At 64.0% G+C, this 115,343-nt stretch carries 111 protein-coding genes, 1 tRNA gene, 1 other RNA gene, 3 pseudogenes and 2 riboswitches (2 of these 118 cut by a window edge); of the genes and pseudogenes, 43 read left to right on the forward strand and 73 right to left on the reverse strand.

Features of this window, described 5'->3' with window-relative positions; all coding sequences use genetic code 11:
• Together ABH922_RS13160 and recO are read right to left on the reverse strand one after the other, a co-directional pair.
• Window positions 1–70, reverse strand: the start of a protein-coding gene (locus tag ABH922_RS13160; RefSeq protein ID WP_424807333.1) for an isoprenyl transferase. The gene continues 749 nt to the left of window position 1, outside the view; 70 of the gene's 819 nt are visible here — the first part of the coding sequence; its start codon is at window positions 68–70; its stop codon lies off the left edge, out of view.
• Window positions 27–896: a DNA repair protein RecO gene (recO, locus tag ABH922_RS13165; protein ID WP_424807334.1), complete on the reverse strand. Its 870-nt coding sequence runs from the start codon at window positions 894–896 to the stop codon at window positions 27–29. The genes ABH922_RS13160 and recO overlap by 44 nt, the downstream gene beginning before the upstream one ends.
• Before the next feature lie 75 nt (window positions 897–971).
• Here recO and ABH922_RS13170 point away from each other — a divergent pair, with 75 nt between their 5' ends.
• A complete protein-coding gene (locus tag ABH922_RS13170) occupies window positions 972–1,709 on the forward strand; it encodes a TetR/AcrR family transcriptional regulator (protein ID WP_424807335.1) in 738 nt (245 codons plus the stop codon).
• Here ABH922_RS13170 and ABH922_RS13175 read toward each other — a convergent pair.
• A complete protein-coding gene (locus tag ABH922_RS13175) occupies window positions 1,706–2,695 on the reverse strand; it encodes an AurF N-oxygenase family protein (protein WP_424807336.1) in 990 nt (329 codons plus the stop codon). The two genes, ABH922_RS13170 and ABH922_RS13175, sit on opposite strands and share 4 nt — an antisense overlap.
• A gap of 100 nt (window positions 2,696–2,795) precedes the next feature.
• Entirely contained in the window at window positions 2,796–3,212 is a 417-nt protein-coding gene (locus ABH922_RS13180) for a DoxX family protein (RefSeq protein WP_424807337.1), read from the reverse strand.
• A gap of 126 nt (window positions 3,213–3,338) precedes the next feature.
• A riboswitch (TPP riboswitch) is annotated at window positions 3,339–3,432 on the forward strand.
• Between ABH922_RS13180 and ABH922_RS13185 the strand changes: the two genes are divergently transcribed.
• Window positions 3,423–4,214: a 3-oxoacyl-ACP reductase gene (locus tag ABH922_RS13185; protein ID WP_424807338.1), complete on the forward strand. Its 792-nt coding sequence runs from the start codon at window positions 3,423–3,425 to the stop codon at window positions 4,212–4,214. (Overlaps the previous riboswitch by 10 nt.)
• Complete coding sequence (locus ABH922_RS13190) at window positions 4,214–5,551, forward strand: LLM class flavin-dependent oxidoreductase (RefSeq protein WP_424807339.1); 1,338 nt, start codon at window positions 4,214–4,216, stop codon at window positions 5,549–5,551. Before ABH922_RS13185 ends, ABH922_RS13190 begins: the two co-directional genes overlap by 1 nt.
• Here ABH922_RS13190 and dinB read toward each other — a convergent pair.
• The 11 genes from dinB to kdpF form a co-directional block, all read right to left on the reverse strand.
• A complete protein-coding gene (gene dinB / locus ABH922_RS13195) occupies window positions 5,490–6,704 on the reverse strand; it encodes a DNA polymerase IV (protein ID WP_424809666.1) in 1,215 nt (404 codons plus the stop codon). The two genes, ABH922_RS13190 and dinB, sit on opposite strands and share 62 nt — an antisense overlap.
• Window positions 6,704–6,835: a hypothetical protein gene (locus ABH922_RS13200; protein WP_424807340.1), complete on the reverse strand. Its 132-nt coding sequence runs from the start codon at window positions 6,833–6,835 to the stop codon at window positions 6,704–6,706. The genes dinB and ABH922_RS13200 overlap by 1 nt, the downstream gene beginning before the upstream one ends.
• Before the next feature lie 147 nt (window positions 6,836–6,982).
• The gene (locus ABH922_RS13205; RefSeq protein WP_424807341.1) at window positions 6,983–7,195 is read right to left on the reverse strand and encodes a ribbon-helix-helix domain-containing protein; all 213 of its coding nucleotides are present in this window, start codon (window positions 7,193–7,195) and stop codon (window positions 6,983–6,985) included.
• Window positions 7,196–7,273: 78 nt separating this feature from the next.
• A complete protein-coding gene (locus ABH922_RS13210; RefSeq protein WP_424807342.1) occupies window positions 7,274–7,822 on the reverse strand; it encodes a GrpB family protein in 549 nt (182 codons plus the stop codon).
• A 104-nt stretch (window positions 7,823–7,926) separates the two neighbouring features.
• A complete protein-coding gene (locus tag ABH922_RS13215; RefSeq protein WP_424807343.1) occupies window positions 7,927–8,277 on the reverse strand; it encodes a hypothetical protein in 351 nt (116 codons plus the stop codon).
• 64 nt (window positions 8,278–8,341) lie between these two features.
• Window positions 8,342–9,022 (reverse strand): response regulator, encoded by a 681-nt coding sequence (locus tag ABH922_RS13220; protein WP_424807344.1) that lies wholly within the window; start codon window positions 9,020–9,022, stop codon window positions 8,342–8,344.
• Entirely contained in the window at window positions 9,019–11,541 is a 2,523-nt protein-coding gene (locus ABH922_RS13225) for an ATP-binding protein (RefSeq protein ID WP_424807345.1), read from the reverse strand. The genes ABH922_RS13220 and ABH922_RS13225 overlap by 4 nt, the downstream gene beginning before the upstream one ends.
• A 7-nt stretch (window positions 11,542–11,548) precedes the next feature.
• Window positions 11,549–12,199: a potassium-transporting ATPase subunit C gene (locus ABH922_RS13230; protein ID WP_424807346.1), complete on the reverse strand. Its 651-nt coding sequence runs from the start codon at window positions 12,197–12,199 to the stop codon at window positions 11,549–11,551.
• Window positions 12,200–12,205: 6 nt separating this feature from the next.
• Window positions 12,206–14,311: a potassium-transporting ATPase subunit KdpB gene (gene kdpB / locus ABH922_RS13235; protein WP_424807347.1), complete on the reverse strand. Its 2,106-nt coding sequence runs from the start codon at window positions 14,309–14,311 to the stop codon at window positions 12,206–12,208.
• Window positions 14,308–15,993, reverse strand: coding sequence for a potassium-transporting ATPase subunit KdpA (gene kdpA, locus ABH922_RS13240; protein ID WP_424807348.1), 1,686 nt, complete (start codon window positions 15,991–15,993; stop codon window positions 14,308–14,310). Before kdpA ends, kdpB begins: the two co-directional genes overlap by 4 nt.
• Entirely contained in the window at window positions 15,993–16,091 is a 99-nt protein-coding gene (gene kdpF, locus ABH922_RS13245) for a K(+)-transporting ATPase subunit F (RefSeq protein ID WP_424807349.1), read from the reverse strand. The genes kdpA and kdpF overlap by 1 nt, the downstream gene beginning before the upstream one ends.
• Window positions 16,092–16,422: 331 nt before the next feature.
• On the opposite strand from kdpF, the gene ABH922_RS13250 reads away from it, so the two are divergent.
• The 4 genes from ABH922_RS13250 to ABH922_RS13265 all read left to right on the forward strand — a co-directional run bounded on the left by ABH922_RS13250 (window position 16,423) and on the right by ABH922_RS13265 (window position 19,356).
• Window positions 16,423–17,847, forward strand: coding sequence for an amidase (locus ABH922_RS13250; RefSeq protein WP_424807350.1), 1,425 nt, complete (start codon window positions 16,423–16,425; stop codon window positions 17,845–17,847).
• Between the two features lie 4 nt (window positions 17,848–17,851).
• Complete coding sequence (locus ABH922_RS13255) at window positions 17,852–18,403, forward strand: TetR/AcrR family transcriptional regulator (protein ID WP_424807351.1); 552 nt, start codon at window positions 17,852–17,854, stop codon at window positions 18,401–18,403.
• Window positions 18,404–18,514: 111 nt separating this feature from the next.
• On the forward strand, window positions 18,515–19,111 hold the full coding sequence (locus ABH922_RS13260; RefSeq protein WP_424807352.1) for a hypothetical protein: 597 nt from the start codon (window positions 18,515–18,517) through the stop codon (window positions 19,109–19,111).
• A complete protein-coding gene (locus ABH922_RS13265) occupies window positions 19,111–19,356 on the forward strand; it encodes a helix-turn-helix domain-containing protein (protein ID WP_424807353.1) in 246 nt (81 codons plus the stop codon). The genes ABH922_RS13260 and ABH922_RS13265 overlap by 1 nt, the downstream gene beginning before the upstream one ends.
• A 38-nt stretch (window positions 19,357–19,394) precedes the next feature.
• On the opposite strand, the gene era is transcribed toward ABH922_RS13265, so the two are convergent.
• From era to ABH922_RS13290, 5 genes are all read right to left on the reverse strand, one after another.
• Window positions 19,395–20,312, reverse strand: coding sequence for a GTPase Era (gene era / locus ABH922_RS13270; protein WP_424807354.1), 918 nt, complete (start codon window positions 20,310–20,312; stop codon window positions 19,395–19,397).
• Between the two features lie 93 nt (window positions 20,313–20,405).
• The gene (locus ABH922_RS13275; RefSeq protein WP_424807355.1) at window positions 20,406–21,710 is read right to left on the reverse strand and encodes a hemolysin family protein; all 1,305 of its coding nucleotides are present in this window, start codon (window positions 21,708–21,710) and stop codon (window positions 20,406–20,408) included.
• A 42-nt stretch (window positions 21,711–21,752) separates the two neighbouring features.
• Window positions 21,753–22,295 (reverse strand): rRNA maturation RNase YbeY, encoded by a 543-nt coding sequence (gene ybeY, locus ABH922_RS13280; RefSeq protein ID WP_424807356.1) that lies wholly within the window; start codon window positions 22,293–22,295, stop codon window positions 21,753–21,755.
• Between the two features lie 48 nt (window positions 22,296–22,343).
• The gene (locus ABH922_RS13285) at window positions 22,344–23,423 is read right to left on the reverse strand and encodes a PhoH family protein (protein ID WP_424807357.1); all 1,080 of its coding nucleotides are present in this window, start codon (window positions 23,421–23,423) and stop codon (window positions 22,344–22,346) included.
• 98 nt (window positions 23,424–23,521) lie between these two features.
• On the reverse strand, window positions 23,522–24,202 hold the full coding sequence (locus ABH922_RS13290; protein WP_424807358.1) for a TetR/AcrR family transcriptional regulator: 681 nt from the start codon (window positions 24,200–24,202) through the stop codon (window positions 23,522–23,524).
• A 175-nt stretch (window positions 24,203–24,377) separates the two neighbouring features.
• Between ABH922_RS13290 and ABH922_RS13295 the strand changes: the two genes are divergently transcribed.
• Window positions 24,378–25,940, forward strand: coding sequence for an MFS transporter (locus tag ABH922_RS13295; protein WP_424809667.1), 1,563 nt, complete (start codon window positions 24,378–24,380; stop codon window positions 25,938–25,940).
• 175 nt (window positions 25,941–26,115) lie between these two features.
• Here the strand turns inward: ABH922_RS13295 and ABH922_RS13300 are convergent, their stop codons facing one another.
• The 6 genes from ABH922_RS13300 to hrcA form a co-directional block, all read right to left on the reverse strand.
• Window positions 26,116–26,727, reverse strand: coding sequence for an AAA family ATPase (locus tag ABH922_RS13300; RefSeq protein WP_424807359.1), 612 nt, complete (start codon window positions 26,725–26,727; stop codon window positions 26,116–26,118).
• Window positions 26,728–26,751: 24 nt separating this feature from the next.
• Window positions 26,752–27,519, reverse strand: coding sequence for a class I SAM-dependent methyltransferase (locus ABH922_RS13305; protein WP_424807360.1), 768 nt, complete (start codon window positions 27,517–27,519; stop codon window positions 26,752–26,754).
• A gap of 45 nt (window positions 27,520–27,564) precedes the next feature.
• Window positions 27,565–28,803: a L,D-transpeptidase gene (locus ABH922_RS13310; protein WP_424807361.1), complete on the reverse strand. Its 1,239-nt coding sequence runs from the start codon at window positions 28,801–28,803 to the stop codon at window positions 27,565–27,567.
• Window positions 28,804–28,979: 176 nt separating this feature from the next.
• The gene (locus ABH922_RS13315; protein ID WP_424807362.1) at window positions 28,980–29,741 is read right to left on the reverse strand and encodes a 16S rRNA (uracil(1498)-N(3))-methyltransferase; all 762 of its coding nucleotides are present in this window, start codon (window positions 29,739–29,741) and stop codon (window positions 28,980–28,982) included.
• Between the two features lie 2 nt (window positions 29,742–29,743).
• Window positions 29,744–30,895 (reverse strand): molecular chaperone DnaJ, encoded by a 1,152-nt coding sequence (dnaJ, locus tag ABH922_RS13320; protein WP_424807363.1) that lies wholly within the window; start codon window positions 30,893–30,895, stop codon window positions 29,744–29,746.
• Between the two features lie 81 nt (window positions 30,896–30,976).
• Entirely contained in the window at window positions 30,977–32,020 is a 1,044-nt protein-coding gene (gene hrcA, locus ABH922_RS13325) for a heat-inducible transcriptional repressor HrcA (RefSeq protein WP_424807364.1), read from the reverse strand.
• Between the two features lie 169 nt (window positions 32,021–32,189).
• Between hrcA and ABH922_RS13330 the strand changes: the two genes are divergently transcribed.
• Window positions 32,190–32,513 (forward strand): type II toxin-antitoxin system VapB family antitoxin, encoded by a 324-nt coding sequence (locus tag ABH922_RS13330; RefSeq protein ID WP_424807365.1) that lies wholly within the window; start codon window positions 32,190–32,192, stop codon window positions 32,511–32,513.
• A gap of 166 nt (window positions 32,514–32,679) precedes the next feature.
• Here the strand turns inward: ABH922_RS13330 and ABH922_RS13335 are convergent, their stop codons facing one another.
• Both ABH922_RS13335 and hemW read right to left on the reverse strand, forming a co-directional pair.
• Window positions 32,680–33,312, reverse strand: a complete 633-nt coding sequence (locus ABH922_RS13335) for a CG0192-related protein (protein ID WP_424807366.1) — start codon at window positions 33,310–33,312, stop codon at window positions 32,680–32,682.
• Between the two features lie 42 nt (window positions 33,313–33,354).
• Window positions 33,355–34,581, reverse strand: a complete 1,227-nt coding sequence (gene hemW / locus ABH922_RS13340) for a radical SAM family heme chaperone HemW (protein WP_424807367.1) — start codon at window positions 34,579–34,581, stop codon at window positions 33,355–33,357.
• A 491-nt stretch (window positions 34,582–35,072) separates the two neighbouring features.
• Between hemW and ABH922_RS13345 the strand changes: the two genes are divergently transcribed.
• From ABH922_RS13345 to ABH922_RS13370, 6 genes are all read left to right on the forward strand, one after another.
• Window positions 35,073–36,803, forward strand: coding sequence for a nitrite/sulfite reductase (locus ABH922_RS13345; RefSeq protein ID WP_424807368.1), 1,731 nt, complete (start codon window positions 35,073–35,075; stop codon window positions 36,801–36,803).
• Window positions 36,800–37,513, forward strand: a complete 714-nt coding sequence (locus ABH922_RS13350; protein WP_424807369.1) for a phosphoadenylyl-sulfate reductase — start codon at window positions 36,800–36,802, stop codon at window positions 37,511–37,513. Before ABH922_RS13345 ends, ABH922_RS13350 begins: the two co-directional genes overlap by 4 nt.
• A complete protein-coding gene (gene cysD, locus ABH922_RS13355; protein WP_424807370.1) occupies window positions 37,510–38,445 on the forward strand; it encodes a sulfate adenylyltransferase subunit CysD in 936 nt (311 codons plus the stop codon). Before ABH922_RS13350 ends, cysD begins: the two co-directional genes overlap by 4 nt.
• Window positions 38,445–39,746 carry a sulfate adenylyltransferase subunit 1 gene (locus ABH922_RS13360; protein ID WP_424807371.1) on the forward strand — a complete coding sequence of 434 codons (1,302 nt, stop codon included), beginning with the start codon at window positions 38,445–38,447 and terminating at the stop codon, window positions 39,744–39,746. The genes cysD and ABH922_RS13360 overlap by 1 nt, the downstream gene beginning before the upstream one ends.
• 5 nt (window positions 39,747–39,751) lie before the next feature.
• Complete coding sequence (locus tag ABH922_RS13365) at window positions 39,752–40,507, forward strand: sirohydrochlorin chelatase (protein WP_424807372.1); 756 nt, start codon at window positions 39,752–39,754, stop codon at window positions 40,505–40,507.
• A 179-nt stretch (window positions 40,508–40,686) separates the two neighbouring features.
• A complete protein-coding gene (locus ABH922_RS13370) occupies window positions 40,687–41,376 on the forward strand; it encodes a DUF998 domain-containing protein (protein WP_424807373.1) in 690 nt (229 codons plus the stop codon).
• 32 nt (window positions 41,377–41,408) lie between these two features.
• On the opposite strand, the pseudogene ABH922_RS13375 reads toward ABH922_RS13370, so the two are convergent.
• Window positions 41,409–42,159: pseudogene (locus tag ABH922_RS13375) on the reverse strand (acyltransferase).
• Between the two features lie 127 nt (window positions 42,160–42,286).
• Here ABH922_RS13375 and ABH922_RS13380 point away from each other — a divergent pair.
• Window positions 42,287–43,591 (forward strand): PQQ-binding-like beta-propeller repeat protein, encoded by a 1,305-nt coding sequence (locus ABH922_RS13380; protein WP_424807374.1) that lies wholly within the window; start codon window positions 42,287–42,289, stop codon window positions 43,589–43,591.
• 14 nt (window positions 43,592–43,605) lie between these two features.
• Here ABH922_RS13380 and ABH922_RS13385 read toward each other — a convergent pair whose 3' ends face one another.
• The 5 genes from ABH922_RS13385 to ABH922_RS13405 form a co-directional block, all read right to left on the reverse strand.
• Entirely contained in the window at window positions 43,606–44,769 is a 1,164-nt protein-coding gene (locus ABH922_RS13385) for a THUMP-like domain-containing protein (RefSeq protein WP_424809668.1), read from the reverse strand.
• Between the two features lie 2 nt (window positions 44,770–44,771).
• A complete protein-coding gene (locus ABH922_RS13390) occupies window positions 44,772–45,788 on the reverse strand; it encodes a class I SAM-dependent methyltransferase (protein WP_424807375.1) in 1,017 nt (338 codons plus the stop codon).
• Window positions 45,789–45,841: 53 nt separating this feature from the next.
• Window positions 45,842–46,621 (reverse strand): enoyl-CoA hydratase/isomerase family protein, encoded by a 780-nt coding sequence (locus ABH922_RS13395; protein ID WP_424807376.1) that lies wholly within the window; start codon window positions 46,619–46,621, stop codon window positions 45,842–45,844.
• Window positions 46,622–46,631: 10 nt separating this feature from the next.
• Window positions 46,632–47,450: an NUDIX hydrolase gene (locus ABH922_RS13400; RefSeq protein WP_424807377.1), complete on the reverse strand. Its 819-nt coding sequence runs from the start codon at window positions 47,448–47,450 to the stop codon at window positions 46,632–46,634.
• Between the two features lie 64 nt (window positions 47,451–47,514).
• Entirely contained in the window at window positions 47,515–48,330 is an 816-nt protein-coding gene (locus ABH922_RS13405) for an ABC transporter ATP-binding protein (RefSeq protein ID WP_424807378.1), read from the reverse strand.
• A 51-nt stretch (window positions 48,331–48,381) separates the two neighbouring features.
• Between ABH922_RS13405 and glgX the strand changes: the two genes are divergently transcribed.
• A complete protein-coding gene (glgX, locus tag ABH922_RS13410; protein WP_424807379.1) occupies window positions 48,382–50,553 on the forward strand; it encodes a glycogen debranching protein GlgX in 2,172 nt (723 codons plus the stop codon).
• On the opposite strand, the pseudogene ABH922_RS13415 reads toward glgX, so the two are convergent.
• The 4 genes and pseudogenes from ABH922_RS13415 to ctaD form a co-directional block, all read right to left on the reverse strand.
• Window positions 50,439–51,131 (reverse strand): annotated as a pseudogene (locus tag ABH922_RS13415) (YczE/YyaS/YitT family protein); the annotation flags it as partial. The gene glgX and the pseudogene ABH922_RS13415 sit on opposite strands and share 115 nt — an antisense overlap.
• Window positions 51,132–51,166: 35 nt before the next feature.
• Entirely contained in the window at window positions 51,167–51,937 is a 771-nt protein-coding gene (locus tag ABH922_RS13420) for a peptidyl-tRNA hydrolase (RefSeq protein ID WP_424807380.1), read from the reverse strand.
• Window positions 51,934–53,154, reverse strand: coding sequence for a phosphoserine phosphatase SerB (gene serB / locus ABH922_RS13425; protein ID WP_424807381.1), 1,221 nt, complete (start codon window positions 53,152–53,154; stop codon window positions 51,934–51,936). Before serB ends, ABH922_RS13420 begins: the two co-directional genes overlap by 4 nt.
• Before the next feature lie 134 nt (window positions 53,155–53,288).
• The gene (gene ctaD / locus ABH922_RS13430; RefSeq protein WP_424807382.1) at window positions 53,289–55,079 is read right to left on the reverse strand and encodes a cytochrome c oxidase subunit I; all 1,791 of its coding nucleotides are present in this window, start codon (window positions 55,077–55,079) and stop codon (window positions 53,289–53,291) included.
• 395 nt (window positions 55,080–55,474) lie between these two features.
• Between ctaD and ABH922_RS13435 the strand changes: the two genes are divergently transcribed.
• The 3 genes from ABH922_RS13435 (at window position 55,475) to ABH922_RS13445 (ending at window position 58,023) form a co-directional block, all read left to right on the forward strand.
• Window positions 55,475–56,443, forward strand: coding sequence for an ABC transporter substrate-binding protein (locus tag ABH922_RS13435; RefSeq protein ID WP_424809669.1), 969 nt, complete (start codon window positions 55,475–55,477; stop codon window positions 56,441–56,443).
• Window positions 56,444–56,539: 96 nt separating this feature from the next.
• Complete coding sequence (locus ABH922_RS13440; protein ID WP_424809670.1) at window positions 56,540–57,544, forward strand: iron-siderophore ABC transporter substrate-binding protein; 1,005 nt, start codon at window positions 56,540–56,542, stop codon at window positions 57,542–57,544.
• Window positions 57,545–57,549: 5 nt separating this feature from the next.
• Window positions 57,550–58,023, forward strand: a complete 474-nt coding sequence (locus tag ABH922_RS13445; RefSeq protein ID WP_424807383.1) for an NUDIX hydrolase — start codon at window positions 57,550–57,552, stop codon at window positions 58,021–58,023.
• A gap of 229 nt (window positions 58,024–58,252) precedes the next feature.
• On the opposite strand, the gene nrdF is transcribed toward ABH922_RS13445, so the two are convergent.
• The 4 genes from nrdF to nrdH all read right to left on the reverse strand — a co-directional run bounded on the left by nrdF (window position 58,253) and on the right by nrdH (window position 62,255).
• The gene (gene nrdF, locus ABH922_RS13450) at window positions 58,253–59,218 is read right to left on the reverse strand and encodes a class 1b ribonucleoside-diphosphate reductase subunit beta (protein ID WP_424807384.1); all 966 of its coding nucleotides are present in this window, start codon (window positions 59,216–59,218) and stop codon (window positions 58,253–58,255) included.
• A gap of 79 nt (window positions 59,219–59,297) precedes the next feature.
• A complete protein-coding gene (gene nrdE, locus ABH922_RS13455; protein ID WP_424807385.1) occupies window positions 59,298–61,481 on the reverse strand; it encodes a class 1b ribonucleoside-diphosphate reductase subunit alpha in 2,184 nt (727 codons plus the stop codon).
• Window positions 61,439–61,918: a class Ib ribonucleoside-diphosphate reductase assembly flavoprotein NrdI gene (nrdI, locus tag ABH922_RS13460; protein WP_424807386.1), complete on the reverse strand. Its 480-nt coding sequence runs from the start codon at window positions 61,916–61,918 to the stop codon at window positions 61,439–61,441. Before nrdI ends, nrdE begins: the two co-directional genes overlap by 43 nt.
• A 106-nt stretch (window positions 61,919–62,024) precedes the next feature.
• Window positions 62,025–62,255 (reverse strand): glutaredoxin-like protein NrdH, encoded by a 231-nt coding sequence (gene nrdH / locus ABH922_RS13465; RefSeq protein WP_424807387.1) that lies wholly within the window; start codon window positions 62,253–62,255, stop codon window positions 62,025–62,027.
• Between the two features lie 301 nt (window positions 62,256–62,556).
• Between nrdH and ABH922_RS13470 the strand changes: the two genes are divergently transcribed.
• On the forward strand, window positions 62,557–63,375 hold the full coding sequence (locus ABH922_RS13470; RefSeq protein WP_424807388.1) for a siderophore-interacting protein: 819 nt from the start codon (window positions 62,557–62,559) through the stop codon (window positions 63,373–63,375).
• A 378-nt stretch (window positions 63,376–63,753) separates the two neighbouring features.
• Here ABH922_RS13470 and ABH922_RS13475 read toward each other — a convergent pair whose 3' ends face one another.
• Window positions 63,754–64,320 carry an NAD(P)H-dependent oxidoreductase gene (locus ABH922_RS13475; RefSeq protein WP_424807389.1) on the reverse strand — a complete coding sequence of 189 codons (567 nt, stop codon included), beginning with the start codon at window positions 64,318–64,320 and terminating at the stop codon, window positions 63,754–63,756.
• Window positions 64,321–64,424: 104 nt separating this feature from the next.
• On the opposite strand from ABH922_RS13475, the gene ABH922_RS13480 reads away from it, so the two are divergent.
• Together ABH922_RS13480 and ABH922_RS13485 are read left to right on the forward strand one after the other, a co-directional pair.
• Entirely contained in the window at window positions 64,425–65,024 is a 600-nt protein-coding gene (locus ABH922_RS13480) for a helix-turn-helix domain-containing protein (RefSeq protein ID WP_424807390.1), read from the forward strand.
• Between the two features lie 35 nt (window positions 65,025–65,059).
• A complete protein-coding gene (locus tag ABH922_RS13485) occupies window positions 65,060–65,845 on the forward strand; it encodes an META domain-containing protein (RefSeq protein ID WP_424807391.1) in 786 nt (261 codons plus the stop codon).
• 13 nt (window positions 65,846–65,858) lie between these two features.
• Here the strand turns inward: ABH922_RS13485 and ABH922_RS13490 are convergent, their stop codons facing one another.
• On the reverse strand, window positions 65,859–66,413 hold the full coding sequence (locus ABH922_RS13490; RefSeq protein WP_424807392.1) for a nucleosidase: 555 nt from the start codon (window positions 66,411–66,413) through the stop codon (window positions 65,859–65,861).
• A 68-nt stretch (window positions 66,414–66,481) separates the two neighbouring features.
• Here ABH922_RS13490 and nadE point away from each other — a divergent pair, with 68 nt between their 5' ends.
• Window positions 66,482–67,306 (forward strand): ammonia-dependent NAD(+) synthetase, encoded by an 825-nt coding sequence (gene nadE, locus ABH922_RS13495; RefSeq protein ID WP_424807393.1) that lies wholly within the window; start codon window positions 66,482–66,484, stop codon window positions 67,304–67,306.
• A gap of 13 nt (window positions 67,307–67,319) precedes the next feature.
• Here the strand turns inward: nadE and ABH922_RS13500 are convergent, their stop codons facing one another.
• Together ABH922_RS13500 and moaA are read right to left on the reverse strand one after the other, a co-directional pair.
• Entirely contained in the window at window positions 67,320–67,577 is a 258-nt protein-coding gene (locus ABH922_RS13500) for a MoaD/ThiS family protein (RefSeq protein WP_424807394.1), read from the reverse strand.
• Window positions 67,570–68,628: a GTP 3',8-cyclase MoaA gene (gene moaA, locus ABH922_RS13505; protein WP_424807395.1), complete on the reverse strand. Its 1,059-nt coding sequence runs from the start codon at window positions 68,626–68,628 to the stop codon at window positions 67,570–67,572. The genes ABH922_RS13500 and moaA overlap by 8 nt, the downstream gene beginning before the upstream one ends.
• Before the next feature lie 119 nt (window positions 68,629–68,747).
• Between moaA and glp the strand changes: the two genes are divergently transcribed.
• The 4 genes from glp (at window position 68,748) to ABH922_RS13525 (ending at window position 73,104) form a co-directional block, all read left to right on the forward strand.
• A complete protein-coding gene (gene glp, locus ABH922_RS13510) occupies window positions 68,748–69,947 on the forward strand; it encodes a gephyrin-like molybdotransferase Glp (protein ID WP_424807396.1) in 1,200 nt (399 codons plus the stop codon).
• Window positions 69,948–69,988: 41 nt separating this feature from the next.
• Entirely contained in the window at window positions 69,989–70,975 is a 987-nt protein-coding gene (gene moaCB, locus ABH922_RS13515) for a bifunctional molybdenum cofactor biosynthesis protein MoaC/MoaB (RefSeq protein ID WP_424807397.1), read from the forward strand.
• The gene (locus tag ABH922_RS13520; protein ID WP_424807398.1) at window positions 70,968–71,381 is read left to right on the forward strand and encodes a molybdenum cofactor biosynthesis protein MoaE; all 414 of its coding nucleotides are present in this window, start codon (window positions 70,968–70,970) and stop codon (window positions 71,379–71,381) included. Before moaCB ends, ABH922_RS13520 begins: the two co-directional genes overlap by 8 nt.
• Before the next feature lie 283 nt (window positions 71,382–71,664).
• Window positions 71,665–73,104, forward strand: a complete 1,440-nt coding sequence (locus ABH922_RS13525; protein WP_424807399.1) for a DEAD/DEAH box helicase — start codon at window positions 71,665–71,667, stop codon at window positions 73,102–73,104.
• Between the two features lie 15 nt (window positions 73,105–73,119).
• On the opposite strand, the gene bluB is transcribed toward ABH922_RS13525, so the two are convergent.
• The 3 genes from bluB to ABH922_RS13540 all read right to left on the reverse strand — a co-directional run bounded on the left by bluB (window position 73,120) and on the right by ABH922_RS13540 (window position 75,601).
• On the reverse strand, window positions 73,120–73,728 hold the full coding sequence (gene bluB, locus ABH922_RS13530; RefSeq protein WP_424809671.1) for a 5,6-dimethylbenzimidazole synthase: 609 nt from the start codon (window positions 73,726–73,728) through the stop codon (window positions 73,120–73,122).
• A gap of 50 nt (window positions 73,729–73,778) precedes the next feature.
• Complete coding sequence (locus tag ABH922_RS13535) at window positions 73,779–74,816, reverse strand: CobW family GTP-binding protein (RefSeq protein WP_424807400.1); 1,038 nt, start codon at window positions 74,814–74,816, stop codon at window positions 73,779–73,781.
• 170 nt (window positions 74,817–74,986) lie between these two features.
• Window positions 74,987–75,601, reverse strand: a complete 615-nt coding sequence (locus ABH922_RS13540; RefSeq protein WP_424807401.1) for a lipocalin family protein — start codon at window positions 75,599–75,601, stop codon at window positions 74,987–74,989.
• Between the two features lie 221 nt (window positions 75,602–75,822).
• On the opposite strand from ABH922_RS13540, the gene ABH922_RS13545 reads away from it, so the two are divergent.
• A complete protein-coding gene (locus ABH922_RS13545; RefSeq protein ID WP_424807402.1) occupies window positions 75,823–78,378 on the forward strand; it encodes an AMP-binding protein in 2,556 nt (851 codons plus the stop codon).
• Window positions 78,379–79,173: 795 nt separating this feature from the next.
• Complete coding sequence (locus tag ABH922_RS13550) at window positions 79,174–79,470, forward strand: hypothetical protein (protein ID WP_424807403.1); 297 nt, start codon at window positions 79,174–79,176, stop codon at window positions 79,468–79,470.
• Between the two features lie 727 nt (window positions 79,471–80,197).
• Here ABH922_RS13550 and ABH922_RS13555 read toward each other — a convergent pair.
• From ABH922_RS13555 to pgm, 7 genes are all read right to left on the reverse strand, one after another.
• On the reverse strand, window positions 80,198–81,046 hold the full coding sequence (locus ABH922_RS13555; RefSeq protein ID WP_424807404.1) for a hypothetical protein: 849 nt from the start codon (window positions 81,044–81,046) through the stop codon (window positions 80,198–80,200).
• A gap of 435 nt (window positions 81,047–81,481) precedes the next feature.
• Window positions 81,482–81,554, reverse strand: a tRNA-Ala gene (locus ABH922_RS13560).
• Window positions 81,555–81,689: 135 nt separating this feature from the next.
• Entirely contained in the window at window positions 81,690–82,052 is a 363-nt protein-coding gene (locus ABH922_RS13565; protein ID WP_424807405.1) for a hypothetical protein, read from the reverse strand.
• 106 nt (window positions 82,053–82,158) lie between these two features.
• Window positions 82,159–82,893, reverse strand: a complete 735-nt coding sequence (locus ABH922_RS13570; RefSeq protein WP_424807406.1) for a DsbA family protein — start codon at window positions 82,891–82,893, stop codon at window positions 82,159–82,161.
• 57 nt (window positions 82,894–82,950) lie between these two features.
• Window positions 82,951–83,427 carry a MauE/DoxX family redox-associated membrane protein gene (locus ABH922_RS13575; RefSeq protein WP_424807407.1) on the reverse strand — a complete coding sequence of 159 codons (477 nt, stop codon included), beginning with the start codon at window positions 83,425–83,427 and terminating at the stop codon, window positions 82,951–82,953.
• 26 nt (window positions 83,428–83,453) lie between these two features.
• Window positions 83,454–84,689, reverse strand: a complete 1,236-nt coding sequence (locus tag ABH922_RS13580; protein WP_424807408.1) for an MFS transporter — start codon at window positions 84,687–84,689, stop codon at window positions 83,454–83,456.
• Between the two features lie 50 nt (window positions 84,690–84,739).
• Window positions 84,740–86,374 carry a phosphoglucomutase (alpha-D-glucose-1,6-bisphosphate-dependent) gene (gene pgm / locus ABH922_RS13585; RefSeq protein WP_424807409.1) on the reverse strand — a complete coding sequence of 545 codons (1,635 nt, stop codon included), beginning with the start codon at window positions 86,372–86,374 and terminating at the stop codon, window positions 84,740–84,742.
• Between the two features lie 150 nt (window positions 86,375–86,524).
• Window positions 86,525–86,616, forward strand: a riboswitch (Fluoride riboswitch).
• A 10-nt stretch (window positions 86,617–86,626) separates the two neighbouring features.
• Between pgm and ABH922_RS13590 the strand changes: the two genes are divergently transcribed.
• Together ABH922_RS13590 and crcB are read left to right on the forward strand one after the other, a co-directional pair.
• Window positions 86,627–87,100 carry a fluoride efflux transporter FluC gene (locus ABH922_RS13590; RefSeq protein WP_424807410.1) on the forward strand — a complete coding sequence of 158 codons (474 nt, stop codon included), beginning with the start codon at window positions 86,627–86,629 and terminating at the stop codon, window positions 87,098–87,100.
• Window positions 87,097–87,462: a fluoride efflux transporter CrcB gene (gene crcB, locus ABH922_RS13595; RefSeq protein WP_424807411.1), complete on the forward strand. Its 366-nt coding sequence runs from the start codon at window positions 87,097–87,099 to the stop codon at window positions 87,460–87,462. Before ABH922_RS13590 ends, crcB begins: the two co-directional genes overlap by 4 nt.
• Before the next feature lie 457 nt (window positions 87,463–87,919).
• On the opposite strand, the gene ABH922_RS13600 is transcribed toward crcB, so the two are convergent.
• Window positions 87,920–89,866, reverse strand: coding sequence for a primary-amine oxidase (locus tag ABH922_RS13600; RefSeq protein WP_424807412.1), 1,947 nt, complete (start codon window positions 89,864–89,866; stop codon window positions 87,920–87,922).
• Window positions 89,863–91,317: an APC family permease gene (locus tag ABH922_RS13605; RefSeq protein WP_424807413.1), complete on the reverse strand. Its 1,455-nt coding sequence runs from the start codon at window positions 91,315–91,317 to the stop codon at window positions 89,863–89,865. The genes ABH922_RS13600 and ABH922_RS13605 overlap by 4 nt, the downstream gene beginning before the upstream one ends.
• 344 nt (window positions 91,318–91,661) lie before the next feature.
• Between ABH922_RS13605 and ABH922_RS13610 the strand changes: the two genes are divergently transcribed.
• Window positions 91,662–93,200 (forward strand): APC family permease, encoded by a 1,539-nt coding sequence (locus ABH922_RS13610; RefSeq protein ID WP_424807414.1) that lies wholly within the window; start codon window positions 91,662–91,664, stop codon window positions 93,198–93,200.
• Complete coding sequence (locus ABH922_RS13615; protein WP_424807415.1) at window positions 93,197–93,955, forward strand: IclR family transcriptional regulator; 759 nt, start codon at window positions 93,197–93,199, stop codon at window positions 93,953–93,955. The genes ABH922_RS13610 and ABH922_RS13615 overlap by 4 nt, the downstream gene beginning before the upstream one ends.
• A gap of 16 nt (window positions 93,956–93,971) precedes the next feature.
• Here the strand turns inward: ABH922_RS13615 and ABH922_RS13620 are convergent, their stop codons facing one another.
• Genes ABH922_RS13620 through ABH922_RS13645 form a run of 6 tightly spaced genes read right to left on the reverse strand, consistent with a single transcriptional unit; the run spans window position 93,972 to window position 100,008 of the window.
• Window positions 93,972–94,787 (reverse strand): DUF1295 domain-containing protein, encoded by an 816-nt coding sequence (locus ABH922_RS13620; protein ID WP_424807416.1) that lies wholly within the window; start codon window positions 94,785–94,787, stop codon window positions 93,972–93,974.
• A complete protein-coding gene (locus ABH922_RS13625) occupies window positions 94,784–96,100 on the reverse strand; it encodes a class I SAM-dependent methyltransferase (protein ID WP_424807417.1) in 1,317 nt (438 codons plus the stop codon). Before ABH922_RS13625 ends, ABH922_RS13620 begins: the two co-directional genes overlap by 4 nt.
• Window positions 96,101–96,102: 2 nt before the next feature.
• Complete coding sequence (locus tag ABH922_RS13630) at window positions 96,103–97,383, reverse strand: class I SAM-dependent methyltransferase (RefSeq protein ID WP_424807418.1); 1,281 nt, start codon at window positions 97,381–97,383, stop codon at window positions 96,103–96,105.
• Window positions 97,380–98,123, reverse strand: coding sequence for a DUF1365 domain-containing protein (locus tag ABH922_RS13635; protein ID WP_424807419.1), 744 nt, complete (start codon window positions 98,121–98,123; stop codon window positions 97,380–97,382). The genes ABH922_RS13630 and ABH922_RS13635 overlap by 4 nt, the downstream gene beginning before the upstream one ends.
• Window positions 98,114–99,394 (reverse strand): NAD(P)/FAD-dependent oxidoreductase, encoded by a 1,281-nt coding sequence (locus ABH922_RS13640; protein WP_424807420.1) that lies wholly within the window; start codon window positions 99,392–99,394, stop codon window positions 98,114–98,116. The genes ABH922_RS13635 and ABH922_RS13640 overlap by 10 nt, the downstream gene beginning before the upstream one ends.
• Window positions 99,391–100,008, reverse strand: coding sequence for an alpha/beta hydrolase (locus tag ABH922_RS13645; RefSeq protein WP_424807421.1), 618 nt, complete (start codon window positions 100,006–100,008; stop codon window positions 99,391–99,393). The genes ABH922_RS13640 and ABH922_RS13645 overlap by 4 nt, the downstream gene beginning before the upstream one ends.
• Window positions 100,009–100,061: 53 nt before the next feature.
• Here ABH922_RS13645 and ABH922_RS13650 point away from each other — a divergent pair, with 53 nt between their 5' ends.
• Window positions 100,062–100,892 (forward strand): GNAT family N-acetyltransferase, encoded by an 831-nt coding sequence (locus ABH922_RS13650; protein ID WP_424807422.1) that lies wholly within the window; start codon window positions 100,062–100,064, stop codon window positions 100,890–100,892.
• A 39-nt stretch (window positions 100,893–100,931) separates the two neighbouring features.
• Window positions 100,932–101,399, forward strand: coding sequence for a DIP1984 family protein (locus ABH922_RS13655; protein ID WP_424807423.1), 468 nt, complete (start codon window positions 100,932–100,934; stop codon window positions 101,397–101,399).
• A gap of 265 nt (window positions 101,400–101,664) precedes the next feature.
• Here the strand turns inward: ABH922_RS13655 and ssrA are convergent.
• The 3 genes from ssrA to ABH922_RS13670 all read right to left on the reverse strand — a co-directional run bounded on the left by ssrA (window position 101,665) and on the right by ABH922_RS13670 (window position 104,592).
• Window positions 101,665–102,035, reverse strand: a transfer-messenger RNA (tmRNA) gene (gene ssrA / locus ABH922_RS13660).
• A 93-nt stretch (window positions 102,036–102,128) separates the two neighbouring features.
• Window positions 102,129–103,601 carry an SDR family oxidoreductase gene (locus tag ABH922_RS13665; RefSeq protein WP_424807424.1) on the reverse strand — a complete coding sequence of 491 codons (1,473 nt, stop codon included), beginning with the start codon at window positions 103,599–103,601 and terminating at the stop codon, window positions 102,129–102,131.
• A 43-nt stretch (window positions 103,602–103,644) separates the two neighbouring features.
• On the reverse strand, window positions 103,645–104,592 hold the full coding sequence (locus ABH922_RS13670) for an NAD(P)/FAD-dependent oxidoreductase (protein ID WP_424807425.1): 948 nt from the start codon (window positions 104,590–104,592) through the stop codon (window positions 103,645–103,647).
• A 66-nt stretch (window positions 104,593–104,658) separates the two neighbouring features.
• Here ABH922_RS13670 and ABH922_RS13675 point away from each other — a divergent pair, with 66 nt between their 5' ends.
• Window positions 104,659–105,243, forward strand: coding sequence for a helix-turn-helix domain-containing protein (locus tag ABH922_RS13675; RefSeq protein WP_424807426.1), 585 nt, complete (start codon window positions 104,659–104,661; stop codon window positions 105,241–105,243).
• A gap of 5 nt (window positions 105,244–105,248) precedes the next feature.
• Here the strand turns inward: ABH922_RS13675 and ABH922_RS13680 are convergent, their stop codons facing one another.
• The 4 genes from ABH922_RS13680 to ftsE form a co-directional block, all read right to left on the reverse strand.
• Entirely contained in the window at window positions 105,249–106,088 is an 840-nt protein-coding gene (locus tag ABH922_RS13680; protein ID WP_424809672.1) for an EamA family transporter, read from the reverse strand.
• An 8-nt stretch (window positions 106,089–106,096) separates the two neighbouring features.
• A complete protein-coding gene (smpB, locus tag ABH922_RS13685; protein ID WP_424807427.1) occupies window positions 106,097–106,570 on the reverse strand; it encodes an SsrA-binding protein SmpB in 474 nt (157 codons plus the stop codon).
• A 101-nt stretch (window positions 106,571–106,671) separates the two neighbouring features.
• The gene (gene ftsX / locus ABH922_RS13690; RefSeq protein ID WP_424807428.1) at window positions 106,672–107,577 is read right to left on the reverse strand and encodes a permease-like cell division protein FtsX; all 906 of its coding nucleotides are present in this window, start codon (window positions 107,575–107,577) and stop codon (window positions 106,672–106,674) included.
• A 79-nt stretch (window positions 107,578–107,656) separates the two neighbouring features.
• Complete coding sequence (ftsE, locus tag ABH922_RS13695) at window positions 107,657–108,346, reverse strand: cell division ATP-binding protein FtsE (RefSeq protein ID WP_424807429.1); 690 nt, start codon at window positions 108,344–108,346, stop codon at window positions 107,657–107,659.
• A gap of 146 nt (window positions 108,347–108,492) precedes the next feature.
• Here ftsE and ABH922_RS13700 point away from each other — a divergent pair, with 146 nt between their 5' ends.
• The gene (locus ABH922_RS13700; RefSeq protein WP_424807430.1) at window positions 108,493–108,738 is read left to right on the forward strand and encodes a hypothetical protein; all 246 of its coding nucleotides are present in this window, start codon (window positions 108,493–108,495) and stop codon (window positions 108,736–108,738) included.
• A gap of 136 nt (window positions 108,739–108,874) precedes the next feature.
• Here ABH922_RS13700 and ABH922_RS13705 read toward each other — a convergent pair whose 3' ends face one another.
• Both ABH922_RS13705 and prfB read right to left on the reverse strand, forming a co-directional pair.
• Window positions 108,875–109,759 carry a mechanosensitive ion channel family protein gene (locus tag ABH922_RS13705; RefSeq protein ID WP_424807431.1) on the reverse strand — a complete coding sequence of 295 codons (885 nt, stop codon included), beginning with the start codon at window positions 109,757–109,759 and terminating at the stop codon, window positions 108,875–108,877.
• A gap of 21 nt (window positions 109,760–109,780) precedes the next feature.
• The gene (prfB, locus tag ABH922_RS13710; protein ID WP_424807432.1) at window positions 109,781–110,887 is read right to left on the reverse strand and encodes a peptide chain release factor 2; all 1,107 of its coding nucleotides are present in this window, start codon (window positions 110,885–110,887) and stop codon (window positions 109,781–109,783) included.
• 140 nt (window positions 110,888–111,027) lie between these two features.
• Here prfB and ABH922_RS13715 point away from each other — a divergent pair, with 140 nt between their 5' ends.
• The 5 genes and pseudogenes from ABH922_RS13715 to ABH922_RS13735 form a co-directional block, all read left to right on the forward strand.
• The gene (locus tag ABH922_RS13715) at window positions 111,028–111,522 is read left to right on the forward strand and encodes a beta-class carbonic anhydrase (protein ID WP_424807433.1); all 495 of its coding nucleotides are present in this window, start codon (window positions 111,028–111,030) and stop codon (window positions 111,520–111,522) included.
• 49 nt (window positions 111,523–111,571) lie between these two features.
• Entirely contained in the window at window positions 111,572–112,354 is a 783-nt protein-coding gene (gene hisN, locus ABH922_RS13720; RefSeq protein ID WP_424807434.1) for a histidinol-phosphatase, read from the forward strand.
• Window positions 112,355–112,475: 121 nt separating this feature from the next.
• Window positions 112,476–112,889, forward strand: a complete 414-nt coding sequence (locus ABH922_RS13725; protein WP_424807435.1) for a hypothetical protein — start codon at window positions 112,476–112,478, stop codon at window positions 112,887–112,889.
• 178 nt (window positions 112,890–113,067) lie between these two features.
• A pseudogene (locus ABH922_RS13730) lies at window positions 113,068–114,497 on the forward strand (acyl-CoA dehydrogenase family protein).
• Between the two features lie 26 nt (window positions 114,498–114,523).
• On the forward strand, window positions 114,524–115,343 hold the 5' portion of the coding sequence (locus tag ABH922_RS13735) for an acyl-CoA dehydrogenase family protein (RefSeq protein ID WP_424807436.1). Its footprint extends 386 nt past the window's final position; 820 of the gene's 1,206 nt are visible here — the first part of the coding sequence; it begins with the start codon at window positions 114,524–114,526; its stop codon lies beyond the right edge, outside the window.

A 115,343-nucleotide genomic window follows, 5' to 3' on the forward strand; every position in this document is an offset into this window, starting at 1 on the left:
GCCGGATCACCCGGTCGGTAGCCGAGTCAGGCGGAGTTCGCGGTTCGCGTCGTCGAATCACGAGGTCCATCCTGCCTCACGGCGACGGCGGCCTTCACCACGGTGGCGGCGGCGCCGGACTTCGTCGGATCGACGGCATCACCGACGACCACGGTCGCGTGCGGTCGGGACCGTTCGATGAGCGGTAGCGTCCGCAACTGACGCTCGAGGTGCCACTGCAGATGCGCGGCCACCAGCCCACTCGCTTGTGTTCGTAGGGCGACGGGCACTTCGTCGGTGCCGTCCCATTCTCCGCGAAGCAGCGCTCCCATCAGATCGAGCACTCCGGGCGACGGCGTCGCCGATCCTGCAGGCCGACAGTACGTACATACAGCTCCACCTGCCGATACATGGAAAGCGCGGTGCGGCCCCGGTGCCGAGCACCCAGCGCACTCGCCGAGAGCCGGCGCCCAGCCCGCGTAGCCCATCGCACGCAGGAGAAAAGCGTCGAGAACGTATTCGACCGGCCGCACCTGCTCCGCCACGGCGCGCAGCGCACCGACGGTGAGTCGCTGCAACGCCGGCGCGGGTGCCCGCTCCTCCCCCGCCAGACGTTCTGCGGTTTCGAGGATCGCGCACGCCGTCGTGTACCGGCTGTAATCGTCGACGATGTCGGTCGCGAAGGCGTCCACCGTCTGCACCTGGATGATGACGTCGAGGTTCTTGCCCGGCAGAAGCTGGATGTCCACGTGGGCGAACGGTTCGAGTCTGGCACCGAACTTGGACGTGGTGCGGCGAACGCCCTTGGCCACTGCACGCACCAACCCGAACTGACGGGTGAGCAGCGTGACGATGTGGTCTGCTTCACCTAGCTTGTGCAGGCGCAGCACCACCGCTGTGTCTCGATACAACCTCACCCGACCAGTGTTCCACGCACTGCCGACCAACCACGGTCACCGGGCATCCGGGTTGCCGACGGATAGACTGCCCGCATGCCGAGCGAGACCACCGAGCACCCAGATACCGCACCGGTGAATGGTTACGAAGCTCGGTGGGAACGCCACAATTCCGAACGGCAGACCCGCATCCTCACCGCTGCGACCGAGCTCGTGGAGGAACGCCCGGCGGGCGCCGACATCTCCATCCAGGACATCGCCGATCACGCCGGGTTGGCGAAATCCGTGGTGTACCGCCAGTTCGGCGGCCGCGAGGATCTGGACCGTCGGGTTCGCTCGCACGCACTCGCCGAGCTCGCCGATGTTCTCGATTCCGCGATGAACATTTCCACCGGAACGCCGTCGGAAATTCTGAGCCGAACCATCACGGCAGTGGCCGTGTGGATCACGGACCGTCCTCGGATCCACGAGTTCATGGCCACCGGGCCCACCGACTACGACGACGGCTCCCTCGACGCGATCAGCAGCCTCAAATCCAGGATCGCGCGATCCGCACAGACCATCATCGCCGGGGCCTGCGCTTCGGTCGGAGTGCCGTTCGCCCCCTTCGCCTCGCTCCCCTTCGCGGTGGTCACCATGGTCGAGGGAACTCTGACCCGGTGGTCGCGCAGCCCCGAGCCCAAGCCCACGCGCGAGGAGATCGTCACCGATCTCACCAACTTTTCGTGGTACATGCTCGCCGGCGTCGCCCGATCGAGTGGAATCACCATCGATCCCGACAGCGAGCTGTCGTCGCTACTCGCTCGATTCTCGACCCCGGGCGAAGAGCATTAGCTCCTGGTCTTGTCGGAGCGGATCGGCTCGCCCCGGTACCTCGCTCGGTCCCCGTCGATGTGCAGACCGCGCCACACGCGCCGCGACACCCCGTTCATGAGTCCGAGTTCGGTTGCCAGGGTTCGCATGTCACCGAAGTAGCCCTGCAGAATCCGACGCGAGTGCGGACTCTTCCAGAAGGCGCTCTTCATCACCTCGTCCGGAACCCCGAACTCGACGGCAAATGCCTTGTGCGGAGCCATGATCTGGCCCGCCAGCCAGCGCATCGCAAGCGGAAACAGAACCGATGTGACCGCCCGGCTTGCTCGCGAAAGTTCGGGGACGTGGTTGCGGAGGAACTCGTGTGCGAACGAGATGTGCCGGGCCTCTTCGGCGATGTGAATCTCCATCGTCCGCAGCATTGCCGGTGGGGCATCCCTCCCCTCGCGGATGAGTTGTTTCTGGAAGTGGTCGATGGGTTCTTCACCAGCGAGAATTCCGATGAAGAAGATCACCGGGAACTTGGCGCCCAACACGCCGATCACCGGCGAGAGCCGCCTGAACGTCGGTCGCATACCTGGTACGTCGACCCCCGTTCGATTGACCAGTTCCTGGAACATCTGGATGTGGTTGCACTCCTCAGTCATCTCGTGCAAGCAGTAGCGGAACTCCGGCGATTGATTCGGTAGTGCCATGATGTACTGCATCATTCCGCGAATCAGGATGCTCTCGAAAGCCGAACCTACCTTCACGACGTTGGCCTGACGCCACATCCCCATCGCGATCCGGCGGTCCAACGGTTGCCGCCGGTACCACTCGGTTGCACCGAGCGGATCGGATTCCGGCGACAGGACCCAGCGAGGGTCGTTCGCATCGACAGCCAGTTCCCTTGATTCCCAGTCGATGTCGCGATACGGGTCGAAGCTTCGATGAACCGATCCGCCGGACAGTTGTCCGAGAACTTCACGGTAGTCCGACCCCCACCGGACGAACCTCGTCTGCGCCATCGGTGTCTCCTCTCGGCACGGACCCCCGGATCGCAACTGCAGAGCCCTCTGCCGTAAACATAATGGGACACCGAGTCCCACGCAACCCTTCGGTGGTGATTCAGCGACGAACCACCGGGACGACAGCGCGCACCTTCTCGTCCCGCAGATACAAGCCGATCCACATCAGGACTCCGACGTAGACCGCCGACAACGTGGTACTCAGTACCGACTGCTCGGCTCGGAGGTTCGCCAGCACCGCTCCCCCCAGATATCCGGTCAGTAGGATCGCCCCCAGAACAGCCGTTCTCGGAACGACGTAGAGCACGAGGCAGATCAACTGCACGATTCCGGCCGTCACCGCCAACGACTCGGGCAATCCCAACTCGGCGGACGCATCCTTGACTGCCTGCACGTTCAGCACGTGAGATATGCCGTCCGCGAGCATGAACAGTACGAACAATCCACTCAAAGCGAGCCCGATCCGACGTGCCACTCTCGACTGCGTCACCTGCGTCTCGATGCCGTGTGTGTCCATCGACCCATCTCCGATCGTCTTCGCACGGGCGGTCCCGTGCCCTTGCCTGTGAAGACCTCCCGGCGACCGGAAACTGATCGGGTCGGCCACCCACTCGCCAGGCGGCCGACCGCTCATGGTCTGATGGAGCATGACACGGGGTGCCGAAAAGGTCGGCTGAGATCAGACCCGATGAACCTGACCAGCTAGCACTGGCGGAGGGATGTCGTCATGACCGAACACAGTTTTCAGCCTGCACTCGCACTCGACGAGCAAGTAGTTCTCGTCACCGGGGGTGCCCGCGGGCTCGGCGCCGCACTCAGTCACGCGTTCGCCGGACAGGGCGCGCGGATAGTGGTCAATTACCATCGAAGCAAGAATGCCGCCGACGCCGTGGTCGCGGAACTGGGCGAGAGCCGCGCAGTAGCGGTAGGCGCCGACGTCACCGATCGAGGGTCGGTGGATCGTCTGTTCGCCACGGCCCGAGAGCATTTCGGAACCCCGATATCCACCGTCGTCAACAATGCCCTGGTCGACTTCAGTTTCAACGGCGACGCCAGGCCAAAGGCCGACACGATCACCTGGGCCGATTTCGACTCGCAGTTGCGCGGCAGTGTCGCCGGGACACTCAACACCACTCAAGCCGCACTCAGCGGTATGCGCGAGCTTGGATTCGGCCGAATCATCACCGTCGGAACGAATCTCGTACAGAATCCGGTGGTCCCCTACCACGACTACACCGCAGCCAAGGCCGCTCTTCTCGCACTGACACGGACGTTGTCGGCCGACCTCGGACCTGACTGCATCACCGTCAACATGATTTCCGGCGGACTGCTGCGGACCACCGATGCCAGTGCCGCCACCCCCGAGGCCGTGTTCGACATGATCGCCGCGAGTACACCGCTGCGGAGAGTGACCACTCCCGCCGAATTCGCCGACGCCGCATTGTTCTTCGCCTCCCCCTGGTCGCGAGCTGTCACGGGGCAGAACCTCGTGGTCGACGGCGGACTCGTCAAAGACTGATGAGAAGGCAATTGCGCCTCGGCGCATTTCTGCTCGGCTGCGGCCACCACAGCGCCGCCTGGCGCCACCCCGAGTCGCCCGTCGAAAGGCTGGGCGAGATAACCTATTACGAGGAGCTGGCCGGAACCGCCGAGCGCGGAAAACTCGACGCGGTGTTCTTCGCCGACGGCCACAGTGTTCGCGAGCCGGAGGCCGGAGCGTCGTGGTTCCTCGAACCGATCACCGCGCTGACGGCGATGGCGCGCGCCACCGAGCACATCGGGCTGGTCACCACGGTGTCGACGACGTTCTACACACCGTTCCATGCGGCCAGACTGCTGGCCTCGCTCGATCACATCAGCGGCGGGCGCGCCGGATGGAACGTCGTCACCTCGATGTTCGACCAGGAAGCCCGCAACCACGGGCTCGACACCATGCCGGACCACGCCACCCGGTACGCGCGGGCCGACGAATTCGTCGACGTGGCTCTGGCTCTGTGGAATTCGTGGTCGGTTGACGCGCTGATACTCGATCGGGACGGCGCATTCGCGGATGCAGGCAAGATTCACGCCATCGATCACCACGGCGCCAACTTCCGCGTAGACGGCCCGTTGACCGTCCCCCATTCGCCGCAGGGTGCGCCGGTCCTCTTCCAAGCCGGGGCCTCGGAGCAGGGCCGTGAACTTGCCGCTCGCCGGGCCGAGGCCATCTATTCGGTGGCGTACGATCTGCCCAGCGCACAGGCGTACTACCGAGATGTGAAGGCCCGCATCGGTCGCGCCGGCCGGGAACCCGATTCGGTGCCGATCATGCCCGGCCTCGTGACGTACGTCGGCAGCAGTGCGGCCGAGGCCCGCGCGAAGAAGGCCGAACTGGATCTTCTACTGCCGACGGCTCAGTCAATCGCGCAGTTGTCACTGTTCACCGGCCAGAACTGCCAGGACTGGGATCTGGACTCCCCCGTTCCGGAGTTGCCGCCACTCGAGGAGTTCACCGGCCCACAAGGTCGGTACTCGACCATTCTGCGGATCGTCGAGAAGGACTCGCCCACGGTGCGGGAGCTGCTGGGCACACTCGCTGCGGGCGGCGGTCACGCCACGATGATCGGCACCCCCGAATCCATTGCCGACGAGATGGAGACCTGGCTGGTGGGCGCCGGCGCTGACGGTTTCAACTTGATGCCGCCCACCTACCCACAGGGGCTGGAAGACTTCGTCGATCAGGTGATCCCGATTCTGCAGCAGCGCGGACTCTTCCGGCGCGAATACGAAGGGACCACCCTTCGCGACAACCTTGTCAGTCCGGCAACAACGGCACCGAGATCCCGGGGTCACGCCCCAACAGCACACCCCGGGTGAGTGCACCCGTTCCGAACTTCTTCCGGACACTGTCCACTGCCGAATCCAGTGCGGCAGTGTCCGGCCCGTCGAACGGCAGTTCCAGTTGTTTCGCCCCGTCGCGGTCCAGGTTGGCAACCGCGATACCGATCAGCGTGATCCCTTTCTCCGCGATCAACGGTGCCGCGTCGTCGAGGAGAATCATTGCCGCGGTTAAGATCTCGCTCGTTTCGGCCGACGACCGGCGCAGAGTTCGGTCACGGGTCACACGGGTGAAGTCGGCAAATCGCAGACGCAGCGTCACGGTGCGCCCGGTTCGCCGAGCGGTGCGCATACGACCGGTCACGCGGTCCACCAAAGCGATCAACGCGGCCTCGAGTTCACTGCGGGAATGCACCCCACGCCCCAGAGCCCGCTGGGCGCCCATCGAACCGCGACCCTGGCGTGCCTGCACCGGCCGGGGGTCACGATTGTGGGAGAGAGCGTAAAGATGGCGTCCGGCACCGCGGCCCAGGATCGACACGATCGACGCCTCGTCGTGCCTGGCCACGTCTCCTACCGTCACGATGTCGAAATCGCGCAGCTTCCGGGCGGTGATCCGGCCGACGCCCCACAGCTTCTCGACGGGCAACGGGTGCAGAAAGTTGATCTCGCCGTCCGGCGGGACCAACAGCAGACCGTCGGGTTTCGCGAACGCGCTGGCGACCTTCGCCAGGAATTTCGTCCGAGCGATGCCGACGGTGATGGGTAGTCCGACCTGCTCGGCGACGTCGCGTCGGAGCTTGGCGCCGATTTCGAGTGGGGTCCCCACAATGCGAGCCAGTCCGCCGACTTCGAGGAACGCCTCGTCGATGGAAATGCCCTCCACCAGCGGTGACGTGTCACGAAAGACGTCGAACACGTCTTTGCTGGCCTGCGAGTACGCAGACATTCTCGGGGAAACCACGATCGCCTGCGGACACAGCGCTCTGGCCTGAGCACCACTCATCGCGGTGCGGACACCGAACGCCTTGGCCTCGTAGCTGGCCGCGAGTACAACGCCGCCGCCTACGATCACCGGCTGCCCGGCCAGCTCAGGATCGTCGCGCTGCTCCACCGAGGCGTAGAACGAGTCGAGGTCCGCGTGCAGGATCGTGGCCTCACCCTGCTGGTGAACACCCGAATTTCCTGACATCACGGACACGAACGCATGTTCGCACGTGGGTACGACAGCGGCCCGCCCTGTCCCGGTCCGACGGCAACGACATCCACGCCCTCGACGCGTCCGGCTGCAACAGCCTTGGCAATTCGATCAGCGAACAGCATGACACAGAGCCTCATATCGACTGTCCCTTCGGCTGGACTCCAGCTCACCGTGGACACTTTCATCACATTCGCCGAACCGGAGAACCCCGAATTCCGGCATTGCCTCGATCGGATCTGCCGACTGAAGGACATATGCCCACCGGCCGATCACCACGTATCGGAGGTAGCAATGTCCCACGGATCTTCGGTGTCACCTTCGGTGAAGGCCGCGGCGTAGTCATGGTGGAGTTGTGTCTTCGCGAGCAGACGGAGTGCGGCGTGAACGCCGTCAGACCGACCTCGGAGACCGTGATCGCGTACATACTCGTCGAGGACCTGCGTGTCCTCGCCAGGAAGGCTGATCGTGAACTTTACGGCCATATCCCGAGGATACCGAGGCAAAACTCTCGTGTGACAACCATCAGCGAGACTGCTACGGGAGGTCGACGATTCGAAACGTCACCGGCCCGAGGTCGCGTTCAACTCGCGAATTGTCGCCTTGTCGTCTGTCGTGAGTTCCGAGCGATCGAGCACAGCCTGCAGTATCTCGGACTTTCCGGCGATGTAGCGATCGATGGTCATGGCCGGATCCTCGGCGAGTTCTCGTTTCACCGCGCCGTACGCATCTCGAAGGTCGGGATGCGACCGCAGCACCGACCGGACGGCGAGGTGATTGCGCACGTGCAGGGTTCCCTCGACGCAGACGTAGACGTGTCGAACCGGGTTGACGTCCGGCGGCCGGAACGCTTCTCGATCGGCCATGCCGAGATCTCCGACGTGAACGTATCCCCCGGCAGCGAGAGCACCGATCGCAGCCGGTACGTGTTCACGCTCGACGACGACGTCGATATCGAGAATCGGTTTGGCCGCGAGCCCGGGAACCGCCGTCGACCCGACATGCTCGACGGCGACGACGGATACCTGCGACAGCATTTCTCGCAGGCTGCTCGCCACGTTGTCGTACTGCCGAGGCCACTCGTCGGAGTACGCAACAACGGTTATAGGCATCGCACCAAACTATCGCATCGCGCGGATCGCAGTGTCACGGGACGAACAGCCACCTGCCCGGCACAACAGCGCAATGCCACAGCATGATTGACGCAGTCCGGACCTCAACTCGCCGCGCTGCCCACCGTCACCTTGACCGTGACCTTCCCGGAGTCAGTGCGTGTACTCACGGCGTGCCCGGGATGCTCGGCACCGTCGAGTGTGACGGTGACCGGCCCACCCTCGCCCAGGAAGTTGCGCCACCAGTTCTTCTTGTCCGGCAGGGCCACCCTGATCGCCAGTTCGTCACCGGTGCGGGTGAAGCTCACGGGCAGACTGAATTGCTTGCCGGACTTGCGGCCCCGATAAGTGATGACGACCATCGACTTCCCGACGAGGTTGCCCAGGACCGGGACCTTCAGGAGGGCAAAGACGAGCGAGTTTGCTCCGGCAGCAACTATCTGGAATGTATTCACGTGTATCCCTTCACCGAGGAACTGGTACGGGAATTGCCCCGACACCCATACAATCACGCAATCATCAGACGACGAACCGGTATCCCATCCCCGCCTCGGTGATCAGATGTGCGGGGTTCGCCGGGTCGTCTTCGAGTTTACGGCGCAATTGGGCAAGGTACACCCGTAGATAGTGGGTCTCGGTGTCATAGGCCGGGCCCCACACCTCGCGGAGGAGTTCCTTCTGGCCCACCAGCTTTCCCCGATTGCGCACCAGCATTTCGAGCATGCCCCACTCCGTCGGTGTCAGATGCACCTGCCGACCGCCACGGCTCACGGTTTTCGCCGCCAGGTCCACGGTGAACGACGCCGTGACCACGGACGGTTCCGCCGTATCCACGGCAGTGGCGCTGCGGCGCGCTGCTGCCCGCACTCTGGCCAGGAACTCGTCCATCCCGAACGGCTTGGTCACGTAATCGTCCGCGCCGGCATCGAGTGCGTCGACCTTGTCGGCCGAGTCGGTGCGGGCTGAGAGCACGATCACCGGTGCGAGGCACCAACCCCGCAGTCCCGCAAGCACTTCGGTACCGTCCATGTCCGGCAAGCCGAGGTCGAGCACGACGACGTCCGGTGGACGTTCGGCGGCGGCCCGCAGCGCACCCGCACCGGTCGATGCCGTGACCACCTCGTATCCGCGTACCGACAGGTTGATGCGCAGTGCCCGCAGGATCTGCGGTTCGTCGTCGACCACCAGTATTCGGCTCATTCCTGGGCTCCTGTCACGGCGGCCAACTCGACCACCATCGTCAATCCGCCACCCGGTGTGTCGGTGGCTCCAACGGATCCGCCCATCGCGTCGACGAATCCTCGCACCACCGAAAGCCCCAGTCCGACACCGCCGGTGTTGTCACGATCACCCCGGCGCTGGAACGGCTGAAACATCTCCTCCGCCTCGCCTTCCGGTACACCCGGCCCGGTATCGGCGACGCTGATCACCACCCGATCCCCGATCCGCGCCGCGTCGATTCTCACCGGAGTCGCAGCCCCGTACCGCAACGCGTTGTCGACGAGGTTGGCTACGACGCGTTCGAGGAGGCCCTGATCGGCGGCCACTGCCACGCTTCCCACCTCGACCTTGACTCGGTCGGCGCGAGAATCGGATCGTCCGCCGATCCCAAGTCCGAGCAGGGCGCGGTGAACCACCTCGTCGAGGTACACCGGGCGCAGTGTCGGCTTGACCACTCCTGCCGCGAGCCTGGACGAGTCGAGAAGATTTCCCACCAGCGCGGTCAGTTGATCTGCCGACTCCTCGATGGTGGCCAGTAGTTCGGCGGTGTCCTCCGGGGAGAACTCGATGTCGTCGCTCCGCAGGCTCGACACCGCGGCTTTGACACCGGCCAGGGGCGTCCGCAGATCGTGACTGACGGCCGAGAGCAGTGCCCGACGCAGTTGGTCGGCTTCGGTCAGGGCGGCAGCCTTGCCGGCCTCGACGGTCAACGTCTCCTGCCGGATCATGCCCACCGCCTGGTGCGCCACGACGGTGAGCACACGCCGGTCACGCGCGCTCAGATCCGGTCCGGCCAGGAGCAACGCGTATTCGCCGTCGCTCACCTCGCACACCGTCTCCGCATCCGCCTCCGACGTCGGCGGCTGCACCCCCACCGACGCGATGACGCCGTCGTCGCGGTGTACGACGGACACCCCGTGCTGCCGGTAGATTTCCAGGACCTTGCCCAGCAGTGCCGACAGGTCGGCTCCGCGCAGAACCGATCCGGCGAACAGTGCCAGTAGTTCCGCCTCCTCCGACGCCCGTTTGGCTTCTCGCGCTCGTTTGGCGGCGGCGTCCACCAGAACCGCCACTGCCACAGCCACTATCAACAGCACGGCGGTGGTGATGAAGTTGTCCGGCTCGGCGATCGTGAAGCTGTATCGCGGATCGGTGAAAAAATAGTTGAGCAGCAGTCCCGAGATGAGAGCGGACAGAATCGACGGACCGACACCACCGAGAAGCGCGACGAGCAGCACCACGACGAAGAACAGTGCGTTCTCCCCGTTCACTCCCGAAAACGAGTCCACCACACCCATGATCGCGGCGGCCAGCGACGGCACGACCACGGCGGCAATCCACGAGAGCACACGAGCATCGGAGCGTCCGAGCACCGACAGGCGACGCCGCTTGCTCGTCTCTTCGTGGGTGACCATGTGGACGTCGATGCCGCCGGACTGCGCCGTGACCGTGGCACCGATACCCTCGTCGAGGATGCGGGCCAGTCGTGAGCGCCGCGAGGTTCCCAGCACCAGCTGGGTGGCGTTCGCCTCGCGCGCGAATTCGAGAAGCGTCGACGGAACGTCGTCGCCGACAACGGTGTGTAATGTCGCCCCGAGCCCCGACGCGAGCGCCCGTACCTTCCCCATCTCCGGGGCGGAGACCCCGGTCAGCCCGTCGCCGCGCACCGCGTGCACCACCAGCAGTTCCGCACTGGATTTCGACGCGATCCGCGACGCGCGTCGTACCAGGGTCTCCGATTCCGGCCCGCCGGTGACCGCGACGACCACCCGCTCACGCGCCTCCCAGGTGTCGGTGATCTTGTTCTCGGCCCGGTACTTCGCCAGCGCCGCATCAACCTGGTCGGCTACCCACAGCAGTGCCAGCTCGCGCAGGGCCGTGAGGTTTCCGGGGCGGAAGTAGTTCCCGAGTGCGGCGTCGACTCGCTCGGGCGGATAGACGTTTCCGTGGGAGAGTCTGCGACGCAAAGCCTCCGGGGTGATGTCCACCAGCTCCACCTGGGTGGCGCTGCGCACTGTCGAGTCGGGTACCGTTTCCTGCTGGGTGACGCCGGTGATGTGTTCGACGACATCGTTGAGGCTTTCGAGATGTTGCACGTTGACGGTGGACAGGACGTCGATACCGGCGTCGAGAAGCTCGTCGACGTCCTGGAACCGCTTGTGATTCTTGCTTCCCGGAGTGTTGGTGTGTGCCAGCTCGTCCACCAGAACCAGCGCCGGGCGCCGCTCCAGAACTGCCTCGACGTCGAGTTCCGGCATCCGGGTTCCGCGGTAGTCGACCAGTTTCGGCGGCACGATCTCGAGATCACCGATCAGTTCGGCGGTGCGGGCGCGGCCGTGTGTTTCCACTACGGCCGCAACCACGTCGCACCCACGGCTGCGGCGGCGATGCGCCTCGCCGAGCATCGCGAAGGTCTTGCCGACACCCGGTGCCGCGCCGAGGTAGATGCGCAGTTCACCGCGTCTACAAGCCTTGCCGATCTTCTCCGAGGGACTCACGTGACAATCATCCACCAGTCGACGGGCTCGCACAGGTAGGCGCCTTCAATCCGAGGGCGAGATTGAGCGCGAGAACGTTGACGCGCTCCTCACCGAGGAAGCCCAACTGCCGTCCGTCGGTGTGCTCCGCCACCAGTTCCCGTACCTGGGACTCGGGGAGCCCGTTGTTCGCGGCGACGCGGCGGACCTGCAGTTCGGCGTACGCGGGACTGATCTGCGGGTCGATGCCCGAACCGGAACCGGTGACCGCGTCGACGGGCACTGCCGACGGGTCGACGCCCTCACGAGCCGCGATCGCCGCCCGGCGCTGCTCGACGAAGTCGGCCAGCGTCGGATTGCTCGGCCCCAGATTCGACGGCAGCGCAGCTGCCGGGTCGCCGGGGGTGAACGGATCGCCGTCCGTCACCGAGCCGACGACGCGGCTGTGGAAGTACGGATCGTTCTGGCCCGAAGCAACCTGCGGATCAACACCGATCCACGCGCTCCCGACCACGCAGCCACTCGAATCGACGAGGGAGGAGCCTTCTGCCGAACCGGAGCTGATCCGACTGACTCCCCACACCGCGGCAGGGTAGAGCACACCGAGGACGGCGGTCAGCGCGATCAGGACCAACAGTCCCGCCCACGCCTGCTTGGCGAAATGAAGTGTCAAACGCATGTCAGGTCACCCGATTCCAGGTATCGAACGAACAACGAGATCGATCAGCCAGATACCGACGAACGGGGTGATCACGCCACCGAGTCCGTAGATCAGCAGGTTGCGGCCGAGCAGCTGCGACGCCGTCGACGGTCGGTAGCGAACGCCCTTGAGTGCCAACGGAATGAGCCCGACGATCACCAACGCGTTGAAGATGACGGCAGAGACGATCGCCGATTCCGGCGTGGCGAGATGCATGATGTTCAAGGCGCCCAGCTGCGGATAGATGCCACTGAACAGGGCCGGCAGGATGGCGAAGTACTTCGCGAGGTCGTTGGCCAGAGAGAACGTGGTCAACGCCCCTCGGGTGATGAGCAACTGTTTGCCGATCTCGACGACCTCGATGAGCTTGGTGGGATCAGAGTCGAGATCCACCATGTTGCCGGCTTCCTTGGCCGCCGACGTGCCGGTGTTCATCGCCACTCCGACGTCCGCTTGGGCGAGGGCCGGAGCGTCGTTGGTACCGTCACCGGTCATCGCGACCAGTCGGCCACCTTCCTGTTCCTTGCGGATGAGCGCCAGTTTGTCCTCCGGCGTCGCCTCTGCCATGAAGTCGTCGACTCCGGCTTCGTCGGCAATGGCCTTGGCCGTCAACGGATTGTCGCCGGTGATCATGACAGTACGGATTCCCATTGCCCGCAATTCTGCGAATCGCTCCGCCATTCCGGGCTTGACCACGTCGGAGAGTGCGATGACACCGAGCACCGTCGTCGCCGCTCCGTCCTTGACGGCCACGACAAGCGGCGTACCACCGGCTTGGGCGATCTCGCTCACGGTGTCCGTCACTTCCACCGCTGCCTGTCCGCCGCCGCGAACCACCCAGTTCATCACGGCATCGGCTGCACCCTTGCGGATTTCCCGATCCGGGAGGTCGAGGCCACTCATCCGGGTGTGGGCGGTGAACGGAACGAATTCGGCGCGCTCCTCGTCCGGGGTGGGTTCGGCCTCGAGGCCGAACTCCGCCGCGCACAGGTCGACGATGCTCCGCCCTTCGGGGGTTCCGTCGGCCAGGCTCGACAACCGCGCTGCCGCAGCGAGATCCGCAGCCGCGACGCCCGGCGCGGGGTGCAGCGCCGTCGCGCGACGATTGCCGTAGGTGATGGTTCCGGTTTTGTCCATCAGCAGCGTGTCGATATCGCCCGCCGCCTCCACGGCGCGGCCCGACATCGCCAACACGTTGCGCTGTACCAGTCGATCCATGCCCGCGATGCCGATGGCCGAGAGCAACGCGCCGATCGTCGTCGGGATGAGGCAGACGAGTAGTGCGATCAGCTTGACCGGGTCCTGCTCGTGCCCGGCGTACAGCCCCATCGGTCCGATGGCGACCACGGCGAGCAGGAAGATCACGGTCAACGACGCCAACAGGATGTTCAGTGCGATCTCGTTCGGAGTTTTCTGTCGCGACGCGCCCTCGACCAGGGCGATCATCCGATCGACGAACGAACTTCCCGGCGCTGCGGTGATCTCCACGACGATGCGGTCGGAGAGCACCGTCGTACCGCCGGTGACGGCGCACCGGTCACCGCCTGATTCCCGGACCACCGGAGCGGATTCACCGGTGATCGCGGATTCGTCGACGGACGCGATGCCCTCGACGACGTCGCCGTCACCGGGAATGACCTCGCCGGCCACGACGACCACGCGGTCACCGACCACCAGTTCGGTGCCCGATACCGATTCGATCCTGCCGCTCGCCATGATGCGGTGTGCGGTGGTGTCCTGCTTCACCTTGCGCAGACTGGCCGCCTGCGCTTTGCCACGGCCTTCCGCGACGGATTCGGCGAGGTTCGCGAAGATCACCGTGAACCAGAGCCACAGCGTGATCACCCAGGCGAACACCGACGGATCGGCGATCGCCATGATCGTCGTGATCACCGATCCGGCGAACACCACGAACATGACGGGATTGCGGGCCAGGTGACGCGGGTCGAGCTTGCGTACGGCGCCGGGCAGCGCCGTGATCATCTGCCTCGGATTGAACACGCCGGCCTGCACGTGCCGCGACGAACCCGAATCACGTTCGGCGGCAGCACTTTCTGCCACCACCGGCTTCTCGTCGGTGTGAACGGTCATTGAAGTGCCTCCGCGATCGGGCCCAATGCCAGGGCCGGGAAGAATGTGAGAGCTGCTACCAGAACGACGGTGCCGGTCAGCAAACCGGTGAACATGGGTCCGGACGTCGACAGGGTGCCTGCCGTCGGAGCCACCTTCTTCTGCGACGCCAGCGCCCCGGCGAGGGCGAGCACGAAGAGAATCGGCAGGAATCGTCCGAGCAGCATGCAGATTCCGAGTGACGACTGGAACCAGTCACTGGTGACGGTCAATCCGCCGAAGGCGCTGCCGTTGTTGTTCGACGCCGACGCGAAGGCGTAGAGCACCTCGCTGAAGCCGTGGATCGATCCGGGAGTACCCGGATCTCCGCTATTGCCTTGATAACCCACCGTCGAGGCGAGAATGACCGTGATTGCGGTACCGATCAACACCAGAGCAGGCATGACGAGGATCGAGAGCGCGGCGAGGGTGATCTCGCGTCGGCCCAGTTTCTTGCCCAGATACTCCGGCGTGCGACCGACCAGCAGTCCGCCCACGAAGACCGCGATCAGCGCGAGGACCAATATCCCGTACAGCCCGGTTCCGACACCACCAGGGGCGATTTCGCCGAGCAGCATGTTCAGATTCACCGCGCCGCCACCGAGCGGCGACATACTGTCGTGCGCCGAGTTGACAGCACCGGTGGACGTTCCGGTGGTTGAGACCGCGAACAGTGCAGAGCCGGGGATGCCGAACCGAACTTCCTTGCCCTCCATCATCGACCCGGCCGCAGTGGCGGCGATGCCGCGTGCCCCGGACTCGGCGGCGAGTGTCACGGCCGTCAATCCTGCCCACAGGATGCCCATGACGGCCAGCAGCGTCAGACCTTGCTTACGGTCTCCCACCATCGTTCCGAACGTGCGGGTAAGACACACCGGGATGAGCAGGATCGCCAGGATCTCGACGATATTGCTCAGCGGCGTCGGATTCTCGAACGGGTGCGCCGAGTTGGCGCCCATGATGCCACCGCCGTTGGTGCCGAGTTCCTTGATCGCCTCCTGTGATGCAACGGGCGCCAGCGCGTTGCTCACCGAGGTGCCGTCGAGGCCGGTGGACGCAAAATTGCTGTGGAAAGACATGATCACGCCCTGGCTCAACAGGATCAGTGCGATCACGAAGGAGAACGGAAGCAGAATTCGCAGGCAACCGCGAATCAGGTCGACCCAGAAGTTACCGATCTCGCCGCCGCGCGAGACCCGGATGAAACCGCGCACCAGGGCGATCGCCACCGCCATTCCCACCGCCGCCGACACGAAGTTCTGCACAGCCAAGCCAAGCGGCTGCGTCAGATTGCTCATCGTCGTCTCGGGGGTGTACGACTGCCAGTTCGTGTTGGACACAAAGGAAATCGCCGTGTTGAACGCGACGGCCGGGCTGACGCCGGACAGTCCGTGGCTCAGCGGGAGCACACCCTGAATGCGCTGTAGTACGTACAGGAACAGGGCGCTCGCGAAGGAGAACCCCAGGACACTGCCCGCGTATCCGTACCAGGTCTGCTCGGCGCGCGAGTCGATGCGCCCGACTCGGTAGATCAGACGTTCCATTCGAAGGTCGCGGGTCGAGGTGTACACGCGGGCCATGTAGTCCCCGACCGGGACGTACGCGATCGCCAGGACCACGAGGACGAACCCGATCTGCAGCCCGGCTGCCAGTGCAGGCGCCATCAGAACCTCTCAGGGTCTACGAGTGCGACGAGCAGATAGATGATCAAGGCAGCGGCGATCACGATCAGCAGCACGCTCACCACACCGGCGACGGTCATTTGGGAGCGCTCGCCTGCAGGGCGCGCAACACCAGTGCGCACACGAGAAAACCACCGAGTATCAGAGCAACGTAGGCCACATCGGCCATGAGCTTCCCTCTTCGAAATCTTTGCCGCGCTGCTGTGCATCGCAGCCATGACGATCACGCCGTTGCCGACCCGGAATCGCGTTCTCAGCTTCGACCTCCGAATCGCCGTTTTTACGTTCTCTTACGATCTGTTTACGCGCTGACCTGGCGTCTTGATGCGATCTTGACGCGAACCCGAACATCGCCAATACTCGAAATCAGCTACTGTTCGTTCGAACGAACAGTTTTGGGAAGGGAACCCGATGACGTCAGGACCTCGAACGGAACACGGCCATGCACCCGGTCTCGTGGATCAGGTGGCAGCCCTCGCTTCGGGAGCGACGACATCCGTCGCCGCCACGCAGGAGGCACTCGACCGCATCGACGCCACTCAGCCCCACCTCAATGCGTTCAAGATCGTCCGCCGTGAGAAGGCACTCGACGAAGCCGCCGATGCGGACCGGCGCCTCACACAGGGTGAGCGAGCACCCCTGCTCGGCGTTCCGATCGCCGTCAAAGACGATGTCGACATCGCCGGCGAGCCCACCGCATTCGGGTGTGCCGGAGACTTCCCCGCCAAAACCGAAGACTCCGAAATGGTTCGACGACTGCGCGCAGCCGGCGCCGTCATCGTCGGGAAGACCAACGCACCCGAGCTCGGCCAATGGCCGCTGACCGGCGGTTCCGCGTTCGGCTACACCCGCAACCCCTACTCACGCGAGCACACCCCCGGCGGGTCCTCCGGTGGTACCGCCGCCGCCGTAGCCGCTGGATTGATCAGCGCCGGAATAGGTTCCGACGGCGCCGGCTCGATCAGAATCCCCGCCGCCTGGACCAACCTGGTGGGTATCAAACCGCAACGCGGACGCATCTCCACGTGGCCGGAGGCCGAAGCCTTCTACGGTCTGACCGTCAACGGGCCACTCGCCCGCACTGTCGCCGACGCCGCACTACTCCTCGACGTCGCGGCAGGCAATCACGCCGGCGACGTCCACAAGCCGACGCCCGTCACCGTCAGCGACGCCGTCGGGCGCGATCCGGGGAAGCTGAACATCGCACTGTCCCTGCGCAATCCGTTCACCGCCACGCCCGTGACGCTCCATCCCGAAGTGCGTCTGGCCGTGCATTCTATCGCCGACACCCTGCGCGGGCTCGGGCACCACGTCGTCGTGGACGACCCCGCCTACGGCCACGTGTTCGGGCTGAACTTCCTGCCGCGCTCACTCGTCGGCGTCGACGACTGGGTCAAACGCGTTCCCGACGTGTCACTCCTCGATCCTCGTACGCGCGCAAATGCCCGTAGCGGCAGCTTTCTTCGCGGTGCTCCGCTGAAAGCGGCGCGCGCAGCCGAACCACGCATGCGACGCCGGATCGGCGCGATCTTCGACAAGTACGACGTGGTTCTCGCCCCGTCCACCGCGACGCCACCACTCGCCGTCACCGCCATCGACGGCATCGGCGGCTGGGAGACCGACAAGGTGATGACCGGCGCGTGCCCGTACGCGTGGCCGTGGAACGTCCTCGGCTGGCCCTCGATCAACGTCCCGGCCGGTTTCAGCAAGGCAGGCCTGCCGATGGGTGCGCAGTTGATGGGCAATGAGAACTCCGAACCGCTGTTGGTCTCGCTCGCTTCGCAATTGGAGTCGGTACTGCACTGGGATCGGGTACGCCCCGAGCCGTGGTGGTGAATCGGTGAGCGGCGAGGTTCGGAGTCGAATTCTCCACGCGGTACTGCACGTCGTGGGAGCCGACGGCATTCCCGGCGTCAGCAACAGGCGCATCGCGGCCCAGGCCGGAGTGTCACTCGGGTCGATCACCTACCATTTCCCGACCCAGTCGGACATGCTGCGGGATGCGTTGTCGCTCTTCGTGACCGACGAGACCACGCGCCTGCACGCATTGGCCGACGAGTATCGGGACCAGGGGCTCAGCGTCGAGGACGCGGCGGCGCTCACCGAGAAGGTGACGCGTGATCTCTCGTTCTCGGCCGAACGTATCGCCCCGTTCGAGATGTACATCGCCGCCGGACGCGATCACGAACTGCACAAGGTGGCCACGGAGTGCTTCGCAGCCTACGACCACCTGACGGTGACGATTCTGACGGCGCTCGGTGTACCCGACCCGGAGTTGTCGGCACCGACGTTGGTCGCGATCATCACCGGACTCCAGCTGCGGCGGCTGGCAACCGGCGTCGACGATCAGGACGTCGGCGCCTCGATCCTCAGGGTCCTTCGGCCCCTGTGAGCCTTGTCGGTAGTGCGCACTACCGACAAGGCTTACCGAGAGCTTGACCCCATATCGATTTTCGATACCATATCGCTAATCGTTGTCATCGAATATCGATATGGAGTGGTCATGGCATACGGATGGGGTTCTCTGAGATCGACCATGTGGGCGATACTCTGTCTCGCGGCGGCGACAGTCGCGTGGAGCGCGTGGCGCGTTGTCGACGTCGTCACCTCCGATGCCGTCATCGCACCGATCGAACCCCGCAGCGGCACCCCGCCGACGCCGCTGTTCGGCGGCGAGCTGGCGGTCGGGAACAGAATCGACCTGACGGTGGACAAGGCCGACCTCGGCCGTCTCGGTGGGTTCGTCGAATTCTGCCGAATCGTGGAACCGCTGGCGGCCATGACTGTGATTCTGGCGGGCATGTACTTCGCGTACCGGTTCAGCGCCGAAGTCATTCGCGGAACCCCGTTCAGCAAGTTCGCGAGCATCAACCTGATCGGGCTGGCAGTGTCGGTCGTCGCCTATCCGGTCATTCCGTCGATTTTCGGTCTGTTAGGCACCAATTCGGTGATCGGTGCACTCGATCTGGACGATTTCGATGCTCACAGCAGTGCCGTCGGATACTTCGTCGCGATCGGTATCGCTTCCTTCATCCAGTTCGTGTACGTCTTGACACGGCAAGGCGCCAAACTTGCCGAAGACACCGACGGACTCGTCTGATGGGTGAGCCGGCCGATCACCTAGTAACCTGCCATCTCGGCGAACTTCTCGAGTCGCGAGCAATGACGCTGGCCGAACTCTCCCGACTGGCCGGGGTAAGCGTCGTCAATCTCTCGGTGTTGAAGAACGACCGAGCCAAAGCGATCCGATTCTCGACGCTGACAGCGGTGTGTTCAGCCCTGAACTGCACTCCCGGAGAGTTGCTCAGCATCCGAAACCCCTACCCCGGTGAGCCTATTCGGTAGTCCCCGCCACCACAAAGGCGCACAGCGCGGCGGAGCCCCTAGAACCCCAGCCGGCCCAGCTGTTTGGGATCGCGCTGCCAGTCCTTGGCCACCTTCACGTGCAACTCCAGGAAGATCCGCACCCCCAGCAGCTTCTCGATCTGCAGACGGGCGCTGGTACCCACCTCGCGCAGTCGGGCGCCACCCTTGCCGATGACGATGCCCTTCTGGCTCGGCCGCTCCACGTACAGCAAGGCGTGGACGTCGAGCATCTCACCCTGCTTCTCGGTCCGGCCTTCGCGCGGGATGACCTCTTCGATGACGACGGCCAGCGAATGCGGCAGTTCCTCGCCGAGCCCTTCGAGTGCGGCCTCACGGATCAGTTCCGCCATGAGGACCTCTTCGGGCTCGTCGGTCAATTCGCCGTCCGGGTAGAACGCCGGGCCCTCATCCATGAGACCGGCCAGAACGTCGACCAGAATTTCGACCTGCTCACCGGACTGCGCCGATACCGGCACCACTTCGGACTCTGGACCGAGCAGCGTGGACAATGCCAACAACTGCTTGCCGACGGCATCGCGGCTGACCTTGTCGATCTTGGTCACGATGCCCACCAGCTTGGTCTTCGGCGCCATCTGCCGTACCTGCTGCACGATCCAGCGGTCGCCGGGACCGATGGCCTCGTCGGCCGGGATACACAGGCAGATGACGTCGACCTCGGAGTACGTGTCGCGCACCAGGTCGTTGAGGCGCTGACCGAGGAGAGTGCGCGGCTTGTGCAGCCCCGGTGTGTCCACCAGGATCAGTTGAGCGTGCTCACGGTGCACGATGCCGCGAATCGTGTGCCGCGTCGTCTGCGGACGTGACGACGTGATCGCGATCTTGCTGCCGACCAACGCATTGGTCAATGTGGACTTACCCGTGTTGGGCCGCCCCACGAAACATACGAATCCCGAACGGAATTCATCCTTGCTCATAACCACTCCTCATTCGACGAACGCTCGCTCGGCACGAAGACGACGTCCGCCTGCGTACTGCTGTCTTTCCGTGCACCGACAGCTGACGCCCGGTCAGCCATCGGTGACTTCCACATCGTCTTTCTCGACCTTCGGTACACGTTGCACGAGTACGGTACTGATCCGCACCCGACCTCGTCCGGTACTGGTTCCCTCTCCTCGCAGAGTCAGTCCGTCGTAGCCGACCTCGGATCCGGGCAGCGGAACTCGCCCAAGGACGTAACCGATCAGTCCACCGACAGTCTCGACCTCGTCGTTTTCCAATTCCAGATCGAACAGTTCACCGAGATCCTCGATGGGCAGACGCGCAGACACCCGGAACCGCCCGTCGCCCAGATCTTCGACGGGTGGAGTCTCGTCCTGGTCGTACTCGTCGGCGATCTCGCCGACGATCTCTTCGATGACGTCTTCGATGGTGGCCAGCCCCGCGATTCCGCCGTACTCGTCGACGAGAACCGCCATGTGATTGCGATCGCGCTGCATTTCGGCCAACAGGCTGTCGAGCGGCTTGGAGTCCGGGACGAACACTGCCGGGCGCATGACTTCCCGGACATTGACGCTCCGACCGCCGTCCGGCAGATGATAGGTCTGCTTCACCAGGTCCTTGAGATACACGACGCCGAGAATGTCGTCGACGTTCTCCCCGATGACGGGCAGTCGTGAATGACCGCTTCGCACGGCCAACGACGTGGCCTGGCCGGCACTCTTGTCGCTTTCGATCCAGACCATGTCGGTACGGGGCACCATCACTTCACGTGCGGACGTGTCACCGAGTTCGAAGACGGACTGGATCATTCGCCGCTCTTCGTCTGCCACGACGCCACGTTCCTGCGCCATGTCGACGAGCTCGCGTAACTCGATCTCCGACGCGAACGGACCGTTGCGAAACCCTCGACCCGGCGTCAGCGCATTGCCGACCAGGATCAGAAGGCGACTGATCGGCCCGAGGAGGACACCGATCCACAACAGCGGCAACGATGCTGCCAACGCGATCGAATACGCGTGCTGACGGCCCAACGTGCGCGGTCCGACACCTATCACGATGTACGAGACCAGGACCATGATGACGGCGGTGCTCGCCAACGCCCAACCCAGTGAGAACACGTCGATCAAGCCGCCGACGAGGACGACCGTAGCCGTGATCTCACACAGAATGCGCAGCAACACCATGAGATTGACGTACCGCGGCCGGTCGGTCAGGATGCGTTGAACTCGTTGCGCCCCGGCACGCTCGTCCTTCGCCATTTCGTCGATGCGAGCCGACGAAATTGTGTTGAGCGCCGAGTCGACGGCGGCGAACACGCCGCCGATCGGCACCAGGACGATTGCCAGCACGATGAGAGCCACGGCGCTACTCATGTCGGAACACCTGCCTCATGTCGAAACACCTCTGCGAGACTGTTATAGGTCCGCTCCGTCGACGAAGCCGGTCTTGCCGAGAAGGCGCTGGTCACGTTCGGCCAATGCGGCCTCCCGCTCCTGGCGGCGCAGATCTTCGTACCACTGCGCGAGGAGTTCGTTCTGCAGACCGAACATCTCTTTCTCCTCCTCGGGTTCGGCGTGGTCGTAGCCGAGGAGGTGCAAGACGCCGTGAACGGTGAGCAACGCCAACTCGTGCGCGAGGGAATGCCCGGCCTTGTCGGCCTGATCGGCGGCGAACGACGGACACAACACGATGTCACCGAGCATCGACGGTCCCGGTTCCGGAGAATCCGGGCGGCCGCCCGGTTCGAGTTCGTCCATCGGAAAGGACATCACGTCGGTAGGACCTGGCAGGTCCATCCACCGAACATGCAAGTCGGCCATCGTCGCCGAATCCACGAGGACCATCGACAACTCGGCCGCCGGATGAACATCCATCCGTGAGATCGCGAACCGGGCAACACTGATCAACTCCTGTTCGGAGATGTCCATGCCCGATTCGTTCGAGACCTCGATGCTCATGTGCGACGCTCTTTCCTGCTGAAAGTAGGGGTTGATGCGTCGATCAGCCTACCGTCGCGGCGAATGTGCATGCGCAGCGCGCCGCTGCGCCCGGTTCCCCACCTTCGAATCCGCATCCCGTTCCGTTTCGTGGCGTTCGTAAGCGTCGACGATGTCGGAGACCAACCGGTGCCGGACCACGTCACTGCTGTCGAGTTTCGCGAAATGGATATCGCCTATCCCGGTGAGGATTTCCGTGGCCGCACGCAGGCCCGATCGTGCGCCGCCCGGAAGGTCGACCTGGGTGACGTCGCCGGTGACGACGATCTTCGATCCGAATCCGAGGCGAGTGAGAAACATCTTCATCTGCTCGGCCGTGGTGTTCTGCGCTTCGTCCAAGATGATGAATGCGTCGTTGAGTGTGCGACCTCGCATGTAGGCCAACGGAGCGACCTCGATCACTCCACCCTGCATCAACTTCGGAATCGCCTCGGGATCCATCATGTCGTGCAGCGCGTCGTGCAGGGGCCGTAGATACGGGTCGATCTTCTCGTGCAGCGTGCCAGGCAGGAAACCGAGCCGCTCTCCCGCCTCGACGGCAGGCCTGGTCAAGATGATGCGGGAGACCTGCTTGGCTTGCAGCGCCTGCACCGCCTTGGCCATGGCCAGATACGTTTTGCCGGTACCGGCGGGACCGACGCCGAAGACGATGGTGTTCTCGTCGATGGCGTCGACGTACCGCTTCTGGTTGAGGGTTTTCGGTCTGATCGTCTTACCGCGCCGCGACAAGATGTCGAGGGAGAGTACCTCGGCCGGGGACTCCCCGACTTCTTGCGTCAACATGCCCACGGTTCGACGGACGGCGTCCGGGGCAATGGTCTGCCCCCGGCCCGCCAGTGATGCCAACTCGCCGAACACCCGTTCGGCGAGAGCGACGTCGGCGGGCGTGCCGGACAAGGTGACCGTGCCACCACGGACATGAACGTCCGCGCGGAGGTCCTGCTCGAGGGCCGTCAGATTTTCATCACTCGATCCCAATATTCGACGCACGGTCTCCGGCGCCAAATCCAGACTGGATCGAACTGTGCGCTCTGCGGGCTGAGCGCGCTCGTCAATGATGGTTGCGCGGTTACCGTTGCGTTCGCTCACGTGGAGAATATGGCCTGCTTCCTGGTCCGATCAGCTCACTCGACCCGTGAGCCTCGATACCACGGAGTCTAGCCTTCACCACCGACGTGGCCCACTGGTTAAACCCCTGGCGATTCCGACGTCACCGATTCTCGAATCCACTTCCACGCGTCGGCGACCACCCGCTCACTCTCTGCCGGGCTGACACCGGCGAGTACCAGACACACCTTTGCCAAGGATTCACCGGAGTCCGTGACGATACCGCTGTTCGCCTGGTCGAACAGCGTGATGGTGACCGCCTCCGTCATGGCCACCACGGTCTGCGCCGGCAGATAGGTGGAGAAGACCCCGTCTTTCTGTCCTTGCTCGACGACCGCGATGCTGATGGCTCGCGCCGGTTCCATGAGGTCGAATATCTTCTGGTCACCGAGTTCTCGGCGCGCGAATCCCAACAACATGCGGAATCGATCCCCCACCGGCCACGCCAACAACGCCAATACCGCAGTGGCGAGTTCCGGACTTCGCGGCGGCTTCCCGGCCCGTTGCAGTGCGTAGACCAGATCGGCCGACGCCTCGTCCACGATTCCGGAGATCAAGGACTCGCGGCTGTCGAAGTGCGCGTACACGGTTCGGCGCACCACACCGGCCGCCTGCGCCACGTCGTCCATGCTCGAGTCGGGATCTGCGGCAAAAGCGGTGATCGCCGCCTCGATGATCCGAGCCCGATTCTGGCGGGCCTGACTACGTTGCCGACGCCCGGCACCGCCGAGCCCCGTCGTCGCGGCTTCGGATTGCGTCACCGCAGTCACCACCTCCATCGATTCTCGATTGTGATCTCCGTCAATAGTAGTTGCACACCTTTGTGCAAGTTATTAACTTACACATCAACGTGCAATCAGGTCGATGTTCGTCACCGACCACCAGGAACGGAGCTCCGACGTGACAACCCTCCTCCTCAGGAAACCGGTGTCCGACATGGATCGGCCCTACTCACGGCGTTGGGCTGCGCTGGGCGTTCTGTGCCTGAGCCTGCTGATCGTGGTCATGGCGAACACGGCGCTGATCGTCGCCGCACCGGACATGACCCGCGACCTCGGTCTCACCAGCACCCAACTGCAATGGGTCATCGACGGCTACACCGTTCCCTATGCAGCGCTGATGCTGCTGTTCGGCGTGATCGGTGACAAGTACAGCCGACGCGGAGCCCTTCTCGGCGGCCTTGCGGTCTTCGCGGCAGGCGCCGTGTTCGGAAGTCTCGCCGACACAACCAACGCGGTGATCGCCGCTCGCATGATCATGGGCGTGGGCGCCGCGATCATCATGCCCGCCACCTTGTCTCTGCTGGTCGCCACCTTCCCCAGGGCCGAACGAACTCGCGCCATCGCAGTGTGGGCAGCCACGTCGGGCCTGGCTATCGCACTCGGACCGCTGCTGGCGGGCTGGCTGCTCGAAAGTCATTCCTGGAACGTCACCTTTCTGATCAACGTGCCGATCGCCGCCGGTGCCGCCATCGCGGCCACGATCCTCGTACCCCCGAGCAAAGCCGAGAATCTCGACCGGATCGACTGGGCAGGCGGTGTCCTCTCGGTGATCACCATCGGAGCGCTCGTCTACTCGATCATCAACGGATTTCACTTCGGTTGGGGCGCAGGCCCGCTCGGCGCGGCGGCGGTGGCTGCGGTCGGCCTGGCGACATTCGTGGCGTGGGAACTCCGCCATCCACGCCCGCTGCTCGATGTGCGCAAGCTCGGTCAGCGAATGATCGGCGGTGCAGCTCTGGCCGTGCTACTGCTCTTCCTCGCCGCCTTCGGCGCCATCTACTTCATCTCGCAGCAATTCCAGTTCATCCTCGGGTACGGAGCCCTCGAAACCGGAGTAAGGCTGCTGCCCTTGGCCATTGCCGTATCCGTCGGAGCCGTGGCCGGCGGGCGCATCACCCCGATCATCGGAACGCGCACCTGTATCGCCGGCGGAATGCTCGTCGCCGCAGCGGGAATCCTGATCCTCACGCAGGTGGACGACAGCACCCGATACTGGCTGTTCGCAGCCTCTCTCGTCCTACTCGGTCTCGGTATCGGCCTCAGCGAACCGCCCGCCACCGACGCGATCATGGGCAATTTCTCCGAGGACGAGCTGGGAGCCGCGGGCGGCCTCAACGACACCGCCATCGAGCTCGGCGGATCCCTGGGCATTGCGATTCTCGGTTCGATCCTCGCCGCGAGTTACAAGGATTCGATAGCAGCCTTCCTGACCGGAATGCCATTGCCGCAACTGACCGGAGAGTTGGCGCAGCAAGCGGCCTACGCGATCGAAGTATCCGGCGAATCCGTCGGCGGCGCGGCACTGGTCGCACAGGAGATGGCAGGCAATCCGATCAGTGCCGCTCATGCTCAACCGCTACTCGATGCCGCATCCTCCGCCTACGCCGACGCGATCGCCGCCACCAGTTGGGCGGGCGGGCTCACCCTGCTGGTCGGCGCACTCGTCGTCGCGTTCGTTCTGCCGGCAAATACGGCCGCCGCGTCAGGTCGTTCGTAGCGGCCGCTGATACCGGACCGGCCGAGAACTGTTGCCCACCAACGCTACCGATGACGTATCGTGCAGTATCGCGACGAGTTCGACTTTCGGCGCCACGCCCGATCGACATTGACTGGTCCCCGACTCGGCGGCAACAGTGGCAGCACGCCCGTGACCGTCGATGCGTACCGAACCGTCAGACCCGGATGTGGCGCAGCCCGACTGCCATCCGCCTCAGCCGACGACGCACCGCACGGTGCCTGGGTGCCGCGAGGGTCAGGCCTGCTCGCTGCGCGATGTCCTCGACAACGTCGTCCACCGACCGGTTGTCGGTCCAGACGTGTTCACCGAACCGTTCTGTGCCCAACACCTGCACACAGCGGTCGATCTGCGCCATGGCCCACGTCTCTCGGCGTCCCACCGCGCGGCCGACCCGGTACCCGGAACGTGCCCGCAATCGTTGTCCCAGTGTCTGAGGTGAAGCGAGAAGAGTGAAGTGCCGCACGTCGACGTCGGCGCCACGCAGACCTGCCATGACCTCGTCGAAGTATTCGGAGCAGACCAACGTCATGGGTACTATGACCGGTCCGTCGTGCGCTCTCACAGCGTCGACGAGGGTGGACACCGTTGCGGACCGCCACTGCGGGCGATCTTGGAAATCCGCCCGCGCACCCCGCGGAAGCATCTTGTGGATCGCAAATCCGATCAACTCGGGGTCGGCGACGTGGGACCCCGGAACTCGACGGTTCAGCTCGAACGCCGTCTGAGTCTTTCCCGCGCCGAATGCGCCGTTGATCCATACCAACACCACTCGAATGTAACCGTCGACCGCTCAGTCGGCTCGTGTCGCCGTCAGCAAGAGGGTGCGAAACGGGTGCTCGACCCCACCGGCGTCGGCGATGACATCGCCCACGGCGTCGAGTAGGTTCTGCCGCTGCATCGGCTCCAGGAGTAGATGATCCGAATACGTGCCGACCATGCCGCAATAGGCGTCGGCGTCGTAGTGGGATGACCACTCGTAGGTCCGAAGCGCCCAAGGCGCAAACCCGTTCATCCGACTTGTCTTCGGCGTGACCGCCCGGTCGTCGGTGCTCGATCCGGGCGGCGAGAGAGTGGGCGCACGGCGCGCGTAGACGTCCCTGATCCGATCCCAGACCGCACCCTCGAGCACCGCCGATCGATTCCACCACAGGCACGCGGCACCACCGGGTTTCAGCGCCTGCGCAGCGACGGCGGCGCCGCCGACCGGATCAATCCAATGCCACGACTGTGCTGCGGCAACCAGGTCGAACGATCCCACCGCCGGATCGGATTGCTCGAACGGCGACACCACAACGGTCACGTCGAAACCCTCGGTCTTCGAGTGGACGACCGCCGCCATCTGCGGATCCGGTTCGACCGCAACCACGCTCGCACCCCGCTGGGCGAGCGCGAGCGTCGCGCGCCCGGTACCTGCCCCGGCTTCGAGGACTCGCTGTCCGGTACCCGATCCGAGCACGTCCGCATACAGTTGATCGGGGTAATCCGGTCGCCACCGGTCGTACTGCTGCGCAACCTGACCGAAACTCCGCGCCCGAACCACTCTTGCGTCGTCGTCCATACCCCGAACGCTAGCGTTGCCCGAGACGCTCGGCGAGTCGACGACTCAGCCGAGAGCGCTCCCGGCCCGCCACTGATCCCACGGCAGTGTCCAGTCGCCGTTCTGCCACACCTCGAGCGGGGCACCACCGGTGTTCTTGATCTCGACCACGTCACCGGGCTGGGAGAAATCGAAGAACCATTGGGCATTGGCCGCATTGAGATTGAGGCAACCGTGGGAGGTGTCGGTATTGCCCTGCGCCCATACCGTGCTTTCCAGCTCGTGCAGGTAGATACCGTCGGTGCTGATACGTGTCGCCCAGTTGATGGATTCCTTGTACCCCAGACGCGAATTGATCGGCAGCCCGTACGTGGACGAGTCCATGATCACCGGATTTGCCTTGTCCATCACCGTGTACGTGCCGGGCTGGGTCCAGAACGACAACGTGTTCGCGCCGACCGTCTCCGTTCCGCCCATACCCATGGAAGTGGGCATCGTCTTGACCACCTGGCCGTTGTCGTACACCGTCACCATCTTGGTGTTGTCGTCCGCGACGGAGACGTGCGAGTCACCGATCCTGAACGAGACCGCATCGTCCTGCTGTCCGTACAGTCCGGTGCCCAACTGCTTGCCGTAGATATTCGCATTCACCGATACCGTGGTTCCCGACGCGTAGTAGGCCTGCGGGCGCCAGTGCACGTTCTGACTGTCCACCCAGTACCACGAGCCCTGAACGGGCGGCGACGTCGTGACCGTCAAGGCTTTCTCGGCCGCAGCCTTGTCACCGATCGACTCGTCGAAATGCACTGCGACGACCGTGCCCACTCCGTAGGTGCCCCCGTCGGAGATCGACGCCCCGCCGGTCGTGTTGATGTACGCCCGCGTCTGATTGCTCGGCGCGACGGTCGTCAATGTCGTGTTCTTCTGCGCCACAACACCGTTGGCATCGACAGCATCGACAACCAGATTGTATGTCTTACCGTAGCCGAGCGGTTCGTTCGGCTTCCAGGAAGTCTTGTCCGGCGTGGTGATACCGGTGACTTCCTTGCCGTCCGAGTTGGTCAGTGCAACGCGCTCGATCGTGCCCTTCGCCACCGTGACCTCGATCGGGTCGAGCGGATTGACGGGGGAACTCTCGTTTGCCGGTGTGAGAGCGACGACGGCGGCACTGACCGACGAGGTGGGCGCCGCCTGGGCGGACGTGCCCTGATCGTCGCCGGTCGAGCCTGCGCATCCCGCGGCGAGAACGACTGCCAACGCACCGCCCACCGCCCCGATCATTCGCTTGTGCGCACCTGAGAACATTTTGCCTCCCGTATATCCACACGAAATCCCCCACCGAAGGCACCCCCGGCTTCACCACGATAGTGCGCAAAACTGACGCGCAGCTGAGTGAGTGGTTCATCCCGCTCGAAATCACAGAAGGCCCGAGACACCGGGGGCCCGAGACACCGGGGCCCGCGATACGTCGAGCGCAGCAACTAGTGCAGCGGACGCGGACCCCAACGATCGGTGAGTACGCCGATCGCACCGAGCGCGACCGCACCGGCCGTCGATGTTCGCAGGACCGTCGGGCCCAGTAGAACGGCGACGGCCCCGGCCGCGGTGAGCGCGGCGACCTCCGAATCGTCCAGGCCGCCTTCCGGGCCGACCACCAGAAAAAGTTCGTCAGCCTCCGCGAGCGGAAGCGCCGCCAGCGCGGTCGTCGCGGACTCGTGCAGGACGGCAACCACAGCGCCCCGCTCCACTGCCTCACCAACGAGCGCGACGACAGCCGGCGTCTTGTGCAGTTCGGCTATGTCCGGAACGAAGGCCCGTCTGGACTGTTTGGCAGCGGACACCGCCGCATTGCGCCACCGAGCGACACCCTTGGCGACCTTGGGGCCTTCCCATTTGGCGACACACCGCAGAGACTGCCACGGCACCACGGCGTCGACACCGGCTTCGGTGGCCAATTCGACGGCCAATTCCGAACGCTCGGCCTTCGGCAACGCCTGAATCAGCGTCACCACGGGTTTCGACGGTTCGAGCACCTTGACGACTCCGACCTGCAACTCGAGCCGATCCTTGCCCACGCTCGTCACCTCGGCCTCGGCCACCCGGCCACGACCGTCGGCAAGCATCAGAGATTCGCCGATCCCGATCCGGCGGACGGTCGCCGCATGGCGACCCTCCGGACCGTCCAGCACAGCGATCTCACCGACACCCGGGACGGGGTCGAGATAGAACACCGTCGCAGCCACCGTCAGCGGCCGCTGAATGCTTCGCGCAGGCGCGAGAACAGACCACCGCTGTTCTGCGAGGACGTGGACACCACCTCGGCCTCGTCGCGATCGCGAAGGAGTTTGAACTCCTTGAGCAGCTTGGATTGCTTGTTGTCGAGGCGGTTGGGAATGATCACCTCGAGGTGCGCGTGGACGTCACCACGAACACCGGAACGCAACTTCGGCATGCCGTGACCGCGCAGAACCGCGACGTGCCCGGGCTGAGTCCCGGCATCGATGATGATCTCCTTGGGACCGTCGATGACGGTCTCGACGGTGACCGTGGTACCCAGCGCGGCGTCCACCATGGGTACCCGAACGGTGCAGTGCAGATCTTCGCCGTCACGAACGAACACGTCGTGCGCCTGTTCGACCACCTCGACGTACAGATCACCAGGATGTCCGCCGCCCGGGCCCACTTCACCCTGGGCGGTCAATCGGATACGCATGCCGCCGGCTACACCGGCGGGGACTTTCACGGTGATGTCACGCTTGGCGCGGACGCGGCCGTCGCCTGCGCATTTGTGGCACGGATCGGGAATGGTCTCACCTACTCCGCGGCAGGTGGGGCATGGACGAGAGGTCATGACCTGGCCGAGGAACGACCGCTGCACGGACTGAACCTCGCCGGCGCCGTTACACGTCTCACAGCGGATCGGCTTTGAGTCACCGTTGGTTCCGGCACCGGTACAGCTGTCACAGAGAATGGCGGTCTCCACCGTGACGTGCTTGCTGACGCCCGTCGCACACTCCGCCAATGTCAATTTGGTACGCAGCAGTGAATCGGCACCGGGCTGGACACGCCCGCGCGGGCCTCGTCCGGCACCACCACCGCCGCCGAAGAACGCCTCGAAGACATCACCGAGGCCACCGCCGCCGAAGCCGCCGCCGAAGCCGCCACCCCCACCACCGCCGGACTCGAGGGGATCACCACCGAGGTCGACGATCCGACGCTTCTCCGGGTCGGTCAGCACCTCGTAAGCCGTCGAGATCTCCTTGAACCTCGCCTGCGCCGCCTCGTCGGGGTTGACGTCTGGATGCAGTTCACGCGCAAGTTTGCGGTACGCACGCTTGAGTTCCTGGTCGGTTGCGTTCTTACCGACGCCGAGCAATCCGTAGTAATCCCGTGCCACGTTGAGTCTCTCGTCCTTCTCTAGCCAACTATGATTTCCTCGTACCGAACCGTGCTCGATGTCGACTGTCGTCGAGTCGCATCACCGCTCGGAGAGGACTTCGCCGATATATCTGGCAACCGCGGCTACCGACGCGATTGTTCCCGGGTAATCCATTCGGGTCGGTCCGAGTACGCCGACTCCACCGAAAACGGTACCGGCAGCTCCGTACCCCGTCGAAATCACGGATGTACCACGCATCTGCTCGACCTGGGTTTCTTCGCCGATCCGGACGGTGACCGTTCCCGAGTTCTGCGTGGCAGCCAGCAGCTTCAACACCACCACCTGTTCCTCGAGTGCTTCGAGAACCGCACGAAGCGAGCCGGGGAAACCGGCCAGACCGGAAAAATCAGATGCGTTCCGGGTCAGGTTGGCGGTGCCGCCGAGGACCAGACGATCGTCGGGGTGCTCCACCAGGGTCTCGACCAGAACGGTCGCGGAGCGGACGACGGCGTCACGCAGGTCGTCCGGGGACTCGTCGGCAAGTTCGGCGACCGCAATGGAGGCGGCTGCGAGGCGCTTGCCTTCGAGAGCGCCGCCGAGCAATGTACGCAGCCGGGACAGGTCTTCCTCACCGATGACGTCACCGAGTTCGACGATGCGTTGATCGACCCGGCCGGAATCGGTGATGAGAACGAGCAGCAGGCGAGCCGGAGTCAGAGCGACCACCTCGAGGTGCCGGACCGACGACGCGGACAGCGACGGGTACTGCACGACCGCCACCTGCCGGGTCAATTGAGCGAGAAGGCGCACTCCGCGGCGCAACACGTCGTCGAGGTCCACCCCGGATTCCAGGAACTCCAGGATTGCGCGCCGCTCCGGGCCGGACATCGGCTTCACATCGGCGATACGGTCGACGAACTCGCGATACCCCTTGTCCGTGGGAACGCGACCGGAACTGGTGTGCGGCTGGGCGATGTATCCCTCTGCCTCCAGAAAAGCCATGTCGTTGCGGACCGTCGCGCTCGACACCCCGAGATTGTGGCGTTCGACGAGCGCCTTCGATCCCACCGGGTCCTGCGTGGAGACGTAATCGGCCACGATTGCGCGCAAAACCTCGAAACGTCTGTCGTCTGTACTCGACATCGCTGCCACCTCCGTTTCCGCACTCGAGCGTCTGTGCCGTTGAATCCCGGCGTTCACACATCGGTGTCCACCAGCAGTCTAATCGCCCGAACGCCAGACCCGGCTGTTGCCCTTACTGTGGTGTCAGGTCGACTGGACGTCGATCGCACAACCACGGACAGGGCGGCACATGATCTTCAAGGGCGTGATGGACGGCAAACCGTATCCCGACCACGGTCTGTCTTTGCGCGACTGGTCCAAGTTCCCACCCCGACAGGTGCGCCTGGACGAGATCGTGACCACCACCAAAGTCCTCGAGCTGGATCGCCTGCTGTCCGAGGACTCCACGTTCTACGGCGACCTCTTCCCGCATGCCGTGCACTGGCGCGGCACGCTGTACCTCGAGGACGGCCTGCACCGCGCAGTGCGGTCGGCCCTGCGCAACCGGGTGGTGCTCCACGCACGAGTATTCGACTACGACGCCATGCCAGGCATCATCGAAGGCGCGCGCTGACGCCGAGAAGGTCGACGTGAACGCCTGCAGTGGCCCGACACGTCCAGCGTCAGGACTTTTCGGGCGAGTGCCCGCACCGGGTCGACGGTTGCAGGTCGCGACACTTCCGGAGCCGAACGTGGTGGTCGATGCGGTTACCGGAGGGCAGAGCCGAGCACGAGTAGTGTCACGACCGCGATCCGGCTGCCGTCGCCAGCACAACCGGAGTGTCCTGGCCCGGCCACGTACCGGTCAGGGTCGGCCCGCCGGCCGTCCGGTCGGGGTCCATGATTCGCAGAACCGTGAGTTCGACTCCGTCGGCCGATATGCGGGTGCTTCCGACGGAGTCCGTGGTCGCCACAGTCGCGATCTCCGGCACCGCGGTTGCAGGTCGACCGTTACCGGTCACGAATGTGGTGGGCGGCCGACCGTCCGCCGGGTCGGCGAATACGAGCTCTGCTTCCGATCCACCGGTCAGGATCGTCGTCGCCAAGGCGCGCGCGTACGCGACGTCACCGCACCCGTCGTACACCCAGCGTGGGCCGAGTACCGAGTGATCCATCGTGGTCACCAGATACTCGTCCGCACCGTCGAGAGGTGCACCGCGGTAGGTCAGTGGAACGTGCAGCACGACACCCGGCTGCGTGCTCAGCAGATGCGTCTCGATGCCGACTTCACCGTCCGGATCGTCGAATCGGTACGCACCTACGGCTTTCACCTCGCTCACGTCGAGCGATCCGAGCCATGCCCGGCCGGGAACCCAGGCTCGGAGCAGGTCGATCTTGGACGGGTTCAACTGCGCACTGTAAATGAGGGCCACGAAATCACGCTACGTCAGCGCCACCGAATCCGCCCGGAAACGTCAGGTGAGGACGGTCCGGATGACCGCGTCCGCCAACAAGCGCCCCCGACCGGTCAGGATCAGGTGCCCGTCCTCGACCACCGCAAGCCCGTCGGCCACCACCTGTGCGGCCGAATCCTTCTCCGACGCATCGAGTTCTGCCAACGGTAGACCGGTACGTAACCTCGCGGTGAGCATCACCCGTTCCACGTGCACGTCGTCCGCGGTCAGTTCCTCACTCCCGCCGACCGGAAGCGATCCTGCCGCAAGCTGTTCCGCATAGCGCGCCGGATGTTTGACGTTCCACCAGCGAATCCCGCCGACATGGCTGTGCGCGCCGGGACCAGCTCCCCACCAGTCGCCGCCGTCCCAGTAGCCGAGGTTGTGGCGGCAACGGGTATCCCCGGATTCCGAGGTTTCGGTCTTCGCCCAGTTGGAGACTTCGTACCAGTGCAGACCTGCCTCGGCCAGCCGCGCGTCGATCCGCTCGTAACGCGAGGCGAGCACGTCGTCGTCGGGGGCCGGAAGTTCGCCACGACGCACCTTGCGCGCCATCGCCGTCCCGTCCTCCACGATCAGCGCGTACGCCGACACGTGGTCGACGCCGGCAGAGAGCACTGCGTCGAGGGACGCGTCGAGATCGACATCCCGCTCCCCCGGCGTCCCGTAGATCAGATCCAGGTTGACGTGTGAAAAACCTGCAGCACGAGCCTCTTTCGCGGCAGCAACGGCGCGGCCGGGGGTATGGGTGCGGTCGAGGATCGCGAGCACGTGCTGCGCTGCCGACTGCATACCGAGCGAGATACGTGTGAAGCCGCCCGCACGGAGAGCATCGAAGAACTCCGGCGACGTCGACTCCGGGTTGGACTCGGTGGTCACCTCGGCTCCCGGCGCCAGCCCGAAACTGCTCCGCACAGCCGACAGAACGTCGGACAGTCCGTCCCCACCGAGCAACGACGGAGTGCCCCCGCCCACGAAAACCGTCTCGGCGAGCGGCGCTCCCGTCATCTCGGCCGCCAGATCCAATTCGCGACGCAGGCCCTCCATCCAGGACTGCGGCGAGGCAGACGTCCCGAGCTCGCCGGCGGTGTAGGTGTTGAAATCGCAATATCCGCACCGGGTGGCGCAGAACGGCACGTGGATGTACACACCGAACGGGCGCGTCCCGACACCTTCCAACGAACGAGCAGGCAAGGCGAACGGTGTCGCCTCACCCTGATGCGGAAAAACGGCGGTAGTGGCATTCACTGCATCAGTCTCCCAGCACCGGGGAACGTAGACCTATTCTGCCCACGATCGTGGGCAGAACGAGTCACCGCACATCGTGCTGCAGCGGCCTGAACTCGGTATTTCCCCCAATTTTCGTGGAAATACGCACCCGAGTCGGAATTATCGATTTGACGTGGCACAATGGAGCCCATGACCGGACTCGGAGTACGACTTGTGGCGCGTCGCCACGTCGACTTCAAACGTGTGTGCAGCTCGTCGTGTCTGCACCGCTGTTGCTGTTGATCCTGCACCGATCATTCAGCGTTTCGCTCATCTCCGCCTGTCCCACCTGCGCATGTCCGATCAATCCGTGCGCTGTGTGACACACCGACCGGCCGCGACACTCGGGACCGACGAGGACAGCCCCCTCGCCCGCGGCGGACCGGTGCAACGAGATCGTCACCAGTCACGGTAGGCAGTGCAACTCCGTGCCGCGCGCCGGTCAACCGCCCAGATCCAGGAGTTCATCGATGCCGTCGACCACCGACGCCACCACCGCTGCCGATTCGACAGCATCAGCCACACCTCGCCCGGCGCGCGCCGCCCGGCCAGTCAAGCGTCGCGCCGAAGGCCAGTGGGCACTCGGGTACCGCGAGCCCCTCAACGCCAACGAGCAGGCCAAGAAGGACGACAACCCGCTCAACGTACGAGCCCGCATCGAGAACATCTACTCGAAGCAGGGTTTCGACAGCATCGACAAGGGCGATCTGCGCGGGCGTTTCCGTTGGTGGGGTCTCTACACCCAGCGCGAGCAGGGCTACGACGGCACGTTCACCGGCGACGAGAACATCGACCTGCTCGAGGCCAAGTACTTCATGATGCGGGTGCGCTGCGACGCCGGCGCATTGAACGTGGAGCAACTGCGCACCATCGCCGGCATCTCCCAGGAATTCGGCCGGAACACCGCCGACCTCTCCGACCGTGAGAACGTGCAGTTCCACTGGATCGAAGTCGAGAACGTCCCCGAGATCTGGAAGCGCCTCGAAGCCGTCGGCCTCAAGACCACCGAAGCGTGCGGCGACTGCCCCCGCGTCGTCCTGGGATCCCCGCTGGCCGGCGAATCCCTCGACGAGGTACTCGATCCCACACCGGCGATCGACGAGATCGTCCGCCGCTACATCGGTGACCCCAAGTACTCCAACCTGCCGCGCAAGTTCAAGACCGCGATCTCCGGCCAGCAGGACGTGGTGCACGAGATCAACGACATCGCCTTCATCGGCGTGAACCATCCCGAGCACGGTCCCGGCCTCGACCTGTGGGTCGGTGGCGGTCTGTCCACCAATCCGATGCTCGCCCAGCGCGTCGGCGCCTGGATTCCGCTCGACGAGGTACCCGACGTCTGGGAAGGTGTCGTCTCGATCTTCCGCGACTACGGTTACCGTCGCCTGCGCGCCAAGGCCAGGCTCAAGTTCCTCATCAAGGACTGGGGCATCGAGAAGTTCCGTGAGGTCCTCGAAACCGAGTATCTCCAGCGCCCCTTGCTCGACGGTCCCGCGCCGGAGAAGCCGAAGCGTCCCATCGATCACGTCGGCATCCAGAAGACCCGCAACGGCCAGAACGCAGTCGGTTTCGCACCGATCGCCGGCCGCGTGTCCGGCGAGATCCTCGCCCAGGTCGCCGACGCCGCTGAGAAGGCGGGCAGCGATCGGATCCGCTTCACGCCGTACCAGAAGCTGATCATTCTCGACGTGTCCGACGAAGCCCTCGAGCCGCTGATCGCCGACCTCGACGCGCTCGGACTGCCGGCCCGTCCGTCGCACTGGCGCAAGAACCTGATGGCCTGCTCCGGCATCGAGTTCTGCAAGCTCTCGTTCGCCGAGACCCGCAAGCGCTCACAGGTTCTCGTGCCCGAACTCGAAGAACGCCTGGCCGACATCAACAGTGAGCTCGACGTCCCCATCACCATCAACATCAACGGTTGCCCCAACTCGTGTGCTCGCTCGCAGATCGCCGACATCGGCTTCAAGGGACAGCTGGTCGACGACGGTGACGGGAATCAAGTGGAAGGTTTCCAGGTTCACCTTGGAGGCAGCCTGGGATTCGACAGCGCCTTCGGACGCAAGCTGCGCCAGCACAAGGTCACCAGCGTCGAGATGGGTGACTACATCGATCGCGTCGTACGCCAGTTCGTGAAGGGCCGCAACGAAGGTGAGCGGTTCGCCGAATGGACCGTGCGGGCAGACGAAGGAGATTTGCGATGACCGTGGACCTACTCAGAGCTTCAGCCGACGAACTGCGGGCGATCGCCGGCCGAGGTGCCGCCGAACTGGACGGCGCCACCGCCCAGGAGCTGCTCCAGTGGACCGAGGACACCTTCGGTGACTCGTACATCGTGGCGTCGAACATGCAGGACGGGGTACTGGTTCACCTGGCCGCGCAGGTTCATCCCGGCGTCGACGTGCTGTTCCTCGACACCGGCTACCACTTCCCCGAAACCATCGGCACCCGCGACGCCGTCGAGCAGGTGTACGGCGTCAACGTCATCGACGCCCGGGCACTGGCCAGTGTCGCCGAACAGGACGTGGCCGAAGGTAAGAACCTGTTCGCCCGTGATCCCAACCGCTGCTGCGCACTTCGCAAGGTCGCCCCGCTGAAGCAGAGCCTGTCCGGTTATAGCGCGTGGGTGACCGGAATCCGCCGGGTGGAGGCACCCACTCGCGCCAATGCCCCCCTGATCTCCTTCGACGAGGCATTCGGTCTCGTGAAGATCAATCCGATCGCCCCGTGGTCGGACGAGCAGATGCAGAGCTACATCGAAACTCACTCCATCCTCGTCAATCCGCTTGTCGACGAGGGATATCCGTCCATCGGCTGCGCTCCGTGCACGAGCAAGCCGGCCCCGGGCAGTGATCCGCGCAGCGGGCGCTGGGCCGGTGCCTCCAAGACAGAATGCGGGTTGCACGCATCATGACAGTTGACTTGACACCTTCACGGCCTCAGCTCGACGGCACGGCTTTCGACACCCTCGACGCCCTGGAATCCGAAGCGATCCACATCTTCCGCGAGGTGGCCGGCGAGTTCGAACGCCCCGTCATCCTCTTCTCCGGCGGTAAGGACTCCACAGTCCTGCTGCACCTGGCGATCAAGGCGTTCTGGCCCGCCCCGTTGCCGTTCACGCTGCTGCACGTCGACACCGGCCACAACCTGCAGGAAGTTCTCGACTTCCGGGATCACGTGGTGGCCAAGTACAACCTGCGCCTGCACGTCGCTGCTGTCGAGGAGTACCTCGCGGACGGTCGTCTCACCGAGCGCCCCGACGGTATTCGCAACCCCTTGCAAACCATGCCGTTGCTCGACGCCATCGCCGAGAACCGCTTCGACGCAGTCTTCGGCGGTGCCCGACGCGACGAGGAGCGCGCTCGCGCCAAGGAGCGGATCTTCTCGCTGCGCAACGCCTTCGGGCAGTGGGACCCCAAGAGGCAGCGCCCCGAACTGTGGAACCTGTACAACGGGCGGCACTCGCCCGGCGAGCAGGTTCGCGTGTTCCCGCTCAGCAACTTCACCGAGCTGGACATCTGGCGTTACATCGCCCGCGACAACGTCGAGCTGGCAAGCATCTACTACGCCCACCAGCGCCCGGTATACCAGCGCGACGGCATGTGGATGACGCCGGGCGTCTGGGGTGGACCCAGAGAAGGCGAAGAGCTCCAGACGCTTTCAGTGCGTTACCGCACCGTCGGTGACGGCTCCACCACCGGCGCAGTCCTCTCCGAGGCCGCCGACAACGAGGCCATTCTCGCCGAGGTCGCCGCGTCACGGTTGACCGAACGCGGCGCGACTCGTGGCGACGACCGAGTTTCCGAAGCGGCCATGGAAGACCGCAAGAAAGAGGGCTACTTCTGATGAGCGATCGGCACTCTGCGCAACTGTTGCGGCTGGCAACGGCGGGCAGCGTCGACGACGGAAAGTCCACTCTGGTGGGGCGCCTGTTGTACGACACCAAATCCGTTCTCGCCGACCAGATCGACGCGGTGACCCGAGCATCGGTGGATCGGGGTCTCGACACCCCCGACCTCTCGCTGTTGGTGGACGGTCTGCGCGCCGAGCGTGAGCAGGGCATCACCATCGACGTGGCATACCGCTACTTCGCGACGCCCAACCGCACGTTCGTCCTGGCCGACACCCCCGGCCACGTGCAGTACACCCGCAACACCGTCTCCGGCGCGTCGACGGCGCAGCTGGTGATCCTGCTGGTCGATGCCCGCAAGGGAGTCATCGCTCAAACTCGCAGGCATGCAGCTGTTCTCGCACTGCTCGGTGTTCCGAAGCTGGTTCTCGCAGTGAACAAGATCGACCTCGTCGACAACCCGGAAGAGGTGTTCACCGCCATCTCGGCCGAGTTCAACGATCTCACCAGCTCGCTGGGGTGGGCTACCGAAGACGTCACCGAGATTCCGGTGTCGGCCTTGCACGGCGACAACGTCGCGAACCGCTCCGAGAACACCCCGTACTACTCCGGACCCACCTTGATCGAGCACCTCGAATCGATCCCCGTGGACGCCGAACCACACCGCGTCGGTCTGCGGTTCCCGGTGCAGTACGTGATCCGTCCTCGCACCGCCGAGTTCCTCGACTACCGTGGCTACGCCGGACAGGTGGCCGCCGGTTCCGTCGTCCCCGGCGACGAAGTGGTGATACTGCCGTCCGGTACCCGCACCACCGTCACCCGCATCGACACCGCCGACGGTGAACTGGACGTCGCACACGCCGGCCGCAGCGTCACCCTGATCCTCGCCGACGACGTCGACGTCTCCCGCGGCGACACGATCGCCTCTCCCGCCGATGCTCCGGCGCCGATCGGCGAATTCGACGCCACCGTGTGCTGGCTGGCTGAGAAGCCGCTGCGCCCCGGCGCGCGCCTACTGCTCAAGCACGGCACCCGCACCACTCAGGCCATTGTCGGAAGCTTGGTGGAGCGTTTCAACGAGCAGGACCTCACGACGGATCCGAGTCCGGATACGCTCGAGCTCAACGAGATCGGCAAGATCTCGGTGCGCGTCGCCGAGCCGGTCGTGGCCGACGACTACACCGTCAACCGGCACACCGGTAGCTTCCTGCTGATCGATCCGGCGGGTGGAAACACTCTTGCCGCCGGTCTCGTCGGCGACGTGATCGCGGCCGTCGAACTGGGCGAGCGCGTCTGACGAGGATGATTGCGCTCATAGCTGTCGCGCACGGCAGCCGTGATCCCCGCTCTGCTCGGGTGATCACGGCTGCCGTCGACGCGCTTCGTCGTGCTCGGCCGGATCTCGACGTCAGGCCGGCCTTTCTGGACTTGACCGCCCCTTCGGTGGATCAGGTAGTCGACGGTGTGGCCGCCGACGGATATCGCGCCGCGGTAATGGTTCCCATGCTGCTGGGCAGCGCTTTCCACGCCAAGGTCGACCTCCCGGCATTGCTTGCCTCCGCACGCTCGCGTCATCCGTACCTTGCAATCACCCAGGCAGCTGTCCTCGGCCGTGACCCCCGCCTGGTTACCGCGGTGCGTGATCGCATCCTCGAGACCGGAGTACGCCAAGGCGATCCGACGGTCGGTGTCGCCCTGGCAGCGGTGGGCTCGTCTCAGGAGCAGGCCAACGCCGACACCGCCGCCGTCACCGATGATCTGGCGGCCGGCACGGCATGGGCGGGCGTGGAAATCTGCTTTGCCACATCCACGACACCGTCCGTCAGTGATGCGATCGCCGATCTTCGTGCCCGAGGCGCCACGCGGGTGGTGGTGGCCCCGTGGTTCCTTGCCCCCGGTCTGCTGACCGATCGCCTGGGCAACGCGGCGGCCGACGCTCACCCCGGCGCCTTGTTCGCGGACACCATCGGTGCGCACCCGTTGCTCGTCGAGACCATGCTCGACCGTTTCCGGCAGGCGATCAGCACTTCCCTTACACACATACGCGCCTCCGCCTGAGCTGTTTCACAGGCTGATATCAGATTGTTACCGTAGCGTGGCAACTGTCCAGCTCACGGTGCCCCCTGCCGCGTGCGAACTTCAGACAGAGGTGCAAACCCTCCGTACAGCGGTAAGGGAGCACCACGATCACTCATAACCTTCGCCTAGGCGCAGCCGGAACAGCCTGGGTACTGTCCGTGCTCTATCTCCTCGTCGAGATAGTGACCGCCGACGCCTGGAAGACTCCGTACAGTTTCGCCCGAGACTCGATCAGCTCGCTGGGTGTGACCACCTGCAGCGCCGATTCGTGTTCACCGATGCACGAGGTGATGAATGCGGCGTTCATGATCCTCGGTGCGTTGACCATTGCGGGAGCAGCATTGCTGCACAGGTACATTCCACCCGGACGGTCCAAGAAATGGATACTCGGGCTCGCCGTCGTCGTGGCACTGAGCACCGCCGCCACGGGGCTGTTTCCGGCCAATGACGGAACGTTCGTCCACTGGACTGCGGTTCTTCCCGGATTCATCGCCCGCCACGCCGTCCTGGCGCTGATGGCCTTCCGCTTCTGGAATCACCACCGATGGATATCGATATGGTCCGGGGTCTGTGCCGCAACCGGGATACTCGGTGCCGTACTTCTGATGGGCCGGACACTGACTTTCGGCCTCGGCGAACGACTCACCCTCTATCCTCTGCCGATGTGGATGGCAGTCACCGGTGTCGCCGCGCTTCTGGCTTTGATGCGCAGAACGGTTCTGCGCGACGTGCGGTGGCGGTTGCCGAGAACCATCTACACCCGACGTCGTTCCCGCCCAGAGGCCCGAACTCCTGAGCGGGGCGACGAGACCCCGGCATTGCTTACCGCGGTGAACGCCGGACGGTGATCACGCCCGACGGTCATCACGCCGGACTGGCATCACGCCTCGGAGTCGGCAGCCGCTTTCTTGCGCGCGATGTCTTCCAGTGCGGCAACGTACTCGGCCCGCTTCGCCGCGCCGGCTTCCCAGTCGACCCGCCGGTTCTTGACAACCTTCGCCGGCGAGCCGACAGCGATGCTGTAATCGGGGATGTCCCCCTTGACGACCGCGTGAGCCCCCAGCACACAGCCACGGCCCACGCGGGTGTTACGCAGCACGGTCACCTTCGCCGCAACCCAGGTGTCCGGACCGATCCGGACCGGGCCCTTCACGATGCCCTGATCCTTGATCGGAGTGTTCACATCGTCCATGCGATGGTCGAAATCGCAGATGTAGCACCAGTCGGCCACCAGCGTCGACGCACCGATCTCGATGTCGAGATACGTGTTGACCACGTTGTCCTTACCGAAGACGAACCTTGTCGCCGATCCGCAGCGAACCCTCGTGGCACCGAATGGCATTGCCGTCGCCGATATGCACCCACCGCCCGATCTCGAGGCGTGACAAATCAGGGGTGGAGTGAATTTCCACGTTCTTACCGAGGAACACCATGCCCCGCACGATGACGTGGGGATTGGCCAGCTTGAACTTCGCAAGGCGGTAGTACCGCACCAGATACCACGGTGTGTATGCCTTGTTCCTCACAACCCATTTGAGGGAGTCGACGGTCAAGAACTTCGCCTGCTCGCTGTCGCGTCGGCGTGATCCTCGCCACCTCGTGCGCAACGGTGCGCCCCACATACTCGTCATGACTGTTGAGACTACGTGGACGGACTCACCGGCTCCCGGGGTGTGCCCCGTCACATACAGGTCGGCGGGATAGTCTCTGGACCGGAGAACCGACAGTGAAGTTCGTAGTCAAGGCAGGGAGTGTGTGATGCGGCGGGTCCTATGGTCGTCCGTGACGGCGATGACGGCGGTCGCCGCAATGGTTCTCACCGGTTGCAGCAGCAGCGACATCGTCGATCGGTACGCAACACCCGGCTGGGCAGCCGCACACTCGGACGCCCACAACAGCGGCAGCACCTCGGTCGCGGGCTCCCGTGATCTCGATTTCGCCTTCTCCCGTCCGCTCGGCGGCCCGGTGGCCGGATCCGCGTCCGTCGGCTCGAGCGGCCAGAGCTTCGTCACCGCGCGCACCGAGAACGGTTGCAATCTGTTCTCGTTCCAGCTCGATTCCGGCCGCAAGAAATGGTGCGCACGACTCAACGACGGTGTCGTCGCGTCGACTCCCCTGGTGGATCGAGCCACCAACACCTACGTCGGCGAGAGCGGTGCAATACTTTCCTTCGCCGACACCGGACAATTGCGCTGGCGAACACTTACCGTCGGTACACCGCTGTCCGCCCAGTTCACCGGCGACGGCAATCTGTTGTTCGTGACCCAACTCGGCCAGGTCAACGTGCTCAATCCACAAACCGGAGCCAAGGTGGTGCCGTCGTTCGATCTCGTTCCACCGCCGAGCGCGGACACCCACTCCGACGCCGACCTGATCCCGGACGATCTAGGCCTGAACGACTGCTTCCTGGGCGGATCGGGTTGCGTGGTGGCGGGCATTCCCGCGGTGGACCTCGAGAGCGGCAGGTTCTACTTCACCTTCACACCGCCCGGCGCGCAGACCGGACAGGTGGTTGCAATGAAATACACCGGTGGCGACAGTCCGTCGATCACCCGCGAGTGGTCGAGTCAGGCAGCGGCAGGGGGCGCCGTGGCAAGTCCCAGCCTGTCCCAGGACGGCACTACCCTGTACGCCACCGATGCCAAGGGCACGCTGTGGGCACTCGACGCCGACAGCGGTGCGAGCAAGTGGAGTTACGACCTCGGATTCGACTCCGCAGGCAACACATCCGTCTCCGACGACGGCCTGATCATTCCGGGCGGCGGGTCCAACGGTCATCTTCTCGCGATCAGAGATAAAGGTGACGATGCCGAACTCGTATGGGAGCGCAAGGATCTCGTGCTCCTCGGAGTCCCGGCGCAGAGTGCGGGCAACACCGGGTACGTCGTCGTCGGCGACGGAACCACTGCGGTCAGCCTGCTCACCTTCGACACCACCTCCGGCGAGACCCTGGATCAGGACACCTTGCCCGGCGCGGTAGGAGCCACCGTGGGGACGTCCGTGGGTCCCACTGGCGAGGTACTGGTACCGAGCGCTCTCGGTGAACTGTTCGTGTTCAAGTAGCCGATCAGATCCCGTCACACGGCTCGGGGCGCTTCACAGACGAACGCCGATGCCGAACGCCCTGTTCGGGCGATCACCACACTCAACGACGTGGCACCCTTGAGCTTGAGACGTGGACGAAGCAGCGCGGGATCGACATCGACACCGCGAACGAGAATCTCGACGACACCGCAGTCGTACTTGGCCAACGTCTGACGCAGCAGTTTGTCGGAGTACTTGATCTGCTCGAGTACACGAAAGCCGCGCACGCCGTCCGGGACGCTGTCTCCGGTCAGATACGCGATCCGGGGATCGAGCTGCCACAGGCCGTGGCGCGCCGCGTAGTGGCGCACCAGACCGGCCCGCACCACCGCACCGTCCGGATCGACGATCCACCGACCGGGTGCCTTCTCCTCGACGGTGTCGTCCTCGGCGTCGGTGATCTCCCAGCCGGTACCGTCGGATCGGAGCACCGACGCCCGACGCGTCACACCCGACTTCGCGAGCCCGGCAGACCACAGGCACGCTTCCTTGACACCACCGTCGAGGGAGACGATCTCCACTTCCCCGTCCCAGCCGAGGTTGTCGAAATCGAGGCCGGGAGCGCACTTGACCGCCAGATCACGGCCCCGGTACACGTCGAGAAGATCGGGTAACGGCGGCATGAGCGCCGCCGGATCGTGGGTCCGGCGGCCACCGGAACGGCGAGCCGGATCTGCGAGAACGACGGTGCCTCGCGTCGTCGGACGCAGCGCATCGGCGCGCAGCAGTGTTGCCGTCGGCACATTGTGCCGAGCCATCTGCAGTCGCACCGCATCGATGTCGCTGCCGATCACCGTGGCGGCGACACCGGTGAGCGCATACAGCTCCGCACCGATCGAGCACGTCACGTCATGGACGTCACGCCCACGAAGCCGCTGCGCACGATGCGCTGCAACCGATCCGGGAGTCGCCTGCTGCATCGCGTCGTCGGTGAACAACCAGTTCGCACTGCCCGGCAGCTTCGCGGCCGCTTTGCGCCGAAGCAGGACGGTATCGACCAGCGCGGGCATGCGATCACCGAAACGCGTACGCGCCCGGCCGATGTCGGCCAGGCGCGTACGCGTGGACAGTTCGAGCCGATCCACCTCCGCCAAAGCCTCTGCTGCGCAATCGCTTCCGAGATAGGTCACATCGCTCGGCGTGAAGTCGTAGCCCAATGTCAGCTTCCGGGCTTCACGCCGGTGATCATCACGTTGTAGAAGAATCCGCGAGGAACCACATGCCGCAAGATCTTCTCGTCGACCCAGCTGAGCTTCTTCCACCCACCGAAAGCGAAACGGCCCCAGCCCCAGCCGAGCTTCTCCGGCGGAACTGCAGCCTCGAAGGTACGCACCGGCCAGCCGAGAAGCGCCGCGGCGAACTCCTCGGTGGCGGCGTGGACCTGATCGGCTCCGGCGGCCTTCGCGATGTTCTCGAGGTCGGTGGGGTCGAAAGTGTGGATGTCGACGACGGCCTCGAGCGCAGCGGCGCGCGACGACTCGTCGAGTTCGGCCTGCGGCCTGCGCCAGTCTGCGAGAAACGGCAGTTTGGTGATGCGAGTGGTGGCCTCCCATGTCGCCCGGCCGAGCCAGCGTGCGTAGAAGTTTCCGACCGTGGTGGGCTCACCGGCGAAGACGAACCGCCCGCCGGGCTTGAGGACACGAATGACCTCACGCAGCGACTTCTCCACGTCCGGGATGTGATGGAGCACCGCATGACCGACGACGAGATCAAAGGTGTTGTCCTCGTACGGGATGGTCTCCGCGTCGGCGACGCGACCGTCGACGGGCAGACCGAGCCCCTCGGCGTTACGCAGTGCAACCTTGACCATGCCGGGCGACAGGTCGGTGACCGAGCCGGTCTTGGCGACCCCGCCCTGCATGAGGTTGAGCAGGAAGAAGCCCGTTCCGCAGCCCAGTTCGAGAGCACGCTCGTACGGCAGCGGCTGGTCGCCTGCTACGGCGTCGAATCGACCGCGCGCGTAATCGATGCAGCGTTCGTCGTACGAGATCGACCACTTCTCGTCGTAGGTCTCCGCTTCCCAGTCGTGGTAGAGCACCTGGGCGAGTTTGGTGTCTTTCCGAGCGGCCTCGACCTCTTCCACCGTGGCATGCGGCCGTGGTGCTGGGTCGACCACGGGAGTCTCGACGGCGTCGGGTGGCGTGACGGTTGCGTCGTCATTCGGGCTGGCAGTCATGGCGACTATCCTACTCGGTAGTAAGTGATGAACAAGTTCTAGTTTTGGTGAATTTACTCTCCGGTGAACTCGGCTTTCCCCGGACCGTTCGCGATGAACGAATCCATACCGATCTGGTGATCCTTGGTGGCGAAGAGACCCGCGAACAGATGCTGCTCCAGCTTGAGACCCGTCTCGAGATCGGTGTTCAACCCTTCGTCGATCGCAGCCTTGGCAGCGGCGAGAGCCCGGCCGGCACCGCCGACGAACTGTGATGCCCATGTCCGCGCTGCTGTATACACGTCGTCGGGTGCGACCACCTGATCCACCAGACCGATCGCCAAGGCTTCGTCTGCCCCGACAAACCGACCGGTGAACACCAGATCCTTCGCCTTCGCCGGTCCGATCAGCCTGGCCAGACGCTGAGTTCCGCCGCCACCGGGAATGATGCCGAGCAGAATTTCGGGTACTCCCAGTTTGGCATTGTCGCCGACGATGCGACGGTCCGCGGACAGTGCCACTTCGAGTCCACCGCCGAGGGCGTATCCGGTGATCGCGGCGACGGTGGGCTTCGGGATCGAGGCGAGCGCACCGAGACCGCCCTGAATTCCGGCTATCGCGTCCCGCATGTGGCCGTAGTCGAGCTCGGCCATTTCCTTCACGTCGGCGCCGGCCGCGAAGACCTTCTCTCCGCCGTAGACGATGACCGCTTCGATCGACTTGTCCACGGTCGCCGCTCGGGCCGCTGCGGCAAGTTCGTCTTGGACCTGTCGGTTCAAGACGTTCATGGGCGGGCGCGCCAGACGGATCGTGCCGACGCCGTCGGACACCTCGAGAGTTACGAATTCAGCCATGCTCGAGAGGCTACTTGGCCGTCCGCGCCGACCACGGATGCGGTCCGGCGATGTAGTAACCCTCCTGATTCGGGAACTCCACCCGCAAGGTTTCGTCGTCCGTGATCAACGTCGGCAGGATGACGGGGATCTGCGGCTCGGCCGCCAAGATCTGCGCCACCGAGGTGAATTCGGCCAGATGCGTGAGCTGCGACCACGTCGGCGGCAGCAGGACACTGCCGCCGCCACGCCAGTGTGTCAGGGCATCCTGCGGGCTCTGCCAGCGAACCTCCGCGGCCTCCGACGTCACACCGTCGGCGATCTGACCGTCCGGCGCGGCGGCGACGAAGAACCGGGTGTCGTATCGACGCGCTTCGCCGATCGGCGTGATCCAGTTCGCCCACGGGCGGAGCAGATCGGTGCGCAGAACCAAGTTCTCCTTCTTCAAGAATTGGCTGAAGGACAGCTCGTGCTTTTCCAGCGCCGCCCGATCCTGCGCATAACCGGACGTATCGGCGACGATGCTGTCGGCCGTCGGCCCGGCCAACAACACGCCACACTCCTCGAACGTCTCCCGGACGGCGGCACAGACCAGTGACTTCGCGCGAGCCACGTCGGTTCCGAAACGCTCTGCCCACCATTGCGGTGACGGACCGGCCCACTCCACCTCCGCCGTCGCATCCGACTTGTCGACGCCGCCGCCGGGGAACACCGTCATCCCACCCGCGAACGCCATCGCCTGGACGCGCCGGATCAGAAAGACCTCGATGCCGGACTCGGCATCTCGGACCAGGATCACCGTGGAAGCGTCCTTGGGAGTGGGTACCTGGTTCTCGTTCACGTCAGCCATGTATTTGGAACTTACGCGGTGCGAGATCGACGTCACTTGTCAGGTCGTCGATCTCGCCGAGGCGTCAGTGCGCGGTCACGCTCCCGGTGCGCCGAGCGAAGTACCGTCCGTCCACGTGATCGAGGCTGATCGGCTGACTGAACGCCTCGGTCAGGTTCTGGGCCGTGATCACCTCGTCGAGCAGTCCCTGGGCGACCACGCCGCCTTCCTTGAGCAGAAGGGCGTGAGTGAATCCCGGCGGAATCTCCTCGACGTGGTGTGTGATCAGGACGGTGGCGGGAGCATCCGGATCGGCTGCCAACTCCGCGAGCCTGGCCACCAGATCCTCACGCCCACCCAGGTCGAGCCCGGCAGCCGGCTCGTCGAGTAGCAGCAGTTCGGGATCGGTCATCAACGCTCGGGCGATCAACACCCGCTTACGCTCACCTTCGGAGAGAGTTCCGTACGTTCGGTCGGCCAGATGCTGCGCACCGAGACTTTCGAGCATTTCGACGGCGCGCGAAGTGTCCATCGTCTCGTACGCCTCACGCCAACGCCCGAGCACGGCGTAGCCCGCCGAGACGACGAGGTCACTGACCTTCTCGTCGGCCGGAACCCGATTTGCCAACGAGGACGACGACAGTCCTATCCGCGGGCGAAGTTCGCTGACGTCGACACGCCCGAGAACCTCGCCCAACAGGTGTGCGGTGCCGCTGGTGGGGAAACTCTCTCCCGCAGCTATCCGCAGCAGCGAGGTCTTGCCCGCGCCGTTGGGTCCCAAGACCACCCAACGCTCGTCGAGCTCTACTTTCCAGGTGACCGGACCCACCAGAGTGGTTCCACCCCGGCGGACGAGTACGTTGTCGAAATCGATGAGCAGATCAGGATCAGGTAGCGGCACCGGACTATCTTCTCGCACATTCTCCGGGCATCCACGGCAGGATCACCTTGCGTGTCGCTTCTCATCGAATCTCACCCCCAGATTCCGGGCTCTCCGTTCCCACTCGGTGCCACCGTCGTCGACGGCGGAACCCAGTTCGCCGTGCATGCTCCCGCCGCATCCACGGTGTACGTCTGTCTGATCGGTTCCGACGGTTCCGAGGAACGGATCGAACTCCGTCAACACACGTACGGCATCTGGCATGCCATCGTGCCCGGTGTCGGCGCCGGCCGGCGTTACGGGTTCCGGGCGAGCGGTCCGTGGAATCCGCGCGCCGGGCTTCGGATGAACACCAACAAGTTGCTACTCGATCCGTGGGCCCGCCGCATCGTCGGTGAACTCGGCGATCACCGGACACTGCTGGCCCACGACGGCGATCCGTTCGGCGAACCGTCCGCCGTCGACTCGCTCGGCAACGTGCCCCTCGCCATCGTCACTCCCCCATTGCAGCCGTCCACGGTACGGCTCGAGACACCGTGGGAGGAGACCGTGATCTACGAGCTTCACGTCGGCGCGTACACGGCCGTTCATCCGGACGTCCCCGAGCCGCACCGCGGCACGTACCTGGGCCTGACCGCCCCTGCGGTGATCGACCATCTCCGGTCCCTGGGCGTGACCGCGGTGGAACTGCTACCGGTCCAGGCATTTCTCACCGAGAGCAGCGTTCGCGAGCGGGGCATGCGCAACCACTGGGGCTATTCGACAGCCTCGTACTTCGCACCGCATCCCGGCTACGCGTCCACACCCGGCAACGAGGTCACCGAGTTCCGCATCATGGTCGACACCCTGCACGCCGCCGGAATCGAGGTGATCCTCGACGTCGTCTACAACCACACCTGCGAACAGGGTGTCGACGGAATCAGCGTCAGCTGGCGAGGTTTGGACGGACCCGGGTACTACCTGCTCGACGGTGACGGCCGGGACGTCGACCTGACCGGGTGCGGCAACACCGTCGACGCGAGTTCACCGATAGCAGTGCGCATGATCACCGACAGCCTCCGCTACTGGGCCACCGAGTTGGGAGTGGACGGCTTCCGCTTCGACCTGGCCAGTGCACTCGGTCGATCGCGTGGAGGTTCCTTCGACCAACGTGCCGCCGTGTTGTCCGCCATTTCCGCCGATCCCGTTCTGACGCGGCGCAAACTGATCGCCGAACCGTGGGACGCGACGGCCGACGGATATCAAGTCGGCAATTTCGGACTACAGTGGTCGGAGTGGAATGACAAGTACCGCAGCACAATTCGACAGTTCTGGAATGGCCGAACTGGCGTACGGACACTGGCGTCGAGAATTGCCGGTTCCGAGGACGTGTTCGGCGGCGCCGGGCGACGGCCCTGGGCGTCGATCAACTTCGTCACCGCGCACGATGGATTCACTGCCGCAGATCTGGTGGCATACAACGACAAACACAACGAGGCCAACGGTGAAGACAACCGTGACGGGACCGACCACAACGATTCGGACAACCACGGAATCGAAGGACCCACCGACGATCCGGCGATACTCGAGGCCCGGTCACGACACGTTCGCGCGCTACTGGCCACCCTGATCCTCTCGACCGGTACACCGATGATCACCGCAGGAGACGAGTTCGGGCACAGCCTGGGTGGCAACAACAACGCGTACTGTGTCCCCGAGCATGCAGCCGGCGCCGACTCCTGGCCGCTGAACTGGGCCTGCGCGGATCGGTCGTTGGTTCGGTTCCTCTCCCGTGTGCTCGAATTGCGCCGCAGCGCACCAGCTCTGCGGCAACCGGAATTCTTCGAGGGTCGACGCCGGATCGCCCGACCCGACCTGGTGTGGTTCGACGTCGACGGAATCGAATTCGACGACCTGGCCTGGTACGACGACTCGCAGCGCACGCTTCAGGCGTGGATCGACGGGGCGGACGTTCGCTCGCACGACAAGTCGGGGCGCCCGCTCGGTGACTACAGCTGGCTACTCGTCCTGCACTCCGGCGGCCCCGCTCGGGTGACGGTCGCAACGCCGGACTGGTTCTCGAGATCGCTGGTCCCGGTATTCGATTCGTCGACCGCGTCCGGAGAGCCGATCTCGACCGATCCCGTCTCGGCCGGATCCGAGGTGTCGTTGAGCGGCCCGACCGTCGTGGCCCTGCGATCGGAGCGGCGGTCACCGACCACGGCAGCCCCCATCGAATCGGGAAGCACCTTGACCAACAGCTGAATGATCGGCCCGATCGCGACGGCGTAGAGCACGGTTCCGACGCCGACGGTACCGCCGAGCAGCCAGCCGGTGGCCAGAACCGCTACCTCGATGCAGGTGCGGATCAAGCGCACCGACAACCCGGTGCGCGCAACCAGACCGGTCATCAGCCCGTCGCGGGGCCCCGGCCCCATACCCGCTCCGATGTAGAGCACCGCGGCAAGACCGTTGAGGAAGATCCCGGCGACCAGAATGGTGGCACGAACCGGTATCGACTCGAACACCGGCAAGAAGGCCAGTGAGGTATCCACTGCAATGGCTATGACGACCACATTCGCCACCGTCCCGAAGCCCGGGCGTTGCCGCAGTGGTATCCAGAGCAGGAGAACCACCACCCCGGTGACCGCCGTGATCACCCCGAAACTGAGCGGGACGTGCCGGGAAACGCCTTGGTGGAACACATCCCACGGATCGAGCCCCAGGCCGGCGGTGATCATCATGGCCATCGAGAACCCGTACAACCACAACCCGACGAACAACGAGATGAAACGACGAATAAGCACTCGACCATCTTCCGGCTCACTGGACCGATCATCCATAGCCAAGTTGCCGGAACTGGACTGTTCCCGAAGGCCTATCCCGGGACGGCGATCACGGTCATCGAACCAGGAGCAACCTCGGTGAATCCGGCATCGCGAACGGCTATCGCCTCGGAGCGCCCGAGACGGTCCACGGCAGTACGCCACTGCGCCGGCGTCGCCTCTCGGACCGAGCATCGGAATCCGGTGCGTGCCCACTCCCAACACCGTTGATCTGCCATCGCCGCAGCCAACAACATCGACGCGTGGCCCACCTGAGCCGACGCCTTGCCCACCGTCATCTCCAGGGTGGGATCGACCCACAGCACCGGTAGCCCGGCCTCGGGCGGGCCCGGATCGTCGTGCTCGAGATCTGTCCCACCGATTTGCAACTTCTTGACCCGCGGATCGAGAAGACCGACCGGTCCGGGCACGAGCGCTCTCGCTTGGGCGCCCCCGACCTCGACGGTGATCCCGTCCACGCCCTGGGCGGCAGTCCACTGAGCGCCACGCGCCCGCCGCGACACCTTACGAATGCGCGCGCCGACCCAGGCCGAGTAGTCCTCGTGCCACGGCCCTGGTTCGCCGTCGGCAGATACGCCGACTCGCTCGTCCAGGCATAACGCCACCGCTGCCGACGCCGCGGCTTCGAGCAGGGCAGTCCGGGACGGCGGTGCGGCCTTCGGAATGTGTAGAACGATCGGCATCGCCAATACTGCCGCCGGGTCCTGCGGATCGTCGCGTCCGCCGTATCCGCCCGCCAGCACCGCATGGCGGGCACGCCAACCCGCGTCGGGACCCGATGCCGGTGCCTCGTCGCCGATCACGTGATGGGAACGCGCCGAACGACGCCGTCGCGCGCGTCGGCTGCTTCGACCTCGTCACGGGTCACCCCGAGGACGAAGAGCACCGCGTCGAGGAACGGGTGGGACAGCGCTGCATCGGCAACCTCGCGGAGCGCCGGCTTCGCATTGAACGCGATACCGAGGCCGGCGGCATTGAGCATGTCGATGTCGTTGGCACCGTCCCCCACTGCGACGGTCTGTTCCATCGGCACACCCACCTGGTCGGCGAACTTCCGCAACGCCACCGCCTTGGCGGCACGGTCGACGATCTCGCCGATCACGCGCCCGGTCAGCTTGCCGTCGACGATCTCGAGGGTGTTCGCATGCACGAAGTCGAGTTCCAGATCGTGGGCGAGACCTTCGATGACCTGGCGGAACCCGCCGGAGACCACACCGCAGTGAAATCCGAGACGACGCAGGGTACGGATGGTGGTGCGCGCCCCCGGCGTCAGTTCGATGCTTTCCGCGACCTCGTCGATGACGGACGCGTCCAGCCCGGCAAGTGTCGCCACCCGCTGATGCAGCGATTCGGTGAAGTCGATCTCGCCACGCATCGCGGCCTCGGTGACCGCCCGAACCTCGTCTTCGACTCCCGCCTTCGCAGCCAGCATCTCGATGACCTCGCCCTGGACGAGAGTCGAGTCGACGTCGAAGACGATCAAGCGCTTGGCGCGACGTGCAAGACCGGCCCGCTCGACAGCGATGTCGACATTCTCGAGAGCGGCGACCTCGGCCAGGCCGGTGCGCAGGTTGGTGTCGGCCTCGTCCGTTCCCGCAGAGCTGACGCTCAGTTCGAGGCCCGTGACGGGGTAGTCGGCGACGCCCCGGATGGAGTCGATGTTCGCACCCTGCTTTGCCAGTTCGCGGGCGACGGATCGCATGGCACGCGCGTTGACCGGGCTACCGAGGACGACTACTGCGTGTGTGGAAATCGCCGGACGGCCTTGATCGGCACCGATCTCGATGTCGATGTTCATGCCGACAGTCGCCATCGCCTCTTCGAGTTCTTCCTGCAGCGATTCCGGGTCGCTGGGGCAGACGACGAGGACGCCGAGGGTGAGCCGACCACGGATCACTACCTGTTCGACGTCGAGCAGGCTCACGTCGTGCCGCGCCAAAGTCGCGAACAGTACGGAGGTGACGCCGGGCCGATCCAATCCGGTCACAGTCACCAGAACAGTGGTGTCCAATGCACCCACCGAAAACTCCGATCATATTTTTTTGGGCTCGCGCCGCGAAGGACATTCGTGTGTTCGAATCGAGCTGTGTGCCAAACGAGAAGGCCCCACCCGGATTCGGGCGGGGCCTTGTCGTTGTTCATCTGACGCCGGTATTACCGGTGGGTGTCGGTTCCGGGCTCGCCTTCACCATCGACCGTGATCGGCTCGTGGCGGGCGTCTTCGAGAACCTGGCTCACGTTCTTGCCGCCGTGACCCGGGCCGACGTGGGCTTCGGCGCGCATCCGCTCGACCATGTGCGGGTAGTGCAGCTCGAAGGCCGGACGTTCACTACGGATTCGTGGAAGTTCCGTGAAGTTGTGTCGCGGCGGCGGGCAGGTGGTTGCCCATTCGAGCGAGTTGCCGTAACCCCATGGATCGTCCACGGTGACTATCTCACCGTATCGGTAGCTCTTGAACACGTTCCAGATGAACGGCAACGTCGAGGCGCCGAGGACGAACGCGAATATCGTCGAAATCGTGTTCAGCGTGGTGAAGCCGTCGGAGGGCAGGTAGTCCGCGTAGCGACGCGGCATACCCTCGGCACCGAGCCAGTGCTGGACGAGGAACGTGCCGTGGAAACCGACGAACGTGGTCCAGAAGTGCCACTTGCCCAGGCGCTCGTCCATCATGCGACCGGTCATCTTCGGGAACCAGAAGTAGATACCGGCGTATGTGGCGAACACGACCGTGCCGAAGACCACGTAGTGGAAGTGCGCGACGACGAAGTAACTGTCGGTGACGTGGAAGTCGAGCGGCGGGCTGGCGAGGATGACGCCGGAGAGACCACCGAAGAGGAAGGTGATCAGGAAGCCGAGCGAGAAGAGCATCGGTGACTCGAACGTCAACTGTCCCTTCCACATCGTGCCGATCCAGTTGAATATCTTCACACCTGTCGGCACGGCGATCAGGAACGTCATGAACGAGAAGTACGGCAGCAGCACGGCTCCGGTGGCGTACATGTGGTGAGCCCACACCGCGATCGAGAGAGCGGCGATGGCCAGCGTCGCGTACACCAGACCGCTGTAGCCGAAGATCGGCTTACGGCTGAAGACCGGGAAGATCTCCGAAACGATACCGAAGAACGGCAGCGCGATGATGTACACCTCGGGGTGACCGAAGAACCAGAACAGGTGCTGCCACAACAGCACACCGCCGGTGGCCGGGTCGAAGATGTGACCACCGAGGTGTCGATCGACGAACAGACCCATGAACGCGGCGGTCAGCAGCGGGAACGCCAGCAGGATCAGGATGCTGGTGATGAAGATGTTCCAGGTGAAGATCGGCATACGGAACATGGTCATACCGGGTGCACGCAGGCAGATCACCGTGGTGATCATGTTGACGCCACCGAGGATGGTGCCCAGGCCGGCAACGGCCAGACCCATGATCCACAGGTCGGCTCCGACGCCCGGACTGTGCAGCGCGCTGGTCAGCGGGGTATATGCCGTCCAACCGAAGTCGGCAGCGCCACCGGGCGTCACGAAGCCCGCGGTGGTGATGATCGCGCCGAAGAGGTACAGCCAGTAGCTGAACGCGTTCAGACGCGGGAACGCCACGTCGGGCGCGCCGATCTGCAGCGGAAGAATGTAGTTGGCGAAACCGAAGACGATCGGCGTCGCGTACAGCAGCAGCATGATGGTGCCGTGCATGGTGAACAGCTGGTTGAACTGCTCGTTCGAGAGGAACTGCATGCCGGGGACGGCGAGTTCCGCACGCATCATCAGGGCCATCAGGCCGCCGATGAGGAAGAAGGCAATGGAAGTCGCCAAGTACATGATCCCGAGCACCTTGGGGTCGGTGGTCGTGATCATCTTGAAAATGAATGAGCCCTTGGGTCCCTGCCGCGGCGGGTAAGGCCTGGCTGCAGCTATCGTGGGGACTGGCTGGGGCGCTACGGCAGTCACTGATCCTCCTGATTGTGCCTTTGGTCGCTCCGCAGGCTCCGCTTCAGAGCCGTTGGTCGCGCCGCCGGCTCCGCTCCTGTCGTCCGACACCCCGGGCTGCGGGATGGCGGTCTCTGGCTTGCGCTCATCGAATCGTAGACCGTGACTCCCGGCCACCGCGACCCGGTCCTACTCTGCGTCGTACTCGAGTGGCCGTTTCCGCGCGGCGGCAACGAACGACCTGCGGTTTATGTTCCCGGCGCCTTCCATCACACCACCGGATCCGGCGTGTCGCATCCGCCACAGGCCACTGCCTCGCTCGGCTCTCGACCCACTCCGCTGATAAGGTCTGCCTAACTCACATCGACTACGGGGGATCCAAGCACGTGAAATTCCGACCACGCCACACCGCCGTCATGGCATTTGCCGTCTCGATCGCTCTGATCGTCCCGGCCTGCTCGAGTTCTTCCGAATCCGCGGCGCCGGCCGCCGGAACCACCGGTTCGGACTCGTTCCCCCGTACGGTCGAGCAGTTCCGTGGCACCACCACTATCCCGTCGGCACCGCAGCGCATCGTCACCCTTGACAACAGTTTCACCGATGCCGTCCTTCTCCTCGAATCGCCCCTGGTCGGATATGTGGACTATCGCGAGGACGGACTCCCCGACTACCTCGGTTCGTCCCGCGACGAATTTGCCGCCGACGCCGTGTCCGTGGGAAAGGTCGGCGAAGCCAGCCTCGAGAAGATCGCGGCACTACAGCCCGACTTGATCATTTCCGCCGAGGTACGCGACGGCAAGCGATACGACCAACTGTCGGCTATCGCACCCACCGTCTTCACGCGAAGCACCGGACCGACGTGGAAAGAGAACATCCGTCTGGTCGGCGAAGCGCTCGGCAAGGAATCACTTGCCGATCAGAAGATCGACGAGTATCAGGCCCGCGCGTCGGCAGTCGGCGCCGAGATCAACGCCAAGGCCGACAATCCCGTCGTGTCCGTGGTCCGATTCGCCGGTGAACCTACCGCCCGGCTGTACCGCACCACCTCGTTCAGCGGCATCGTCCTGCAGGATGCGGGAATCAGACGGCCGGACAACCAGGGCCCCGACCCCGCTGATCCGTCGAGCATCATGTCTGCGATCAGTCCCGAGTTGATCACCGACGTCGACGCCGACGTCATCTTCGTCACCACCTGGCACGATCCGGACGGCAAGAGTGCTGCGGCCGCCAAACCGTTCCTCGAGAGCCCGCTGTGGAAGATGCTGCACGGCCGCGTCGTCGACGTCGACGACGCACGCTGGATGACGCCCGTGAGCATCCAGGGTGCTCACCTCATCCTCGACGATCTGTCGGATGCGTTCGAGGTACCGGAGTCCAACGGCTAACCTGAACGGCGCCCGCCAACACAGGAAGCCGTCGACTTGTCTGCACTCTCTCGCGCGACCGCCAGCCGTATCTCCCTATTCGGTCTCACCGCCGCCATGCTCGTCGTGGCCGGGTGCACGTCGGATTCCTCGGGCGATCCGGCGAGCACCATCGTCCGCACCACCACGTCTATCGCCGGCGCGTCCGTGATGGGTATCGAGCGAGACACCGCTGCCGCCTGCCCGGCCCAGACCGCGGCCGACAGCGGAGCGGGGCCGGCCGTGAACCGACACGTCGTCCACACCGAAGGCACGTCGGAGGTTCCGTCCGATCCACAGCGGATCGTCGTGCTCGACAGTGCGTCGATGGACGCGGTCTGCGCTCTCGGTCTGTGGGAACGCGTCGTGGGCGCAGCCACCGGTGTCGACTCACCTCAGCCGTCGTACCTCGGTACCGGTATTTCGAACATCCCCAGCATCGGTCCGGTGAGTGCACCGAATGTCGAGGCGATCGCCGACACGAAACCCGACCTCATCCTCGGCTCCACGCCCACGTCGGATGATTTGTACGCGAAGCTCGGCGCGGTGGCTCCCACCGTCTTCGCCGGCAGCGATCCGGTGTACTGGAAGGCGCAGTTCGCGCTGGCCGGTCAAGCTTTGGGCCGGGCGGAAGCGGCGGCCGGAGAACTTCGACGTTACGAGGAGGACGCCACCCGTGTCGGCGCCTCGTTGAACGCATCACAATCGCAGGCCTCGGTTGTCCGGTTCGGTACCAGGAATGTGCAGCTCGAAGGGCCGGCGTCCTTTCCCGGGCAGATCCTCGGCGACATCGGCGCACAGCGGCCGCCGGTCCAGCGTCTGACCGATACTCCGACGGCCGACATCCCTGCCGATCGCCTCGCCGATGCCGAAGGCGACATCATCTACGTGCTGTTCGACGGATCCGGCGGACGCAGCTACGGCATCGACGTGATGAAAAGTGATCAGTGGCAGGATCTCGGCGCCGTCGCGGATCGACGCGTGTTCGTCGCCGAGGATCAGATCTGGAACGGCAACGGCCTCACGGCGGCACGCGCCGTGCTGGACGACCTGCAGGCCACCTTCAACGGCTATTCGAGCTGACAACGATGCCGGTTCCCGATTTTGTACTCCGCCTGCGCGAGAAGGTCGGTCACGCCCCGCTGTGGCTCTCGGGAGTCAGCGTGGTCATCCGCGACGAGGCCGGTCGTGTCCTGCTGACCCGTCGGGCCGACAGCGGCCAGTGGGCAGTGGTGTCCGGGATCCTCGAACCCGGCGAAGAACCGTCCTCGGCGGCGGTGCGTGAAGCGAAGGAAGAGGCAGGAGTCGACATCGAACTGGTCCGCATCACCAGCGTGGACGTCACCGAGCCGATCACCTACCCCAACGGCGACATCTCCCGGTACCTCGACGTCTGCTTCGTGGCGAGGTGGATCGGTGGCGACGCACACGTCGCGGACGACGAAAATCTCGAGGTGGCCTGGTTCGCACCCGACGACTTACCCGCCGATCTGACCGACACCTCGCAACTGCGACTGGCCAAGGCACTCGACGATAAGCCGCAGGCCTGGTTTGCCCGCTGACGATCGCCGACCGGTTCCTCACGTGCGAGTACGGTCACTGTCCGAGCAGTACGCTGAAGCGGTCGGCGCCAGTGCCCATCCGACGGCGTAACACTGTCGGAAGCAACCACTTACGATTGGGGCCGGCTTCGAAACAGGCCGGACGCACATCATTTCCCCGCACAACAGGAGATCCACTGCCCGTCGAGCTCGTGGCAGCGGATCTCCTGTTGTGCGTGATCAGCTCGCTCTAGAAGTCCCAGTCGTCGTCTTCGGTGTTGACGGCCTTGCCGATGACGTAGGAGCTGCCGGAGCCGGAGAAGAAGTCGTGGTTCTCGTCGGCGTTGGGCGACAGTGCCGACAGGATAGCCGGATTGACATCCGTCTCGTCCTTCGGGAAGAGGCCTTCGTAACCGAGGTTGTTGAGGGCCTTGTTGGCGTTGTAGCGCAGGAACTTCTTGACGTCCTCGGTCAGGCCGACGCCGTCGTAAAGGTCCTGGGTGTAGTCGACTTCGTTTTCGTAGAGCTCGAAGAGCAGCTCGAACGTGTAGTTCTTGAGCTCTTCGCGCTCGGGCTCGGTGAGCTGCTCGAGACCCTTCTGGTACTTGTAGCCGATGTAGTAGCCGTGCACGGCCTCGTCGCGGATGATGAGGCGGATCAGGTCGGCGGTGTTGGTGAGCTTGGCCCGTGAGGACCAGTACATCGGCAGGTAGAAACCGGAGTAGAAGAGGAAGCTCTCGAGCAGCGTCGAGGCGACCTTGCGCTTGAGCGGCGACTCACCGTTGTAGTAGTCGAGCACTATCTGCGCTTTGCGCTGCAGGTTCGGGTTCTCTTCCGACCAGCGGAACGCGTCGTCGATGTCGGGTGTCGCGGCGAGCGTGGAGAAGATGGAGCTGTAGCTCTTGGCGTGCACCGATTCCATGAAGGCGATGTTGGTGTACACCGCTTCTTCGTGGGGGGTGATGGCGTCGGGGATGAGGCTGACCGCCCCGACGGTGCCCTGGATGGTGTCGAGCAACGTCAGACCCGTGAAGACACGCATCGTGAGCTGCTTTTCCTGGGCGGTCAGGGTTCCCCAGGACGGGATGTCGTTGGAGACCGGCACCTTTTCGGGGAGCCAGAAGTTGCTGACGAGGCGGTCCCACACCTCGGCGTCCTTCTCGTCCTGGACGCGGTTCCAGTTGATCGCGGAAACGCGACTGACCAGCTTGACCATTAAGTTCCTCACTTCGTTCGGCTGTGCGCCTTTTCGGTAGCGGTCACTACCGAAAAGGCGCACAGGGGGCGGAGCCCCCTTACAACATGCAGGAAACGCAGCCCTCGACCTCGGTGCCTTCGAGTGCCATCTGACGCAGACGGATGTAGTACAGCGTCTTGATGCCCTTGCGCCACGCGTAGATCTGCGCCTTGTTGATGTCGCGAGTGGTGGCGGTGTCCTTGAAGAACAGGGTCAGGGACAGTCCCTGGTCGACGTGCTGCGTCGCAGCCGCGTAGGTGTCGACGATCTTCTCGTACCCGATTTCGTAGGCATCCTGGTAGTACTCCAGGTTGTCGTTGGTCAGGTAAGGCGCCGGGTAGTAGACGCGGCCGATCTTGCCTTCCTTACGAATCTCGATCTTCGACGCCACCGGGTGGATGGAGCTGGTGGAGTAGTTGATGTACGAGATCGAGCCGGTCGGCGGGACGGCCTGAAGGTTCTGGTTGTAGATACCGTGCTTCTGGATGGAAGCCTTCAGCTCACGCCAGTCGTCCTGGGTGGGGATGTGCAGCTTCGCATCGGCGAAGAGTCCGCGAACCTTGTCGGTTGCCGGCTCCCAGGCCTGATCGGTGTACTTGTCGAAGAACTCTCCCGAGGCGTACTTGGACTGCGGGAAACCCTTGAAGTGTGAACCACGTTCGATGGCAATCTTGTTCGACGCCTGCAAAGCGTGGAACAGCACCGTGTAGAAGTAGATGTTGGTGAAGTCGATGCCCTCTTCGGAGCCGTAGAAGATTCGCTCACGAGCGAGGTATCCGTGCAAGTTCATCTGACCGAGGCCGATGGCGTGAGAGTCGTTGTTGCCTACTTCGATCGAAGGCACCGAATAGATGTGTGTCTGATCGGAGACGGCCGTCAACCCGCGGATTGCCACTTCGATGGTCCGGCCGAAATCCGGTGAGTCCATGGTCTTCGCGATGTTCAGCGAACCCAGGTTGCAGGAGATGTCCTTGCCGACCTTCGAGTACGAGAGGTCGTCGTTGAACTCGGACGGGGTGGACACCTGCAGGATCTCCGAGCACAGATTCGAGTGCGTGATCTTGCCGTCGATCGGGTTGGCCCGGTTCACCGTGTCCTCGAACATGATGTACGGGTAGCCCGACTCGAACTGCAGCTCGGCGACGGTCTGGAAGAATTCGCGAGCCTTGATCTTGGACTTGCGGATTCGCTTGTCGTCGACCATCTCGTAGTACTTCTCGGAGACGTCGATATCGGAGAACGGTACGCCGTAGATGCGCTCGACGTCGTACGGCGAGAACAGGTACATGTCCTCGTTCTTCTTCGCCAGTTCGAAGGTGATGTCCGGGATCACGACACCCAAGGACAGCGTCTTGATGCGGATCTTCTCGTCGGCGTTCTCACGCTTGGTGTCGAGGAAGCGGTAGATGTCGGGGTGGTGCGCGTGCAGGTACACCGCTCCGGCGCCCTGACGGGCACCGAGCTGGTTGGCGTAGGAGAACGAGTCCTCGAGGAGCTTCATGATCGGGATGACACCCGAGCTCTGGTTCTCGATTTTCTTGATCGGGGCGCCGTGCTCACGAATGTTGGTGAGCAGCAGAGCAACTCCGCCACCGCGCTTGGACAGCTGCAGGGCCGAATTGATGGAACGCCCGATGGACTCCATGTTGTCTTCGATGCGCAGCAGGAAGCAGGAAACGGGCTCGCCGCGCTGCTTCTTGCCGGAGTTGAGGAAAGTGGGGGTGGCAGGCTGGAAGCGGCCGGCGATGATCTCGTCTACGAGCTTGACGGCCAGATCTTCATCGCCTGCGGCCAGGGTGAGCGCCACCATGCAGACACGGTCCTCGAAACGCTCGAGGTAGCGCTTACCGTCGAACGTCTTGAGCGTGTACGAGGTGTAGTACTTGAACGCGCCGAGGAAGGTCGGGAATCGGAACTTCTTGGCGTATGCCTGGTCGATCAGGTACTTCACGAACGTGCGTGAATACTGATCGAGCACCTCGGGCTCGTAGTAGTTCTCCTCGACGAGGTAGTCGAGCTTCTCGTCGAGATTGTGGAAGAACACGGTGTTCTGGTTGACGTGCTGCAGGAAGTACTGCCGGGCTGCGGCGACATCCATGTCGAACTGGATTTCACCGTTGGCGTCGTACAGGTTGAGCATGGCATTGAGTGCGTGGTAGTCGAGGCCGTTGGTGGAATCACCGCCGCGTGCGTCCCGCTCTACACTTCCTGCCGCGATGGTGTCAGTGATGGTTGGCGCCACTGCCCGTGCTCCTTCTCTGCTTCGAGATGATTCCAGAACTCCCCCAAGCCTTCTCGAACCCGTTCGACGTCCTCGGCAGTGCCCATGAGTTCGAACCGGTACAGATAGGGAACTTGGCATTTCTGGGAAATGATGTTTCCTGCATAGCAATAGGATTCACCGAAATTGGTGTTCCCCGCCGCGATCACTGCTCGGATCAACGACCTGTTGTGAATGTTGTTCAAAAAACGAATGACCGGCTTCGGCACATAACTGGTGTCACGGCCCATCGCCGTGGTTCCGCCCCCGTAGGTGGGAAGAATCAAGACGAAGGGCTCGTCGACCTGGAACGAGCCGTCACGGTCACGAATGGGAATGCGTGTCGCAGGTAAACCGAGCCGTTGGACGAATCGGTGGGTGTTCTCCGACACGCTGGAAAAGTAGACCAGCGAGGTCATCGGTCATCACCACTTCTCTACGAGGTGCCTGACACCCTCTACTACTGAGAACCCTCGACTATTCAGAAGTGTCGACGACATCGTCTGCCGCCGACACGGTCGCGCTTCAAGCAGCGACGGTGAGAGACTTGATGCGATCGGGGCGAAAGCCCGACCAGTGATCCTCGCCGGCAACCACGATGGGAGCCTGGAGGTATCCGAGGGCCATCACGTAATCGCGGGCTTCGGCATCCTCGGTGATGTCGATGACGTTGTATTCGATACCGGCCTTGTCGAGAGCGCGGTAGGTGGCAGTGCACTGAACGCAAGCGGGCTTGGTGTAAACGGTGATGTCCATTGAGAGTCCCTCTTTCGCTTGGCCGCGAAGGCCGATGTAAATGATGTTCGCCACCGATCAGACCGATTGCCGGAGCTTCGCTCGATGCGTTCCGCGTTGTGGTCCCCCAGTGCTCAAGACACTACACCTAGTGGCCGACAGAAGCACATAGCGCGAGATGTTGTGAGTCACATCGTTGCAATTCGCTGGTTTCCCCAGGCCTGAACACCCCCGCGGGAGTTCATCGGCGTGTCGTCCGGGACATCCGCCGACACTGCCGACACCGGTTCGTCAGCGCACCGACAGCCCATACCATGACGGCGTGAGCACACCACCGCCCGACGAAGCGCCGCGCCACGAGGCGACCCTCCTCCGCTCGACGGTGGTGACCGCGAATCTGCGCCGGCTCACCTTCGGCGGGTCGGGGTTGCACGGTTTCGCCTCGAGCAGCCTGCCCGACGAACGAGTCCTTGTCCATTTTCCGACCGAACCGCCGCACGCGCGCAGCTACACCGTCCGCCGATACGACCCGTCCGCCGGCGAGTTGGACATCGATTTCGTACTACACGGGCACGGTGGCGCAGCGCAGTGGGCAACCGGTGCGCGCCCCGGGGATCGTGTCCGCCTGTCGAGCGCGAGCGGATGGTTCCGCCCACCGGGAGAGATCGACTGGTTGGTTCTGATTGCCGACCACGCAGGTCTGCCCGCGATCGGCAGGATCCTCGAACAAGTGCCGCACAACCTCGAGGTCCGCGTCGTCGGCCACACAGCCGACCCACGCGATCGGCTGCGGTTCACATCGAAGGCTCGCGTGGCGTACACGTGGCTGCCCGACGCCGACACTCTCCTCACCGAAGTGACCACCGCCGCGTTGCCGGCGGGAATCGGCTACCTCTGGTGTGCGGTCGAGGCGAGGACCGCTCGCCGCATCCGCAGCCATTTTCGTCGAACTCTCTCGATTCCCGCGACGCACATGCACGTGATGGGTTACTGGCGAGAAGACAAGGAAGAGTGGGAGCGACGTTATGCAGCAGTCTCGGATCGCATCGACGCCGCAATGGGCGACGCGATGATCGCCGGAAAGGACTTCGAGGCGGTTCGAGACGCCGTCGACGACGCCATGGAACGCGAAGGCCTCTAGCGCGCAGAAGCCGACAGTCGCGCTGCAGCACAGCGTTTTCCCGACTCCCACACCGTTTCCTCGACTTCACACCGGCGCGAGGCCTCGAAGCGATCTCCGCCCTGCGCTCTCACGCCCGGCGGCTTCGCGGTACCTCGCGCATCCGTTTGCCGACCACCGCCACAACCCAGATGCCTACCCATCTACGCCCGATCCCGACCGTGGCCCGGATTCTCGTCCACGACCTCCCGCACGGCGAAAGGGCCTGAACGCCGGTGATACCGGCATTCAGGCCCTTGCCTCACGAACGATCACTCGACCAGCTCGACCGCATCGGATCGGTTTCACAGGTCTGACGACGCCCACTCGATGCTCGGACGGGGTGCGCCCGAACGGTGTTTACGCGTCGACGAGCTCCTTGGTGGCGTCGACGAGATCGGCGACAACCTTGGAAACCTGCGCGAGAACCTCGGCGTTCTCACGCGGGTGTGCGGTACCGAACTTGTCGAAGGTGCTGCCGACGACCAGTGCGGAATCGGCGAGCACCTTGCCGCCCGCGACGCCGACGGACTTGGTGGTGTCCTCGTGCGCCCACTTTGCGCCGTTGCCGCTCGGTGATGCGCTGATGACGACAACCGGCTTACCCGAGACTGCACCGGCACCGTACGGGCGGGAGATCCAGTCGATGGCATTCTTGAGCACGGCGGGGATCGTGCCGTTGTACTCGGGGGTGACGAGGAGGAATGCGTCGGCGCTGCCGGCCGCGGCGCGAAGCGCTTCCACAGCAGGGATGTTCGCGTCGGCGACATCGATGTCCTCGTTGTAGAACGGTACGTCGGCGAGGCCCTCGAAGATGGTCAGTGCGGCGCCCTCGGGAGCCACGGACAGCGCGGCTTCCGCGATCTGGCGGTTGACCGATGCAGCGCGCAGGCTGCCGACGAGAACGAGAACGTTGGTCTGGGACATGTCGGGTTTCCTTCGAAGATGATGCGATGGGTGGCTCTGCTTGAAATTTATACCAACTAAGCGGACCACGGTCCACTTATATTCCGCACCTGTACCCTGATGCCGTGACCGCAATCCCGCTCCCCCAGATCGAGACGGCGCCGACCGAGCGCGGCGATGCAGCACGTAACCGGGCACTTCTCCTGGATGCGGCCGCTTTACTGGTCGCCGAACGTGGGGTCGACGCAGTCACGATGGACGCGGTGGCCTGCCGCGCAGGTGTGGGCAAGGGCACAGTTTTCCGACGCTTCGGAAGCCGGGCCGGGCTGATGCAGGCTCTTCTGGATCACACGGAACGGGAACTGCAGCACGCCTTCATGTTCGGGCCACCGCCACTGGGTCCGGGTGCACCCGCGATCGATCGGCTCCTCGCATTCGGTCGCGCCCGGTTCGCCATGGTCGAGGTTCAGGGCGAGGTGTTACGCGCCGCCGAGAAAGCCCGCGAAATCAGGTTCGGCGGTCCGGCTCGCGCAGTAGGGGTCACACATATCGTCGAACTTCTTCGAAGTGCCGGGGTAGAGGGCGATCTGGAGTTACTGGCCGCGGCGCTACTGGCGCCACTCGAGGCCTCACTGGTACTGCACCAGGTCCGCGATCGCGGAATGACAACGCAGCGGCTGATCGTCGGCTGGGAAGACCTCGCGCGCCGCATCGCTCGATGTTGACACTTGCAAATCGGACAACCGTTTAGTCTGAGCGCATGCGCATCGCTGCCGCCGTCATCGGCCTCCTGACTCTTGCCGCAGTAACCGGATGTTCGAGCTCCACCGACTCCCCGGACTCATCCGAGGCAGTCACCTATCCGTCGGGAAGGACCTACATTTCGACGGCGGTCGACGGCGAACCGATACCGGGTGGCGGACCGTTGACCCTCGATTTCACCGAGACCGGCCGGGTATCGGCCAATGCAGGTTGCAACACCAGTTCGGGTTCGGTCGAATTCACCGACGGCAAGCTCATCGTCGGAACGATGATGTCCACGATGATGGGATGCACCCCGGAACTTCTCGCCGCCGACACCTGGACGTCGACACTGCTGTCGTCTACGCCGACATGGCGTCTGGACGGCGACACCCTCACGATCAAGTCGAGTGCGAGCACCGTGACGTTCCAGGACAAGAAAGTGGTCACTCCTGATCGCGCCCTGGTCGGCACCACCTGGACCGTTACATCGCTGATCAGCCCCGACGCCATCAGTACCAGTATCGCATTGGAGACGGCTGCGCCGCAGCTGACCATTGCCGCCGACGGGTCGGTGACCGGCACCACCGGCTGTAACCGGATGAGCGGTCAGGTGGAGGTCGGAGACACCAACGTCACGTTCTCCCCGCTTGCGACCACCCGGATGACGTGCCCGGACGAGGTGGCGGACATCGAACGGCAAGTCTTGGCGGTGCTCGACGGCGAGGTCGCGTACACGGTCGACGCGAACACCATGACGTTGCGCAAGGCCGACGCCGGACTGATCCTGACCGCCCAGTCCTGATCGACGGAAACCGTCAGATGTTGTCGGTGAGCCAGCGCCCCAGGACGCGAGCGCTGGCGTCGATCATCGCCGGCCAGTCCAATGCCGAGTCGTCGGCGTGGTCGCTGACATGTTTGACCAGACGGCATCGAGCACCTGCCGCCTGTGCTGCGTAGGCGACGGCGAACCCTTCCATGTCGACCAGATCCGCTCGCTGGGCCAGCACATCACGGGTGGCCGCATCGGCGATGAACGCGTCACCGGTCGCGAGCACCGACTCGTCACCGTCGGCGAGCGTGATCCGGTCGGCGACGTCATGGCCGAGCGCACGGATGGCGTCGGCGCTGATGTCGTGGTTGAGCACGGTGCCAGGCACGTACAGTCCGCCGTGGTGCGCGTGCAACGCCCCGGCGGTTCCGATGTTGACCACGAGCGGCAGACCGCCCGGCTCGAATTTCCCCAAGGCGCCGGCGACAGCCGTTGCAGCGCCGACCTTTCCGATCCCGGTGATCAGAAGTTCCCAGTCCCGGGGAACATAGCGTGCTTCGGCTCGGGTGGCGCTGACGACGAGAACCTGTTTACCATTCATGGCCAGAACGCTACTGCCGACGATTCGGTGGCTCTGCACACGGATGCCCGGATCGCTACAGTTCATTCATGGCCACACTGCGTGAGAGCATCATCGAAGAACTCGGTACCAAGCCGACCATCGACGCCGCTGCGGAAATCCGTGAACGAGTCGATTTCCTCAAGAAATACCTCTTGTCGACGCCCGCCACAGGTTTTGTCCTCGGCATCAGCGGTGGACAGGACAGCACTCTGGCCGGGGCCCTCGCGCAGCGTGCGGTGAGCGAGCTTCGCGAAGACGGCCACGACGCGGAGTTCGTCGCGGTCCGCTTGCCGTACGGGGAGCAGGCCGACGAGTCCGACGCCCAGATCGCTCTCGGTTTCATCGAGCCGGATCGCTCGCTCACCGTCAACGTCAAGCCCGGTGCCGACGCGACGGCCCGCGAGGCGTCGAACGCACTCGGCGACGGTGAGCTACGAGATTTCGTTCGCGGCAACATCAAGGCCCGCGAACGTATGGTGATCCAGTACGCGATTGCCGGTCAGCTCGGATACCTGGTGATCGGCACCGATCATGCGGCCGAGGCCATCACCGGCTTCTTCACCAAGTTCGGTGACGGCGGCGTGGACATCACCCCGCTGACGGGTTTGAGCAAGCGTCAGGGCGCAGCGTTGCTGCAGGAACTCGGTGCACCGGAAAGCACGTGGCGCAAAGTACCCACCGCCGATCTCGAAGACGACCGTCCGGCACTACCGGACGAAGTCGCACTGGGCGTCACCTACGCACAGATCGACGACTACCTCGAAGGCAAGGACGTCACCGACGAGGTCGCCGAGAAGCTGGAACGGATGTTCACGAACACCCGGCACAAGCGAACCGTCCCCGTCACCCCGCTCGATACGTGGTGGAGCTGATCGGAGCCAGATTCTAGCCGCCGGCGAACGGCGGCAGGACATCTACCGAACTACCCGCGACGCGTGTGACGTCGCGGGTCAGTTCGTCTCCGACGAGGTAACCGGAGACTGACAGCACACGCTCCATATCGGCCCCGTACTTCCGAACCAGAACCTCGGCCACCTCCGCCAGTGTGCTGGTATGAACAAGGGCCAGAACCTCCTCGCGACGCCCGGCCGCATCGGCCGCCGCGGCGAAGTACCGAACCGAGATCGACTGCGCTTCAGCCACCGATAGCTCCCATGCTTCGTTCCGGCGGCACGAAATCCGCCGCGTCGATACCGTGCCCCGCCCACTTGTTCCACATCGCACCACGCCACAGTTCGGCAAGTTCGTGATCGTTCGCACCGGACCTCAGTGCCGCCCGGACATCGACCTCACGATCACTGAACAGGCACGAACGGATGGTTCCTTCCGCTGTCATCCGAGTTCGATCGCAGTCGCTGCAGAAAGAACGCGTCACCGAGGCGATGATGCCGACCGTCCGCGGCCCCCCGTCCACGGTCCACTCCTCCGCCGGCGCCGACGGATCGTCGCGGCCCACACTGTTCAACGTGAACCGCGGAGCCAGCTCGGCGAGCAGTTCCTGAGCCGTCACCATGTTCTCGCGCGCCCACGCGTGATCTGCGTCGAGTGGCATTTGTTCGATGAACCGCAGTTCCACACCGGCATCGAGGCACCACTGCAGCAGATCGGCTGCACCGCGCAATGTTTCGCGCATCAACACGGCGTTCACCTTCACCGGCGCAAGACCGGCATCTGCCGCCGCACCGATACCGGCCAGCACCGACGGCAACCGGTCACGTCGGGTCAGTTCGGCGAAGTGTGCGCGGTCGACGGAGTCCAGTGACACGTTCACGCGGGTGAGTCCGGCCGCTACCAGCGCGGCGGCACGGTGCTCGAGCCCTACCGCGTTGGTGGTCATCGACAACGGAACGCCCGGCACTCGCTGCGCACAGGCGGCGATGATCTTCTCCAGATCCGATCGCATCAGCGGTTCACCGCCGGTGAACCGGACTTCACGGATACCCGCGAGGTCCACACCGATACCGACTATCCGGGCGATTTCGTCCGGGGTCAGCAACTCGTCCGCCGGGATGGGCGGCAGACCCTCTTCGGGCATGCAGTAAGTGCAACGCAGAGAGCACTTCTCGGTGACGGACACTCTGAGATCTCGCGCCGTGCGTCCGAACCTGTCCACGAGAAAGGCTGTCGCGGGACGACCGGCGAGCGAGGAGGCGTCGCGCCTGACCGTGGGAATGCCCATGGCGACCGCTGTCATCTCGATACCACAGTCACAGCCGTGACTCCTTCCACTTCGTCCCAGTATGACCCACGCGGATGCCCGGTGCGCCATACGGGCGTCAGCACCTAGGATAGAGCCATGTCGAGGTGGATGCGGTGAGTGCACGTTCGGTCGAGGAACACTCGGCACATGTCTCCGGGCTGCTGGCGGGCCTTCACACTCTTCCGCCGGAACACATACCCGTCCCGAATTCACTGTCCCGCATAGCTTCGTCCGACGTGCGCTCACCGGTAGATCTCCCACTCTTCCGCAATTCGCAGATGGACGGGTATGCCGTCGACGCGGCATCGGTACGCACGACTCCGGTGACACTGCCGGTACGTGGAGTGCTGGCCGCGGGAAGTGGTGAGCCACCACGGCATCGACCCGGCTCGGCGTTTCGCATCATGACCGGAGCCCCCATCCCGGACGGTGCCGACGCGGTGGTCCCGGTCGAGGACACCTCGAACGTCACCGACGGTACCGTGACGATCGAACGGGGCAGGGCAGTCGGGGAATTCGTCCGCGAGCGTGGTAGCGACGTCGACGCCGGAACGGTCCTCCTGGAAGCCGGAACGCTTCTCCAGCCGAGGCATGTCGCGGTGCTGGCCGCCGTGGGCTCGGTGACCATTTCGGTACGCACCAGGCCGAAGGTTGCCGTGATCACCACCGGATCCGAATTGAAACACGCCGGAACCCAATTGAATCCAGGAGAAATCTACGATTCCAACGGCACAGCGTTGGCAACACTCGCCGAAGCCAACGGCGCCGACGTGGTGTCCGTGGCACGAAGCACCGACGATCCCGCCATGTTTCGCGAGTTGCTTTCACACGCGACGGCCGCCGCCGACCTGGTGTTCACCTCGGGCGGGGTGTCGATGGGCGATTTCGAGGTCGTCAAGGAAACCCTGACGCCCCTCGGTGGCACGTTCGGCCACGTGGCGATGCAACCAGGTGGCCCGCAAGGAACTGCCGTGGTGAACGACGTTCCGGTGCTGAGCTTTCCCGGGAACCCGGTCAGCACGATGGTCTCATTCGAGATTTTCGCCCGAGCCGACATCCGACGCGCCGCGGGACTGTCGCCGATCGGTCGCGAACGTCTTCCACTGCGCGAGCCGCTGCGATCGATTCCCGGTAAACGTCAGTTCCTTCGGGCGCGACGAGTGGACGGCGGCGTCGAACTCGTCGCGGGGCCTGGTTCGCATCTCGTCGCGGCGATGGCATGGGCGGACCTCCTGGTGGACGTGCCTGCGACGGTGACGGGACTCGACGTCGGTGCACTCGTCGACGTCGTCGCCCTCTCCACCGCTCACTGACCGACGCTCACATCGACAGTTCACATCGACAAAGGACACGCATGACGGAATTGACACACGTGGACGGCGAGGGCCGTGCGCGAATGGTGGACGTGAGTGCCAAACCGGAAACCACGCGGGTGGCAGTCGCAGCCGGAGAGTTGGTCACCACACCTGAGGTGATCGCACTGGTTCGGTCCGAGTCGATGCCGAAAGCAGACGTGCTGACCACCGCCAGGATCGCCGCGATCGCGGGCGCGAAGAAGACATCGGAACTCATCCCACTCTGCCACCAGTTGTCCCTGTCGTCGGTGAAAGTGGAGTTCGCTTTCACCGACACGTCCATCACAGTCGAGGCCACCGCCAAGACACGCGGACAGACCGGAGTCGAGATGGAGGCACTCACGGCCGTCGCGATCGCCGGACTCACCCTGCACGACATGGTCAAGGCCGTCGATCCCGGCGCAACGATGAACGGTGTCCGACTCCTCACCAAAGATGGTGGCAAGCACGGATATTGGACTCGGGAACGGCCGAACACCGAAGTACCTGCCACCCACGTTTTCGCGACGAATCGATCGGCGACGGTCCTGGTGGCTTCCACCGGCGGCGCGGCGGGAACCCGGCCGGACACCACTGGACCGGCCATCACAGGGTGGCTGGTCGATCGGGGATTCGAGGTGCGTGGCCCGCTCGTCTACGCCGACGCCGATATCGCCGCGGGAATAGCCGATGCGAAATCTGGCGACCCTGCCCTGATCATCAGCACCGGCGGCACCGGAATCTCCCCCACTGACGCCACCCCCGAGGCAACCCGGGCAGTACTGAGCCGTGAACTTCCCGGAATCGCCGATGCCATCCGCGGAAAGGGGCTCGAGAAGACCCCACACGCGTCACTCAGTCGAGGTGTGGCAGGTCTCACAGGTAGCACAGTCATCGTCAATCTACCCGGATCGCCCGGCGGGGTGAAAGACGGTTTGACCGTTCTCGATCCGATCATCGATCACCTGCTCGCCCAGGTGGCAGGCGCAGGAGCACACGATGAGTGATCTCGTCGCACGGATTTCCGAACAACCCATCGATGCCGCCACGGTGGACGCGGCAGTCGCCGGGCCGGCGAACGGCGCAGTAGTGGTCTTCACCGGTGCGGTCCGCAATCACGATGGTGGGCAAGCAGTCTCGGCGCTCGAATACCAGGCGCACCCCGATGCCGAACGGTTCTTGCGGACGTGCTGCGACGAGGTGTCGACAACGACCGGACTGCCCGTGGCAGCGATCCATCGCGTCGGACGTCTCGGGATCGGCGACCTCGCACTGGTGGCCGCGGTGGCGGCACCGCACCGCGCGGAGGCGTTCGCGGCGTGCGCGGAATTGGTCGAGCGAATCAAACACGAGGTACCGATCTGGAAACGTCAACACTTCGCCGACGGCATGTCCGAGTGGGTCGGGTTGTGACCGGAGCACTCGGAGTGCGTAGACTGGGCGGTACTAGATTCCCGTGCATTCGGGTGTCCAGCGTCGAAAGAACGCAACTTCAGTTCGCGCAGCCAGGCTCGTCCGACAACGAGAATCTGCCCGAATCCTGCTGAGTGCATTACGCACCTGCTCTTCTTACGGCGAAGAAGCCCGTCGACCGGCGGTGCCGCCACCTCTGTGCTTGATTGTTCGATGTCGGTATTTCGGTACCTGTGCGTCGGCATCCGGGCACGACCTTGTGCCCGAAAGGCTCTGAACACACTTGTCTGACACTTCTGCACCCACCACCTTCGCCGCCCTCGGCGTTCGCGCGCCGCTCGTCAAGGCGCTCGAGGACGGCGGGATCACGTCGCCGTTCCCGATCCAGGTCGACACCCTCCCCGACACCTTGTCCGGTCGCGACGTACTGGGACGAGGCAAGACCGGCAGCGGCAAGACTCTCGCGTTCTCCATCCCGATGGTTTCGCGTCTTGCCGGTGAACTCTCCGGCGGTAAGCGTCGACCTGGTCGCCCGCTCGGCCTGGTGCTTGCCCCCACTCGCGAGCTGGCGACGCAGATCACCGCCACCCTCGAACCCCTCGCAGCTACCTACGATCTGCGCGTCACCACCATCTTCGGTGGCGTTTCCCAGCATCGTCAGGTTCAGGCACTCAAGGCCGGCGTGGACATCGTCGTCGCCTGCCCGGGTCGCCTCGAAGACCTGATGAAGCAGAAGTTCGTCAGCCTCGACGCCGTCGAGATCACCGTCCTCGACGAGGCGGACCACATGGCGGACCTCGGCTTCCTGCCGGTCGTCACCCGGATCCTTTCCGCGACTCCGACCGACGGGCAACGCCTGCTGTTCTCGGCGACCCTGGACAACGGCGTCGACAAGCTCGTCAAGCGTTTCCTGAAGAACGAAGTCATGCACTCCGTCGACGAGGCCAACTCCCCCGTCGCCGCCATGACGCACCACGTCTACGACGTCGACGGTGTCGCCACGAAGAAGGCTCTCGTCGAAAAGCTCGCCTCGGGCACCGGTCGCCGAATCCTGTTCATGCGCACCAAACATCAGGCCCGTAAGTTGGCTCGCCAGCTCACCGAGTCCGGCATTCCGTCCGTTGATCTGCACGGCAACCTCTCGCAGGCGGCACGCGACCGCAACCTGGCCGCGTTCTCCGCCGGCGACGCGCGCGTCCTCGTCGCAACCGACGTCGCAGCTCGCGGCGTTCACGTCGACGACGTCGAACTGGTCGTGCACGTCGATCCGCCCGCCGAGCACAAGGCGTACCTGCACCGCAGTGGTCGCACCGCGCGCGCAGGCAGCGCCGGTGACGTCGTGACCGTCGTGCTGCCCGAGCAGCGCAAGGATCTTGCCATTCTCATGCGCAAGGCCGCGATCAAAGTGACTCCGGTGCGCTCGACCGCAGATTCCGAGCACGTGATCGCCCTCGTGGGAGACATCGCTCCGCACGTGACCCCCGCGCCGAAAGCTCCGCCGCAACAGCAGGGCGGCGGACGCGGCGCGCGTCCGGCCGGTCAGGGTGCACGCACCGGCGGCGGCGCTCGCTCGGGTCAGGCCAGGTCCGGCCAGTCTCGTAGCGGCGGCGGTCGCTCGGCCGGCGCTCCGCGCCAGGACGGGGCGGGCACTCGCCGCCCCCGCGCCGGCAGCGGTAGTGGCACCCGCAGTGCCGGTTCGACCAGTGGACGCGCACCGCGCTGAGCAGGTGTCACCAACTCAATAGGTTTCGTAGCGGACAGCGTCGGCCAATGGCCGGCGCTGTCGCCATCCGAACCGCTCCAGGTCGGGAACCTGACGAAATTCGGTGACTTTACCCAGACAGAGCCATGCGATCGGACGAACCGGAGCGGGGATACCCACCAGCTCGGCGAGGTAGTTCTCGTCGTAGAACGACACCCACCCGATGCCGACTTCCTCGGCTACCGCCGCGAGCCATAGATTTTCGATCGCCAGCACCGCCGAGAAGACACCGGTGTCGTCGACGGTATGTCGGCCGAGGATGTTCGGACCGCCGCGTGACGGATCGTAGGTAACGACGATGCCGGTACCGCTTTCGACAATTCCGTCGATCTTGATCGGTTCGAAAGTGTCACGCCGCGAGCCGGGAAGCGACCGTGCAAAGTTCAGACGAGCGGCGGCGACGTGATCTGCGAATGTCGCCAACGTCGTCGGATTCCGGACGACCACGAAGTCCCACGGCTGGGTGTTACCGACGCTGGGCGCCTGATGGGCAGCGCCGAGAACACGCATCAGCGCCTCGTCCGGAACCGGTTCACCGGTGAACTCAGCTCGCACGTCACGACGACGCCGGATCGCTTGGTACACCGACAATGTCGGCTCGTGGGTTTCGGTGTCAGGGTCTGGATCGCTCACGGTCACACCGTATAGCGATGCAATCCCAGCATGTCGTCCGGGCGTGGCTCGGCACCGTCGTCGCGAATACAGCCGCGTAGCGCGCTCGTCACGTCGGCGGAGTCCATTCCGCTTCCGATCACCACCAGTTGCGTCAGGCGTGACTCACGGGCGTTCCACCGCAGCGACCTGATCCGCACATGGTCACCCACCGTGTTGATCTCGAATTTCCCTTCGTACCCGGGAATGTCGAAATGTGCGAAACCTTTGACGCGGTAGACGCCTGCAGGCTGGTTCTCCAGAAAATACGTCATCGCTCTGGCATCGAGCGGCGTGCCGGAGACGAAATCGACTGATTGGTATTGATGATGCAGGTGATCGCGACACGCGTCGTCATGCTCGAATCGGTCCTCGCGGAGCAGTGCATCCAGGCTCAGTTGCTCTCCCGGCGCTGCGGTGGTTGCCGCGTCCGCGTCGAAGAGCAGTCCGGGATCGATCCTCGATTGGGTCGTCTCCACCAGCGGCGCTCTCGGATTCAGCCCGCGAATGGATTTCGCGAGCTCGACGCGGCCGTCCGCCGCAATCGTATCGACCTTGTTGACCACCACGAGATCCGCGAGTCGGACGTGTTGGTCGAGTTCCGGGTGACGGACACGCACCGTGCAGAACTGGGCTCCGTCTACAACCACCACCAGTCCGCCGTACACGACCGACGGGTTCTCACTTCCGAGTACGAGTCGAATCATGTTGCGCGGCTCGGCAAGTCCACTGGCTTCGATCACGATCAGGTCGACATTCGATGTTCGATGCGCCAATTTGTCCAGCATCTCGTCCATGTCGGACACATCGACGGCGCAGCACAGGCATCCGTTACTGAGTGTGAGCATGGAATCGACCTGACCGGCAACCATCATCGAATCGATGTTGACCGAACCGAAATCGTTGACGATGACCCCGATGCGAACGCCGTTGTTGTTGCGCAGTAGATGATTGAGCAGCGTCGTCTTTCCAGAGCCCAGGAATCCCGCGACAACGATCACGGGTATCTGCTTCTTCGCCACCACTGCACCCTTCCGAGACCGCGAGCATCGACGGACAATCCTAGTCGACCCACGAACTCGCCCGTGCCTGCCACCGGATGCATCGACCGTCTCGGTCACAGAGCGCATCGACCGTCTCGGTCACAGAGCGCATCGACCATCTCGGTCACAGAGCGCATCGACCATCTCGGTCACAGAGTGCAGAGTGGCCGTATGTCGGTGGTGCCCGCCGTAGTGGGTGAAGTGAGTACGGTGCATGCGTTGTAGCCGTGTTCTTCGACTACCTCTCTGATGTGGGACCACTGGTCGGCGGCCACGATCGGGGATCTGGACAGGACGAAGCCGGACAGTCGCAGCGGATCACCCACCAGAGCCCACGAGTAGTCGTCGGCGATGTAGGTGACGATGTAGTTCGGCGGCCCGTCGAGCGATTCCTGAGTGGGTACGCCGGGGAAGCTGACGTGTAGTTGCGCCCGGGTCAGCGGATCGGTAACTCGGGCATTACCGACTATTTTGTTATTTTGACCGCTCCAGGTCGTGCATGTATTCACGACACTGATGTTCGACGAATCGACGATTCGGTAACTCGCGCGAGTGTCCACTGCACACGCCAGACTGAACGGCTGCGGAATGGCCGCCACCTGATACCAGTCCCCGACGTACGTATTGACGTCGAGTTTCTCGACCGGTCTCAGCGGCTCCCATATCGGCCGGGCCTGTGCCGATGCAGGAGCAAAAGCAAAGGTGGAGGCCATGAACATTCCCAATATCGCTGAGACTGTCGCGCCGCGTCCTGACACCGACATTGCTACTCCCGTCGCCGTGGTGACCCCTCGAACGGAGGTCGTGACTCCAGGTATTCGTTGCCGAACCGCGCACCGATGGGCCAGGCCACGATCATTCTTCGAGAAAATAGACATTTCATACCATTTGCGATTAAAACTACTTTTGGTTTGTTATAGACCAGAATGGCAGACTAACTGTACGATTGCTATACGGTAACTGGCCGCCGGAGGGAGCTTCGAACATGGATGTCGTCGATCTGGGTCTCGAACGAAGTCGTTATGCCGTGATCGACGAAACCATCGAATCGCGATGGACACGCGTCACGTCCATGCAACACGACGCCTTGGCGGTCGTCACACCACACGATCGAATCACGTTCACCGAACTCGAAGAACGAGCCGACGCACTCGCACGCAGACTCCACACACGCACGTCCCGCAACTGTCGCCCGATCGCAGTGAACCTGGACTCCAGCACAGAATCCGTCGTTCGCATACTTGCCACCCTCATCTCGGGACACCCGCTGATCATGCTCGATCCCGCCGTGCCCGAAGCGCGCCGCCGTCACATACTCGCCGTATCGGACGCTGTGACTCTGCAGTCCGTCACCGAGGAGTCCTCGGCCCCAGGTGCCCGACTCCACGCCGTGACGGAGACCGCGAGTTCGGACCCGGCAATGATCGCCTTCACCTCCGGCACAAGCGGAACACCCAAAGGTGTGACCCTGAGTCACGCCATGTGTCTGAACAAGGCCGACGAACTCGCCGCGGCCATCGACCTGACCTCGGAGGACCGTATCGGCAACTTGCTGCCGTTGAGCTTCGGCGCGGGTATCACCGCCCTGATCGCCGGTCTGATGAACGGTGTAACCGTCTACTGCTGGGATCCGCGAACCGACGGCACCTCCGAGTTGGATCAGTGGCTCGTCGACAACGCGGTGACAACAGCGCACTGCGCGCCGTCGTTCCTTCGTTCGTGGGCCGCCGCCAGATCGACGTCACCATCGGACCGAAATGCCACCCTGCGCGTCGTGGTGACGTACGGTGAGGCCGTCCGCGGCACCGACTACGACCGTCATCGGAGCCGCGGCTACGTCGATGCCACCTACGTGAACTGGATGGCAACCACCGAAACCGGGGTCGTCGCGTACAACAGTTTCCTTCCTCATTCCGTGTTCCCGGCCGGACCGATACCCGCCGGACGTGCCAGGGACGGCAAGGAAGTCAGAATCGTCGACGCTGACGGCGCGGTACTTCCCGACGGTGAAACCGGCGAAATCGAAGTGATCTCACGAGATCTCGCCGACGGATACTACAAGGACCCGATCAGAACCGCACAGAAGTTCACCAGCACACCGGACGGAATCCGCCGGTACCGGACCGGCGACCGCGGGCGGATCGACGACAACGGGCAGCTCGAGCTCTGCGGTCGCATCGACGATGCCGTCAAGATTCGCGGATACCTCGTGGAGCCGAGCGATGTGGAGTCGAGACTTCGGGACATCCCGGAGATCGTCGACTGCACCGTGCTGGCCCACACCGTCTGCGGGGAGACCGTCCTGAGTGCATACGCGGTATGCGACCCCGTCGGAACCACATTGTCGTCGAAAGAGATACGAGAACGACTCGTCGTGGAACTTCCGGGATGGATGGTGCCCCGGCATATCGTCGTGCTTCCCGAGTTGCCGCGGAACGAGCGCGGCAAGGTCGATCGGTCCGCCCTCTCCGTTCCCGAGAAATCGACCACCCATCAGGTCTTGTACACGATCACCGAATTTCGCGTCGCGTCGATCTGGCGACGGATTCTCGATGTCGAGACCGTCGACCGGGACGAGAGCTTCTTCGAGCTCGGCGGTGATTCACTCGGTGCCGTGGAGATGCTCGCCGACCTCGAGGCCGACGTCTTCGTCAGGGTACCCATGGCCGGATTCACCTCCGCTTCGACGATTCGGGACCTGGCAGCGACCGTGGACGATCTACTCGCCGGAAGGAAACGCAGTCAGAGGCACACATCCGTTCTCGTACCCCTACGAACCGAGGGCACCGATACCCCGCTTTTCGTGGTCACGGGCGCGGGCTCGCCTGCCGGGAGTCTCGCCCCGCTCGTCGATGCACTGATGCCGGACCGGCCCGTATACGCCCTGCAAGCCCACGGTCTCGAATCGCGCGGACTTCCGGATCGAACTGTATCGGCGATGGCCAAGCGCTATGTACGCGAGATCCTGAAAGTCCACCCGGAAGGCCCGTACGTCGTAGCAGGGTATGCGCACGGCGGATTCGTGGCGTTGGAAATCGCCCGGATCCTCGAACAGCGCGGCAACGAAGTCGAACGAGTTGTCGTCATCGACACTCGCCTGAGCTCGCGGATGACTCCTGAAGCGCTACACAATGATTCGGACTCGCCTCCACAGCAGTCGACGACGGAGCGCAGGCCCCGTGCCGGCCGGATAACCGTGATCGGTCTGCAATTGCGGTACTACCTGGCAGGCCTGATGCAATTCGAGCCCTCGTTGCAGTGGTTCCTGTTTCACCACCGCGGCATCGCATCGCTCCGCACGTACGTTCCGCGCCCGTACAGCGGAGCGGTGACGGTGATTCGCAGTTCGGAGAATGACCAGCACACTCACGCCTGGTCGAGAATAGCCACCGGCAGCATCGAATTCGTCGATGTGCAAGGATCGCACCAGGATCTACTGCTCCGACCGTATGTCACGGCCACCGGGCGAGAAGTCGATCTGGCACTGAGCACTCTACCCACCAGCGACACACAGCAGCACACTCGCGCCGCCTCGTCCTGAGCCAGAACTGCAAATCGGTTCCAGCGTAACCAAACTGGGCGCTGATAGCAGCCCCCGACGCAACCCGCCGGGGGCTGTCCGCCGAAGTTACCCGTCTAGCTCAGCGCGAAGAGTGCCTGGGCGAACGGAACGAATGCCTTGACGGCGGCGACCAGCAAGTCCAGCGCGGGAAGGCCGAGCTCGGTGCTGATAGTGCTGATTGAACCCATCACTTACCCTCCGGATTGTTCTACGAATGCAGACCAACGTTTGGCCGCGATGGTGAATCTAGCAGCGCTGTAGATGAATCGGTGAGCTACGTCCGTCCCTACCCGATGACGCTCCACTCCCGCATCCGGCCGCCGTAGCCGAGCTGCTGCGTCGGCGCCGGGATCGAAACTCTCTGCGAACCACGCGTCGACCCGACCGTTGCCGGAGGCTTCGCTGTAGACGGTGCCATCCGCACACGGACACGATTTCTCGGTCGGCGGTGCTCGGGTGTCGATCCTCAGCAACACAGCTACATGAACGCTGCCGAAGTAGCCGAGCTGCGCAAAATCGACGAACTTCGAGGCTCCGCAACATCACCTCCGGCCGACTACTGCACTACCCACCCTTGAAATCGCCTTAACAACCGTCCGGTTCGTCTGGTTCAATGCATGCATGGCCGCATTGCACCGGGTAGTTCTCGCGGGCTGTGCGGTGTTCTGCACTCTCGTGACGGCAATCGGAGCACCTCTTGCGATCGTGGGTGACACCACGACCGCGCGTGCGGCTACCTGCTTGACGAGTTGTCGGAATAGAAAAGGTTGAACCATGCCACTGATCCTCGGACTCGTTGCCCTGTTCTTCGTGATCGTCGCCGTGAAGGCGGTGTTCCTGTTCATCGCCGGGAACTGGGTTGCCGTCCTCCTGTGGGCGCTCGGATTACTCGCGCTGGCGTTCGTATGGACGTGGATCAAGGAGTTCGCGCGTTCGAACCGAGAGGGCCGGAAACTGTTCCAGCAGCAGCAGGCAGAGCTTCGCGCGCGGGCGGTGAATCAGAACACCGCGTACATGGAGGGACATGATCGCGGACTGTACGGTGAGTTCCCGCCCGCCAAGTTGGATTGACACGGCAACAATGGCGCCGAACCTGTCGAAAATTCGGTCCCGTCGACGTGCCGGGTGATGCGCGCGCGACCAGGTGCCGCGCCCGCGCACAGTCTGGGCCGGCGGGCTGCAATGACGGTGAAATCTTGGACTGAGATGTCGTGCAACGTCTGGGCTCGTCCGCGAAATGGTGTGGAACTGCGCGGATCGGCTCCAAGCCACGCTCAGCGCCCCCTCTCCATCGTCGAAGAGTTCATCCAACAGCTCACCGTTCGTGTGGCGTAGCTGACCGACCGCCGAGGGAGCACCGTCACGCGGGAACTCAGCGCCGACTGTTCTCCTTACACGGGACTTCCTCCAGATCGACATTTCGGCCCAACCCAGGATTGGCGATAGTCAGAAAGGGGGTGGCAATGTGAGGGCTCGGGTGGCGAATCTTGGCGAGATGGCGCCGGTTCTGATGTAGGGGCAGCAGTATTTCGGTGGCTTCGTCGGGGCAGCACCTCGTCGGTACAGCCGGGGATAACGCTGGTTCCGTTGTCGAAGGCGATCCCGTGGTCGGTTTCGCCGCCACGTGGCCCGCCGCAGCCGACCGCGTAGCTGAATACGTCCGGAGTCGTCGACGATGCCGACTTCGACAGCGAGACCTTCAGCCGATCCGGCTCATTGGCAGTAGGTACGTCCCATCGAGGCCCCCTCGGCGGCGGTGAGATCGTCCTGCCACGTGGGGCGTGGCGGTAGCGGTGAGTCACGGTGTCCAGCGAGGGGCACGCTCATCGATCGTCGAGCGTGAAGATTCTTTCCACCGTGCACGCAGAGCGGGAAGCTTGCACATCTCACGAAAGGCCTCTTCTTTCAAGACTTGACGGCTTTCCGGGTGCAGGTGCAACTGCTGTAGGACGGCGAAGAGCAGGTTCGGCTCCATCGGAAGCAGATGCAACGCAACTCGATAGTTTCCGCATTTGAATGCCCAGGACGGGCCGTATACGTCGGCCTCCTTGGCGAGACGCAGGTCAATCACCGCAGCCGCGAGCGGGGCAAAGCCGTATCCGTAGGCAATCGAATCCGGGATCATTTCCTCGATCTGTTCCCAATGCGCACGCACTCCGGATCGGCGATGCCAGAACGGTGCATCCCGTGTCTCCTCGATCTCAACTCCATCAGGTGTCAGATGTACAGTCACCGCGGCCTGAGTCAACGCGACGAACAACAAGACCAACAGGGCAATAATTGCCCCGATGCCGGACAGTGTGGCCCCTAACCAACCCGCTCCGCCTGCCGGGATCAGCGACGACCAGCCCAGGAACCACGACAAGAGCGACAGTGCGGCGCACACGAACAGCCCCGACATCATCACCGACAACCCGATGTTGCTCAGCCTGGGGCTGACGATGGTGACAGCCGGAGTGCTCTCGAAATGAACATGACGCACCGCGGATCGTGAACGAAAGCGAAAACCCGCGCGGTCGAACAAACCTGCTGAGCAGCCCACCAGCACCAACGACAGTCCGAGGTAGCTCACTGTTACTGCTATGCCAGAATTCGAACGCATCGAGGTCAGTGCCAGCAAGCTGATCGGCACTGCGGTCAGAAGCATGAAACAGTGCGGCAGCCAAGGCGAACCAGGAGAGCTTCTGCGGCCACTGCGGTTTCCACTGCACCGGATTTGATCCCCCCTGCTGCGCAGATCGCTCGGCTTCCATTATGACCGCAATCCCTCCGTCACTGGAAATGCTCTCACTCCACCTGCGACTACTCCGACCAGTGGGCCATTTCACTTGGAACTCAGCCACTGTGACTGATGGGGCGATTCAGTCCAGAAGTCCAGGGAAACCGTTTACGGGTCCAGACTTCGAGCGAGCGCGGCAGCGGCAGATCCGGTCACCACCTTGCAGGCCGTGGTGCAGTCCTCGGATACAGCCGTCGAAAATCCACCTGTGGGCGGGAAGTAGGCAAAATCCACACATATGCATAGTGCTGAATGAAAAAGCCTCCCACCTGCATTGATTAGCAAGTGAGAGACTTTTTTGGGTGGAGCTAAGGGGACTCGAACCCCTGACCCCCACACTGCCAGTGTGGTGCGCTACCAGCTGCGCCATAGCCCCGTATTCAGTTGAACCTCGCAGGCGGCGGTTCTGCTTTCCGCTTGCTTGAAGAAAATTACACCACTACCTCTCCAGGGAACAAATCGCCTGTTCAGACGGCACGCACCGACCACCCGACCCGTGGTCCCCAGCCTGTCATCGGTCTGGGCGGCCAGAGGCGAGACGGTTGATCCATCGACGTGTTCGCCGATCTTCGACGAGCGCCACAGCAAGGATCAGTGACACCCCCACCACGGCGGCTCGCACGAGATCACCGACGAGCGCTTCCGAGATCGCGACGACAACGCCGAATGCAAGATAGGTCACCGCCGCGAACACAGCCGGCTCCTGACGACGGTTCACCACGCGCCAGGTCGTGACGACGACTCCGATCACCAGGCACGACATCAACAGAAGGAACACGCCCCCGTGCTCGTCCGAGACAGCCGCAGCTTTACTGCCGACCATCGTCATGCTCGCGGCGGCCAGTATCGCGGTGACGACGAGATTGAAGGTCATTGCACCTTGATATCAGCAGGTCGAGCGCGGCGAAGATGCCCGGGTGGACGAACGGCGCCGGGTAAGGCAAAGCCCCTACCCGGCGCCGTTGGCCGCTACCCGACTGTCAGGGCGTGAACTGCGAAACCCAGTTGCTGTTGGAGGTACTCACGATCTTGCCGTCGGCGACAACGGTCGGCGTCCCGTTGGATCCCGCCGCGGTGAGAGCGGCACTGGCTGTTGCAGCGTTGGTGGCCGCGGCCTCCACGCCGGACCCGGAGGAGATGCACGACGCCGCGTCGGCAGAGGCTCCCGCATCCCGGGCGATCTGCGCCAATTCGTCATTGGTGTGATCGCTCTTGCCGTTCTCCTCCGGCTGAGTGCCGGTGGCGAAGAGCGTGGTGTGGAACGCGGAGTACGCGAGGGCGTCGCCGCTCTCGGCGACACACGTCAATGCCGCGCCGGCCCGCGTCGAGTAGTCACCACTGCTGGACAACTGGTTGAGGAAGTCGAGCATGTGGTAGCGCACCGCGATGTGGCCGTCGTCGATTGCCGCGGCCACCGCCTGCCCGCTCAGATGCTCGAGGGCCGCGCACGCCGGGCAGAGCGGATCTTCGAACAGATCGATGGTGGTCTTGGCATCAGGCAGTCCGAGCAGCACTACGCCGCCGTCCTGGACCGTGACATCCACCGCCGAGTTCTGCACGGAACCGTAGCCGTCGTTCTGCGGCGTGTTCTTGCTGTTGGTCCATAGAACTCCGCCGATGACCAGGGCCGCGATCACGAGAACAGCAAGACCACCGATGATGTAGGTGGACTTACTGGACACGGGTTCCGGGTTGTACTTGTTCTTGGTGCTCACGCTGATTGCAGTCCTTCGTGCGTCGAGACGGTGTGGATCAAGCGCTTACCTTGCCATTCAAGACTGAGTTTCCACTGAGAAGTTCGCCCGCGAGCCCCGACCGAGCGCGACTGGTGATCGAGGAAAGACCACCAACCACACTGCCAGTGCAATGAAGCCGAGATCACGCAGGATCTCCTGTAGGTAGTCCCACCCGTCGACGTCCGCAGCGCCGCCACCGCCGAAACATCCGCAGTCGATGGACAACCCACGCGCCCACGCCGAGATGATGGTGGCGACCAGCGCTGCCAGAACCAACACGGACGCGCCCGCGCAGGCTCGAACGGCAAGGCCAACGAGAATCAACAAGCCGAGAACGATCTCGATCAGCGGCAACGCCGTCGCTACCGGCCCTACCAGCGATTCGGGTAACAACTGGTACCCGCGGACGGCGATCTTGGTCTGCACGGGATCGACGAATTTGATGACGCCGGAGATCAACCAGACCGCTGCAAGCCCCAGTCGGGCGAGCAGACTCACGATGCGAACGAACACCAGATCGAGAGTACAGATTGCCTGGTTCAGTCCTGGTTCGCGTGCGGGCGCGTCGATTCCGTCTCCACGACCGAATCTTCCGCCACCGGTGCGTCCGACGACACCAGGAACCAGCCGATCGACGACAGCGCGACAACGGCTCCCATGATTGCGAACGCCGCCGAGTACGACAGGTGATCGACCAGCAGACCAGCACAGACCGGCAGGACCACGCCGCCCACATCAGACATCATCTGGAAGACAGCGAGTACCGGGCCACCACGTGCCGATGATCCGACGACGTCCGCGATCGCGGCCTGTTGCGCCGGACTCATCAGGCCGGACCCGACACCGGTGACCGCCGAAATGACGAAGAACACGACGAGGCTGTCGGTCAATCCCATCACCATGGTGCCCCCGCCACACAGCAGCAGTCCGGCCACGACAAACGGTTTCCGCCCGAATCTGTCGGACAACCGGCCGGACGCAACGAGCACGAGTGCGTTACCGATCGCGAACACCGTCAGCGCGTAGGCCGCGACCGACGCGTCACGTTGCAGGAATTCGACGACGAACAGCGGGACCATCGCCACCCGAACGCCGAAGATGACGCCACCGAACGCCAGGTTGGACCCGAGTGCTGCCCGGAACACGGGCGATCGTAGGCCTTCCCGCAGTGTCATCGACTTGGTCGACGACGACGTGTCCGGTGCTGCCAACTGCGACCCGCGCAGGCTCACGAACACCACGAGCGCAGCGACGACCAACGACGCCGCGTAGATCAGGAACGGAACCCGAAGGCCGAACCTGAGCAGGAGACCACCGACGAGCGGTCCACCGATCGATCCCATGAGGAAACTCGTCGCGTACAGCCCGGACACGCGTCCTCGTCCGTCGGCGGGCGAGATCCTGATGATCAGACCGAGGGCGGAGACGGTGAACATCGTCGAACCGATGCCACCGAGTGAGCGCAAGACCAACAGTTGCCAATAGTCCTGGGCGAACGCGCACGCACCGGTCGAGAGCGCCACGATCAGCAAGCCCGCGATGTACACGGGTTGCTCGCCCAGCTTTTGCACGAGAGATCCGCTCATCGGAGCAAACACCAGGCGCATGAATGCGAAGGACGAGATCACGATGGTCGCGGCCGTGACCGAGACGTCGAAGCTGAGTGCGAACTGCGGGAGCGCCGGGGCCACCAACCCGAAGCCGAGAGCGATGACGAAACTGGCTGCGACCAGTACCCAGATTTCGCGTGGCAACTTTGTTGAACGTGTATTCATCTCGCCGAGATCGTATCCGGGGCGGGTGTGCACCCGCCCCGGCGGCCTGGTCAGCTTCGGCTCAGCACACCGGACACGAGATCCTTGGCAGCCGCCTGCACCTCGGCGAGGTGATCGGCACCCTTCATCGATTCGGCGTAGATCTTGTACACGTCCTCGGTCCCGGAAGGCCGCGCCGCGAACCAGGCGTTCTCGGTGGTGACCTTCAATCCGCCGATCGCGGCGCCATTGCCCGGAGCACTCGTCAACGTGGCGGTGATGGGTTCACCGGCCAGCTCGGTCGCACTCACCTGATCGGCGGACAGCTTCGCCAACACGGCCTTTTCCGCTCGCGTCGCCGGTGCGTCGATACGCGCATAGGCCGGACTACCGAACTTCTCGGTCAACGCCGTGTAGTGGGCGGAAGGCGACTTACCGGTGACCGCCATGATCTCCGACGCCAGCAGCGCCAAGATGATGCCGTCCTTGTCCGTCGTCCATACCGAACCGTCGTGGCGGAGGAACGATGCGCCTGCGCTCTCCTCGCCGCCGAAGCCCACCGACCCGTCGAGGAGTCCGGGCACAAACCATTTGAAGCCGACCGGAACCTCGAGGAGATCACGACCCAGACCGGCGACGACGCGATCGATCATGGACGAACTGACGAGCGTCTTGCCCACCTTGGTCTCTGCTGCCCACGACCGGCCAGAGAAGAGATACTCGATCGCCACCGCGAGATAGTGGTTCGGATTCATCAGTCCGCCGTCCGGGGTGACGATGCCGTGCCGGTCCGAGTCGGCGTCGTTGCCGGTCGCGATGTCGTAGCGGTCTCGAACTCGAATCAGCGACGCCATCGCATCGGGCGAGGAACAGTCCATCCGGATCTTGCCGTCGGTATCGAGCGTCATGAATCGCCACGTCGGATCGACCAGTGGGTTGACCACCTCGAGGTCGAGACGATGGGTTTCGGCGATTGCGCCCCAGTAGTCGACGGCGGCACCGCCGAGTGGGTCGGCGCCGATCCGGATTCCCGCGTCACGGATCACGTCGAGGTTGAGCACCGACGGCAGATCGTCGACGTAGTAGCGAAGGAAATCGTAGCGCTCGACTCGATCGAGCGCCTGCGTCGACGTTACCCGGCGAACCCCCGAAAGACCCTTGCGCAGTAGATCATTGGCCCGCTCGGCGATCACCGACGTCGCATCGGTGTCGGCTGGTCCGCCGTGCGGTGGGTTGTACTTGAATCCGCCGTCGCGGGGCGGATTGTGCGACGGGGTCACCACGATGCCGTCCGCCCGCGCCTCGGGAGCGGTCGAGTTGTAGCGCAGGATGGCATGACTGACTGCCGGCGTCGGAGTGTAGGCGTCGCGGGAGTCCACGAGAACCACCACGTCGTTGGCAACCAGCACCTCGAGGGCGGTCAGCCAGGCGGGTTCGGAGAGTGCGTGGGTGTCACGACCGATGAACAGCGGTCCGTCGACCCCCTGTGATGCGCGGTATTCGACGATCGCCTGCGTCGTGGCCAGGATGTGCGCCTCGTTGAATGCCGAATCGAGACTGGATCCGCGATGTCCTGACGTGCCGAACAGCACCTGCTGCATCGGGTCCTCCGGGTCCGGCGTGCGCGTGTAGTACGCAGACACCAGATGCGGGACGTCGATCAAATCCTGCGGCTGAGCTGGTTGTCCCGCTCGTTCGTGCGCCACTCGTTCCCCCTAGGGCCGGCGATCGACTTCGATGTCGACTCGTCTGACGCCCATTCTGTACCCCAGCGGCCCGCCGCGCACGCCCTGGTGCCACCTGCCACCCGCTGATCGAGCCGCACGGACAATACCTGGCGGCGCAGGCTATATTCGACAGCGACAGGCGATGGATCTCCGCCTAGGCACACCCCTCGGAGGGTGGCCTGAACCGCCCCGCTCGCGAGGCTGATGGCTCCTTCCCTACCTGGAAGGAGTATGTCTGTGAACCGCCATGATGATCTCGATTCTGCTGTCGCCGAACCTCGCCCGCTACATCTGCGCCCGCAGGCGATCGCCGCCGTCGCCGTCGGCGGACTCGTCGGCGCACCGCTGCGGTACCTCCTCGGCGTGGCTTTCCCGACCAACGCCGATTCGATCCCGTGGACGACGTTCTCGATCAACCTCGCCGGAGCCCTCCTGCTGGGGGTACTGCTCGAGGCGTTGAGTCGACTCGGACCGGACGACGGTTGGCGTCGATGCACCCGATTGGGCGTCGGAACCGGGGTGCTCGGATCATTCACCACCTACAGCACCCTCGCCGTCGACGTCGACCTACTGATCCGCAGCCACCATCTCGGCAGCGCCGCACTGTATGCCGTGGCCACGGTGGTGGTGGGCTTGATCGCGACCACCGCCGGGATCGCCCTGGGGTCGCAGATCCGAGCCCGAAGCCCGGAGGTAGCCCCGTGATCACACTGTGGGTTGCCCTGGCCGGGAGCGCCGGGGCGGTAACCAGATTCGTTCTCGACGGTCTGATCCGCTCCCGGCGCGCCACCGAATTCCCCTGGGCCACCGTGATCATCAACGTGACCGGCTCACTGTTCCTCGGACTGGTGGTGGGGGCGGTCCTCTTTCACGGCGCTCCTCACGACCTGCAGGTGATCGCGGGCATCGGATTCTGCGGCGGCTACACCACTTTCAGTACTGCCAGTTTTGAGACCGTTCGTCTGGTTCAGCGTCGACGCTATCGGCTCGCACTGGGTAACGCCATCGGAACCTTGGCACTGACCATGACGGCGGGCGCCGCCGGTCTCCTACTCGCCGGCCTCTGAGCCCAGTCGAGTTCCGTGGGCACCGATCTCGTCCGGGCGAACACCACTGTCGTCGTCAACACCACTTCGATCGCGGCGACGATCACGATTGCAGTATCGATCCACGAACCGGACGTCGCCGACGCCGGTGCCAGGACCGGTGCCCCGTGCACATGCTGTGATGATCCTCCGCCGCCCGACATACTCAGATGCGTTCCGATCATGAGTGTCGTCATGATCGCTGCCGCTCCCCACATCTGCACCCCCGCACCACGCCAGAGATGCCGGGCACACCCGAGGCAACCGATCGCCATCACACCGACGACCACGGCCGCGAGGCTCGAGTGCGCAGTATGTCGGGGGAAGGTCAGCAGATGCGCCGCCGCCGATACCACCGCGAGAACCGCGGCCGTTCGGGACAGGAGCACATCTGACCGCGGCCGAACGCCACCGACGCTGCCAGTCATCGCGGTTCAGCTCACTCGCAGCAGTGCTTCGACGCACTGGGAGGCACGCCCAGCGCCGGGTTGCGGTCGAAGAAGCCGACCGGCTTGAGCGTGAACCCGGTGTAATCGACCGGCATGATCGGCCAGTCCTCCGGACGCGGGAAGTGCGTCAAGCCGAACGTGTGCCACAGCACGACGTCCGCACCATCCAGATTGCGATCGGCGGCCGTGAACGCGGGAAGCCCGGCTCCACCTGCATGCTGGTTCACGAAATCGCCTGCCGGGTAACGCTCGTCCTTGTCGTACTGCGTCACCCACAGATGCTTCGAAGCGAACGTCGCCCGCTTGTTGATCGAGGAATCCTCGTGCGCGAGCAGCGACGGCAGATTCTCCGGGTGCAGCGCGTAGCCGACGTCCTGACCGAGGCGGTTCTTGACCTCGGGGTTCACCACGTGCCAGACGCGTCCGACAGACCCGTCGGCGTCCCGCTTGGCCTCGAGCTCACTGGTCAACCGTGTCACCGACCGCCCGAATGCATTGCCCCACGGATTCTTCTCGCTGATCGGCAATCTCTCCGCCGAAACCTCCTCGACGGCATTCGTCGTACCGTCCACCGTCATGTCGAGTCGAGCCGAGAACAGATGCTGGTGGAACGGGGCGCCGAGACCGGGAGCTATCTCGGTGGCGAACTCGTAGTCGCCGCCCGGGTAGGCCGAGGTGAACACGCACCCGGTGGCCTTGGCTTCGAGTTCGATGGTGCCGTCGAGGTACAGATACCAGTAGAAGCCGTAGTCGTAGTTGCCGATCGTGGTGAAGAACGAGATCACCAGACGGCGCTGCCGACGAGTTTCGTTCATCCCGTTGAACATGTCGGTGTGCTTGTAGAGGATGCCGTAATCCTCCTCGTGCAGGCAGATCGCGTTACGCATCGTGCGCGGGGTACACGTCTCGTCCGCGATGACGGCGTCGAAGTAGTGGATCTCGCCGAGGCAGTCGCAGCCCAACTCCAGCGAGTTGGTGTACCGCCCGTACATGTACTCACCGGTGTCGAAGTAGTTCTGCCAGTATCGAACCGGCGATGGATCGGCATACGGTACCACCATCTCCGAGATGGACGCGCGGTAGATGATCGGGCGTTCGCGGTCACCGTCGCGGAAGGACAACTGGTGCAGGGTCAAACCCTCACGGACGTCGAATCCGACCCGGAATTTCCAGTTCTCCCACGTCACGACGTCGTCGTCGACGGTGAAACTGGCGCCATCGGGTTGGGTGATCTCGATGGGTCGCAAGGTGGTGCTCTGCGGTGTGGCATGGGGTGCGGTGTCGATGCGGCCCGTCTCGGCGGGCACGGGAATGTGCTGAGTGTCGATCACCTTGGTGACCGCCTTGGCGGTGAGATCGACGTATGTGACCATCCCGTCGATGGGGTGTGCCCACGGCAGCGCCGATTCGCCGGGCTGGTAGAACGTCAACACCCGGACCAGACGCACACCTACCTCGTCCTGGGCACCGAACACACCGGCGGACAACGGAACAGCTCGTACCAGCGCCGGGTCGAGACCTCGATCCTTGATCGCGGAGACCCACCGGTCGTCGGCATTCAAGATGTCCTCGATGATCTCGAACTCGATGTCGAGGATCGGCACCTGACCGTCGGTGGCGTTGTCGAGGACCCGGGACCGCAACACCGCACCTTCGGTGACCGAGACCAGGTAGTCGGTGCCGACTCCGGTGGCCATGTCCAAGGCCATCAACCGGATTCGTCGTTCGATGTGGTCACCTGCCTCGAACTGCAACACCTCGTTCTTGTGCGGCTCGTCGAGACCTACGTAGACGAATCGGGTGGTAGCCGTCGTGAGGCCTGCCGAATCGAGAATCGTTCGTGCACCGGTGATTTCGTCCGGGGTGAGCCGTGAGAGCGGATGGGACACCGATCCGGTCTCTGCGACGGACGGGACGGACTGCTCGGTGATACTCATTTCTTCTCCTCCTGAGTGGTGACTTCGACAACAGTCGCGGGTGGCCGAACCACGGCAAGCGCGACTCCGACTAGAAAGGTGGCTACGAGGACAACGGTGATGACGGCGGCGAGGGTGCTCGAACCGCCGACCAGAAGGGGCAGATTGGCTGCCGTCATGTAGAGCATGACGGCCAGGCCCACCAGCCCGGCGGCCGGCGCGATCACCGTGTTCCACAGCCGGTCGTCCACACGCGATCGCCGGAAGAACACCAGCACTGCAACCGAAGTCATCAGCATCAAGGCGACGATTCCGACGGTCGACACTCCGGCGAACCACGCGAAGACTTCGGTGACCGGATCGAGACCGGCAAGCGCCGAGACGCCGATCAGCAGCCCTGCCGTGGCGACCTGGACGACGGAGGCGACGTGCGGCGACGAATGCTTGGGGTGCGAACGGCCGCACTGCTTGGGCAGCACCGCGGTGTTGCCGAGCGAGAAGATGTATCGGGAGAGCACGTTGTGGAACGAGAGCAGTGCGGCAAACAGGCTGGTGATCAGCAGGACCTGCACGAGATCACCGGTGAAGGCTCCGACATACCGAGCCGCCGTGTCCACCACCATTCCCTCGGGGTTGTCGGTCGCTGCGGTGATGGCTCCCTCGTCACCCCACGCGCTGACCACCGACCAACTCGAAATCGTGTAGAAGCCGCCGATCAGCACCAGCGACAGATACGTGGCACGGGGAATGGTGCGAGCCGGGTCGCGAGCCTCGTCCCGGAAGATGGCCGTGGCCTCGAAACCGATATACCCGGCCAGCGCGAAGATCATGGCGATTCCCGGCGCACCCGACAAGAATTCGCCGGGTGATAACATCGCCGTCGACATGCCGGCGTCACCGCCCTGAACCATGACGGCGACGTCGACCACGATGACGATGCCGACTTCGCAGACGAGCAGGATGCCCAGCACTTTTCCGGAGAGTTCGATATGGCGGTATCCGAGCACCCCCACAACGGCGAGCGCTCCGACCGACCACACCCACCACGGGACCGACGGACCGCCGTGTGAGACCACGAAATCGTTGACTGCCGCACCGATGTATCCGAACACCGCACCCTGGACTGCGGTGTAGGACAGCAAGGCGAGGAATGCGGTTCCGAGTCCGACCGGACGCCCTAGACCACGCTCGACATAGGTGTAGAACGCACCGGCTCCGGGTACATGTCGGGCCATCGAGGTGAATCCGACCGCGAAGAGTAGGAGGATCGCCGTACAGACGACGTAGGTGGCGGGAAAAGCCGCCCCGTTTCCGGCCGCAATTCCCAGGGGGACGGTTCCGCTGATCACGGTGAGCGGGGCCGCTGCGGCCACCACCATGAACACGATCGATCCGACTCCCAGTGAGCCGGTGAGCTTTCCGCCGGTAGTGGCTACGTTCGGCGGAACCGGCGGTGAATCCTGTACTGCCATTCTCACTCCTGTCGGGTACCACCGTCGTCACCGCTGACGCGATGCGGTGTCGAGTGGCGACCACTCTTTCGATGAATCGAATAAAAGGAATTATTCGGAGAAGTATTTGTTTTCCTGGCGAGTAAAAGAAACGCTAGCAGTGAAATCTCGCCTCGTCAGCATAAATGTCGAATGAGAATATCGATCAATATTTTTATCAGATGAATCGAAGCATATTGCCAGTTCAGGCCGATTTTCAACAATTTCGAGACACCGAGTAACAGATAAAAAATACATCAGCCTTGTTCAAATGATAATTTCGCTCGGTCGGGATTCTCATTTGAGAACTAAACAAACTTCACGCAATGCATTCAGTTCCGCAACGTCGCTGCGCTACGGTGATCCGGGATCTCGAGTCGGACAGAAACGGACTTCACGTGAACAAGGCGGACAAGTCGATCGGCACCCGATCACCGGTGTCGGGACTGCGTAGACGCACCCTCGGATTCGCTCAGGTGCTCGCCCAGTCCGTGTCCGCCGTCGCTCCGTCCGCAGTCATGGTCACCTTGCCGGTGCTGGTGATACCCAATGCCGGACGCCTGACCATCGCCGTCTTCGCGGCCGCCGCCACCCTCATGGCGGTGGTCGGGTACTGCGCCGCGACATTCGCAACCCGCATGGTCGCGGTGAGCGGGCTCTACAGTTACACAGCCAAAGGACTCGGCCCGATTCCCGGATTTCTCGCCGGCTGGTCGCTGATCATCGGGCTCGGCACCGCCGCGATGGCAAGTGTCCTCGGCGGCGCCATCTACGTCGGCGCGCTCCTCGGTCAGGCGGGAATCGCGTCAGGAAGTGTTCTCGTCGCAGCGCTGGCGCTTCTGGTCGGAGCACTGGCGATGATCACCCTCGTTCGCGGCCTGAGCTTGTCCGCGAAAATCGCACTCGCCGTCGAAGCCTTCTCCATAGTCGCCGCGGCCGCAGTGCTGATGATTCTCCACCTTCGCAATTCCCCTACCGCCGAATCCATCGCAGAACCTGACGTCACCGGCGGATCCATCGGCTTCGCTCTACTACTGTCCATCACAGCCTTCGTCGGCTTCGAAAGTGCCGGAACTGTTGCCTCCGAGGCTCGACATCCGTACTCGTCGGTCCCCCGTGCCATCGTCTGGACGCCGTGGGCGCTGGGCGTGCTCTACATCTTCGCAGCCGCAATGCAGTTCAACAGCAACAACATCCGGGTCGGATCCGACACACCCGACGCTATCCCCTTGACAGATCTCACTCGGCAGAACGGATCGGGTGCCCTGAGCTTCGTGCTGGACATCGGAATAGCCGGTTCGTGGTTCGCGTGCATCCTCGGCTCGACGACGGCATTGGCGCGGGTACTTTTCGCGATGGGACGCGAGGGGGTACTGCCCTCGATGTTCGGCAAAGCGCACCGCAGACACGGAACTCCGTACGCGGCATTGTGCGTGAGCATGCCCGTCATCGTGATCACGCCGGCGGTGCTCATCGCCGTCACCGACTCGGCGCGAACCGTGTTCCTCGACCTGCTGACGGTCTCGGCGCACGGATACGTCCTCGCCTACATACTGGTCTGCGTGGCCACACCGGTGTTTCTGCGCAGAATCGGGGAACTCACCGCCGGGCCACTGATCGCCGGGATTCTGGGCGCCGGATCACTTCTCGCCGTCATCGTGTGGAACGCCTCCGCGCAGACGATCACCACCGACTACCTGACCGCCCTTTATCTTTCCCTGATGCTGGCCGGGGTGCTGGTTCTGGCGGCTCGACGACTGCGCACACCGCAGGTTCTGCAACACATCGGACTCTACGACGAACCGGTCGCAGCCGATCTGCTGGCACCGGATCTGTCGATCTCCAGGCCGGGGGAAGCTCGATGACCTTCGACGCAAGCGCCAACCTGACCGGACGCCAGCCGAAAGCGGTGCAGAGCGCACTTCGTGTCCTCGAGGAAGTTGCGCGCGCCGGTTCCGGTGTGACCGCGAAGGAAGTCGCTCGCAGCCTCGCCCTCCCCCAGGCCACCACATATCGACTCATCAATCTGCTGGTCGGCGAAGGCTATCTGGTCCGGCTCCCCAACCTGTCCGGGTTCGCCTTGGGACGCAAGATCGGGATATTCGTCGACGCTGCCAGCGCGCCCGTCGTCTGCGGCGCGGCCAGGGACGTTCTCGAAGAACTTCGGATGCAGGTGCGGTTCGGCGTGCACCTCGCGTACTTCAGCGGCACCGGGTCACTGCGCTTCGTCGACGCCGACCCTGATTTCCCGCCCGGCGACGAACATCTGGTCAACCAGTGCATGCACGGCAGCGCCTTGGGGAAGCTGCTTCTCGCCGAAGAGTCCGACCTACAAGGCATACTCCCCGATCGCGGTCTGCATCGTGCCACCCGATTCACCATCTCGAACCTCACCGAACTGCTCGCCCAACTCGACCAGGTTCAGGCCCAGGGCTTCGCGAAGCAAGTGGAGGAACTTCGGGAAGACTGTGCCTGCCTGGCCGTGCCCATCAGAGACCGCCGCGGCCGACTGACCGCGGGACTGTCCGTCTCGACCGCCAAGGAGAAGGAGCATCTTCTCGACCGTCAGGTGGATCTGCTGCGAACCTTCGCCGACCGGCTGGGCCCACTTCTGTCCTGACCGCTGTGCGCCTTGGTCAACCGCCGGGGGTTGACAAAGGCGCACGGCGGGGTGGTCGGGGGATGAAATAACTGGTGCGCTGTTGATACTCCCGATAGCCGGGGCGCTCGGACATGTGGCGTTCCAACAACCGTGCACCGGTGGCGAAGACGAGGAAGTACGTCATCGCGATCGGGGACAGGACAGTCAGCACACCGGGCCACACGGACGCCGAGATCAGGAAGATCCCCCACCACACGCAGGCGTCACCGAAATAGTTCGGGTGACGCGTCCATGCCCACAGGCCGCCGTCCATGATCTGTCCGCGACTGCCCGGATCGGATTTGAATGCCTCCATCTGGCGGTCTCCGACGGCTTCGAAGGTGAGACCGACCAACCACAGCACTGTTCCGAGCGCCACCAACACCCCGAAGGTTCCGCTGGACACCGCCGCCACCTGAATCGGCAACGAGACGAACCACAACGAAATACCTTGGGTCAGATAGATCTTGCGGACCGCGTACAGAGTTCGATTGCCGGTGGCCTTGCCCAGCAGTTCCTCGTAGCGCGGGTCCTCTCCCTTGCCGCGTGAGCGAATCGCCATGTGTGTTGCCAGTCGCAGCCCCCACACGGCGACCAGTACCAGCAGCAGCAACCGACGCCACAGGTCACCGGATCCGACCACGGCCGATACCAGCGCGATCAACACGAAGCCGGCGCCCCACGACACGTCGACGACGTTGTGCCGCTTGATCCGAACACCGATCGTAGCCGTCACGGCCATGCCGACGGCGATCGCGAGAAGGCTGGTGAGACTCACCACGGCGAATGCGCCCCAGTCGAATCCGCTCATCGCGCCGACACCCACTGCGGCCGGACCGGCTCCATGCCCGAATGCCCACCACGGTAGGGGCGGACCGACAGAATCTGGTCGACGCCCATCCGGCCGTCTCGAAACGCCATGCCGCCGCCGACGAGGTAGAGGCGCCACACCCGGGCAACCTCTTCGCCCACCAGTTCCACGACGCGCTCGACATTCGATTCGAACGTGTCGATCCACGCGTCCACGGTTCGCACGTAGTGCTCACGCAGCGCGTGGACGTCACGGACTTCGAGGCCGCCCTCCTCGATCAAGGCAACGGTGCGGCCGACGGGGCGCATGTGCATGTCCGGTGCGATGAACGACTCGATGAACGGACCCCCGCCGGGATGTGCGCCGGTCCGTGACATCTGCTGAACGAGAACGCGACCGCCCTCGATCACGTTGTCGTGCAGAGCTTTCACGTAAGTCGGGTAGTTCCCCTCACCGACGTGCTCGCCCATCTCGATCGAGGCGACCGCATCGAACGGGCCGTCCGGGATCTCGCGGTAGTCCTGCAAGCGGATTTCCACCCGATCGTCGAGCCCCAGAGCGCGAACCTTCGTCTCGACGAACGCCTTCTGCTGAGCCGAGATGGTGACGCCGACGACGCGCGCACCGTATTCGCGGGCGGCGTGCAGACTCAGTGACCCCCACCCGCACCCGACATCGAGGAAACGCAGACCGACCTCGCGGTCGAGACCGATCTTTCGGCACACCAGATCCAGTTTGTCGCGCTGCGAATCCGCGAGCGTGTAGTCCGCGGCCTCGGACGTCCAGTAGCCCGACGAATACGCCATGTTCTCGTCGAGGATCAGCTGGTAGAAGTCGTTGGACAGGTCGTAGTGGTGACCGATCGCGGCGCGGTCCCGCGCCAGTGAGTGCAACCGTCCCTTGACGTGGGCCTGAGACGGCGGCGGCGCGAGCGGCGCACCCAGCGCGCCGAGGGCCCGCGCAGCCTTCACCGCGGCCAGTACGACGGACGGCGTGGGCCGCACCGATCCCAGACCGCGCTCCTCCGCAACCGACCACACGTGCGTGAGCGCCGCGCCGAGATCACCGTCGACGTCGAGTTCACCCAGTACGTACGCCTGAGCTGCGCCCAGTTCACCTGGACTCCACAACAATCGGCGCAACACGTTCGAGCTGTTCAATATCACCTTCGGCGCGTCGAGAGGTCCGGCCTGGCTTCCGTCCCAGGCGGTCAGATGCACCGGGAGCTCACCGCCGACGAGGGGTGCGATGAGTTCGGCGAGTCGATCCGCTACCCCGGCACCGCGCGCGGTTCGATCCATCGTGTCGGTCATCGTCAGTTCCTCCGATCGAGAATCACTTGCTGGACGTCGAGATATCCGGAGCGGAACCCGGCTTCGGAGTAGCAGAGGTAGAAGTGCCACATGCGGGCGAAGACCGCATCGAACCCCAGGATCGACGCCTCGGCGGTGCGGGCGCTGAATCGTTCGTCCCACAGTCGAAGCGTCTCGGCGTAGTGATCACCCATCGACATCCGCTCGCGGACTCGCAGGGTCGTCATCCGTTCGGTGACGTCCTCGATGGCCCGCACCGACGGCAAGAACCCGCCGGGGAAAATGTACTTGTGCACCCAGGTGTAGGTGTTGCGAGTGGCCAACATCCGATCGTGCGGCATGGTGATCGCCTGAATCGCGGCGCGGCCACCCGGGGCCAGCAGTGAGTCGATCTTCTGGAAGTAGCTCCCCCAGTACTGGTGCCCGACAGCCTCGATCATCTCCACCGACACCACGGCGTCGTATTCGCCCTCGACATGGCGGTAATCGAGTAGATCCACCTGAACCTTGTCCGTGAGCCCGGCAGCACTGATGCGTTTTGCCGCCAACTCCTGCTGCTCCACCGAGAGCGTCACCGAGCGGACACTCGCCCCGCGTTGAGCCGCTCTGATGGCCAACTCTCCCCACCCGGTGCCGATTTCGAGCACCCGCGCGCCTGCGACCACCCCGGCGCCGTCGAGAAGTCGGTCGATCTTACGATGCTGCGCTTCGGCGAAGGAATCCCACGACGGCGCCTGCCCCACCGAGAGATCGTCGAAGAGAGCACTCGAATACGTCATGGTGTCGTCAAGGAACAGCTCGAACAACTCGTTGGACAAATCGTAGTGGCGCGAAATGTTGGAGCGAGTGTTCTTGGTCGAATTATGTTCACTGCGTGGCTGCTTCGGGATGTAGAGTCCGCGCAGACGCTGCAGAAAGTCCGGGATGAGCGTGGCCACCTTGGCGGCGAACACCTCGAGTACCGCCGTGAGATCGGAGGCTTCCCAATCCCCCGCCATGTACGACTCCCCGAAGCCGATGAGTCCGCTGTCCCCCACCCTGGCCGCAAAATCGTCCGGTCGGTGAATGATCATCAACGGCGACCGCGAGCCACCACCACCGGACATCGCCCCGCCGGGCATCTGCACCCGAAGTGGAAGGCGAGCAACAGCTTTGTGGAACAGCACCCGGGCAACAGGCGAGGCCACCCACACCTTCAGGCCGCTGGGAACGGTGGCGACGCCTGGCCACCGATCGAGTTCCACGGTTCCGGAGGGGTCGGTGCCCAGAGTAGCGGTAGTCATTGCACTGCCTCCTGCGGTTGATGATGAGGACGAGGAACGATGGGCAATCTTTTGGCCCAGAGTTTGATCCCCTGGTACCGGATCTGGACGGCGGCCCGTAGCGGTGCCAACGGAATCGCCAGCGCACTGCGGATCACGTGCCGAGTGGTTGCGGGCACCACGTCACCGGACATCGTGGCGACGAACGGCGCCTGACCTTCGCGGGCGAGGACTATCGACAGGTGCAGCGACGAATCGGGTAACGGAAGACGCATACGGTACTCGCCGTCGACGTCGTTGAACGGGGAAACATAAAACCGCTTGGGTGTTCGCGCGGCACCACGCAAGTCGGTCTCGAGCAGATAGCAGTGCCGTTCTCCGTAGGTGTTGTGCACTTCGGCCACGACGCACTGTTGGGTACCGTCGCCGTTCAGGCACCAGAACACCGACAGCGGATTGAAGACGTGGCCGAACACCCGAGCATTGGTCAACATCAAGATCCGCCCGCCCGAGAACCCCACGCCGTTGGCGGCGAGGTACGCCTCGAGATTGTCGCGTATCGACAGATCCGGATCGCCGAGATGATCCCCGGCGTCGAACGTCGCGAGCGCCCGAAGCCCTCGCGGTAACACCGGCAGCTCGTCCACGTCGACGAGCCAGCTGTAACTGCGATACTCGAACTCGTTGCGCGTCGGCTCGGTCCGCACGTGCCGGATGGCGGTGTGCACGATGGACGGCGTGATCGGGGCACTCACGGCCACCGGCCCCCGAGATGCTCCGCAGCGCGCAGCCCCGACAGTGCACCGTCCTCGTGGAATCCCCAACCATGGTAGGCCCCCGCGAACGCCGCCACGTCGGAGTCGAGCTCCGTCAGCCTGGCCTGCGCTGCCACCGACGTCGGTGTGTACTGCGGATGTTCGTACGTCATCTGATCGATCACCGAATCCGGTGCCACCATCTCGGCGCCGCCCAGCGTCACGATGTACCGACGCCCGGTGTCGGGAAGCCGCTGCAATCGCGTCATGTCGTAACTGACCAGGACGTGTTCGGGAGTCGCCGCGCAGGCAGGCAGATAGTAGTTCCAGGAGGCGCGCGCGTTGGTGTTCACGGGCAGCACACTCTCGTCGGTGTGAAGCTGAGTGTGATTGACCGAGTAAGGCATGGCTCCGAGGATCTCGCGTTCCGCCGCCGTGGGCTCGACGAGAATGTTCAGCGCCTGCCGAGGGTGAGTGGCGATCACCACCGAATCGAAAGTCTGCATCTGATCGTCCGCGTCACGGATCTCGACCGAATTCGCATGGCGGTGGATTGCCCGCACCGGCGTGTTCACCCGCACGTCACCGATACTCTTGGCCACTGCGCTCACGTACTCGGCGGAACCACCGGTCACCGTCCGCCACGACGGCGATCCGGTCACTCCGAGCATGCCGTGATGATCGAGGAAGGTGAACAGGTAGCGGGCCGGATAGTCGAGCGCTGATCCGGGATCACACGACCACACCGCCGACACCAACGGCGTCATGAAATGTGCGGTGAAGTAGTCCGAGAAGCGCCCGCTTCGCAGAAACATTCCGAGGCTCTGATCCGGCATCGAGGCATCGGTCTTCTCGAGCAGGGCGCGGGCACGCCGGTGAAACTTCTTGACTTCCACCAGCATCGACAGAAATCGTCCGTTCACCAACAACCCACGCGTGGGGAGAATCCCACGAAGCCCCTGCCCACCCGAGTACTCCAACCCACAGCCGTCGCAGTGGATGGACATACTCATATCCGATTCCTGCGTCGCCACATCGAGTTCGGCGAACAGCCTCAACAGCGTCGGGTAGGTGCGGTCGTTGTGGACGATGAATCCCGTGTCGACGGCAAGGCTGCGGCCGCCCGGATCGGTGACGGCATGGGTGTCGGCATGACCACCCAACCGTGAATCAGCCTCGTACAACGTCACGTCACTGCCCTTGCTCAGCACCCATGCCGCCGTCAGACCGGCCACTCCGCTACCGACAACCGCGATCTTGCGCTTCTCGGAACTCATCGTCGCTCTCCCGTCTCAGCTGCGGCGACGCCGCAGAGCATTTCGGACACGGCATCAACTGCCAGTCGGTGCCAGAGTGCCGGTCGGCGGAGCATGAAATGCCCGGCTCCGTCAACCCCGATCCACTCCGCGTTGTGACCGGATCTACGCATATCCTCCACCTGTTTTCGCGACTCTGCGGGGTCAGTCCACCGATCGGCCGTACCGTGAACCACCACCAGTTGGCCACCCGGCCGAAGATCGATTGCAGTGCCGTCGGGCCACCACGGCGCCAGAGCCACAATCCCCACGACCGACGGATCTGCGGCAAGTGCGGCCGCTACCCGGCCACCCATCGAATGTCCGAGCAATATCACCGACGGCGACGGATCTGTTTCCTTGATCCGATCGAGCACTGCCTGGGCGTCGGCCACCGGACTGCGCGCGTCGCCGTTCCAGCCACGCAGGCGATAGCGAACCCGCACGACCTCGATCCCACGAGACCGCAGCAGGGCGGCGAACGGGCGCATCCGCACATTCGACAGGTGCCACCACCGCGAACGTCGGCGACTGGCGACCTTCCCACCGGGAAGTACCAACACCACCGGGTGAAAGGCATCTTGTCGGAACGTCATGTGGGGTATTCGTAACCGAAAACCCTTTGGATGGGGTTATTGGAATTCCCACCGTGAACACCGAGCTTCTCGCCGCGATGGATCGAAATCTGACGCCGCACGCGAATCACCTCCATCACCTACTGCCAGAGTCGACTGTGACCGACGCGCCCGATCTGGCGATCGCCGACAGCGGTTCGAACGACGACACCTTCAACATCGTCAGCGGTGCCCGTTTCGATGACACTGATCTCGACCTGCGACTATCCGGAATTCTCTCGACTCTCCGCGGCACCGGACGCCCATTCTCGTGGTGGACCGGCCCAGCGGACAGTCCCGCCGATCTCGGCGCTCGACTCCGTGCACACGGATGCGAGAACACCGAAGACGAACTGGCCATGTCCGCCTCGATCGATCGCATTCCACTCCCGGACAGACATCCGGCCCTGAATGTGTCCTTGGTCACATCTAAAGATCAGCTGGCGGACTACGCGGCCGTCATGGCCGCCAACTGGTCGCCGCCGTCCGAAACGGTCGTCGACTTCTTCCGCCGAACCGCCTCGGGCATTCTGGGTGGAGGAAGTCGAAGTTCCTTCGTCGTCGGTTACCACGACGGCCGTCCCGTCGCCGGAGCGGAAATCCACATCGCGAGCGGAGTTGCCGGACTCTACGGGGTGGTCACCCTCGAGGGTTCACGCAGACGCGGTTTCGGCGTAGCAGTCACCCTCGCAGCGCTCGATCTCGCCCGCCGACACGACGGTGTGGAAACGGCCGTACTCCAAGCGTCGCAGGACGGCGCCCCGCTCTACCGCCGCCTGGGATTCGAGGAAGTAGGTGCCTACACCGAGTACGCGATCAGAGGTGACTTCGGCGAAGGAGACCCGAAAGTCGACGCTCCCCCGTAGCATGAACTCGCCGACCGGACGAACGCAGGAGCTGCATCCATGAAACTGGCCGAAGCCCTGGCGCTGCGGAGCAGCGTCAACCACAAGATCCTCCAGCTGCGCGAGCGGATCGTCGCCAACGCTCGACACCAGGAAGGTGAGGAGCCTCCGGAGAACGCCGTCGCACTACTCGACGAATTGTCCTTCACCCTGGATGAATTCGAGCGCCTGATCCGAAACATCAACCGCACCAATGCGCAGACCGTACTCGGCGACGGAACGATCACGGACGCACTGGCCAGACGAGACGTTCTACGGCTGCGACACGGCGCGATCACCGACGCGGCCAATGCCGGCTCCGGGCGCCAGGAGCACGGCTACGGTCGTCAACTGCGATCCGAACTCGTCCACGTCTCCGCCGTGCCGGTAGCCGAACTCCGGTCAACCGCCGACGATCTCGCTCGCCGGATCCGCGAGGTCGACACCGCGATCCAGCGACTGAACTGGGAGGTGGACCTCCTCGAGTGAGCGCGGTGGACGTTGGAGCAGGTAGTCGTCTCGACGAGGCGGGCACAACCGCGACCGGCGGCTTCCGGTCACACCTCTGGCGCAAAGGGCAGCGCAATCTCGTCACAATGCAGCCCAGCACGCCACACAGGTAACCGTGCACAGAGCACGAATCATCACCGCGTGCCGATCGACGAGCGATGAGGGTGGGTTCGGGGCATCCAACGTCCACCGGAACGAACGAGGCGGGCCCTGCATCCGATATCGGATGCAGGGCCCGCCTCTTCGGTGGAGCTGCCGGGAATTGAACCCGGGTCCTACGTTGAATCGCCAGGGCTTCTCCGTGTGCAGTTCGCTACGCCTCTACTTGGATCTCCCAGTCTCGCGAACAAGCCAGGATGACGATCCCAGTCACTGTTTGATGTCCCATTCGACTCCGTGACCGAGCCGAACGGTAAAGCCCTCTAGCTGATGCCAGGAACCGGGTCGAGGGCAACCCCGGGCTGACAGACACGCTTCGCTACTTAGGCAGCGAGAGCGTAGTCGCGCTGATTGGAATCGGCGCTTATAGGTTTGCAGCGACGCTCACGGTGGTCTCCTGCCTGCACCGACACGCTTCCCCTGACTCAACACACGCAGTCGAAACCGTTCAGCCCCGTGTGTGCCCCTCGCCATTCGAGGAACAACTCACTATAACTTGCCGAACTACGGAAGTCATACCGATTAACGGGTGCCACCGTCGCGCGGCGGTTACGCCGAGGCCCTACGCTCGGCAGCAGCAACGAGACCGGCGAGCATGCGGCGGAAAACCAGCACGTGGAACGGCCGGATCAGCCACCAGTAGACCCGCCCGCCGAGCCCGCGAGGAAAGAAGGCCGAGCGCAGATGCAGACGCGACGTACCGTCGCGACTGCCCGAGACCCGCAACTCCAACCAGGCCGCTCCGGGCAGACGTGCATCGGCGCGCAGACGTAACCCGTGTCCTCGATCGATGTCCTCGACATGCCAGAAATCCACGATGCCGCCTGCCTCGAGCCGAATGGGATCAGGCCGACCACGTCGCATTCCGACGCCGCCGACGGCTCGGTCGAGCAGCCCGCGAATTCTCCACGCCGGCGAATACCACCCGTTGGCACCACCGATGGATTCGACGACGGCCCACAAGGTCTGCGTATCTGCGGCGCACGGTCCGCTGCGACTGTCGACGAACACCGTTCCCCCGGCCCAATCCGGATCGGACGGAATCGAATCCGACGACGCATCCCCGGTAGCCTCGACACCCGACCACTCCGTCTCGACGTTTCCGTCCTCGATCGCGCGGAGCGCCAGACGAACCGCATCCCGGTAAGACGTCAAGCCCCTCGCCGGCCGAGCCACCACCTCGTCGATATCGTGCTCGTGCATCACGGCGTCGTTGTGCAGCGATTCGATCAACGGCATCGCCAACGCCCGAGGAATCGGTGTGACCAGGCCCACCCAGTGCCCGGCCAACCGGGGCGTCAGTACCGGCAGAACGACGATTCGTCGTTGTCTGAGTCCCGCGACGTCGGCATAGACGTTCATCATCTCGCCGTACTCCATGACGTCAGGGCCGCCGATGTCGAAGGCCCGGTTGATCGCCGAATCGACGTCCACCGCCGACTCGAGGTAATGCAGGACGTCACGGATCGCAATCGGCTGGATCCGGTTGTGGACCCACTTCGGTGTGGTCATCACCGGGAGTCGATCGGTGAGGTGTCGAACCATCTCGAAAGACGCGGAGCCAGAACCGATCACGACGCCGGCCTGGAAAACCACCGCCGCTACAGGTCCGTCGAGAAGGATGCGACCCACTTCGAGCCGCGACGTCAAATGGGTGGACAGGTCGCCGGTCGGCGGGTGCAGGCCACCCAGATAGACGATTCGCCGCACTCCCGCCGCCCCGGCCGATGCCGCGACGTTCTGCGCGCTCACTCGATCGACATCGGCGAAGGAGCCACTGCCGCCCATCGCGTGCACGAGGTAGTAGACGATGTCGATGTCGTCGAAAACGCCCGCCAAGGATGCACCGTCGGCCAGGTCGCCTCGAACGATCTCCACCGAGTCACGCCACGGAACGTCGCGCAATTTCTCCGGGTTTCGCACGACCACTCGAACGTCGTGCCCGGCATCGACCAGTCGTGGAGTAAGCCGTCCGCCTATGTATCCGGTTGCACCCGTGATCAGGATTCGCGTAGCGGCCATCACCCGACGCTACCCGCATTGCCGGACCCGTTTGTCGAACAGATCAGCGCCGCTGCGCGAGCGCATCCTCGAGATCGTCGTTCGTCAGAGCCATGTTGATTCCGAACCCCGCTTTGGCACCGGCTCCGGCGGCCATCACGACCTGCAGACTGGGGTCGACGACATTGCCCGCCGCATACAGACCCGGAACACTGGTGCCACCGAAACCGTCGACGGTCACGAACTCCCCCATCATCGTCTCCGCCCGCACCGCGCCGAGCGAACGCAGAACCGCGTCGTTCGGATCCATGGTGAGTGCTCCGCCCACGAACACGGCGGCACGCGAGACCACGGTTCCATCTGCCAGTTGCACACCTGTCAAGCGCGCGTTCTCGACGACGGGCGCCGTCACCTCACCCTCGACGACCACCACGTCGCGGGCGGCAAGCTTCTCGAGATTCTCGGCACCGAGGTCCCCGACCCGATGCCGGAACAGCACTACGTCACTCGACCACTGACGCAGCATCAACGCCTGATGCATTGCCCTGTCGACAGTCTTGGCGACGACGCCGAGCGGTTGATCGCGCACGTCGTACCCGTGGCAGTAGGGGCAGTGCAGCACCTGCTTGCCCCAGAATTCGCCGAACACCTCGAGTTCGGCCGGTAGACGATCGGTCAAGCCGGTGGCAATGAGAACCTTGCGAGCGTCGATTCGACTACCGTCGTCGCACTCCACGGCGAACCGACGTCCAACGCTGTCAACGGAAACTACTGTGCCGGAACGAAAATCGCCACCGAACTTCTTCACCTCGGCTCGCCCGATACTGACCAGCTCCGCCGGGTCCATTCCGTCCCGTGAAAGAAAACCGTTCATGTGCGCGGCGGCCGCGTTGCGAGGAACCCCGTTGTCGAAGACCACAACGGACCGCCGAGCCTGCCCGAGAATGAGCGCTGCGTTCAGCCCTGCGGCGCCGCCGCCGATTACCGCTACGTCGTAGAAGTTCTGTGTCATGAATCCAACAATTGCACCCCCACTCACACTTGACAATTTATGTTGCCAATTTGGCAAACTGTACGGATGGCAGAGAAATCCTTCGACACCGTCATCGCCGCAATCGGCCCGAGACTTCGCGCGTTACGTCACGAGCATCAGATGACGTTGACCGACCTCGCCGCGGCCACCGACATCAACGTCAGCACGCTGTCCCGCCTCGAATCCGGAGCGCGACGCGCCAATCTGGAACTACTCCTTCCCATCGCGGCAGCGTTCGGTGTGCCGGTCGACGACGTGATCAACAGCAAGATCGAGGATCCTCGGGTGCGCGAGGAGCCACGCACCGTCGGCTCGATGACCGTGATTCCCCTGACTGCTCAACCCGGAAATCTCCAGGCATACAAGATGGTCATCACCCCGACCGAGGCCGATCACGGACAGAGCACCCACGAAGGATACGAGTGGGTTTACGTCTTGTCCGGGCGCATCCGTCTGCAACTCGGAGACCGCGACTTCGTCATGGGCGCCGGTGAGGCCGCCGAATTCGACACGCACATCCCACATCGGATCAGCGCCGCCGACGGCCGGATCGCGGAGGTGATCAGTCTGTTCGGCAAACAGGGCGAACGCGTGCATCTGCGAGCGGCGCCGGCCGACCGCCGACCCTGATCCGATCAGGAACCGGCCACCGCGATCATCGCGACCGCCGACAATGCCAGCACCATCCCTGCCTGCTGCACGCGGCTGACCCGTTCGCCGAGCATCACCATCGCGAGCAGCACCGTCGCCGCCGGATAAAGCGAACCGATCACACTGACGAGCGAGAGCATTCCGCCGTCGAAGGCATACAGCATCGTCGCATTCGCCACCACGTCGAGAATGCTCACGAACACCGCCAGCCGCAGCGGCCCACCCCGTGGCAGGACGAAATGACCAGCAGTGGCCGCGACGAACCACACGAGGGCGGTCGCACTCGCCCGAGACACCGCCAACGCCCACAACCCGCTGCCGTCACCGATCTGATGAAGCGCTACGAACGACAGCGCGAACCCGGCACCGCTCCCGACCGTCAACAGCGCAACCTGTCTGGTGAATCGCAGGCGCCCGGCGGTGTGGTCGGGGCTCTCGCGGCTGACCAACGTCACCGCGACCAACGCCACGGCGATGCCGAGATAGGCGAGCAGCGGGGGACGCTCACCGAGTACGAAACCGACGAGGACGGGGAGACCGGCCACCAGCACTGCTGTGAGCGGCGAGACCACGGACATCGGTCCGGTCGCGAGTGCCTGATAGAACCACCACACCGCCAGACCAATCGCGACACCCGCAACCACACCCCACAGCGCATCGGCGAACGTGAGATGTCCGGCGACGAACGGGGCGAGTACCAGCACCACGACGAACGAGATCGGATAGGACACGATCACTATCCGCAGAGCGGCGACGCGTCGCGAAGCCACCCCGCCTACGAAGTCGCTGACTCCGTAGGCGACTGCTGCCACGAGGGCGAGCAGGATCGAAGTCAGCGCATTCCCTTGATGCGCCGACCGAGTTCACGAGTGACCTCACGTTCGGCGGTACGCCTGGCCATGTCCTGGCGCTTGTCGTAGTCCTGCTTGCCCTTCGCGAGCGCGAGCTCCACCTTCACCTTGCCGTCGTTGAAATACATCGACAGCGGGACGAGAGTCTGATTTCCCTCACGCGTCTTGCCCACGAGATGCTCGATCTCGCGCTTGTGCAGCAGCAGTTTTCGGGTACGACGCGGCGCATGATTGTTCCACGTTCCCTGGGTGTACTCCGGAATATGCAGCGAACGCAGCCACACTTCGCCGTTGTCCACCGTGGCGAAGGAGTCGACCAGCGACGCCTTGCCCTCACGCAGGCTCTTCACCTCGGTGCCCACGAGCGCGATACCGGCCTCGTAGGTGTCGATGATCGTGTAGTTATGACGTGCTTTGCGGTTGCTCGCAATGACCTTGCGGCCCTTTTCCTTCACTGTCCGGGCCTCTCAGTCCGCTGTCTAGCCGTCGAATGATTCGTCGATCCGCGAACGTCGCGGATCTGTCTGCTCCAGCATAGAAGCTCACGCAAACCGTTTTACTCGCGGACGTACAGTCTCAGGGTGACGTACGCCGTCACGGCCGCCATGCCGACCCCGGCGAGCGCCAGAATCGGCGAGACGAACAGAATGTCGCTGTTGGATATTCGCGCCAGGATATTCGCTTCGTAGAGGTCGGACAGAACACCGTCGATGAAGACGTTCTTGGCGGTGAACAACCCGGCGATGGCCAGCACCGCACCGATCAGCGCGGCAACCACCGCTTCGAGGAGGAACGGCAACTGGGTGTACCAGCGGGTCGCACCGACCAATCTCATGATGTTGACTTCGGTGCGGCGGGTGAAGGCCGCGATCTGCACCATGTTGGCGATCAGCAGAATAGCTGCAATCGCCTGCACGACGGCGATGGCGAATGCGCCGTTACGCACGCCCCCCAGCACGCTGAACAGGCGATCGAGCAGATCGCGCTGGTTGAGAACGCTCTCCACCCCGGGCCGCGAACCGAACGTGTCGGAGATGACGCCGAACCGCTCCGGATCACTGAGTTTGACCTTGAACGACGCCGGGAATTTGTCCGGCGTCACCAACGCCGCCAACTCCGGTTGATCCTTGAACACCCGCTCGGTGGCGTCCTTGACCGCGGCCGCGCGGTCGAGATATTGCACAGCGACCACCGACGGCGTCTGTTCGAGATCCTTGCGGAGTGTGCTGCAGATGTCTTGTTCGCATCCCGGATCCGAGGCGGAGATGTCGTCGGTGAGGAAGATCTGCACCTCGACGCGATCGAGGAAGATCTGCTGCGTCTTGCCCGCCATCTGAACCACGAGTAGGCCGCTGCCGAACAGGCCCAGGGAAATCGCGGTCGTCAAGATCATGGCGATGGTCATGGTGATGTTGCGACGGAGACCGGTCAGGACTTCGCTGAAGATGAAACTGGCGCGCATCGGGGAATCGGATTCCTTCTCGGGAGTCGGTTGTCCGGGACAACCGTTGGACGAACAGGACGGGGGTGGGAAGTCGGCTCTACCGGCCGACGCCGTACACACCCCGCGCTTCGTCTCTGGTGACCTTGCCGAGATCGAGTTCGATCACTCGCCTGCGCATCGAGTCGACGATGTGGTGATCGTGCGTGGCCATCACCACCGTGGTCCCGGTCCGGTTGATGCGCTCGAGCAGCAGCATGATGTCCTGGCTGGTCTCCGGATCCAGGTTGCCGGTGGGCTCGTCGGCGAGCAGCACCAGCGGGCGGTTCACGAATGCTCTCGCGATGGCGACTCGCTGTTGCTCGCCGCCGGAGAGTTCGGTAGGCAAGCGATCGGCCTTACCGGACAATCCCACCATCTCGAGGACCTCGGGCACAGTACGTGCGATGACGTTGCGGGGCTTTCCGATGACCTCCAACGCGAACGCGACATTCTCCGAGACCGTCTTCTGCTGCAATAGACGAAAGTCCTGAAAAACACAGCCCATGCTTTGCCGTAGCCGCGGCACACGACGCGCCGAGAGTTTGTTGACATGAAAGTCGGCCACCTCGATGTCACCGGACGTGGGCGACTCCATCTTCAGCAGCAGTCGCATGAAGGTCGACTTGCCGGAGCCGGAGGGGCCGATGAGGAAGACGAACTCCCCCTTCTCCACCTCCATGCTGACATTGTCGAGCGCCGGCCTGGTAGAGGCCTTGTAGGACTTCGACACTTTCTTCATGCTGATCACAGCTAGCCAGTCTAGACGTTATCGAACAGTGACCTCGGCGCAACGCGGGACGGAACGGTCGCCGTTATCGGGTCGGCTCCGACTCGGTCGGAGTGGCTGCGGAAGTTGGTCCGTTCTGGTCGTTTTCAGGACGCGAAGGCGTAGTCGTGACGTCGGCAGGCACTTGTGACCGTCCGTTGCCAGGCGTGGACGTCGCGCCGGAAGACGGGGTGTCTGATTCCGGACTTTCAGCGCTCGACTCCGGCGTGATGGTCACCGAACTGGTACTCGTCTCGCTACTCGGGGTCACCGGAGCCCTCGTCGACGTGGGTGCCGCCGGCACCCGGTCCTGGGAGGTCGACGTCGCCGGGGCAGGCTCCGGCGTGCTCTCGACCACCACCGGGTTGAAATAGGCGTGCGCGCTGAACGCAGCCATCCATGCGAGAACCAACAAGAAGGTCGAGGTCCTCAGCCGTCCACCGAACAACCGGGAGGGCAGCCAGTCGAAGTGCACCAGACGATCCAGACCGCGACGCTGTTCGGGAGCGCTCATTCCGTGCCCTCCTCGGGTCGGATCGTGTGCAGTTCGGCCGGAACGGTGATGCCTTGACGCCGCAATGCCGCCGCCACCCGCACCCTGAGGGCGCGCCCCACCTGGAACTGCTTACCGGGCAACGTCCGCGCCACCATCCGCAAGTTGACCTGGTCCACCTCGAGGCTTTCGACGCCCATCACCGACGGCTCGTCGAGGAGCAGCTTCTTGAGTCCCCGATCGGCCATCGCATCCTGACCCACCTGCTTGAGGATTTCGTTGACCCGCGTCAGGTCCGCCGTAGCCGGTACCGGAACGTCGATCACGGCGCGCGCCCAGTCCTTGGACAGGTTGGTCGCCTTCACGATCTGACCGTTGGGGACGGTGATGACCTCGCCGTCGGAATTACGCATACGGGTCACTCGCAACGTGACGTCCTCGATGACACCCTCGGCGTCGTCGGACGATCCGGTGATGGCCAGACGCACCGTGTCGCCGAATCCGTATTGCCGTTCGGTGATGATGAAGAAGCCGGCCAGGATGTCCTGCACGACACGTTGGGCGCCGAAGCCGAGCGCGGCACCGAGCACGGTCGCCGGCGCAACCAAACTCCCGATCGGCAGCTTGAGCTGGTCCAGAACCTTCAGCGTCGCAATCACGTAGATGAAGGTGATGATCACCCAGGTGATGACCTGCGCGACGGAATGCCGATGCTTGGTGGCCTCCGACCTCACCAGCGCGTCACCCAACTGGTAGTTGGAGTCGATCTGATCGGTGACCTTGTTTCCTCCCCAGCTGACGAACCGTGCGAGAAGCATGGCGCCGAGCACGGTGGTCAGGATCGACAGGCCGTCGTCCTTGAACCACGCGAGAACTGTTTGTCCTGGTTGGAGGAAAGTCATCGTGCCTTTCGGGTACGTCCGCTAAGCGGACTGGTTCTCGCTCATCCGCCAGCGAATGCCGGCTTCGAGGAAACCGTCGATGTCACCGTCGAGAACCGCGGACGGATTGTTGACCTCGAACTCCGTTCGCAAATCCTTGACCATCTGGTACGGATGCAGGACGTACGAGCGCATCTGATTGCCCCACGAGCTGCCGCTGTCACCCTTGAGGGCATCCATTTCGGCGCGCTCTTCCTGACGCTTGACCGCCAGCAGCTTGGCCTGCAACACGCGCATCGCCGACACCTTGTTCTGCAACTGCGACTTCTCGTTCTGACACGTCACCACGATTCCGGTGGGAATGTGCGTCAGGCGAACAGCCGAGTCCGTCGTGTTGACGGACTGGCCACCAGGGCCGGACGAGCGGTAGACGTCGACGCGAATGTCGTTCTCGTTGATCTCGATGTGGTCTGTCGTCTCGACGACCGGCAGCACTTCCACCTCGGCGAACGATGTCTGACGGCGACCCTGATTGTCGAAGGGGCTGATCCGCACGAGGCGGTGAGTTCCCATCTCGACCGAGAGCGTTCCGTACGTGTACGGCCCCTTGACCGCGAAAGTCGCACTCTTGAGACCTGCTTCTTCGGCATATGACGTGTCGTAGACCTCGACGCTGTAGTCGTGCTTCTCCGCCCACCGGATGTACATGCGCATGAGCATCTCGGCCCAGTCCGCAGCATCGATACCGCCGGCACCGGACCGGATGTTGACCAGCGCGTCACGCTCGTCGTACTCGCCCGAGAGCATGGTCTTGACTTCCATCGCGGCGATGTCCTCGCGCAGGCTCGCCCGCTCAGCGTCCGCATCCGCAACCGCGTCCGGCCCCTCGTCCTCGGCCAGTTCGTAGAGAATCGGCATCTCGTCGAGCCGCTCCCGGAGTGCGACGATACGACGCAGCTCGGCCTGCGCGTGCGACAGCTGACTGGTGACCTGTTGGGCGTGGTCCTGGTCATTCCACAGACCCGGATCTGCGGCCTGATGCTCGAGTTCGTCGATGCGTCGGCGCAGCTCCTCGACATCCACTACCGATTCGCAGGTGCGAAGAGTGGTATCGAGCGCGTTCAGGTCTGCAATTACGTCGGGATGCACGGTTCTCAAGGCTACCGGGTGCCGCCCGCGCGTTCTGCGGGCGTCACCACTTGGGATCAACAGGACGACAACCCTTGCGTTCTGCGCGTTCGAGGAACCTACTGAACCGTGTCCCGCCCCGATGACCGAGAGGCACCACGATGACCGTCACCGACGAATACCTCCGTAACAACGCGGCATACGCAGAGCAGTTCGAGGGGCCGTTGCCACTGCCACCGAGCCGGCACGTCGCAGTCGTCGCCTGCATGGACGCCCGCATCGACGTCTACCGAGTACTCGGCATCAAGGAAGGCGAATCCCACGTGATCCGCAATGCGGGAGGAGTGATCACCGACGACGAGATCCGCTCACTCGCGATCAGCCAGCGACTACTGGGAACCACCGAGATCATCCTGATCCACCACACCGACTGTGGAATGTTGACCTTCACCGACGACGACTTCAAACGCACGATCCAGGACGAAACCGGTATCAAACCCCATTGGTCGGCCGAAGCATTCCCCGACATCGACGAGGACGTCCGACAGTCGTTGCGTCGGATCGAGAACAATCCCTTCGTCACGGCAACGACGTCTCTGCGGGGCTTCGTCTTCGACGTCGCCACCGGAAAGCTCGCCGAAGTACTGCCCACCTGACCCGGCGCAGCGATGTCGGTCACGGAGCAGACGGGTAAGTTGTCTCTCCGTGACCGATCGTGATTCCGACCTCGCCCTGGCCCTCCGTATCGCCGACGAGGCCGATTCAATCACGCGCGCCCGCTTCGGCGCGCTGGATCTGCGAGTGGACGACAAGCCAGACCTCACTCCGGTGTCCGACGCCGACCTCGCCGTGGAGCGAGCCGTCCGCGCGAGTTTGGGTCAACACCGGCCAGACGACGCCGTGCTCGGCGAGGAGTTCGGTGGCGACGCCGTGTTCGAGGGCAGGCAGTGGGTGGTCGATCCCATCGACGGCACCAAGAACTTCGTCCGCAACGTACCCGTGTGGGCTACGTTGATCAGCCTTCTCGAGGACGGCGTTCCCGTCGTCGGCGTGGTCAGCGCCCCCGCATTGGACCGACGATGGTGGGCTGCAACAGGTTTGGGCGCTCACACGTCGTTCGGCGACACCGGTGCGCGGGCGATCCGAGTGTCGGCCGTCGACCGCGGCGAGTCCGCGAGTCTGAGCTTTTCGAGCCTCTCGGGATGGAAGGAACGTGGCGTTCGCGATCAGTTCGTCGACCTCACCGACCACGTGTGGCGGGTGCGTGGGTACGGCGACTTCTTCTCCTACTGCCTCGTTGCCGAGGGCGCGGTGGACATCGCGGCGGAACCAGAGGTCTCGCTGTGGGATCTCGCCGCACTCGACGTCCTGGTTCGCGAAGCCGGCGGATCGTTCACCGACCTGGACGGTGTGGCCGGCCCGCACGGCGGAAGCGCAGTGGCAACCAACGGACTGCTACACGAGGATATCCTCTCCCGCCTCCGCTGATCTACCCGCTGCTGTCGACATGCGTTGCGACACAACAAACCTCAGCCTGACCACCGTCGACCACGCCCAACGTCGCGATGGCTCACCTCCACAACGGGACGATCCCTCGTAGAGTCGGACCATGGCGGGTACCGACAGCAATTGGCACGCGAAGGCAATGACGTGGCCGCTACTGTGTGGCGCCGCCGCCGGAAGCGCGTTGGCGTGGCAATTCGCCGCTTCCGACCTCACCTCACGACTGTCGGCCATCATCGTCGGCTCACTGTGCTCACTCCCGGCAGGAATCGCATTCGGCCTCGTCGCCATCCTCGCCGGCCGCTCGGTCCTCTCGTTCATGCCCGAAAGCCGGGCAGGCAACGAGACCATCACCTGGCGACTGGCCTTCGGTTCCGTAACGGGCGTGACAACGGGAATTGTTGCCGCACTAGCTCTCGCGGTGATCGGCGGGCCGTCGGCGCCGGCAGTCACCGTCGGCACGATTGCATTCACAGCGGCCTGCATCTACTTCCCCGCACCTGATCCACCCTCCACCTAATCCGCACCCCTGCGCCGAATCGACCCCGGTCCACCCCCACTCACCCCACCGCGCACACGGCCTGTTCCATCTACCGGCAGATCACGACACGGGGTGTCGCCGAGGAGCCTTCTCGACAACTGACCTTACTCCTGAGTAAGATAAAATCGTCCAACGCCCCGACACCGAGAAACAGCTGGTGATCATGACCAAGCAAGACAGTGTTGCCCCCGAGAAGAGCGCGCAGCGCGTCGGCACGTCGGCGCATGTTCGCGACACGTCCGCCGTCGGCCTCAACCCAGTCAAACGCGACGCAATGGGCGCGGCCATGCGCGTGCTGACCAAGATCACCGGCTCAGATCTGGCAGAGAGATTCAATCTGCGCCAGACCATCGACCGGGTGACCTACGAAGGAACGAAGACCGGTTTCAAGACCCTCGGCGCCGCCACCCGCGCGGATTCAACAAGGTATCCGGCGGTGGAGCACCCAAGCGCCTACCGGACAACCCCAGCAAAAACGCCGACTACTTCGATCTCACCCCCGACGACGATCAGAAGATGATCGTCGAAACGGTCCGCGATTTCGCTGCCGAGATCCTCCGTCCCGCCGCACACCAGGCCGACGCCGACGCCAAGGCCCCCGACGACCTGGTCAAGCGAGCCGCCGAGCTGGGCATCACTTCGATCAACGTCCCCGAAGAGCTCGACGGTGCCGCCGCCGAACGTGGCGCTGTAACCAATTCCCTTGTCGCCGAGGCCCTTGCACACGGCGACATGGGTCTGGCCCTGCCGATCCTCGCGCCCAGCGGCGTGGCCGTCGCCCTCACCCAATGGGGAACCGACACCCAGCAGAAGACGTACCTACCGGCCTTCGCCGGCGAGCAGGTCCCCGGCGCTGCCGTGGTGGTCAACGAACCCCGCGCCCTCTTCGATCCGTTCGCCCTCCACACCAAGGCAGTGCGCTCCCCCAGCGGCTACAAACTCAACGGCGTCAAGAGTCTGGTACCCGCGGCAGCCACCTCCGAACTGTTCGTCATCGCCGCCGAACTCGACGGCAAGCCCGCATTTTTCATCGTCGAGTCGGACAACAAAGGACTCGTCGTCGAAGCGGACCCCAGCATGGGTCTTCGCGCTGCGGGACTTGGTCGGCTGATCCTCGACGACGTCGCCGTGAACGAATCGGCACTGCTGGGCGACGGTGACGCCGATCAGCGCGCGGACGCCTACGCCGACGCGATCCGACTGGCCCGACTGGGTTGGGCGTCACTGGCAGTCGGCACCAGCCAAGCCGTTCTCGACTACGTGATTCCGTACGTCAACGAACGTGAGGCGTTCGGCGAACCGATCAGCCATCGCCAGGCAGTCGCGTTCATGGTCGCCAACATCGGAATCGAACTCGACGGCCTTCGCCTTGTCACACTCCGCGGCGCTTCGCGCGCGGAACAGGGCCTGTCCTTCGCCCGCGAATCCGCTCTCGCCCGCAAGTTGGCGTCGGAGAAGGGCATGCAGATCGGACTCGACGGAGTCCAACTCCTCGGTGGGCACGGGTTCACCAAGGAACACCCGGTCGAGCGCTGGTACCGCGACCTCCGTGCCATCGGCGTTGCCGAGGGCATCGTCCTCATCTGACGCAGCCGACTTCCAGGAGACTAACGATGATCAACCTCGAACTTCCCAAGAAGCTCAAAGCGTCGGCGAACCAGGCACATCAGGTCGCAGCGCACATCTTCCGCCCCATTTCGCGCAAATACGATCTGGCCGAACACGAGTATCCGGTGGAACTCGACACGATGGCCGCCATGGTCGAGGGCTTGTCCGATTCCGGCGGAGACATCGGAGGAGCTACCGGGGGCCGCTCGGATTCGGCAGCCAAGGGCGGTAATGCCAACGGCGGCAACATGTCCGCGCTCCTCAATGCCCTGGAGACGTCCTGGGGCGACGTCGGCCTCATGCTCTCGATCCCCTATCAGGGTCTGGGCAATGCCGCTATCGCCGCAGTCTCCACCGACGAACAGCTCCAACGCTTCGGCAAGGTATGGGCCGCCATGGCCATCACCGAACCCAGCTTCGGATCCGACTCCGCCGCCGTGACGGCCACCGCCGTTCTCGACGGCGACGAGTGGGTGCTCAACGGAGAGAAGATCTTCGTCACCGCGGGGCAACGCTCCACCCACATCGTCGTCTGGGCATCGGTCGACAAGGCGAAGGGGCGCGCGGCCATCAAATCGTTCGTCGTGCCTCGCGATGCACCGGGCCTGAGCGTTGCTCGCCTCGAGCACAAGCTCGGCATCAAGGCATCCGACACCGCCGTACTCCTCCTGCAGGACTGCCGCATTCCCGCGGACAACATTCTCGGCAGCGCCGAGGTCAACGTGGAAAAGGGTTTCGCCGGTGTCATGCAGACGTTCGACAACACCCGCCCACTCGTGGCCGGAATGGCAGTCGGCGTCGGACGAGCGGCATTGGAGGAACTAC

This window comes from Rhodococcus sp. 27YEA15, from assembly GCF_049739425.1.
Lineage (GTDB): Bacteria > Actinomycetota > Actinomycetes > Mycobacteriales > Mycobacteriaceae > Rhodococcus_F.

What these genes read in the sequence shown, in the direction of transcription:
- ABH922_RS13360 (WP_424807371.1), top strand. Translation starts at nt 38,445, where the DNA reads ATGAGCGATCGGCACTCTGCGCAACTGTTGCGGCTGGCAACGGCGGGC.
- ABH922_RS13665 (WP_424807424.1), bottom strand. Translation starts at nt 103,601, where the DNA reads ATGGCCGCTACGCGAATCCTGATCACGGGTGCAACCGGATACATAGGC.
- ABH922_RS13705 (WP_424807431.1), bottom strand. Translation starts at nt 109,759, where the DNA reads ATGACTTTCCTCCAACCAGGACAAACAGTTCTCGCGTGGTTCAAGGAC.
- ABH922_RS13395 (WP_424807376.1), bottom strand. Translation starts at nt 46,621, where the DNA reads ATGGCTGAATTCGTAACTCTCGAGGTGTCCGACGGCGTCGGCACGATC.
- ABH922_RS13250 (WP_424807350.1), top strand. Translation starts at nt 16,423, where the DNA reads ATGACGTCAGGACCTCGAACGGAACACGGCCATGCACCCGGTCTCGTG.
- ABH922_RS13550 (WP_424807403.1), top strand. Translation starts at nt 79,174, where the DNA reads ATGCCACTGATCCTCGGACTCGTTGCCCTGTTCTTCGTGATCGTCGCC.
- ABH922_RS13540 (WP_424807401.1), bottom strand. Translation starts at nt 75,601, where the DNA reads ATGTCGGTGTCAGGACGCGGCGCGACAGTCTCAGCGATATTGGGAATG.
- ybeY (WP_424807356.1), bottom strand. Translation starts at nt 22,295, where the DNA reads ATGAGCATCGAGGTCTCGAACGAATCGGGCATGGACATCTCCGAACAG.
- ABH922_RS13670 (WP_424807425.1), bottom strand. Translation starts at nt 104,592, where the DNA reads ATGACACAGAACTTCTACGACGTAGCGGTAATCGGCGGCGGCGCCGCA.
- ABH922_RS13190 (WP_424807339.1), top strand. Translation starts at nt 4,214, where the DNA reads ATGAGAAGGCAATTGCGCCTCGGCGCATTTCTGCTCGGCTGCGGCCAC.
- hrcA (WP_424807364.1), bottom strand. Translation starts at nt 32,020, where the DNA reads ATGTCGAGTACAGACGACAGACGTTTCGAGGTTTTGCGCGCAATCGTG.
- moaCB (WP_424807397.1), top strand. Translation starts at nt 69,989, where the DNA reads ATGACGGAATTGACACACGTGGACGGCGAGGGCCGTGCGCGAATGGTG.
- ABH922_RS13565 (WP_424807405.1), bottom strand. Translation starts at nt 82,052, where the DNA reads ATGACCTTCAATCTCGTCGTCACCGCGATACTGGCCGCCGCGAGCATG.
- ABH922_RS13580 (WP_424807408.1), bottom strand. Translation starts at nt 84,689, where the DNA reads ATGAATACACGTTCAACAAAGTTGCCACGCGAAATCTGGGTACTGGTC.
- ABH922_RS13330 (WP_424807365.1), top strand. Translation starts at nt 32,190, where the DNA reads ATGATCTTCAAGGGCGTGATGGACGGCAAACCGTATCCCGACCACGGT.
- ABH922_RS13725 (WP_424807435.1), top strand. Translation starts at nt 112,476, where the DNA reads ATGGCGGGTACCGACAGCAATTGGCACGCGAAGGCAATGACGTGGCCG.
- ABH922_RS13265 (WP_424807353.1), top strand. Translation starts at nt 19,111, where the DNA reads ATGGGTGAGCCGGCCGATCACCTAGTAACCTGCCATCTCGGCGAACTT.
- ftsX (WP_424807428.1), bottom strand. Translation starts at nt 107,577, where the DNA reads ATGCGCGCCAGTTTCATCTTCAGCGAAGTCCTGACCGGTCTCCGTCGC.
- ABH922_RS13440 (WP_424809670.1), top strand. Translation starts at nt 56,540, where the DNA reads ATGCTCGTCGTGGCCGGGTGCACGTCGGATTCCTCGGGCGATCCGGCG.
- ABH922_RS13350 (WP_424807369.1), top strand. Translation starts at nt 36,800, where the DNA reads ATGACCGTGGACCTACTCAGAGCTTCAGCCGACGAACTGCGGGCGATC.
- ABH922_RS13555 (WP_424807404.1), bottom strand. Translation starts at nt 81,046, where the DNA reads ATGCTTCTGACCGCAGTGCCGATCAGCTTGCTGGCACTGACCTCGATG.
- dinB (WP_424809666.1), bottom strand. Translation starts at nt 6,704, where the DNA reads ATGTCAGGAAATTCGGGTGTTCACCAGCAGGGTGAGGCCACGATCCTG.
- ABH922_RS13600 (WP_424807412.1), bottom strand. Translation starts at nt 89,866, where the DNA reads ATGAGTATCACCGAGCAGTCCGTCCCGTCCGTCGCAGAGACCGGATCG.
- ABH922_RS13365 (WP_424807372.1), top strand. Translation starts at nt 39,752, where the DNA reads ATGATTGCGCTCATAGCTGTCGCGCACGGCAGCCGTGATCCCCGCTCT.
- ABH922_RS13715 (WP_424807433.1), top strand. Translation starts at nt 111,028, where the DNA reads ATGACCGTCACCGACGAATACCTCCGTAACAACGCGGCATACGCAGAG.
- ABH922_RS13620 (WP_424807416.1), bottom strand. Translation starts at nt 94,787, where the DNA reads ATGAGCGGATTCGACTGGGGCGCATTCGCCGTGGTGAGTCTCACCAGC.
- ABH922_RS13675 (WP_424807426.1), top strand. Translation starts at nt 104,659, where the DNA reads ATGGCAGAGAAATCCTTCGACACCGTCATCGCCGCAATCGGCCCGAGA.
- ABH922_RS13380 (WP_424807374.1), top strand. Translation starts at nt 42,287, where the DNA reads ATGCGGCGGGTCCTATGGTCGTCCGTGACGGCGATGACGGCGGTCGCC.
- ABH922_RS13630 (WP_424807418.1), bottom strand. Translation starts at nt 97,383, where the DNA reads ATGACTACCGCTACTCTGGGCACCGACCCCTCCGGAACCGTGGAACTC.
- nrdF (WP_424807384.1), bottom strand. Translation starts at nt 59,218, where the DNA reads ATGGTCAAGCTGGTCAGTCGCGTTTCCGCGATCAACTGGAACCGCGTC.
- ABH922_RS13610 (WP_424807414.1), top strand. Translation starts at nt 91,662, where the DNA reads ATGCATTCAGTTCCGCAACGTCGCTGCGCTACGGTGATCCGGGATCTC.
- ABH922_RS13205 (WP_424807341.1), bottom strand. Translation starts at nt 7,195, where the DNA reads ATGGCCGTAAAGTTCACGATCAGCCTTCCTGGCGAGGACACGCAGGTC.
- ABH922_RS13400 (WP_424807377.1), bottom strand. Translation starts at nt 47,450, where the DNA reads ATGGCTGACGTGAACGAGAACCAGGTACCCACTCCCAAGGACGCTTCC.
- ABH922_RS13210 (WP_424807342.1), bottom strand. Translation starts at nt 7,822, where the DNA reads ATGCCTATAACCGTTGTTGCGTACTCCGACGAGTGGCCTCGGCAGTAC.
- ABH922_RS13485 (WP_424807391.1), top strand. Translation starts at nt 65,060, where the DNA reads ATGCGCATCGCTGCCGCCGTCATCGGCCTCCTGACTCTTGCCGCAGTA.
- moaA (WP_424807395.1), bottom strand. Translation starts at nt 68,628, where the DNA reads ATGACAGCGGTCGCCATGGGCATTCCCACGGTCAGGCGCGACGCCTCC.
- ABH922_RS13295 (WP_424809667.1), top strand. Translation starts at nt 24,378, where the DNA reads ATGGATCGGCCCTACTCACGGCGTTGGGCTGCGCTGGGCGTTCTGTGC.
- ABH922_RS13640 (WP_424807420.1), bottom strand. Translation starts at nt 99,394, where the DNA reads ATGAGTTCCGAGAAGCGCAAGATCGCGGTTGTCGGTAGCGGAGTGGCC.
- ABH922_RS13590 (WP_424807410.1), top strand. Translation starts at nt 86,627, where the DNA reads ATGTCTGTGAACCGCCATGATGATCTCGATTCTGCTGTCGCCGAACCT.
- kdpF (WP_424807349.1), bottom strand. Translation starts at nt 16,091, where the DNA reads ATGACCGTCGCCGGTGTGGTGAGCGTGCTGCTGATCGTGATCGCCGCT.
- ABH922_RS13185 (WP_424807338.1), top strand. Translation starts at nt 3,423, where the DNA reads ATGACCGAACACAGTTTTCAGCCTGCACTCGCACTCGACGAGCAAGTA.
- ABH922_RS13475 (WP_424807389.1), bottom strand. Translation starts at nt 64,320, where the DNA reads ATGTCCCAGACCAACGTTCTCGTTCTCGTCGGCAGCCTGCGCGCTGCA.
- ABH922_RS13170 (WP_424807335.1), top strand. Translation starts at nt 972, where the DNA reads ATGCCGAGCGAGACCACCGAGCACCCAGATACCGCACCGGTGAATGGT.
- era (WP_424807354.1), bottom strand. Translation starts at nt 20,312, where the DNA reads ATGAGCAAGGATGAATTCCGTTCGGGATTCGTATGTTTCGTGGGGCGG.
- ABH922_RS13200 (WP_424807340.1), bottom strand. Translation starts at nt 6,835, where the DNA reads ATGCTGTTCGCTGATCGAATTGCCAAGGCTGTTGCAGCCGGACGCGTC.
- ABH922_RS13275 (WP_424807355.1), bottom strand. Translation starts at nt 21,710, where the DNA reads ATGAGTAGCGCCGTGGCTCTCATCGTGCTGGCAATCGTCCTGGTGCCG.
- ABH922_RS13220 (WP_424807344.1), bottom strand. Translation starts at nt 9,022, where the DNA reads ATGAGCCGAATACTGGTGGTCGACGACGAACCGCAGATCCTGCGGGCA.
- ABH922_RS13180 (WP_424807337.1), bottom strand. Translation starts at nt 3,212, where the DNA reads ATGGACACACACGGCATCGAGACGCAGGTGACGCAGTCGAGAGTGGCA.
- ABH922_RS13655 (WP_424807423.1), top strand. Translation starts at nt 100,932, where the DNA reads ATGAAACTGGCCGAAGCCCTGGCGCTGCGGAGCAGCGTCAACCACAAG.
- ABH922_RS13260 (WP_424807352.1), top strand. Translation starts at nt 18,515, where the DNA reads ATGGCATACGGATGGGGTTCTCTGAGATCGACCATGTGGGCGATACTC.
- ABH922_RS13390 (WP_424807375.1), bottom strand. Translation starts at nt 45,788, where the DNA reads ATGACTGCCAGCCCGAATGACGACGCAACCGTCACGCCACCCGACGCC.
- nadE (WP_424807393.1), top strand. Translation starts at nt 66,482, where the DNA reads ATGGCCACACTGCGTGAGAGCATCATCGAAGAACTCGGTACCAAGCCG.
- ABH922_RS13545 (WP_424807402.1), top strand. Translation starts at nt 75,823, where the DNA reads ATGGATGTCGTCGATCTGGGTCTCGAACGAAGTCGTTATGCCGTGATC.
- ABH922_RS13345 (WP_424807368.1), top strand. Translation starts at nt 35,073, where the DNA reads ATGCCGTCGACCACCGACGCCACCACCGCTGCCGATTCGACAGCATCA.
- ABH922_RS13305 (WP_424807360.1), bottom strand. Translation starts at nt 27,519, where the DNA reads ATGGACGACGACGCAAGAGTGGTTCGGGCGCGGAGTTTCGGTCAGGTT.
- ABH922_RS13645 (WP_424807421.1), bottom strand. Translation starts at nt 100,008, where the DNA reads ATGACGTTCCGACAAGATGCCTTTCACCCGGTGGTGTTGGTACTTCCC.
- kdpA (WP_424807348.1), bottom strand. Translation starts at nt 15,993, where the DNA reads ATGGCGCCTGCACTGGCAGCCGGGCTGCAGATCGGGTTCGTCCTCGTG.
- ABH922_RS13435 (WP_424809669.1), top strand. Translation starts at nt 55,475, where the DNA reads ATGGCATTTGCCGTCTCGATCGCTCTGATCGTCCCGGCCTGCTCGAGT.
- ABH922_RS13230 (WP_424807346.1), bottom strand. Translation starts at nt 12,199, where the DNA reads ATGCGTTTGACACTTCATTTCGCCAAGCAGGCGTGGGCGGGACTGTTG.
- ABH922_RS13445 (WP_424807383.1), top strand. Translation starts at nt 57,550, where the DNA reads ATGCCGGTTCCCGATTTTGTACTCCGCCTGCGCGAGAAGGTCGGTCAC.
- nrdI (WP_424807386.1), bottom strand. Translation starts at nt 61,918, where the DNA reads ATGACCTCGCTGGTCTACTTTTCCAGCGTGTCGGAGAACACCCACCGA.
- nrdH (WP_424807387.1), bottom strand. Translation starts at nt 62,255, where the DNA reads ATGGACATCACCGTTTACACCAAGCCCGCTTGCGTTCAGTGCACTGCC.
- ABH922_RS13605 (WP_424807413.1), bottom strand. Translation starts at nt 91,317, where the DNA reads ATGGCAGTACAGGATTCACCGCCGGTTCCGCCGAACGTAGCCACTACC.
- ABH922_RS13310 (WP_424807361.1), bottom strand. Translation starts at nt 28,803, where the DNA reads ATGTTCTCAGGTGCGCACAAGCGAATGATCGGGGCGGTGGGCGGTGCG.
- ABH922_RS13175 (WP_424807336.1), bottom strand. Translation starts at nt 2,695, where the DNA reads ATGGCGCAGACGAGGTTCGTCCGGTGGGGGTCGGACTACCGTGAAGTT.
- ABH922_RS13615 (WP_424807415.1), top strand. Translation starts at nt 93,197, where the DNA reads ATGACCTTCGACGCAAGCGCCAACCTGACCGGACGCCAGCCGAAAGCG.
- ABH922_RS13625 (WP_424807417.1), bottom strand. Translation starts at nt 96,100, where the DNA reads ATGACCGACACGATGGATCGAACCGCGCGCGGTGCCGGGGTAGCGGAT.
- cysD (WP_424807370.1), top strand. Translation starts at nt 37,510, where the DNA reads ATGACAGTTGACTTGACACCTTCACGGCCTCAGCTCGACGGCACGGCT.
- ABH922_RS13490 (WP_424807392.1), bottom strand. Translation starts at nt 66,413, where the DNA reads ATGAATGGTAAACAGGTTCTCGTCGTCAGCGCCACCCGAGCCGAAGCA.
- ABH922_RS13520 (WP_424807398.1), top strand. Translation starts at nt 70,968, where the DNA reads ATGAGTGATCTCGTCGCACGGATTTCCGAACAACCCATCGATGCCGCC.
- kdpB (WP_424807347.1), bottom strand. Translation starts at nt 14,311, where the DNA reads ATGACCGTTCACACCGACGAGAAGCCGGTGGTGGCAGAAAGTGCTGCC.